The organism is Alsobacter sp. SYSU BS001988 (assembly GCF_054796215.1).
Window position 1 is genome coordinate 1 of record NZ_JBTAMK010000002.1, and the last position, 110,164, is coordinate 110,164.

General features: G+C 69.8%; 107 protein-coding genes (1 of these 107 cut by a window edge). 46 read left to right on the forward strand and 61 right to left on the reverse strand.

Going from position 1 to position 110,164, the window contains the following annotated elements; all coding sequences use genetic code 11:
• Positions 1–319 precede the first annotated feature (319 nt).
• From purB to ACYVO7_RS04005, 8 genes are all read left to right on the forward strand, one after another.
• Positions 320–1,627, forward strand: a complete 1,308-nt coding sequence (purB, locus tag ACYVO7_RS03970; protein WP_460448557.1) for an adenylosuccinate lyase — start codon at positions 320–322, stop codon at positions 1,625–1,627.
• 242 nt (positions 1,628–1,869) lie between these two features.
• Positions 1,870–2,928 carry a phosphate ABC transporter substrate-binding protein PstS gene (gene pstS / locus ACYVO7_RS03975; protein WP_460448558.1) on the forward strand — a complete coding sequence of 353 codons (1,059 nt, stop codon included), beginning with the start codon at positions 1,870–1,872 and terminating at the stop codon, positions 2,926–2,928.
• A 124-nt stretch (positions 2,929–3,052) separates the two neighbouring features.
• Positions 3,053–4,033 (forward strand): phosphate ABC transporter permease subunit PstC, encoded by a 981-nt coding sequence (pstC, locus tag ACYVO7_RS03980; protein WP_460448559.1) that lies wholly within the window; start codon positions 3,053–3,055, stop codon positions 4,031–4,033.
• Between the two features lie 88 nt (positions 4,034–4,121).
• Positions 4,122–4,913, forward strand: coding sequence for a phosphate ABC transporter permease PstA (pstA, locus tag ACYVO7_RS03985; RefSeq protein ID WP_460449116.1), 792 nt, complete (start codon positions 4,122–4,124; stop codon positions 4,911–4,913).
• Positions 4,914–4,923: 10 nt separating this feature from the next.
• A complete protein-coding gene (gene pstB / locus ACYVO7_RS03990) occupies positions 4,924–5,697 on the forward strand; it encodes a phosphate ABC transporter ATP-binding protein PstB (protein ID WP_460448560.1) in 774 nt (257 codons plus the stop codon).
• A gap of 22 nt (positions 5,698–5,719) precedes the next feature.
• Entirely contained in the window at positions 5,720–6,430 is a 711-nt protein-coding gene (gene phoU, locus ACYVO7_RS03995; RefSeq protein ID WP_460448561.1) for a phosphate signaling complex protein PhoU, read from the forward strand.
• Between the two features lie 80 nt (positions 6,431–6,510).
• A complete protein-coding gene (locus tag ACYVO7_RS04000) occupies positions 6,511–6,753 on the forward strand; it encodes a hypothetical protein (RefSeq protein ID WP_460448562.1) in 243 nt (80 codons plus the stop codon).
• Between the two features lie 73 nt (positions 6,754–6,826).
• A complete protein-coding gene (locus ACYVO7_RS04005; protein ID WP_460448563.1) occupies positions 6,827–7,303 on the forward strand; it encodes a hypothetical protein in 477 nt (158 codons plus the stop codon).
• A 7-nt stretch (positions 7,304–7,310) separates the two neighbouring features.
• Here ACYVO7_RS04005 and ACYVO7_RS04010 read toward each other — a convergent pair whose 3' ends face one another.
• Positions 7,311–8,708: a sensor histidine kinase gene (locus ACYVO7_RS04010; protein WP_460448564.1), complete on the reverse strand. Its 1,398-nt coding sequence runs from the start codon at positions 8,706–8,708 to the stop codon at positions 7,311–7,313.
• A gap of 7 nt (positions 8,709–8,715) precedes the next feature.
• Positions 8,716–9,432 carry a response regulator transcription factor gene (locus ACYVO7_RS04015; protein WP_460448565.1) on the reverse strand — a complete coding sequence of 239 codons (717 nt, stop codon included), beginning with the start codon at positions 9,430–9,432 and terminating at the stop codon, positions 8,716–8,718.
• Between the two features lie 222 nt (positions 9,433–9,654).
• Here ACYVO7_RS04015 and ACYVO7_RS04020 point away from each other — a divergent pair, with 222 nt between their 5' ends.
• Complete coding sequence (locus ACYVO7_RS04020; RefSeq protein WP_460448566.1) at positions 9,655–10,152, forward strand: hypothetical protein; 498 nt, start codon at positions 9,655–9,657, stop codon at positions 10,150–10,152.
• Between the two features lie 103 nt (positions 10,153–10,255).
• On the opposite strand, the gene ACYVO7_RS04025 is transcribed toward ACYVO7_RS04020, so the two are convergent.
• From ACYVO7_RS04025 to ACYVO7_RS04045, 5 genes are all read right to left on the reverse strand, one after another.
• Positions 10,256–10,660 (reverse strand): hypothetical protein, encoded by a 405-nt coding sequence (locus ACYVO7_RS04025; protein WP_460448567.1) that lies wholly within the window; start codon positions 10,658–10,660, stop codon positions 10,256–10,258.
• A 126-nt stretch (positions 10,661–10,786) separates the two neighbouring features.
• Entirely contained in the window at positions 10,787–11,215 is a 429-nt protein-coding gene (locus tag ACYVO7_RS04030) for a hypothetical protein (RefSeq protein ID WP_460448568.1), read from the reverse strand.
• Between the two features lie 149 nt (positions 11,216–11,364).
• Complete coding sequence (rpsD, locus tag ACYVO7_RS04035; protein ID WP_460448569.1) at positions 11,365–11,982, reverse strand: 30S ribosomal protein S4; 618 nt, start codon at positions 11,980–11,982, stop codon at positions 11,365–11,367.
• Between the two features lie 210 nt (positions 11,983–12,192).
• The gene (murI, locus tag ACYVO7_RS04040; RefSeq protein ID WP_460448570.1) at positions 12,193–13,062 is read right to left on the reverse strand and encodes a glutamate racemase; all 870 of its coding nucleotides are present in this window, start codon (positions 13,060–13,062) and stop codon (positions 12,193–12,195) included.
• A gap of 485 nt (positions 13,063–13,547) precedes the next feature.
• Positions 13,548–14,375, reverse strand: coding sequence for an RNA methyltransferase (locus ACYVO7_RS04045; RefSeq protein ID WP_460448571.1), 828 nt, complete (start codon positions 14,373–14,375; stop codon positions 13,548–13,550).
• 162 nt (positions 14,376–14,537) lie between these two features.
• On the opposite strand from ACYVO7_RS04045, the gene folP reads away from it, so the two are divergent.
• From folP to ACYVO7_RS04065, 4 genes are all read left to right on the forward strand, one after another.
• Complete coding sequence (folP, locus tag ACYVO7_RS04050; protein ID WP_460448572.1) at positions 14,538–15,395, forward strand: dihydropteroate synthase; 858 nt, start codon at positions 14,538–14,540, stop codon at positions 15,393–15,395.
• Positions 15,392–15,760: a dihydroneopterin aldolase gene (folB, locus tag ACYVO7_RS04055; RefSeq protein WP_460448573.1), complete on the forward strand. Its 369-nt coding sequence runs from the start codon at positions 15,392–15,394 to the stop codon at positions 15,758–15,760. The genes folP and folB overlap by 4 nt, the downstream gene beginning before the upstream one ends.
• Positions 15,753–16,238: a 2-amino-4-hydroxy-6-hydroxymethyldihydropteridine diphosphokinase gene (gene folK, locus ACYVO7_RS04060; protein WP_460448574.1), complete on the forward strand. Its 486-nt coding sequence runs from the start codon at positions 15,753–15,755 to the stop codon at positions 16,236–16,238. The genes folB and folK overlap by 8 nt, the downstream gene beginning before the upstream one ends.
• Before the next feature lie 153 nt (positions 16,239–16,391).
• The gene (locus ACYVO7_RS04065; protein ID WP_460449117.1) at positions 16,392–17,606 is read left to right on the forward strand and encodes an NADP-dependent isocitrate dehydrogenase; all 1,215 of its coding nucleotides are present in this window, start codon (positions 16,392–16,394) and stop codon (positions 17,604–17,606) included.
• A gap of 51 nt (positions 17,607–17,657) precedes the next feature.
• On the opposite strand, the gene ACYVO7_RS04070 is transcribed toward ACYVO7_RS04065, so the two are convergent.
• The 10 genes from ACYVO7_RS04070 to flgB form a co-directional block, all read right to left on the reverse strand.
• The gene (locus ACYVO7_RS04070) at positions 17,658–18,917 is read right to left on the reverse strand and encodes a cyclic nucleotide-gated ion channel (protein WP_460448575.1); all 1,260 of its coding nucleotides are present in this window, start codon (positions 18,915–18,917) and stop codon (positions 17,658–17,660) included.
• Positions 18,914–21,571, reverse strand: a complete 2,658-nt coding sequence (gene alaS / locus ACYVO7_RS04075; RefSeq protein WP_460448576.1) for an alanine--tRNA ligase — start codon at positions 21,569–21,571, stop codon at positions 18,914–18,916. Before alaS ends, ACYVO7_RS04070 begins: the two co-directional genes overlap by 4 nt.
• A gap of 358 nt (positions 21,572–21,929) precedes the next feature.
• Entirely contained in the window at positions 21,930–23,015 is a 1,086-nt protein-coding gene (gene recA, locus ACYVO7_RS04080) for a recombinase RecA (protein ID WP_406854072.1), read from the reverse strand.
• A gap of 338 nt (positions 23,016–23,353) precedes the next feature.
• Complete coding sequence (gene cckA / locus ACYVO7_RS04085) at positions 23,354–25,915, reverse strand: cell cycle histidine kinase CckA (RefSeq protein ID WP_460449118.1); 2,562 nt, start codon at positions 25,913–25,915, stop codon at positions 23,354–23,356.
• 53 nt (positions 25,916–25,968) lie between these two features.
• Positions 25,969–27,036: a flagellar biosynthesis protein FlhB gene (flhB, locus tag ACYVO7_RS04090; protein ID WP_460448577.1), complete on the reverse strand. Its 1,068-nt coding sequence runs from the start codon at positions 27,034–27,036 to the stop codon at positions 25,969–25,971.
• 6 nt (positions 27,037–27,042) lie between these two features.
• Entirely contained in the window at positions 27,043–27,804 is a 762-nt protein-coding gene (gene fliR / locus ACYVO7_RS04095) for a flagellar biosynthetic protein FliR (RefSeq protein ID WP_460448578.1), read from the reverse strand.
• Between the two features lie 67 nt (positions 27,805–27,871).
• Positions 27,872–28,138 (reverse strand): flagellar biosynthesis protein FliQ, encoded by a 267-nt coding sequence (fliQ, locus tag ACYVO7_RS04100; RefSeq protein ID WP_460448579.1) that lies wholly within the window; start codon positions 28,136–28,138, stop codon positions 27,872–27,874.
• 43 nt (positions 28,139–28,181) lie between these two features.
• On the reverse strand, positions 28,182–28,490 hold the full coding sequence (gene fliE / locus ACYVO7_RS04105; RefSeq protein WP_460448580.1) for a flagellar hook-basal body complex protein FliE: 309 nt from the start codon (positions 28,488–28,490) through the stop codon (positions 28,182–28,184).
• A 15-nt stretch (positions 28,491–28,505) separates the two neighbouring features.
• The gene (gene flgC / locus ACYVO7_RS04110) at positions 28,506–28,916 is read right to left on the reverse strand and encodes a flagellar basal body rod protein FlgC (protein ID WP_460448581.1); all 411 of its coding nucleotides are present in this window, start codon (positions 28,914–28,916) and stop codon (positions 28,506–28,508) included.
• Between the two features lie 6 nt (positions 28,917–28,922).
• The gene (flgB, locus tag ACYVO7_RS04115; RefSeq protein ID WP_460448582.1) at positions 28,923–29,312 is read right to left on the reverse strand and encodes a flagellar basal body rod protein FlgB; all 390 of its coding nucleotides are present in this window, start codon (positions 29,310–29,312) and stop codon (positions 28,923–28,925) included.
• Between the two features lie 190 nt (positions 29,313–29,502).
• Here flgB and ACYVO7_RS04120 point away from each other — a divergent pair, with 190 nt between their 5' ends.
• The gene (locus ACYVO7_RS04120) at positions 29,503–31,122 is read left to right on the forward strand and encodes a hypothetical protein (RefSeq protein ID WP_460448583.1); all 1,620 of its coding nucleotides are present in this window, start codon (positions 29,503–29,505) and stop codon (positions 31,120–31,122) included.
• Positions 31,123–31,219: 97 nt separating this feature from the next.
• On the forward strand, positions 31,220–31,993 hold the full coding sequence (gene fliP / locus ACYVO7_RS04125; protein WP_460448584.1) for a flagellar type III secretion system pore protein FliP: 774 nt from the start codon (positions 31,220–31,222) through the stop codon (positions 31,991–31,993).
• A 15-nt stretch (positions 31,994–32,008) separates the two neighbouring features.
• Here fliP and ACYVO7_RS04130 read toward each other — a convergent pair whose 3' ends face one another.
• The 5 genes from ACYVO7_RS04130 to fliL form a co-directional block, all read right to left on the reverse strand.
• Entirely contained in the window at positions 32,009–35,584 is a 3,576-nt protein-coding gene (locus ACYVO7_RS04130; protein ID WP_460448585.1) for a hypothetical protein, read from the reverse strand.
• Between the two features lie 125 nt (positions 35,585–35,709).
• Positions 35,710–36,558, reverse strand: a complete 849-nt coding sequence (locus ACYVO7_RS04135) for a MotE family protein (protein ID WP_460448586.1) — start codon at positions 36,556–36,558, stop codon at positions 35,710–35,712.
• Complete coding sequence (locus ACYVO7_RS04140) at positions 36,558–37,076, reverse strand: DUF6468 domain-containing protein (protein ID WP_460448587.1); 519 nt, start codon at positions 37,074–37,076, stop codon at positions 36,558–36,560. Before ACYVO7_RS04140 ends, ACYVO7_RS04135 begins: the two co-directional genes overlap by 1 nt.
• Entirely contained in the window at positions 37,073–38,185 is a 1,113-nt protein-coding gene (gene fliM, locus ACYVO7_RS04145; protein ID WP_406854084.1) for a flagellar motor switch protein FliM, read from the reverse strand. Before fliM ends, ACYVO7_RS04140 begins: the two co-directional genes overlap by 4 nt.
• A gap of 12 nt (positions 38,186–38,197) precedes the next feature.
• Positions 38,198–38,764: a flagellar basal body-associated protein FliL gene (fliL, locus tag ACYVO7_RS04150; protein WP_460448588.1), complete on the reverse strand. Its 567-nt coding sequence runs from the start codon at positions 38,762–38,764 to the stop codon at positions 38,198–38,200.
• A 316-nt stretch (positions 38,765–39,080) separates the two neighbouring features.
• Here fliL and flgF point away from each other — a divergent pair, with 316 nt between their 5' ends.
• Genes flgF through flgH form a run of 4 tightly spaced genes read left to right on the forward strand, consistent with a single transcriptional unit; the run spans position 39,081 to position 42,460 of the window.
• A complete protein-coding gene (gene flgF / locus ACYVO7_RS04155; protein WP_460448589.1) occupies positions 39,081–39,824 on the forward strand; it encodes a flagellar basal-body rod protein FlgF in 744 nt (247 codons plus the stop codon).
• Positions 39,825–39,836: 12 nt separating this feature from the next.
• Positions 39,837–40,628 (forward strand): flagellar basal-body rod protein FlgG, encoded by a 792-nt coding sequence (gene flgG / locus ACYVO7_RS04160; RefSeq protein WP_460448590.1) that lies wholly within the window; start codon positions 39,837–39,839, stop codon positions 40,626–40,628.
• A 3-nt stretch (positions 40,629–40,631) separates the two neighbouring features.
• Complete coding sequence (gene flgA, locus ACYVO7_RS04165) at positions 40,632–41,645, forward strand: flagellar basal body P-ring formation chaperone FlgA (RefSeq protein ID WP_460448591.1); 1,014 nt, start codon at positions 40,632–40,634, stop codon at positions 41,643–41,645.
• 56 nt (positions 41,646–41,701) lie between these two features.
• Entirely contained in the window at positions 41,702–42,460 is a 759-nt protein-coding gene (gene flgH / locus ACYVO7_RS04170; RefSeq protein ID WP_460448592.1) for a flagellar basal body L-ring protein FlgH, read from the forward strand.
• 141 nt (positions 42,461–42,601) lie between these two features.
• On the opposite strand, the gene dksA is transcribed toward flgH, so the two are convergent.
• The 3 genes from dksA to ACYVO7_RS04185 all read right to left on the reverse strand — a co-directional run bounded on the left by dksA (position 42,602) and on the right by ACYVO7_RS04185 (position 45,789).
• Entirely contained in the window at positions 42,602–43,021 is a 420-nt protein-coding gene (gene dksA / locus ACYVO7_RS04175; RefSeq protein ID WP_460448593.1) for an RNA polymerase-binding protein DksA, read from the reverse strand.
• Between the two features lie 273 nt (positions 43,022–43,294).
• Positions 43,295–44,683 carry an MBOAT family O-acyltransferase gene (locus tag ACYVO7_RS04180; RefSeq protein WP_460448594.1) on the reverse strand — a complete coding sequence of 463 codons (1,389 nt, stop codon included), beginning with the start codon at positions 44,681–44,683 and terminating at the stop codon, positions 43,295–43,297.
• 674 nt (positions 44,684–45,357) lie between these two features.
• Positions 45,358–45,789, reverse strand: coding sequence for a flagellar assembly protein FliX (locus ACYVO7_RS04185; RefSeq protein WP_460448595.1), 432 nt, complete (start codon positions 45,787–45,789; stop codon positions 45,358–45,360).
• A 217-nt stretch (positions 45,790–46,006) separates the two neighbouring features.
• Between ACYVO7_RS04185 and ACYVO7_RS04190 the strand changes: the two genes are divergently transcribed.
• The 8 genes from ACYVO7_RS04190 to ACYVO7_RS04225 all read left to right on the forward strand — a co-directional run bounded on the left by ACYVO7_RS04190 (position 46,007) and on the right by ACYVO7_RS04225 (position 53,429).
• A complete protein-coding gene (locus ACYVO7_RS04190; protein ID WP_460448596.1) occupies positions 46,007–47,131 on the forward strand; it encodes a flagellar basal body P-ring protein FlgI in 1,125 nt (374 codons plus the stop codon).
• Positions 47,131–47,550, forward strand: coding sequence for a rod-binding protein (locus ACYVO7_RS04195; RefSeq protein ID WP_460448597.1), 420 nt, complete (start codon positions 47,131–47,133; stop codon positions 47,548–47,550). Before ACYVO7_RS04190 ends, ACYVO7_RS04195 begins: the two co-directional genes overlap by 1 nt.
• Positions 47,540–48,013, forward strand: a complete 474-nt coding sequence (locus ACYVO7_RS04200) for a hypothetical protein (RefSeq protein WP_460448598.1) — start codon at positions 47,540–47,542, stop codon at positions 48,011–48,013. Before ACYVO7_RS04195 ends, ACYVO7_RS04200 begins: the two co-directional genes overlap by 11 nt.
• A 147-nt stretch (positions 48,014–48,160) precedes the next feature.
• A complete protein-coding gene (locus tag ACYVO7_RS04205) occupies positions 48,161–48,544 on the forward strand; it encodes a hypothetical protein (protein ID WP_460448599.1) in 384 nt (127 codons plus the stop codon).
• A 273-nt stretch (positions 48,545–48,817) separates the two neighbouring features.
• Positions 48,818–49,669, forward strand: coding sequence for a flagellin N-terminal helical domain-containing protein (locus ACYVO7_RS04210; protein ID WP_460448600.1), 852 nt, complete (start codon positions 48,818–48,820; stop codon positions 49,667–49,669).
• Positions 49,670–49,884: 215 nt separating this feature from the next.
• Positions 49,885–51,297: a flagellin gene (locus ACYVO7_RS04215; RefSeq protein ID WP_460448601.1), complete on the forward strand. Its 1,413-nt coding sequence runs from the start codon at positions 49,885–49,887 to the stop codon at positions 51,295–51,297.
• 172 nt (positions 51,298–51,469) lie between these two features.
• On the forward strand, positions 51,470–51,850 hold the full coding sequence (gene flaF, locus ACYVO7_RS04220) for a flagellar biosynthesis regulator FlaF (protein WP_460448602.1): 381 nt from the start codon (positions 51,470–51,472) through the stop codon (positions 51,848–51,850).
• Positions 51,851–52,100: 250 nt separating this feature from the next.
• The gene (locus ACYVO7_RS04225) at positions 52,101–53,429 is read left to right on the forward strand and encodes a flagellin N-terminal helical domain-containing protein (protein WP_460448603.1); all 1,329 of its coding nucleotides are present in this window, start codon (positions 52,101–52,103) and stop codon (positions 53,427–53,429) included.
• A 25-nt stretch (positions 53,430–53,454) separates the two neighbouring features.
• Here the strand turns inward: ACYVO7_RS04225 and ACYVO7_RS04230 are convergent, their stop codons facing one another.
• Positions 53,455–53,736: a hypothetical protein gene (locus ACYVO7_RS04230; RefSeq protein ID WP_460448604.1), complete on the reverse strand. Its 282-nt coding sequence runs from the start codon at positions 53,734–53,736 to the stop codon at positions 53,455–53,457.
• Here ACYVO7_RS04230 and ACYVO7_RS04235 point away from each other — a divergent pair.
• The 4 genes from ACYVO7_RS04235 (at position 53,735) to flaF (ACYVO7_RS04250) (ending at position 57,372) form a co-directional block, all read left to right on the forward strand.
• The gene (locus ACYVO7_RS04235; protein ID WP_460448605.1) at positions 53,735–55,045 is read left to right on the forward strand and encodes a flagellin N-terminal helical domain-containing protein; all 1,311 of its coding nucleotides are present in this window, start codon (positions 53,735–53,737) and stop codon (positions 55,043–55,045) included. The genes ACYVO7_RS04230 and ACYVO7_RS04235 overlap by 2 nt on opposite strands.
• A gap of 204 nt (positions 55,046–55,249) precedes the next feature.
• Positions 55,250–56,560 carry a flagellin N-terminal helical domain-containing protein gene (locus tag ACYVO7_RS04240; RefSeq protein WP_460448606.1) on the forward strand — a complete coding sequence of 437 codons (1,311 nt, stop codon included), beginning with the start codon at positions 55,250–55,252 and terminating at the stop codon, positions 56,558–56,560.
• Between the two features lie 61 nt (positions 56,561–56,621).
• Positions 56,622–57,014, forward strand: coding sequence for a flagellar biosynthesis repressor FlbT (gene flbT, locus ACYVO7_RS04245; protein WP_460448607.1), 393 nt, complete (start codon positions 56,622–56,624; stop codon positions 57,012–57,014).
• Positions 56,998–57,372 carry a flagellar biosynthesis regulator FlaF gene (flaF, locus tag ACYVO7_RS04250; protein ID WP_460448608.1) on the forward strand — a complete coding sequence of 125 codons (375 nt, stop codon included), beginning with the start codon at positions 56,998–57,000 and terminating at the stop codon, positions 57,370–57,372. The genes flbT and flaF (ACYVO7_RS04250) overlap by 17 nt, the downstream gene beginning before the upstream one ends.
• Positions 57,373–57,393: 21 nt before the next feature.
• Here the strand turns inward: flaF (ACYVO7_RS04250) and ACYVO7_RS04255 are convergent, their stop codons facing one another.
• From ACYVO7_RS04255 to ACYVO7_RS04295, 9 genes are all read right to left on the reverse strand, one after another.
• Positions 57,394–59,109, reverse strand: coding sequence for an IlvD/Edd family dehydratase (locus ACYVO7_RS04255; RefSeq protein ID WP_460448609.1), 1,716 nt, complete (start codon positions 59,107–59,109; stop codon positions 57,394–57,396).
• Between the two features lie 7 nt (positions 59,110–59,116).
• Positions 59,117–59,761, reverse strand: a complete 645-nt coding sequence (locus tag ACYVO7_RS04260) for an RraA family protein (protein ID WP_460448610.1) — start codon at positions 59,759–59,761, stop codon at positions 59,117–59,119.
• Between the two features lie 155 nt (positions 59,762–59,916).
• Positions 59,917–61,341 (reverse strand): flagellin, encoded by a 1,425-nt coding sequence (locus ACYVO7_RS04265; RefSeq protein WP_460448611.1) that lies wholly within the window; start codon positions 61,339–61,341, stop codon positions 59,917–59,919.
• A gap of 13 nt (positions 61,342–61,354) precedes the next feature.
• Entirely contained in the window at positions 61,355–63,196 is a 1,842-nt protein-coding gene (gene flgK / locus ACYVO7_RS04270) for a flagellar hook-associated protein FlgK (RefSeq protein WP_460448612.1), read from the reverse strand.
• Between the two features lie 24 nt (positions 63,197–63,220).
• Positions 63,221–64,597: a flagellar hook protein FlgE gene (locus tag ACYVO7_RS04275; RefSeq protein WP_460448613.1), complete on the reverse strand. Its 1,377-nt coding sequence runs from the start codon at positions 64,595–64,597 to the stop codon at positions 63,221–63,223.
• 264 nt (positions 64,598–64,861) lie between these two features.
• Positions 64,862–66,196, reverse strand: coding sequence for a flagellar hook protein FlgE (locus ACYVO7_RS04280; RefSeq protein WP_460448614.1), 1,335 nt, complete (start codon positions 66,194–66,196; stop codon positions 64,862–64,864).
• A 145-nt stretch (positions 66,197–66,341) separates the two neighbouring features.
• Positions 66,342–67,394: a YcjF family protein gene (locus ACYVO7_RS04285; protein WP_460448615.1), complete on the reverse strand. Its 1,053-nt coding sequence runs from the start codon at positions 67,392–67,394 to the stop codon at positions 66,342–66,344.
• Positions 67,391–68,848 (reverse strand): YcjX family GTP-binding protein, encoded by a 1,458-nt coding sequence (locus tag ACYVO7_RS04290; protein WP_460448616.1) that lies wholly within the window; start codon positions 68,846–68,848, stop codon positions 67,391–67,393. Before ACYVO7_RS04290 ends, ACYVO7_RS04285 begins: the two co-directional genes overlap by 4 nt.
• A gap of 87 nt (positions 68,849–68,935) precedes the next feature.
• Positions 68,936–69,448 (reverse strand): SixA phosphatase family protein, encoded by a 513-nt coding sequence (locus tag ACYVO7_RS04295; protein WP_460448617.1) that lies wholly within the window; start codon positions 69,446–69,448, stop codon positions 68,936–68,938.
• Between the two features lie 143 nt (positions 69,449–69,591).
• On the opposite strand from ACYVO7_RS04295, the gene ACYVO7_RS04300 reads away from it, so the two are divergent.
• Entirely contained in the window at positions 69,592–70,005 is a 414-nt protein-coding gene (locus ACYVO7_RS04300) for a hypothetical protein (RefSeq protein ID WP_460448618.1), read from the forward strand.
• A 19-nt stretch (positions 70,006–70,024) separates the two neighbouring features.
• Here the strand turns inward: ACYVO7_RS04300 and ACYVO7_RS04305 are convergent, their stop codons facing one another.
• Both ACYVO7_RS04305 and ACYVO7_RS04310 read right to left on the reverse strand, forming a co-directional pair.
• Positions 70,025–70,879 (reverse strand): AAA family ATPase, encoded by an 855-nt coding sequence (locus ACYVO7_RS04305; protein WP_460448619.1) that lies wholly within the window; start codon positions 70,877–70,879, stop codon positions 70,025–70,027.
• Between the two features lie 249 nt (positions 70,880–71,128).
• A complete protein-coding gene (locus tag ACYVO7_RS04310; protein ID WP_460448620.1) occupies positions 71,129–72,385 on the reverse strand; it encodes a BaiN/RdsA family NAD(P)/FAD-dependent oxidoreductase in 1,257 nt (418 codons plus the stop codon).
• 333 nt (positions 72,386–72,718) lie between these two features.
• Here ACYVO7_RS04310 and ACYVO7_RS04315 point away from each other — a divergent pair, with 333 nt between their 5' ends.
• Genes ACYVO7_RS04315 through ACYVO7_RS04330 form a run of 4 tightly spaced genes read left to right on the forward strand, consistent with a single transcriptional unit; the run spans position 72,719 to position 75,202 of the window.
• Positions 72,719–73,042, forward strand: coding sequence for a hypothetical protein (locus tag ACYVO7_RS04315; RefSeq protein ID WP_460448621.1), 324 nt, complete (start codon positions 72,719–72,721; stop codon positions 73,040–73,042).
• Between the two features lie 31 nt (positions 73,043–73,073).
• Entirely contained in the window at positions 73,074–74,249 is a 1,176-nt protein-coding gene (locus ACYVO7_RS04320) for a vWA domain-containing protein (RefSeq protein ID WP_460448622.1), read from the forward strand.
• 5 nt (positions 74,250–74,254) lie between these two features.
• A complete protein-coding gene (locus ACYVO7_RS04325) occupies positions 74,255–74,596 on the forward strand; it encodes a helix-turn-helix transcriptional regulator (protein WP_460448623.1) in 342 nt (113 codons plus the stop codon).
• Between the two features lie 24 nt (positions 74,597–74,620).
• Positions 74,621–75,202 carry a hypothetical protein gene (locus ACYVO7_RS04330; protein WP_460448624.1) on the forward strand — a complete coding sequence of 194 codons (582 nt, stop codon included), beginning with the start codon at positions 74,621–74,623 and terminating at the stop codon, positions 75,200–75,202.
• A gap of 16 nt (positions 75,203–75,218) precedes the next feature.
• Here ACYVO7_RS04330 and ACYVO7_RS04335 read toward each other — a convergent pair whose 3' ends face one another.
• Positions 75,219–75,650 carry a universal stress protein gene (locus ACYVO7_RS04335; RefSeq protein ID WP_460448625.1) on the reverse strand — a complete coding sequence of 144 codons (432 nt, stop codon included), beginning with the start codon at positions 75,648–75,650 and terminating at the stop codon, positions 75,219–75,221.
• A 150-nt stretch (positions 75,651–75,800) separates the two neighbouring features.
• Here ACYVO7_RS04335 and ACYVO7_RS04340 point away from each other — a divergent pair, with 150 nt between their 5' ends.
• On the forward strand, positions 75,801–76,793 hold the full coding sequence (locus ACYVO7_RS04340; protein WP_460448626.1) for a Bug family tripartite tricarboxylate transporter substrate binding protein: 993 nt from the start codon (positions 75,801–75,803) through the stop codon (positions 76,791–76,793).
• A 24-nt stretch (positions 76,794–76,817) separates the two neighbouring features.
• Here the strand turns inward: ACYVO7_RS04340 and ACYVO7_RS04345 are convergent, their stop codons facing one another.
• From ACYVO7_RS04345 to ACYVO7_RS04355, 3 genes are all read right to left on the reverse strand, one after another.
• Complete coding sequence (locus tag ACYVO7_RS04345) at positions 76,818–77,867, reverse strand: NAD(P)/FAD-dependent oxidoreductase (RefSeq protein ID WP_460448627.1); 1,050 nt, start codon at positions 77,865–77,867, stop codon at positions 76,818–76,820.
• 153 nt (positions 77,868–78,020) lie between these two features.
• A complete protein-coding gene (locus ACYVO7_RS04350; protein WP_460448628.1) occupies positions 78,021–78,341 on the reverse strand; it encodes a 2Fe-2S iron-sulfur cluster-binding protein in 321 nt (106 codons plus the stop codon).
• Between the two features lie 92 nt (positions 78,342–78,433).
• Positions 78,434–78,775, reverse strand: coding sequence for an Hpt domain-containing protein (locus ACYVO7_RS04355; RefSeq protein ID WP_406854130.1), 342 nt, complete (start codon positions 78,773–78,775; stop codon positions 78,434–78,436).
• 516 nt (positions 78,776–79,291) lie between these two features.
• On the opposite strand from ACYVO7_RS04355, the gene ACYVO7_RS04360 reads away from it, so the two are divergent.
• A complete protein-coding gene (locus ACYVO7_RS04360; RefSeq protein ID WP_460448629.1) occupies positions 79,292–85,192 on the forward strand; it encodes an apolipoprotein A-IV repeat region-like domain-containing protein in 5,901 nt (1,966 codons plus the stop codon).
• A gap of 75 nt (positions 85,193–85,267) precedes the next feature.
• Here the strand turns inward: ACYVO7_RS04360 and ACYVO7_RS04365 are convergent, their stop codons facing one another.
• The 4 genes from ACYVO7_RS04365 to ACYVO7_RS04380 all read right to left on the reverse strand — a co-directional run bounded on the left by ACYVO7_RS04365 (position 85,268) and on the right by ACYVO7_RS04380 (position 89,244).
• Positions 85,268–85,894, reverse strand: coding sequence for an ABC-type transport auxiliary lipoprotein family protein (locus ACYVO7_RS04365; protein WP_460448630.1), 627 nt, complete (start codon positions 85,892–85,894; stop codon positions 85,268–85,270).
• Between the two features lie 35 nt (positions 85,895–85,929).
• Entirely contained in the window at positions 85,930–87,246 is a 1,317-nt protein-coding gene (locus ACYVO7_RS04370; RefSeq protein WP_460448631.1) for an MlaD family protein, read from the reverse strand.
• A gap of 4 nt (positions 87,247–87,250) precedes the next feature.
• Positions 87,251–87,967, reverse strand: a complete 717-nt coding sequence (locus tag ACYVO7_RS04375; protein ID WP_460449119.1) for an ABC transporter ATP-binding protein — start codon at positions 87,965–87,967, stop codon at positions 87,251–87,253.
• 128 nt (positions 87,968–88,095) lie between these two features.
• Positions 88,096–89,244, reverse strand: coding sequence for an ABC transporter permease (locus tag ACYVO7_RS04380; RefSeq protein WP_460448632.1), 1,149 nt, complete (start codon positions 89,242–89,244; stop codon positions 88,096–88,098).
• Positions 89,245–89,410: 166 nt separating this feature from the next.
• Here ACYVO7_RS04380 and dgcA point away from each other — a divergent pair, with 166 nt between their 5' ends.
• The 4 genes from dgcA (at position 89,411) to ACYVO7_RS04400 (ending at position 93,680) form a co-directional block, all read left to right on the forward strand.
• Positions 89,411–90,397 carry an N-acetyl-D-Glu racemase DgcA gene (dgcA, locus tag ACYVO7_RS04385; RefSeq protein WP_460448633.1) on the forward strand — a complete coding sequence of 329 codons (987 nt, stop codon included), beginning with the start codon at positions 89,411–89,413 and terminating at the stop codon, positions 90,395–90,397.
• Between the two features lie 125 nt (positions 90,398–90,522).
• The gene (locus ACYVO7_RS04390) at positions 90,523–91,398 is read left to right on the forward strand and encodes a hypothetical protein (protein ID WP_460448634.1); all 876 of its coding nucleotides are present in this window, start codon (positions 90,523–90,525) and stop codon (positions 91,396–91,398) included.
• Between the two features lie 105 nt (positions 91,399–91,503).
• Complete coding sequence (locus ACYVO7_RS04395) at positions 91,504–92,430, forward strand: DMT family transporter (RefSeq protein ID WP_460448635.1); 927 nt, start codon at positions 91,504–91,506, stop codon at positions 92,428–92,430.
• A complete protein-coding gene (locus tag ACYVO7_RS04400) occupies positions 92,427–93,680 on the forward strand; it encodes an MFS transporter (RefSeq protein WP_460448636.1) in 1,254 nt (417 codons plus the stop codon). Before ACYVO7_RS04395 ends, ACYVO7_RS04400 begins: the two co-directional genes overlap by 4 nt.
• On the opposite strand, the gene ACYVO7_RS04405 is transcribed toward ACYVO7_RS04400, so the two are convergent.
• A complete protein-coding gene (locus ACYVO7_RS04405; RefSeq protein WP_460448637.1) occupies positions 93,670–93,987 on the reverse strand; it encodes a 2Fe-2S iron-sulfur cluster-binding protein in 318 nt (105 codons plus the stop codon). The two genes, ACYVO7_RS04400 and ACYVO7_RS04405, sit on opposite strands and share 11 nt — an antisense overlap.
• 170 nt (positions 93,988–94,157) lie before the next feature.
• On the opposite strand from ACYVO7_RS04405, the gene ACYVO7_RS04410 reads away from it, so the two are divergent.
• Positions 94,158–94,775: a helix-turn-helix domain-containing protein gene (locus ACYVO7_RS04410; protein WP_460448638.1), complete on the forward strand. Its 618-nt coding sequence runs from the start codon at positions 94,158–94,160 to the stop codon at positions 94,773–94,775.
• A 3-nt stretch (positions 94,776–94,778) separates the two neighbouring features.
• Here the strand turns inward: ACYVO7_RS04410 and ACYVO7_RS04415 are convergent, their stop codons facing one another.
• The 10 genes from ACYVO7_RS04415 to ACYVO7_RS04460 form a co-directional block, all read right to left on the reverse strand.
• On the reverse strand, positions 94,779–95,720 hold the full coding sequence (locus tag ACYVO7_RS04415; RefSeq protein ID WP_460448639.1) for a c-type cytochrome: 942 nt from the start codon (positions 95,718–95,720) through the stop codon (positions 94,779–94,781).
• 102 nt (positions 95,721–95,822) lie between these two features.
• On the reverse strand, positions 95,823–96,260 hold the full coding sequence (locus ACYVO7_RS04420; RefSeq protein WP_460448640.1) for a c-type cytochrome: 438 nt from the start codon (positions 96,258–96,260) through the stop codon (positions 95,823–95,825).
• A 141-nt stretch (positions 96,261–96,401) separates the two neighbouring features.
• Positions 96,402–98,717: a xanthine dehydrogenase family protein molybdopterin-binding subunit gene (locus tag ACYVO7_RS04425; RefSeq protein WP_460448641.1), complete on the reverse strand. Its 2,316-nt coding sequence runs from the start codon at positions 98,715–98,717 to the stop codon at positions 96,402–96,404.
• 66 nt (positions 98,718–98,783) lie between these two features.
• Positions 98,784–99,128, reverse strand: a complete 345-nt coding sequence (locus ACYVO7_RS04430) for a rhodanese-like domain-containing protein (protein WP_460448642.1) — start codon at positions 99,126–99,128, stop codon at positions 98,784–98,786.
• A 109-nt stretch (positions 99,129–99,237) separates the two neighbouring features.
• Positions 99,238–99,819 (reverse strand): sarcosine oxidase subunit gamma, encoded by a 582-nt coding sequence (locus tag ACYVO7_RS04435; protein ID WP_460448643.1) that lies wholly within the window; start codon positions 99,817–99,819, stop codon positions 99,238–99,240.
• Entirely contained in the window at positions 99,812–102,835 is a 3,024-nt protein-coding gene (locus ACYVO7_RS04440) for a sarcosine oxidase subunit alpha family protein (protein ID WP_460448644.1), read from the reverse strand. Before ACYVO7_RS04440 ends, ACYVO7_RS04435 begins: the two co-directional genes overlap by 8 nt.
• Complete coding sequence (locus ACYVO7_RS04445; protein WP_460448645.1) at positions 102,832–103,137, reverse strand: sarcosine oxidase subunit delta; 306 nt, start codon at positions 103,135–103,137, stop codon at positions 102,832–102,834. The genes ACYVO7_RS04440 and ACYVO7_RS04445 overlap by 4 nt, the downstream gene beginning before the upstream one ends.
• Before the next feature lie 12 nt (positions 103,138–103,149).
• The gene (locus ACYVO7_RS04450; protein WP_460448646.1) at positions 103,150–104,400 is read right to left on the reverse strand and encodes a sarcosine oxidase subunit beta family protein; all 1,251 of its coding nucleotides are present in this window, start codon (positions 104,398–104,400) and stop codon (positions 103,150–103,152) included.
• A gap of 232 nt (positions 104,401–104,632) precedes the next feature.
• Complete coding sequence (locus ACYVO7_RS04455; RefSeq protein WP_460448647.1) at positions 104,633–105,205, reverse strand: sigma-70 family RNA polymerase sigma factor; 573 nt, start codon at positions 105,203–105,205, stop codon at positions 104,633–104,635.
• The gene (locus ACYVO7_RS04460) at positions 105,202–105,417 is read right to left on the reverse strand and encodes a NepR family anti-sigma factor (protein WP_406854150.1); all 216 of its coding nucleotides are present in this window, start codon (positions 105,415–105,417) and stop codon (positions 105,202–105,204) included. Before ACYVO7_RS04460 ends, ACYVO7_RS04455 begins: the two co-directional genes overlap by 4 nt.
• 164 nt (positions 105,418–105,581) lie before the next feature.
• Here ACYVO7_RS04460 and ACYVO7_RS04465 point away from each other — a divergent pair, with 164 nt between their 5' ends.
• Positions 105,582–106,394, forward strand: a complete 813-nt coding sequence (locus tag ACYVO7_RS04465) for a response regulator (protein ID WP_460448648.1) — start codon at positions 105,582–105,584, stop codon at positions 106,392–106,394.
• 128 nt (positions 106,395–106,522) lie between these two features.
• Here the strand turns inward: ACYVO7_RS04465 and ACYVO7_RS04470 are convergent, their stop codons facing one another.
• The 3 genes from ACYVO7_RS04470 to ACYVO7_RS04480 all read right to left on the reverse strand — a co-directional run bounded on the left by ACYVO7_RS04470 (position 106,523) and on the right by ACYVO7_RS04480 (position 107,718).
• Entirely contained in the window at positions 106,523–106,888 is a 366-nt protein-coding gene (locus ACYVO7_RS04470) for a hypothetical protein (protein WP_460448649.1), read from the reverse strand.
• Positions 106,889–106,925: 37 nt separating this feature from the next.
• Entirely contained in the window at positions 106,926–107,084 is a 159-nt protein-coding gene (locus tag ACYVO7_RS04475; RefSeq protein WP_406854153.1) for a DUF3309 family protein, read from the reverse strand.
• 310 nt (positions 107,085–107,394) lie between these two features.
• Positions 107,395–107,718, reverse strand: a complete 324-nt coding sequence (locus tag ACYVO7_RS04480) for a hypothetical protein (protein ID WP_460448650.1) — start codon at positions 107,716–107,718, stop codon at positions 107,395–107,397.
• Between the two features lie 246 nt (positions 107,719–107,964).
• On the opposite strand from ACYVO7_RS04480, the gene ACYVO7_RS04485 reads away from it, so the two are divergent.
• Positions 107,965–108,453 carry a YciE/YciF ferroxidase family protein gene (locus ACYVO7_RS04485; protein WP_460448651.1) on the forward strand — a complete coding sequence of 163 codons (489 nt, stop codon included), beginning with the start codon at positions 107,965–107,967 and terminating at the stop codon, positions 108,451–108,453.
• A gap of 137 nt (positions 108,454–108,590) precedes the next feature.
• Here ACYVO7_RS04485 and ACYVO7_RS04490 read toward each other — a convergent pair whose 3' ends face one another.
• Positions 108,591–108,860: a glycine zipper domain-containing protein gene (locus tag ACYVO7_RS04490; protein ID WP_406854156.1), complete on the reverse strand. Its 270-nt coding sequence runs from the start codon at positions 108,858–108,860 to the stop codon at positions 108,591–108,593.
• Between the two features lie 249 nt (positions 108,861–109,109).
• Between ACYVO7_RS04490 and ACYVO7_RS04495 the strand changes: the two genes are divergently transcribed.
• Complete coding sequence (locus ACYVO7_RS04495) at positions 109,110–109,394, forward strand: con-10 family general stress protein (protein WP_460448652.1); 285 nt, start codon at positions 109,110–109,112, stop codon at positions 109,392–109,394.
• A 99-nt stretch (positions 109,395–109,493) separates the two neighbouring features.
• Here the strand turns inward: ACYVO7_RS04495 and ACYVO7_RS04500 are convergent, their stop codons facing one another.
• Positions 109,494–110,164, reverse strand: the 3' portion of a protein-coding gene (locus ACYVO7_RS04500) for a glycosyltransferase family protein (protein ID WP_460448653.1). It continues 16 nt past the right edge of the window; 671 of the gene's 687 nt are visible here — the last part of the coding sequence; its start codon lies off the right edge, out of view; its stop codon occupies positions 109,494–109,496.

The window sequence follows — 110,164 nt, forward strand, 5'->3', positions numbered from 1 at the left end:
AAACGGGCGGGGCCATAGCGTCGCGATCCCTCATTCGAGCCCTGTTCGACAACCATCAAGCCGCCAGAGGGGTGTTCTCCAGAGTTCCGCATCGTCGCCCCAACGATTCCAGACACTTGGGGTGCCTATCGAGGATAGGGCGTTACCGAGTCGAGGATGCACACCGCTTGCATTGGGCTCAGCCATCAAATAGCCATCACGAGACACGCTTTCCGGGCCGTTTCGCCGACGTTGGCCTGACGCTCCAAGACTGGCATAATCCGCAACGTTCTCAACGGTCTGAGAACGTCTTGGCCTCTCGCGCTGACGGAGTATTTTTTTGATCCCGCGCTATAGCCGCCCCGAGATGGTGGCCATCTGGTCGCCCGAGACCCGTTTCCGCATCTGGTTCGAAATCGAGGCGCATGCCTGCGACGCGCTGGCGGAGCTGGGCGTGATCCCGAAGGAGGCCGCGAAGACCATCTGGGAGAAGGGCGGCGCGGCGAAGTTCGACGTCGAGAAGATCGACGCCATCGAGCGCGAGGTGAAGCACGACGTCATCGCGTTCCTGACGCATCTGGCCGAGTTCGTCGGCCCGGACGCGCGATTCATCCACCAGGGCATGACGTCCTCCGACGTGCTCGACACCTGCCTGGCCGTGCAGATGGCCCGCGCCGCGGACCTGCTGATCGCCGACATCGACGCGCTGCTGGCGGCTCTCAAGCGCCGCGCCTTCGAGCACAAGATGACGCCGACCATCGGCCGCTCGCACGGCATCCACGCCGAGCCGGTGACCTTCGGCCTCAAGCTGGCCGAGGCCTACGCCGAGTTCAGCCGCGCCCGCGAGCGCCTCGTCTTCGCCCGCAAGGAGATCGCCACCTGCGCGATCTCGGGCGCGGTCGGCACCTTCGCGAACATCGATCCGCGCGTGGAGGAGCACGTCGCCAAGGCCATGGGCCTCGCGGTGGAGCCCGTCTCCACCCAGGTCATCCCGCGCGACCGGCACGCCATGTTCTTCGCCACGCTGGGCGTGGTGGCGTCCTCCATCGAGCGCCTGGCCATCGAGGTGCGCCACCTGCAGCGCTCCGAGGTGCTGGAAGCCGAGGAATATTTCTCCGAGGGCCAGAAGGGCTCCTCGGCCATGCCGCACAAGCGCAACCCGGTGCTCACCGAAAACCTCACCGGCCTCGCCCGCATGGTGCGCGCCTATGCGCTGCCCGCCATGGAGAACGTGGCGCTCTGGCACGAGCGCGACATCTCGCACTCCTCGGTCGAGCGCATGATCGGCCCGGACGCCACCGTGACGCTCGACTTCGCGCTGGCCCGCCTCACCGGCGTCGTCGACAAGCTGCTGGTCTATCCCGCGAACATGCAGAAGAACCTCGACCGCCTCGGCGGCCTGGTCCACTCCCAGCGCGTCCTGCTGGCGCTCACCCAGAAGGGCGTGTCGCGCGAGGACGCCTACCGCCTCGTGCAGCGCAACGCCATGCCGGTCTGGCGCGGCGAGGGCGACTTCCTCACGCTGCTGAAGGCCGACCCGGACGTCTCGAAGGCCCTCACCGCCCAGGAGCTCGAGGAAAAGTTCGACCTCGGCTACCACCTGAAGCACGTCGACACGATCTTCCGCCGCGTCTTCGGCGAGGCGTAAGGCCCTTCTCCCCGGCACGGGGAGAAGGTGGCGCGAAGCGCCGGATGAGGGGAGCGGCGGGACCACCCTCACCCCGGCCCTCTCCCCATCCCGGGGAGAGGGAGAGGATTGAGCCCCCGCTGTCATCCACCCGTCATGTCCATGTCATAGCGAAGGGGCGTCGCAGGCCCCCGGGGCCCGCGATGGAGGCGCGGCGGCGCAGGACGCGCGGCCCCTCCCCACGTCCGACATGGAGAGTCGTCATGACCCTCGCGACCAAGACGAAGACCCTTTTCGCCGCCGCCGGCCTCGCCCTGGCGGCGGCCTCCGCCCCCGCTCTCGCGGCCGACATCTCCGGCGCCGGCGCGACCTTCCCGTACCCGATCTATGCGAAGTGGGCCGACGCCTACAAAAAGGAGACCAATATCGGTCTCAACTACCAGTCGATCGGCTCCGGCGGCGGCATCAAGCAGATCCAGGCGAAGACCGTCACCTTCGGCGCGTCCGACGCGCCGCTCAAGGGCGAGGACCTCGAGAAGCACGGCCTGATCCAGTTCCCGATGGTGATGGGCGCGCTGGTCGCGGTCGTGAACCTTGAAGGCGTCGCGCCCAACGAGATGGTGCTCGACGGCGCTTCGCTGGCCAAGATCTATCTCGGCGAGATCAAGACCTGGGACGACCCGGCCCTGAAGGCGCTCAATCCGGGCCTCAAGCTCCCCAGCCAGGCCATCCTGCCGGTGCGCCGCTCGGACGGCTCGGGCACGACCTTCGTGTTCACCGATTATCTCGCCAAGGTCAGCCCGGACTGGAAGTCGAAGGTCGGCTCCGCCACCGCGGTGGAGTGGCCCGTCGGCATCGGCGCAAAGGGCAACGAGGGCGTCGCCAACAACGTCCTGCAGTCCAAGGGCTCGATCGGCTATGTCGAATACGCCTACGCCAAGCAGAACAAGATGACCTACGCCAAGCTCATCAACGCCGCCGGCAAGACCGTGCAGCCGCAGATGAGCGCCTTCCAGGCGGCCGCCGCCAAGGCGGACTGGTCCAGCGCCCCGGGCTTCGGCGTGAACCTGAACAACCAGGCCGACGCCGCCGCCTGGCCGATCACCTCCGCGACCTTCATTCTCATCCACAAGAAGCCGCAGGACGCCGCCTCCGCCGGCGAGGCCCTGAAGTTCTTCGACTGGGCCTACACGAAGGGCGACAAGATGGCCGAGGACCTCGACTACATCCCGATGCCCGCCAATGTCGTCACCATGGTCGAGAAGACCTGGACCGAAGTGCAGGACGGCAGCGGCAAGCCGGTCTTCACGCCCAAGAAGTAAGGGCGCGTTGCGTCGCCTGACGGTTCAGGGTTGGCGGGGCGCAAGGTCTCGCCAACCCCTTCTTCGTCCCGGTCGCCAGAAGGCGGCCCGATGAGCGGGAGCGGCTCCAGTGGTGGATGTGACGATGCGTGAGATCGGGACGGCGACCCAGCCGAGGTCGGAGCGGGAGAAGGCTCTCGGCCGTTTCCGCATTCCGGACCTCATCTTCGAGCGGCTGACGATGATCGCCGCGCTCCTCGTTCTGGCGCTTCTGGGCGGGGTGATCGCCTCCCTGGTCCACGGCTCCCTGCCGGTGTTCCGGGAGTTCGGCTTCGGGTTCTTCACCTCGCAATCCTGGAACCCGGTCACCGAGAAATACGGGGCGCTCGCGCCGATCTACGGCACGATCGTGACGTCCATCATCGCCATGGTGATCGCCGTCCCGCTCGGCCTGGGCATCGCGGTGTTCCTGACCGAGATCTGCCCCATTCCGCTGCGCCGGCCGATCGGCATTGCGATCGAGCTCCTGGCCGGCATCCCGTCGATCATCTACGGCATTTGCGGGCTGTTCTTCCTGGCGCCTTTCCTCCAGCAGCACGTCCAGCCCGCCATCATCGCGTTCTTCAGCCCCATCCCCGGCCTGTCGTCGCTCTTCGCCGGCCCGCCCTACGGCATCGGCGTCTTCACGGCCGGCCTCGTGCTGGCCGTCATGGTGCTCCCCTTCATCACGTCGATCTCGCGCGACGTGTTCGACACGGTGCCGCCCATGCTCAAGGAATCGGCCTATGGGCTGGGCTGCACGACCTGGGAGGTGGTGAAGAACGTCGTCATCCCGTTCACCCGCGTGGGCGTCATCGGCGGCGTGATGCTGGGTCTCGGCCGGGCGCTCGGCGAAACGATGGCGGTCACCTTCGTGATCGGCAACGCCCACAAGATTTCGGCCTCGCTGATGGCGCCGGGCACCACCATCTCGGCCACCATCGCCAATGAATTCACCGAGGCGGTGGGCGACCTCTACACGTCGTCGCTGATTGCGCTCGGCCTCATCCTGTTCCTCATCACCTTCGTGGTGCTGTCGATCGCGCGCCTGATGCTGATGCGCCTCGAAACCAAGGCGGGGATCTGACATGTCCGCCATCCCCGAAACCTCCCGCATCTCGCAAGCCGCCGCCAAGGCCCGCTACGGCGCCCGCGCGCGATCCAACCGGATCTGGATGGCGCTCAGCGCCGTCGCGACCACGATCGGCCTCGGCGCGCTGGCGCTGATCCTCGGCGCGCTCTTCTGGAAGGGCTTCTCCAGCCTTGGCCTCGCGGTCTTCACCGAGATGACGCCGCCTCCCGGCGCGGCCGGCGGCCTGCTGAACCCGATCGTCGGCAGCCTGATCATGACCGTCATCGGCGTCTTCATCGGCGCCCCGCTCGGCGTGATGGCGGGCACCTATCTGGCGGAGTACGGCAGCGCGTCGCGCCTCGCCACGCTGGTGCGTTTCATCAACGACATCCTGCTGAGCGCGCCGTCCATCGTGATCGGCTTGTTCATCTACGAAGTCGTGGTCGCGCCGATGGGGCACTTTTCCGGCATCGCCGGCGCGGTCGCCCTATCGGTGATCGTGATCCCGGTCGTTCTGCGCACCACCGAGGACATGCTGCGCCTCGTGCCCACGGCGCTGCGCGAGGCCGCCTTCGCGCTCGGAATGCCGCGCTCGCTCGTGATCCGCCGCGTGGTCTACCAGGCGGCGAAGACCGGCATGATCACCGGCATCCTGCTGGCGGTCGCCCGCATCAGCGGCGAGACCGCGCCGCTGCTCTTCACGGCGCTGAACAACCAGTTCTTTTCCACCAACCTGAACCAGCCCATGGCGAGCCTTCCGGCCGTCATCTTCCAGTTCGCGTTGAGCCCCTACAAGGAATGGCAGGATCTCGCCTGGGCTGGCGCCCTGCTCGTCACGCTGGCGGTGCTGCTGCTCAGCATCGTGGCCCGCGCCCTTTCGGCGAAGAAGACCTGAGGACCCGAGAATGAACGCGCAAACCCGACTTCCCGAGAAGATCAGCGTCAAGGACCTGAAGTTCTTCTACGGCGCGAACCTCGCCCTCAAGGGCATCAACCTGCCCCTCTACGACCGCAAGGTCACGGCCTTCATCGGTCCGTCCGGTTGCGGCAAGTCCACGCTGCTGCGCGTGCTGAACCGCATGTACGACCTCTACCCCAAGCAGCGGGCCGAGGGCGAGGTGCTGCTGGACGGCGAGAACATCCTCGACCCCAGGCAGGACCTCAACCTCCTGCGCGCCCGCATCGGCATGGTGTTCCAGAAGCCGACGCCCTTCCCGATGACCATCTACGAGAACATCGCCTTCGGCATCCGCCTCTACGAGACCCTCTCGAAGAGCGAGATGGACGGGCGTGTCGAGCAGGCGCTGCGCGGCGCGGCCCTGTGGGACGAGGTCAAGGACAAGCTCGGCGCCTCGGGCCTCAGCCTCTCGGGCGGCCAGCAGCAGCGCCTCTGCATCGCCCGTTCGGTCGCCGTGAAGCCGGACGTGATCCTGTTGGACGAGCCCTGCTCGGCGCTCGACCCGATCTCCACCGCCAAGGTGGAGGAGTTGATCGACGAGCTGAAGGCGCACTACACCATCGCGATCGTGACGCACAACATGCAGCAGGCGGCGCGGGTGTCCGACTTCACGGCCTTCATGTATCTGGGCGAGCTGATCGAGTTCGACGAGACGGACCGGATCTTCACCGCCCCAAGGCGGAAGGCCACGCAGGACTACATCACCGGCCGGTTCGGCTGAGCGCGCAGACGAGGACATCACCATGGCCAATCACACCGTCGCGGCCTTCGACCAGGAACTGAAGGAGCTGCAACGCACCATCGCCGAGATGGGCGGCATCGCCGAGAAGATGCAGTCCGACGCCATCGACGCGCTGGCCAAGCAGGACATCCGGCTGGCCCAGACGATCATCGCGGCCGACCCCACGCTGGACCGGCTCCAGCGCGAGGTCGAGGAGAAAGCCATCCTCACCATCGCGCGCCGGCAGCCCATGGCGGTGGACCTGCGCGACGTCATCGCCACGATCCGCATCGCCAACGACCTCGAGCGCGTCGGCGACCTCGTGAAGAACATCGCCAAGCGCATCCTCGCGATGGAGGGCCAGTTCCCGCCGCAGAAGCTGCTCGCCGGCATCGGCAATATGAGCCTGATGGCCCTGAACCAGTTCAAGAGCGTGATCGACGCCTACACGCAGCGCGACGCCCAGGCGGCCCTGGCGGTGTGGCAGCGCGACGGCGAGATCGACAACCTCTACAACTCGCTCTTTCGCGAGTTGCTCACCTACATGATGGAAGATCCGCGCAATATCGGGTTCTGCACGCATCTCCTGTTCGGCGCGAAGAACGTGGAGCGCATCGGCGACCACGCCACCAACATCGCCGAGACCGTCTATTACCTCGTCACCGGCGAAAGCCTCGCGGTCGACCGCCCGCGCGGCGAGGAGAACGAGCTGTCCATGCAGGCGGGCGAGTGAAGGCCCGCGCCCGGCCTCGACGCTTGGCAACTCTCCGCCTCCGCCCGCGTTCTCCCGCAACCTCTTTGCAGGAGATCCCCATGCGCCTCGTCCCCCTCGCCATCGCCGCCCTCGTCGCCGCCCCGCTCGCCCTTGCGACGGCCGGATCCGCCCAGGCGGCCGGGTGCGTCTCCGGCGCCATCGTGGGCGGCATCGCGGGCCATATGGCTGGCCACGGCAAGGTCGGCGCGGTCGCGGGCTGCGCCATCGGCCACAGCAAGGCCAAGAAGGAGAAGCGCGCCAAAGAGGAGCGGCAGGCCCAGCCCCAGCAGAACCGGCTCTGACCAGGCAGGCCCGCTTAAGGTCGACGCAACGATTGCTTGCTAAAATTCAATTTTACACTTGAGCGAGCAAGTCGTGACCAGAAGGACCCGGGACCACGTCACCTACCAGGCCGTTCGCCTTCGGGCGCTCGGCAAGGGGGTCGACGACGCCGTCGAGCGCGCCGAGGCTCGCCTGAGGAACCTGGAATCCAGTTACCACGCCTGGATCCTGGCGGAGACCGAAAACCTTCAGGCGGACGTGAGGGAGTTCCTCGACGCGCGCCATTTCGAAAACTCCCGCGAGGTCCTGCGGGCCCAGGCGCTGGAATACAGCGCCAACGCCGTCCAGTTCGGATTTCCCATCGCGGGCAGGATCGCCCAGAATCTGTGCCGGCTCCTCGACCACCCCGCCCTTCACTCCCTTCCTCCCGTCGTGCTGCACCGGCATGGCGAAGCCATGTCGTCGGTGGTCCGCGCCGGCCCGGACGAGGGCAAGAACGTCACCGCCAAGTCGATCGCGGAGGCTCTGGAGAAGATCGTGGCCCAGCTGTTCGAACCCGCTTCGGCCTGAGCGCGGGTCAGAACCGGATCCGCACCCGCAGGCCCGGTGCGTTGTCCTCCAGCTTGACGGCCAGCCCGTGCAGCTCGGCGACCGCGGCCACCAGGCTCAGGCCGAGCCCGTTGCCGGCGGTCGTGCGGTTGCGCTCCAGCCGGTAGAAGCGCCGGAACACCTTGTCCCGCTCGTCGGGCGGAATGCCGGGACCGTTGTCGCTGACCATCCCGACCGGACGGCCCGCCTCGCTCCGGGCGAGCTCCACCCGCACGGCCGCGCCCGGCGGCGAATGCCGCAGCGCGTTCTCGACCAGGTTGGCCAGCATCTGCGTCATCAGCTCGCGATCGCCCACATGCATGACGCCGGGCTCGATCCGGCTCTCGAAACGCTGGGCGTGGTCCTCCGCCACCGCCCCATAGGCGTCGCAGACCGTCTCGAACACGTCCGAGAGATCGTAGGACCGGAAGCCGGCGCGGCGTGAGCCGGTCTCGATCTGGGCGATGCGCAGCAGCGCCGAGAAGGTGCCCAGGATGTTGTCGATCTCGCCGAGCGCGGCCTCCATGTCGTCCTGCTGCGCCGGCTCCTTGGCCTTCTGGCGCATGCGCTCCAGTCGCTGGCGCAGCCGCGCCAGGGGCGTCCGCAGGTCGTGCGCCACGTCGCTGGAGACCTGCCGCATGCTCTCCATCAGCGTCTGGATGCGATCCAGCATCGTGTTCAGGTTGTCGGAGAGCTGGTCGAGCTCGTCCCCCGAGCCCTGCAGCGGGATGCGCTCCGACAGGCGGCCGCTCACGATCGTGCGCGCCGTGCGGTTGATGGCCTCCAGCCGGCGCACGAAGCCGGCGCCCAGCAGCAGGCCTCCCGCCAGGGCCAGGATCGCCGTCACCGCCAGCGAGCCCAGGAAGGCCCGCAGCACGAGCGTGTTCAGGTCGTCGAGGTCGCCGAGATTGCGGCCGAGCGCCAGATAGCCGCCCGACGGCAGCACCGCCCCGCGAAACATGGCCAGGCTCGTGTCCTGCTTTGCGTCCGCTCCCATGTGGGTGGGCGCGACCCGCATCTCGAAAAGACCCTCGACCGGCGGCACCGGCGGGATGTTGCCGGCGAGCCGCACTCCCCGCGCGTCCTGCAGCAGGTAGAAGCTGGAGCGGGACTCGGCCGAACTGCCGCGCGCGGCGACCTCCTCGCGCAGCCGCGCCTCGCCGGCCCTGCGCTCCTCCTCCAGGAGCGCGCTCAGCTCCGTCCCGATGGAGGCCCGCATCTGGTCCAGCCCATAGGCCTGCACCCTGAAATAGGTGAATGCGAACAGGACGAAGGTGGAGAGCCCGAAGATCGCGGCGTAGAGCAGCGCCAGCCGGAAGGCGGCCGTGTGCGTGAATTTCGACGACGTCGCGGCGGGCTTCAGGCCAGCTTTCGTCCGGCTCAGCATGACGGCGCTACGGCTCGCGCATGAGGTACCCCGCCCCACGCACGGTCTGGATCAGCATGCCCGGGAAATCCCGGTCGACCTTGCTGCGAAGGCGGCTGATATGCGTTTCGACGATGTTGGTCTGGGGGTCGAAATGAAAGTCCCAGACATTCTCCAGCAGCATCGTGCGGGTGACCACCTCGCCGGCGTGCCGCATCAGGAACTCCAGGAGCTGGAACTCGCGGGGCTGCAGGTCGATCTTCTGGCCGCCGCGCACCACCGTGCGCTTGACCAGGTCGATCTCCAGGTCGGCCACCCGGAGCACCGTCTCCGCCGCGCCGAGCTTGGCCCGCCGGCCGAGCGCGTTGACGCGGGCGATCAGTTCGGCCGGCGCGAAGGGCTTGACCAGGTAGTCGTCTCCGCCCGCCTCCAGGCCCTCGACCCGGTCGTCGATGCCCGACAGCGTGGTGAGGAACAGCACGGGCGTGCTGACGTCGTCCTTGCGCAGGCGGCTCACCAGCGAGAGGCCGTCGAGCTCCGGCAGCATGCGGTCGACGATCAGCACGTCATAGGCGTCGGCGAAGGCCGCGGCGAGGCCCTCGCGACCGTCGCCGACCACCTCCACCTGATGGCCTAGCTCCCTCAGGCGGGATGCGACGTCTTCCGCCATCTCCACATCATCTTCGATCACGAGCAGTTTCACGGCTTGCCACTCCAGAACGGGCTCGGACGTTGTGTAAAACATTCACTGGCGTTGGCCACATTGGTTTCCGCCAAGGTGAAGCGCAAGGCGTCAGGGGCCGCGGGCGCGCTCGGGAGGGCGGAAGCGTCGAACGGGCCTGTGCGCCGCCGCACGGAGGCGGCGTGGCGGCCGTGCTTTCGATGCCGCGGTGGGGCGGTCGGGGCGCGACGCCAGGAATGGGACATGGGCGGCGGGCGAGCGCGAATGGCGCGGGAAGGACAGACGATGATGCGGACCCTCCTCTCCACTGCGGCGATCCTGGCGATGGGATCGGCCGGACTGGCCGCCTGGCAGCCCGCCCAGGGCTCGGACGACATCAAGCTCGACCTCATGGCCTCGCTGCGCGGCCGCTGCACCGCGATCGTGGTTGCCGGGAAGGAGGCCGCCTGCTCGCCCAAGGCCGGCGTGCTGGTCACCAGGCTGAAGAACAACCGCACGCTGGTGATGATCGGCATGGCGGACGGCAAGTCGGCCCTCACCTTCGTGGGCGAAGGCCCGAAGACGTCCGCGGCCGACCTGCCGGATCTGAGGCTCTCGCGCGTCTATGTGGGCAGCAGCCCCAACGCGCCGCATATCGACGTCGACGGGGCCTGCAGCCTCTCCCGCGCGCCGGACGGCAAGGCCGTGGCGAGCCTCAGCTGCGAAGCCAAGGACGGATCGGGCGCGCGCTACAGCCTGCAGTTCGAGACCGCCGGCGCCCCGCCCGACATCCAGCGGTTCTGAGCGAGAGCATGCTGCGAAAAGGTGGAATCCGGCTTTTCGCACGAAGCATGCGTGAACCAAAAAACCTGGACCATGCTGTGTCTCCAACAAAACTCAGCACGGTCTAGCCGCCGAGATAGAGTCGCGCGGTGTTGCGGCCCATCCGGAAGTCCAGATAGGCGCGCTCCTCCGCGGCCAGGGCCCGGAAGCGGTCCTGGGTCTGCGCCAGGCTGGTGGCGTCGAAATGCTCGCACTCCATCTCCACCATGGCGACGTAGAGCTGGAGGATGGCGGCGCGCCTGCGCTGGACGTCGTGGTGGAGGGCGCGATAGCGCGCCGCCTCCATCCCGGCCTCCTCGACGTCGGGCGCGACGCCGTGGCCCATGTCCAGCCTGCGCTGGGTCAGCTGCGCCAAAGCGGCCTGATAGCGCAGCGTCATCCCATAGATCCGCGCGCGCTCGGGCCCGCACGCGCGGGCCGCGCCGCTCAGGGCGACGAAGATCAGGAGGGACAAGGCAAGGCGCGTCATGGGCCGTTCCAGGATGAACGATCCCACTCTACAGGCGACGGCTTGAAGATCCGTCTCCCGCTCGTTTCAGATTTGATGATCGCGAAGCCTGCGCGATCTCAGTTTTACACGTATGACGTGCGTTGCTTACTTCACCACGGCGGCCAGCCCGGAGATCACCCGGCGCGTCCCGGCCAGCGTCTCCTCCTCCCCGGCCGTGGCGCGGGCGAAGACGTCGGAGGTGTGGTCCAGGTTGCTCTGCTCGAACTGCCAGCACTCCTGCGCCACTGCGTCCCGGTAGAGCTGCAGGATCCGCTCGCGCTCGCCGCGGGCCGACGAGCTCAGGCTGGCGAAGCGCCCGACGGCCCGCAGCACCGCCTCCTGGCCCTTGGGCAGATAGGCGAGCTGGCGCCGCGCGTCGCCGATCTCGGCCATGATGCGCTGGTACTTCAAGGTCAGGCCGCGAAGGTCGGCGGTGATGTCGCCGCAATCATCCCCGGCGCGCGCGCCGGGCGCGAAGCAGACCAGGGCCGCAAGAGTGGTCAGAGCGTAGATTCGGGGGAGACGAGAGGGCATCGAGCTGTTCCGATTGCAACCACCCCGTGTGTAGCTCACGGATCTGAAGGCGCCCTCGCCGGAACCATTCAAATGCGTCGCGACCGGCCAAGAAGAAAGGGCCGCCGGTTGCCCGGCGACCCCGAAACGAAGACGGCCGAGGCCGCGGATCAGCGCGAGTAGAACTCGATGACCAGGTTCGGCTCCATCTGGACCGCGTAGGGCACCTCGGACAGGCCGGGGATGCGCGACATCTTGGCGGTCATCTTGGAGTGGTCGACCTCGATGTAGTCCGGCACGTCACGCTCGGCGAGCTGGGAGGCCTCGAGCACGACGGCGAGCTGCTTGGAGGATTCCTTCACCTCGATCACGTCGCCGACCTTGACCTGGTAGCTGGCGATGTTCACGCGGCGGCCATTGATGCGGATGTGGCCGTGGTTCACGAACTGCCGGGCCGCGAACGGGGTCGCGACGAACTTGCAGCGGTACACGACGGCGTCGAGGCGGCGCTCGAGCAGGCCGATCAGGTTCTCGCCCGAGTCGCCCTTCAGGCGGAGCGCCTCCTCGTAGTACTTGCGGAACTGCTTCTCGGAGATGTTGCCGTAATAGCCCTTCAGCTTCTGCTTGGCGCGCAGCTGCGTGCCGAAGTCCGAGAGCTTGCCCTTGCGGCGCTGGCCGTGCTGGCCGGGGCCGTATTCGCGGCGGTTCACGGGGCTCTTCGGGCGGCCCCAGATGTTCTGGCCGAGGCGGCGGTCGATCTTGTATTTGGCCTGAACGCGCTTCGTCATCGCGGTTCCTCTTGGTGTTAAGGGTTATCGAGGAACGCGCCCTCCTCTGCTCCGCCCTGCGGCGGGGCCGACAGGTCCGTTGCGAGCGTTCGCGCGGGACCACGGGTGCGTCAAAAGCATCGCGGGCCGAAATCCGGCCCGCGCTACGGGGATGCTGATACAGAAGCGGGGTCGTCCTGTCAAACCGGAGGCGGCGCGGCCGCAGCGCGGTCAGGCGCCCAGCGGCATGGCCTCGATCTGCAGGCGCGCCAGCCCGAACGCCCCGAGGGCGCGCCGCAGCTCCGGCGTCATCGCCCGGCCGGAGGTGAACACTGCCGCGGCCTCCTCCTCCTCGCCGTCATGCGCCGCCAGCGGCGCGCCGAGGAGCTGCGTCACCCGCCGGGCGATGGCGGGGGCGGGATCGATCCACGCCACCGGCCAGGGCGCGAGCCGCTCCATCCGCGTCCGCAGCAGCGGGTAATGGGTGCAGCCCAGCACCACCACGTCGGTGGGCGGGCCTTCGTCCGGGAAGCATGGCGCGATCTCGGCCGCGATGGCGGCGTCCTCCACGGCCTCGCCCCGCAGATGCGCCTCGGCCAGCGCGGCGAGCGCGGTCGAGCCCACCAGCGTCACCTTGCAGTCCCCGGCGAACTCGTCGATCAGCGCCTGCGTGTAGTCCCGCTTCACGGTGCCGGGCGTCGCCAGCACCGCGACCCGCCGCGTCAGCGACCGCTCGACCGCCGGCTTGATGGCCGGGACCGTCCCGACGAACGGGATGGCGAAGCGCGCCCGCAGCGCCGGCAGCACCAGCGTGGAGGCCGTGTTGCACGCCACCACCACAAGGTCCGGCGCATGCAGCGCGACGAGGCGGTCCATCACGGCCGTGACGCGCGCCACCAGGGCGCCCTCGTCCAGCCCGCCATACGGGAAGGCGGCGTCGTCCGCCGCATAGACGAAGCGCGCGTCCGGCCTGGCCTTCACGACCTCGCGGAACACCGTCAGCCCGCCCAGGCCGGAGTCGAACACGAGGATGACAGGAGCGCGCGGCAGGGTCATGGCCGCGCCCTGATACTGAATCCCGGCCCAAAGATCGACCCGCATCGCGCCCGCGCCTCATCCGTTCATCCAGTACAACCCGCCCAAGTTAACGCGCAGTAACGACCCCTTCCCTTTTCCCGGCACGGGGAGAACGCAGCCGGGCGCAGCGAGGTCGGATGAGGGGACGTCCCCGCCGCTGCGACGCTCCGAAGATCCCCTCACCCCAGCCCTCTCCCCGTGCCGGGGAGAGGGGGAGCGCGCCCTTCTCCCCGGAACGGGGAGAAGGTGGCCGAGCGAAGCGAGGTCGGATGAGGGGACGCCCCCGCCGCTGCGACGCTCCGAAGATCCCCTCACCCCAGCCCTCTCCCCGTCCTGGGGAGAGGGTCGGGGTGAGGGGGAGCACGCGCCTTCCCTTTTTCCGGCACGGGTAGAACGCAGCCGGGCGCAGCGAGGTCGGATGAGGGGACGTCCCCGCCGCTGCGACGCTCAGAAGATCCCCTCACCCCAGCCCTCTCCCCGTGCCGGGGAGAGGGGGATGCCGCGGCGGTTCACTGGTCCGGCGGCTTGAAGCCCTTGGGGGTCTGCTTGGGGCCGCGGCGCTTCTTGGTCTGGGGCTCGCGGGGGCCTTCGACCAGCCGCACCACCATGCCCCGCAGGGTGCGGACGTCCTGTTCGGACAGGCCCACCCGGTGGAAGATGTTGCGCAGGTTGCGGCTCATCACCGGGCGCTTGTGCGGCGGGCGGAAGAAGCCGCGTGCCTCCAGCTGGTCCTCCAGGTAGTCGAAGAAGGACAGCACCATCTCGCGCGTCGCCGGCCCCCATTTCTGCTTGCGCTCGAAGGGCAGAGGAGCCTCCAGGGCCGCCATCCAGGCGTAGCCGGCCAGCAGCACCGCCTGCGACAGATTCAGCGAGGCGTAGGCCGGGTTCACCGGGTAGGTGAGGATCGCGTCGGCCAGCGAGATGTCGTCGTTCTCCAGCCCCGTCCGCTCGCGCCCGAAGATCACGCCGATGCGCTGGCCCTCGGCGGCGCGGGCCCGCATGGCCGCGCCCGCCTCGGCGGGGCCGACCACGTCCTTGCCCTGGCCGCGCTCCCGCGCCGTGGTCGCATAGGTGAACTGGAGGTCCGCGATCGCCTCGCGCAGCGAGCCGTAGAGCCGGGCGCCGTCGAGGATGAACTCCGCTCCCGCCGCCGCGGCCCGCGTCTTCTGGTTCAGCCAGCGGTCGCGCGGCCGCACCAGGCGCATCTCGGCGAGGCCGAAATTGGCCATCGCCCGCGCCGCCATGCCGATGTTCTCGCCGAGCTGCGGCTCGACGAGCACCACGACGGGGCCGCCCTCCAGGGTGGGGCGCGTATGGTCGGTTCCGGCTCCGGGCATGCGGGGTCTCGCGGGATGGTGCTGGCGGGCTCTGGCGCGCAGCCATACAGAAACCCGGCCCCGAGGGGGAGCCCTAAGAACCTGCGCGCGGCCGCCGGATCGCACGCCTCGACATCGCCGCCCAATCGGCCGATAAGCGCGCATCCGCCCCAGGCTGCCCCGATGAGCGACCCGTCCCCCGTCCCCTCCCCGCATCCCGGCGCACGGCCGGCCGCCCGGACCCTGATCATGGGCGTGGTGAACGTCACCCCCGATTCCTTCTCCGACGGCGGCGACTTCCTCGACCCCGCCGTGGCGCTGCGCCACGGCCTCGCCCTCGCGGCCGAGGGCGCCGACATCGTCGATGTCGGCGGCGAGTCCACCCGCCCCGGACACCAGCCGATCGGCGCCGAGGAGGAGCAGCGGCGGGTGCTGCCCGTGGTCGCCGCGCTGGCGCCGGCGCTCGCGATCCCGGTCTCGATCGACACCTTCCGGGCCGACACCGCCCGAAAGGCGCTGGCGCTCGGGGCCCGCATCCTCAACGACGTCTGGGGCCTGCAGCGCGACCCCGCCATGGCGGCCGTGGCGGCGGAGCACGCCTGCGACGTCGTCGTCATGCACAACCGCGAGACCATCGACGCCTCGCTCGACATCCTGGACGACATGAAGCGCTTCTTCGAGCGCACGCTGGCGCTGGCGCGCGCCGCCGGCGTCTCCGACGGCCGCATCGTGCTCGATCCCGGCATCGGCTTCGGCAAGACCTACGAGCAGAACCTCGACGCGCTGCGGCGGGTGCCGGAGCTGAAGGCGCTCGGATTCCGGGTGCTGGTGGGCGCCTCGCGCAAGTCGTTCATGCGCCGCATCCTGGGCGAGGACGTCGCCCCCAAGGACCGGCTCTTCGGCACGCTGGGCGCCCATGCGGCCGCCGTCGCGGGCGGCGCCGACATCATCCGCGTCCACGACGTGAAGCCGCATGTCGACTTAGCGCGCGTGATGGACGCGATCCGGCGCGCCGGGGCCCCAGGAGAGAACCGCCCATGACCGACCGCATCACCCTGTCCCGGATCGCCGTCTATGCGAGGCATGGCGTGCTGCCCGAGGAGGAGCGGCTCGGCCAGCGCTTCTTCATCACGGTCACCTGCGAGGCTGATCTGGCCGCCGCCGGGCGCGGCGACGACTACAGCCAGGCGGTGTGCTACGGCGCGGTGGCCGACCTCGTCGTCGCCATCGCGACCAAGCGGCGCTTCCGCATCATCGAGGGCCTGGCGGAGGCCATTGCGGCCGAGATCCTCGCCGCGCAGCCTCGCGTGGCCGCCGTCGTCGTCAAGGTGGAGAAGCCCGAGGCGCCCGTGGAGCATATCCTCGACACCGTCTCGGTCGAGATCGAGCGCCGCCGGAATGCCTGACGCCTGGCTCAGCCTCGGCAGCAACATGGGCGACAAGCGGGCCAATCTGGCCGCCGCCCTCGCGGCCCTCGAGCGCGCCGGCGTGGCGGTGGTCGCCCGCTCCGGCGACTATCGCACGCCGCCCTGGGGGCCGATCGCGCAGGACTGGTTCGTCAACGCCTGCGCGGCCGTGCGCACCGCCCTGCCGCCGCGCGAGCTGCTGCGGCTCTGCCTCTCGGTGGAGCGCGACATGGGTCGGATCCGGGCGGAGCGCTGGGGCCCCCGGCTGATCGACATCGACATCCTGGCCTATGAGGGCGTGGCGCAGGAGGCGCCGGACCTGACGCTGCCGCATCCCCGCCTGCTGGAGCGCGCCTTCGTGCTCGTCCCGCTGGCGGAGATCGCGCCGGACCTCGTCGTCGGCGGCCAGCGCATAGGCGCCGCCGCGGCCCTGATCGATCGGGCCGGCGTCGAGCGCCTCGCATCCGGGGCCGAATAGGCCCCGTTTCGCCGCCGGCGCCTCCGAAAGGCGCGCTTTGCCGCCCTCGCGACGGGTGCTATGAGGTGCGCCGACCGGTCCGGTCCGGCTCCAGTCGCTGGGGCGCATGGACGGACCACGACAGCAGACCTCATGCGCGAGAGGCTTTCCAAGATGGCGAAGATCAAGGTGGCGAACCCGGTCGTCGAGCTCGACGGCGACGAGATGACCCGGATCATCTGGCAGTCCATCAAGGACAAGCTGATCCACCCCTATCTCGACATCGACCTGCAATATTTCGACCTCTCGGTCGAGAACCGCGACGCCACCAACGACCAGGTGACCATCGACGCCGCCTACGCCATCAAGAAGGCCGGCGTCGGCGTGAAATGCGCCACCATCACGCCGGACGAGGCCCGCGTGAAGGAGTTCGGCCTCAAGGAGATGTGGAAGTCGCCCAACGGCACGATCCGCAACATCCTGGGCGGCGTCATCTTCCGCGAGCCGATCATCTGCAAGAACGTGCCCCGCCTCGTGCCGGGCTGGACTCAGCCGATCGTCGTCGGCCGCCACGCCTTCGGCGACCAGTACCGCGCGACCGACTTCAAGGTGCCCGGCAAGGGCCGCCTGACCATCAAGTTCGAGGGCGACGACGGCACGGTCATCGAGAAGGAGGTGTTCAAGTTCCCGGACGCCGGCGTCGCGATGGCGATGTACAACCTCGACGAATCGATCCGCGATTTCGCCCGGGCCTCGCTGAACTACGGCCTGATCCGCAAATACCCGGTCTACCTCTCCACCAAGAACACGATCCTCAAGGTCTATGACGGCCGCTTCAAGGACATCTTCGAGGAGATCTACCAGAGCGAGTTCAAGGCCCGCTTCGACGCGCTCGGCATCACCTATGAGCACCGCCTGATCGACGACATGGTCGCCTCGGCGCTGAAGTGGTCCGGCGGCTATGTCTGGGCCTGCAAGAACTATGACGGCGACGTGCAGTCCGACATCGTGGCGCAGGGCTTCGGTTCGCTCGGCCTCATGACCTCCGTGCTGATGACCCCGGACGGCCAGACCGTGGAGGCCGAGGCCGCCCACGGGACGGTGACGCGCCACTATCGCGAGCACCAGAAGGGCAAGGAGACCTCGACCAACTCGATCGCGTCCATCTTCGCCTGGACCCGCGGCCTCGCGCACCGCGCCAAGCTGGACGGCAACGCCGAGCTCGCCAGGTTCTCCGACACGCTCGAGAAGGTGTGCGTCGACACGGTGGAGTCGGGCTTCATGACGAAGGACCTGGCCCTGCTCGTCGGCGCCGACCAGAAGTGGCTCTCCACCACGGGCTTCCTCGACAAGATCGACGAGAACCTGAAGAAGGCGATGGCCGCCTGACCGTCCCGGCGGGACGCTCCCGAAAAACCCGGCCCTCGCGGCCGGGTTTTTTCATGGGGGGCCCGGATCGATGTCCGAGAACGGCAGGTCGTCCGAGATGTCGGAGCTCACGGTCCGGGCGGCGTGGCTGGACCGGGTCTGCGCGACCTTTCGGATGCGCGCCCCGATGTCCGGCCGCCTCTCCGCCAGGGCGCGCAGGTCCGCCGCGTCCAGAACCAGCAATTGCGTGCGCACCAGGGCCCGGATGGTGGCCGTGCGGCGGGCGTTCTTCAGGACCGCGATCTCGCCGAAGAACTGGCCTTCGCCCAATTGGTGCCGCTTGCCGTGCTGGGTCTCGATCTCCACCTGGCCCGAGGCGATGAAATACATGCTGTGGCCGACCTCGCCGCGCCGGACGATGACCTCGCCCGCCTGCGCCCCTTTGGAGCGCAACAGCCGCATGATGGCCGCGACCTCCTCCGCCGAGAGGTCCGAGAACAGCGGCACCCGGGCGATCATTCCCCAGGTGACCACGAAGTCGCGGCGATGGATGACCTCCGCGAAGGCCGTCGCGATGATGCCGACCGGCAGCGCGATCATGGCCAGGCCCATCAGGGCGGTCGCGCCGGCGACCACCTTGCCCATGGGGGTGACCGGCACGACGTCGCCATAGCCCACCGTCGCCAGCGTGATCACCGCCCACCACATCGCATCCGGGATGGTGCCGAACTTGTCCGGCTGCGCGTCCGCCTCCAGGACGTGCATGACGCCCGCCATCGCGATCACCAGCGACGCGATGATGACCAGGCAGGCGACCAGCGCCCGCCGCTCGGCGTGGATCGCCTCGTAGAGCGAACGCATGCCGGGCGAGTAGCGCGCCAGCTTCATGAAGCGCAGGAGCCGGAACACGATGAAGACGCGCAGGTCCGCCGCGACCACGAAGGCCAGGTAGAAGGGCAGCACCGTGCAGAGGTCGATGAGCGAGGCCGGCGACAGCGCGTGCTTCAGGCGGGCGCGCCACCGGGGCAGGGAGCGAAGCGTGGGATACTCCACGCAGGCCCAGGAGCGCAGCACATATTCCAGGGTGAAGATCGCCATCGAGAGCGTCTCCACCGCCTGGAAGGCGGGATCATAGGCCGCCCGCAGCGCCGGCACGGACTCCAGCACGACGGCGGAGACGCTGGCCACCACCCAGACGATCAGGAAGCCGTGCACCAGATGGGCGAGCCGGTCTCCCGGGACCGCCTGCTCGAAGAGCTCGTAGGCGCGCCGCCGCGCCCCCGCCAGGCGGTGAGCCTGGCGCGCCGCGGGGGAATTCCCCCGGGCCGTCACGCCCCGCCGATCGCCGCCTCGATGGCGGCGAGGGCCTCGCTGGCCTTGGCGCCGTCCGGGCCGCCGGCCTGGGCCATGTCCGGCCTGCCGCCGCCGCCCTTGCCGCCGAGGCGCTCGGATCCGAGCTTCACCAGATCGACAGCGTTGAAGCGGCCCGTGAGGTCCGGCGTGACGCCGACGACGATGCCGGCCTTGCCGTCCTCCCCGACCGCGATCAGCGCCACGACGCCCGAGCCGACCTGCTTCTTGCCCTCGTCCGCCAGGCCCTTGAGGTCGCGCATTTCGACGCCCGTCACGGCGCGCGCCAGGAGCTTGACCCCGCCGACCTCGCGCACGCCGGCGTCGCCGCCCTGAGCCGAGCCGCCGCCCATCGCGATCGCCTTGCGGGCCTCGGCCAGTTCGCGCTCCAGCTTGCGCCGCTCGTCCATCAGCGCCGCCAGGCGGTCGCCCGCCTCGGCGGCCGGCGCCTTCAGCAAGCCGGTCAGGCCCTTCAGGCGCTTGCTGTCTTCGACGAGATGGCGCCGCGCGCCCTCCGCCGACATGGCCTCCAGGCGCCGCACGCCCGCCGCCACCGCGCCCTCGCCCACGATGCTGACCAGCCCGATGTCGCCGGTGCGCCGCACATGCGTGCCGCCGCACAGCTCCACCGAGAAGGCCGGGCCGTTGTGGCCGGGCGTGCGCGGCGGGCCCATTGACACCACCCGGACCTCGTCGCCGTATTTCTCGCCGAACAGCGCCCGCGCGCCGGTCTCGATCGCCTCGTCGACGCCCATCAGGCGGGTCACGACGGGCTCGTTCTCGCGCACCACGCCGTTCACGATGGCCTCGACCCGGTCGAGCTCCTCCTCGCTGATCGGCTTGGGATGCGAGAAGTCGAAGCGCAGCCGGTCCGGCGTCACCAGCGATCCCTTCTGGGCCACGTGGTCGCCCAGCACCTGCCGCAGCGCCTCGTGCAAGAGGTGGGTGGCCGAGTGGTTCGCCCGGATCGCGCCGCGGCGATCGTGGTCGACCTCGAGCTCCAGCGCGTCGCCGACGCGCAGCGCCCCGCTCGCCACCGTGACCACATGGGCGAACACGTCGCCGAGCTTCTTTTGCGTGTCCCGCACGGTCACGGACGCGTCCGCGCCCTGCATGCGGCCGGTGTCGCCCACCTGGCCGCCGCTCTCGGCGTAGAACGGCGTCTGGTTCAACAGCACGACGCCGTCCTGGCCGGCGTCCAGCCGGTCCACCGGCTGGCCGTCGCGCAGCAGCGCCGTGACGACGCCCTCGGCGCGCTCGGTGTCGTAGCCCAGGAACTCGGTCGCTCCGACCTTCTCCTTGACGCCGTACCAGACCGTCTCGGTGGCGGCCTCGCCCGAGCCCGCCCAGGCGGCGCGCGCCATCTCGCGCTGGCGCTGCATGGCGGCGTTGAAGCCCTCGAGATCGACGCCGATGTCGCGCGAGCGCAGCGCGTCCTGCGTCAGGTCGAGCGGGAACCCGTAGGTGTCGTAGAGCGTGAAGGCGACGTCGCCCTTGAGGCTCTGGCCGGCCCCCAGCGTGCGGGTCTCCTCGTCCAGGATGGCGAGGCCGCGCTCCAGCGTCTTGCGGAAGCGCGTCTCCTCCAGCCGCAGCGTCTCGGTGATCAGCGGCTCGGCCCGCGCCAGCTCCGGATAGGCGTGGCCCATCTCGCGCACCAGCGCCGGGACGAGGCGCCACATCAGCGGCTCGCGCGCGCCCAGAAGCTCCGCGTGACGCATGGCGCGGCGCATGATCCGGCGCAGCACGTAGCCGCGGCCTTCGTTGGAAGGCAGCACGCCGTCCGCCACCAGGAAGGACGAGGCGCGCAGATGGTCGGCGATGACCTTGTGGCTGGCCCGGCCCGGCTCCACGCCGGTGGCCTCGGCCACCGCGCGGATCAGCGCGCGCATCAGGTCGGTCTCGTAATTGTCGTGCGTGCCCTGCAGCACCGCCGAGATGCGCTCCAGGCCCATGCCGGTGTCGATCGAGGGCTTGGGCAGCAGCAGGCGCTCGCCGGGGGCGACCTGCTCGTACTGCATGAAGACGAGGTTCCAGATCTCGATGAAGCGGTCGCCGTCCTCGTCAGGCGAGCCGGGCGGGCCGCCCGGGATGTGGTCGCCGTGGTCGTAGAAGATCTCCGAGCACGGGCCGCAGGGGCCGGTGTCGCCCATCGCCCAGAAATTGTCCGAGGTCGGGATGCGGATGATCTTGGAGTCCGGCAGGCCGGCGATGCGCTTCCACAGCGCGTGCGCCTCGTCGTCCTCGTGATAGACGGTGACCAGCAGCTTCTCGACCGGCAGGCCGTACTCCTTGGTGATCAGGTTCCAGGCGAGCTCGATCGCCCGGTCCTTGAAGTAGTCCCCGAAGGAGAAGTTGCCCAGCATCTCGAAGAAGGTGTGGTGCCGCGCCGTATAGCCGACATTGTCGAGATCGTTGTGCTTGCCGCCGGCGCGGACGCATTTCTGCGACGTGACGGCGCGCGAATAGGGCCGCTTCTCCACCCCGGTGAAGACGTTCTTGAACTGCACCATCCCGGCGTTGGTGAACATCAGCGTCGGGTCGTTGCGCGGCACGAGCGGGCTGGAGGGAACGACCTCGTGGCCGTTCTTGGCGAAGTAATCCAGGAAGGTGGACCGAATCTCGTTGACGCCGCTCATATGTCGCTCGATGTGCGCGGCCGCGCGCGGCCGCTGAAGCTGATCTCGCCGCGTTTGTAGAGCATGCGCCCGCACATTGGAAACCGGTTTCGCAGGCGGCCCCACGACGGGGCTCACGCCAGGCCTGGCGCGTCCTCCTCCCCCCGGGAGAAGGCGGCCCGCCAGGGCCGGATGAGGGACGGGCGGCCGGGCGTCGGGCGCGGCGCAGCCGCCAGGACGGAGAGCCTTAGGCCCTCATCCGGCTGCTCCGCAGCCACCTTCTCCCCCCGGAGAAGGGGCGCGCCGACGCGGAACGTAGAAACGGCGGCGCTGGTGGGCGCCGCCGCTCTGGATCGAAACCGGTCGGGCTCCCGGGCCGTCAGCCTTCGCCTTCGTCCAGGTCCTCCGCCGTCGGCTCGATGTTGTCGAGGATGCGGTCGGCCAGCAGGCCGGCGTTCTGGCGGATCTGGCCCTCGATCTTGGCCGCGATGTCCGGATGCTGGCGCAGGAACGTCTTGGCGTTCTCGCGTCCCTGGCCGAGGCGCTGGCTGTCATAGGAGAACCAGGCGCCGGACTTCTCCACGATGCCGGCCTTGACGCCGAGATCGACGAGCTCGCCCATCTTGGACACGCCCTCGCCATACATGATGTCGAACTCGACCTGCTTGAAGGGCGGCGCGACCTTGTTCTTCACCACCTTCACGCGGGTCGTGTTGCCGGTGACCTCCTCGCGGTCCTTGATCGAGCCGATGCGGCGGATGTCGAGCCGCACCGAGGCGTAGAACTTCAGCGCGTTGCCGCCCGTGGTGGTCTCCGGCGAGCCGTACATCACGCCGATCTTCATGCGGATCTGGTTGATGAAGATGACCATGCAATTGGAGCGCGAGATCGACGCCGTCAGCTTGCGCAGCGCCTGGCTCATCAGCCTGGCCTGGAGCCCCGGCTGCACGTCGCCCATCTCGCCCTCGATCTCGGCCCGCGGCACCAGCGCGGCGACCGAATCGATGACCAGCACGTCGATCGCGCCCGAGCGCACCAGCGTGTCGGTGATCTCCAGCGCCTGCTCGCCCGTGTCGGGCTGCGAGATCAGCAGGTCCTCCAGGTTCACGCCGAGCTTGCGGGCGTAGACCGGGTCGAGCGCGTGCTCGGCGTCGATGAAGCCGCAAACGCCGCCCTTCTTCTGCGCTTCCGCGACGGTGTGCAGCGCGAGCGTGGTCTTGCCGGAGGATTCCGGGCCGTAGATCTCCACCACGCGCCCGCGCGGCAGGCCGCCGACGCCGAGCGCGATGTCGAGGCCGATCGAGCCGGTCGACACGGTCTCGATCTCGACCGCCTTCTCGTTCTTGCCGAGCCGCATGATCGAGCCCTTGCCGAAGGACCGTTCGATCTGGGAGAGCGCGGCGTCCAGCGCCTTGGCCTTGTCCATGGATTGCCCTTCAACGAGCCGGAGCGAGGGTTGCGACATTGCTGGGGATCCTTATGGCACGAGCGCGAAACGAGTCTCAACTTGCGTCTGAGACAAACATGATCACGTTCTGTTCTCACCCGCAAGTTCTTTTTTTGTTCCACCCATTGCAACCGCGCAGCGACGCGGGTCGGAGAACGCCGGGGGCGGCGGTTGCGCTGCGAATGGGCCGCATCATGAGGCCTGGGCCGCGGCAGACCCCCTCTCCCCGGGACGGGGAGAGGGCTGGGGTGAGGGGGTGTCTCAAGGGCCCCGCATAGCGGCCGACTCCCGCCGCCCCCTCATCCGGCGCAGCGCGCCGCCTTCTCCCGTTCCGGGGAGAAGGTTCGCCGCCGCCCTCACCCCAGCGCGGTCTTCACCGCCTCGATCAGCTGCTTCAGCGTGAAGGGCTTGGGCAGGAAGGAGAATTCCTCGCCGTCCGGCAGGTTCTTGCTGAAGGCCTCCTCGGCGTAGCCGGAGACGAAGATCACCTTGGCCTTGGTGTCGCGCTTGCGCAGTTCGCGCAGCAGCGAGGGGCCGTCCATCTCCGGCATCACGACGTCGGAGACGACGAGGTCGATCTTGCCCTGCTGCTCGTCGAACACCTCCAGCGCCTCGACGCCCGAGGACGCCTCCAGCACCGTGTAGCCGCGCTGGGCCAGGGCCCGCGCCCCGAAGGCGCGCACGGCCTCCTCGTCCTCCACCAGCAGCACCACGCCGTGGCCGGTGAGGTCCGCGCTGGGCTTGGGCTTGCCGCCGGCCGCGCGCGCGGCTTCGGCCTTGGCGGCCTCCGCCTTGGCGGGCGGCAGGTCGTCGGCGTTCTCCTCGCCGCTGTGGCGCGGCAGATAGATGCGGAAGGTGGTGCCGCGGTCGACCACGCTGTCGCAGAAGATGAACCCGCCCGACTGCTTGACGAAGCCATACACCATGGAGAGGCCGAGGCCCGTGCCCTTGCCCACCTCCTTGGTGGTGAAGAAGGGCTGGAAGATCTTGTCGATGATCTCCTGCGGAATGCCGGTGCCCGAATCCTGGATCTCGATCAGCACGTAGTCGGCGGCCGGCATCACCTGCTCGCCGGCCGCGACCGGCTCGGTGGCGTGTACGTTGCTGGTGCGGATGGAGAGCCGCCCGCCCTCCGGCATGGCGTCGCGGGCGTTGACGGCGAGGTTGACGACCACCTGCTCGAACTGCGTCAGGTCGGCGCGCACCGGCCACAGGTCGCGGCCGTGGCGCACGTCGAGCTCCACCCGCTCGCCCAGCAGGCGCTTCAGCAGCATGCCCAGGTCCGACAGCACGTCGCCGAAATGCATCACCTGCGGGCGCAGCGTCTGCCGGCGCGAGAACGCCAGCAGCTGGCGCACGAGGCCGGCCGCCCGGTTGGCGTTCTGCTTGATCTGCATGATGTCCTGGAAGGACGGGTCGGTCGGCCGGTGGTTGACGAGCAGCAGGTCGGCGTAGCCCATGATGCCCTGCAGCACGTTGTTGAAGTCGTGCGCGACGCCTCCGGCGAGCTCGCCCACCGCCTGCATCTTCTGCGCCTGGGCGAACTGCGCCTCCAGGGCCCGCTGCTCGGTGGTGTCGAGCGCGTACACGATGGCGGCCTCGCCGTCCTCGGCCTCGTTCTCCACCGTGGTGACGAAGAAGCGGGCCGAGCGGGCGCCCTCCCCGGTCAGCGACAGGTCGATGGGGGCGATGTCGCCGCGCCCGGCCGCGGCGGAGTTGATGACGCCGGTGAGCTGCTCGCGGTCGCGCTCGGCCACCACGGCCAGGATGGAGCGGGCCTCGGAGGCGTCGTGGCCCTTGAAGGCGGAGCCGAACAGCCGCGCGAAGGGGCCGTTGGTGCGGGCGATCCGGCCATGCCGGTCGATGGTGGCGATGGCCAGCGGCGTGTTGTTGAAGAAGCGCGCGAAGCGCACCTCGGCGGCGCGCTGGCCCTCGGCCACGTCCTCGCCCGCCGAGCGGTTGAGCACGAGCGTGCGCGAGGGCCCCGGCGCGCCGTCATACGCGAAGGCGACGCGGTGGAAGAGCCGCACCGGCAGCGACTGGCCGCCGCGCCGGCGCAGGTCGAGGTCGTGGATCTCCGTCCTGACCTCGCCGGCGCCGCCGATGACGCCCGACAGCAGCGCCGCGCCGTCGCCCGGCACCAGGTCGACGAGCTTCAGCCCGCCGGAGCCGAACTGCGCCAGATCATAGTCGAGCCAGCCGGCCAGGGTGGCGTTCATGTAGATGACGTCCCCGGCCGCGTCGACGGAGAGGAACCCCGCGGGAGCGTGGTCGAGATAGTCGATGGCGTGCTGGAGCTCCTGGAAGACGTTCTCCTGCCGCTCCCGCTCGCGGGTGACGTCGGCGATGGTCCACAGCGTCGCGCGCCGCCCGGTCGAGCGCTCCACCGGGCGCACCCGCACCCGGTACCAGGCCACGCCCTCGAGCGCGCCGAGCGGCGGGGAGAGGCGGATCTCCTCGGAGGCGATCTTGCCGTCGCGCGCCGCCTGGGCCAGCCGGTAGATGGCTTCCGACACGTCGGAGGAGCCCGTGAAGAGCCGCTCCGCGGTCTGGGCCCCGTCGAGCGTCCGCGCCCCGGCGAAGCGCAGATAGGCGTCGTTGGCGTAGGCGATGCGCCCGTCCGCGTCCACCACCAGCATGCCGTCCGCGCCGGTGTCGACCACCGCCTTGGTGAGGTCGTTGCGGCTGGCCTTGCCGGCGAACTCGATGATCCCGACCGCGCCGGCGAAGAGCGCGAACACGCCGATCACGGCCAGGAGGGCGAGGAGCCCCATGATGAGCGGCTGGGCCTTCTCGCTGGCCAGCAGCGACAGCGCGATCGCGGCGCCCACCAGGACGCCCGCCAAAGCGAGGAGCAGAACGGCGCTGCCGGAGCGCTGCGTCCGGTCGAGGGCGGCGCCGGGCGCGTTCGTGGTCATCGCGTCCTGTCCTGACCTGTCGGCCTTGGCCATGTTCCATCCATCCGTCGCCGTCATGACGGCCTCCGGCGCAACCGCATCACGTAGCCGATGACCTCGGCGACGGCCTTGTAGTGTTCGACCGGAATGTCCTGATCGAGTTCAACCGCCTTGTAAAGCGCGCGGGCGAGCGGCGGATTCTCCACCACCAGAACGCCGTTCTCCTCGGCCAGCGCGCGGATGCGCAGCGCGACGGCGTCGAGGCCCTTGGCGACGCAGAGCGGGGCCGGCATGCCGGGCTCGTATTGGAGCGCGACCGCGAAGTGGGTCGGGTTCATCACCACCACCGTGGCGCTCGGCACCTTGGACATCATCCGGTTGCGGGCGGCCTTGGCGCGCAGCTGGCGCAGCTTGGCCTTCACCTCCGGATTGCCCTCCTGCTCCTTGAACTCTTCCTTGAGCTCCTGCTTGGTCATCTTCTGGCGCGAGTACCAGGAGAAGCGCTGATAGACATAGTCGCCCGCCGCAATGACCGCATAGATGATCAGCACCGCGGTCATCAGCTTGAGGGCTTCCGCCTTGGTGACGGGAAGCAGCAAGGCGGGGTCGAGCGTGGCGAAGCTCTCCAGCCTGGCCATCTCCGGCCACACCGCCATGAAGATCGCCGCGCCGACGACGCCGAGCTTCAGCAGGCCCTTGATGAACTGGGCCAGCGCCTCCTTGCCGAAGACGCGCTTGAAGCCGGCCATCGGCGAGATGCGCGAGAACTGGGGCGCCAGCGGCTGGGTGGTGATCATCGGCCGATGCTGGATCAGCGCGCCGGCCAGCCCGCACAGCATGACGACGCCGAGCGGCAGGGCGAGGGCCATGAGGCCCGCCTTCAGCCCGTGCTCGCCATAGAGGCGCAGCGAGCCGGGATCGGCCGGGACCTTGCCCGCATGGGCGAGAAGGCCCTGCAGCATGGTCTTCAGCGTTCCGGCGGCGCCGTCGGCCACGGCGGCCAGCGCCAGCGTGCCGCCGGCGAGCACGAACCAGGTGTTGATCTCCTGGCTCTTGGCCAGGTCGCCGCGCTCGATCGCCTGTTCGAGGCGTCGTAGGGAAGGGTCTTCTGTGCGGTCTTCCTGGTCGTCCGTGTCCGCCATCGGGCCCTACCGCGACGCCAGGGGGACGAGGAAGTCGGAGACCTCCTTCAGGAACTGGCCCATCATCATGCCGATCACGGCGGCCAGGATGACGAAGCCGATCATGATGGTGGCCGGCATGCCGAGGAAGAACACCTGCAGCGCCGGCATCAGGCGCGACAGCACGCCCAGGCCCAGATTGATGATCACGCCGAAGACGATGAAGGGCGCGGCGATCTGCACCGCGACGCCGAACCCCTTGCCCATGGTGGAGAGCGCCAGCATGGCGGCGTCGCCCGCGGGCGGCGCGCCGGCCGGCGGCAGCGCCACATAGCTTCCGCCGATCGCGCCGATCACCAGATGGTGGCCGTCGGTGGCGAAGAGCAGCGTCACGCCCAGCATGGTCAGGAGGTTGCCGATGGCGGCGGACTGGCCGCCCTGGGTGGGGTCGACCGTCTCGGCGAAGGACAGGCCCAGCGCCTGCGAGACGAAGTTGCCCGCCGTCTGCAGGCTGGCCACGACGAGCCGGCCGGTGAGGCCGATCATCAGGCCGATCGCGATCTCCAGGAACAGGGTGGTGAACACCGCCGTCCCGGTCGTCGCGCCGGCCGGCAGCAGCGGCTGCACCAGCGGCATCATGCCCAGCGTGAGGAAGATGGCCAGCGCCAGCCGGACCCTGGCCGGCACGAAGCGCTCGCCCAGCGCCGGCAGGAGCATGACCAGCGTGCCGACGCGCGCGAACACGACCATGAAGAGCGCCGCGACCGCTGGCCCGAAGGTGAACGACATCCCTGCCCTGCCCCGAACGCCGGCTGAAGCTCCCGGCGCGACGGCGAATCCCGCCTGCGCCCGCATCCTACCCGCCCGAGGCGATTCGCGCGGCGACTCTCGTCATGTAGCCCGCCATCGCGTCGCCCATGAAGGGCAGCAGCAGCAGCATGGCGAGCCCGACCAGGATGATCTTGGGCACCGCCACCAGGGTCTGTTCCTGGATCTGGGTGAGCGCCTGGAACAGCGAGATGACGACGCCGATGACGAGCGCCACCAGCATCAGCGGGCTCGCCACCTTGAGGAAGGTGAAGATGCCGTCGCGGGCGACGTCGAGGACTTCCGGACCCGTCATCGCGGCGAGCGCTCCCGGCGCGGTCGGTGGGGGGCCGGGCGCATCAGATCGGCATCCGCATGATTTCCTCATAGGCGGCGATGACCTTGTCGCGCACCGCCACCAGCGTCTCCAGCGCCGTCTCGGACTCGGCGACCGCGGTGACCACGTCCACCATGTCGGCCTTGCCGGCGGCGGCCCTGCCGGCCTGCTGGTCGGCCCGCTGGCCGGTCTCGGCCACCGACTGGAGCACGTTGCCGAGCGCCTCGGCGAAATTGGGCGCGCCGGCCCCGGCGACGGCCTTGCCGGCCGTCGGGGCGGCGAGGCGCTGGGTCGCCGCATAGGCGCCGGCTGCGAGCGTGGGACTGGCCATCAGGGCTCTCCGGAATCAGGCGCGCAGGATGTCGAGGGTCTTCGCCAGCATGCGGCGCGTGCTGCTGATGACGTTGAGGTTGGCCTCGTAGCTGCGCTGGGCCTCGCGCATGTCCATCTGCTCCACGAGCGGATTGACGTTGGGATATTTCACGTCGCCATTGCCGTCCGCCGCCGGATGGCCGGGTTCGTGGCGGACCTCGAAGGCCTTCCTGTCGCGGTTGACGCGGCCGAGAGACACCGTCTGGGCCTCCAGTTCGCGCTCGAACTTGTGGTCGAAGGTCGGCACCTTGCGCCGGTAGGGGTCGCCGCCGGGCTTCAGGGCGGTCGAATCGGCGTTGGCGATGTTCTCGGAGATGACCCGGATGCGGCCGGCCTGGGCCTTGAGGCCCGACGCCGCGATCGCCAGGGAGCGCAGGAAGTCCATGATGCGTCAGCCCCGCTTGCCGATGGCGATCTTCAGGAGCGAGAGGCTCTTGGAATAGAGGCTCGCGACGGTCTGGTAGTCCATCTGGGTGTCGGCCAGCTTGGTCATCTCGTCCTCCAGGGTGACCGAGTTGCCCGACGGACGGGTCTCGAACTTCACGCCGCCGCGCTGGCCGGGCGAGCCGGGGCCGCCCGACGCCGTGATGTGGCCGGGCGCCGTCGCCTCGATCCGCACCCCGCCGGGGACGCCGGGCGTCGGCATCGCCTGGAGGTCCTTGGGACGAAATCCGGGCGTGTCCGCATTGGCGACGTTTTCCGCGAGCAGCTTCTGGCGCGTCTGCAGCCACTGCATGCGGGTCTTGAGCTGGTCGACGAGGGGCAGTCCCATTCCGCTCATGGCGGCCTCCGCGGGCGGTGGGCAAAAAATGCCGCCCGCATGGTTAATGTCGAGTAAACGAACTTGCGTGGGGGCGGCGGTTGGGGGACTTGACGCAACCATCCGAAGGACGGCGTGCTATGAAGAGCCCGTGGACGGTGTCCCTGCGGGCCCTCTTGGGAGTGTGTGAGCGTTGCAATCGATATTCGGAATGACCTTGCCGACGCCGGCCGTCTGGGCCGTGGCGTTCGTCGTCATTTTCATCCTGCTCGCGCTGTTCGCGCTGCTGCTGCGCCGCATTGCGGGCGCGAGGCTGAACATGCCGGGGGCGGCCAATCGCAACCGCCAGCCCCGGCTGGGCGTCGTCGACGCTTATGACCTCGACCGGCAGCGTCAGCTGGTGATCGTCAGGCGCGACAATGTCGAGCACCTGCTGATGATCGGCGGCCCCAACGATCTCGTCGTCGAGCACACCATCGTGCGCGCCGGCCCGGCGGTCCAGCGCGAGCACCCCTATGACCAGGCGAGGACCGACGCGCCGCGGCCCGAGCTGCAGCGGCCCGAGCCGCAGCGCGCCGAACCGCCCCGGCAGGAGGCCCCCCGCCCGGACGGCCCGAGGCAGGACCTCCCCAGGCCGGACCTTCCCCGGCCGGAGGCGCCGCGCCAGGAGCCGGGGCGCCCCGATCCCGTGCGCCAGGACCCTCCCATGGGCCGGCCCGAGCCGAACCGCCCGGAGCCGACCCGCTACGAGCCTCCGGCCCCGCCGATGCGCCAGCCGACCGCGGCGTCGGCCGCGCCGGTCCCGCCCGTGGCCGTGCTGCCGCAGCGCCAAGGCGCCGACCTGGGCCGCGCCGACCTGGGCCGCGCCGACCCGGGCCGCAACGCCCCGCCCCCGCCGCCGACGCGGCGCCCGGAGGTGATCCGTCCGGAGCCCGAGCTGCGTCTGGAGCCGGCGCCCCGGCCCGACGCCGCGGCCCGGCCCGAGCCGGTTCACCGGCCCGAGCCCGCGTCTCCCATGCTGCGCGCCGAGTCGCGTCCCGATCCGTCGCGCTTCCAGCCGCCCCCGCCCCCGCATCGCCCCGCGCCGCCGCCGCAGCAGGTCCGCGCCGAGCCGCCGCCGCCGCCCCCTCCTCCGCCGCGGAACCCCGAGCCCCAGCGCGCGCCCGAGCCGACGCCGGCGCCCGAGGGCAGGCCCTTCCCCGAAGGCCGGCCTGTCCAGGACGGCAGGCCGCTGCCGGAGGGCCGCCCCTTCCCGGAGGGCCGCCCCGTACCCGAGCTTCGCCCTGCGGCCGACGCGCGTCCCGCCCCGGAGGGCAGGCCCGAACCGCAGCGTCCCGCGGCCGGCCCGGCCCCGGCCGCGCCCGTGCGGCCCGAACCGCGCCCGGAGAGCAACGCCTCCTCCGCCGCCGCCGCCCAGGCGGAGCTGTCCGACATGGCCAAGAAGCTGGAGGCGGCGCTGAAGCGCCCCTTCGCGGCCGCGCCGCCGCCCGACGGCCCCTCGCCGGCCAGGCCCGCGCCCGTCGCGTCCGGGCCGTCCGTGGCCGCGCCGCCGCCGCCGCCGCCGCGTCCGCCCGAGCCGCCGCGCCAGCCCGAGCCGCAGCGCGGGCCGGAACCGCCTCGCCCGCCCGAGCCGCAGGGCCGGGAACCCGACGCTCCGGCGCAGCAGCCCGCGCCGCCGGCTCCCCCGAAGGCGGCCGAGCCGCCGCCCGCGTCTCCCGAACCGCCCGCGCCCCCGGCCCGGCCGGCGAGGCCGACCGACCTCGTCGATTTCGATTCGCTCGAGGCGGAGATGTCCCGGCTCCTCGGCCGCGACGTCAGCACCAAGACCTGAGGCGGCGTCCCGTCCGGCGCGGCGTCGCGCCGGTTCTCCACAGCGTCGCCGCCCCGCGCAGGTGACCGCGGCCGTCCGACTCTCCTAGGGTTGGCGGATGGATCGAGGGATTCGCTCACGGGCGCTGCGCGTCTCGCTCGCCGCGGCGTGCGTGGGCTTCGGCGCGCTTGCGGCCGGCCTCCTCGCATCCGGGGCGGCGAGCGGCCAGACCTTGTCGCTCGACCTGGGCGGCGGCCAGAGCGTCAACGAGCGCGCGCTGCAGCTGGTCTTCCTCGTCACCATGCTGTCGCTGGCGCCGGCCGCGATCGTGATGGTGACGTCCTTCACCCGCATCGTGGTGGTGCTGTCGCTGCTGCGCTCGGCCATCGGCGCGCCCACGGCCCCGCCCAATGCGGTGATCGTCAGCCTGGCGCTGTTCCTGACCGCCTTCGTCATGGCCCCGACGCTGCGCACCGTCTACGACACCGCGGTCACGCCGCTTCTGGCCAACCAGATCCAGGCCCAGCAGGCCTTCGAGCGCGGCTCCCAGCCGATCCGCACCTTCATGCTGCAGCATGTCCGGGACAAGGACCTCGAGCTGTTCATGAACATGTCGCGCGAACCCCGCCCGGCGACGCCCGAAGCCACGCCGCTGACCACCCTCATCCCCGCCTTCATGATCTCCGAGCTCCGCCGCGCCTTCGAGATCGGGTTCCTGCTCTACATCCCCTTCCTGATCATCGACCTCGTGGTCGCCTCCATCCTGATGTCGATGGGCATGATGATGCTGCCTCCCGTGACGGTGGCGCTGCCCTTCAAGCTGATCTTTTTCGTGCTGGTGGACGGCTGGAGCCTGGTCGCCGGCAGCCTGGTGCAAAGCTACGGCGGCTAGGGCGCGGGCGGCCAGTCAGGCCTTGCCGCCGGCGTTCGCGGCGTCGTCCTTCTTGGGATCGGCGTCGGCCTTCTTGGGTTCGGCCGTATTGGGCGCGGCGTTTTCGGCCTGCGGCGGCGCGCCCGCCGCCGGGCCGCCGGGCGCCGGCTCCGGCTTGCGCTTGGCGCGCGGCGGCAGGGCCGGAGTGTCCGGGTAGCGCTTGCGGTACTCGGTCAGGAACTCGCCGAGGGTGTCGGCCGTGGCGATGCTGCGGGCGAGGTCGCGATATTCGGCCGGCCGCGCCGTCTGCGGCGAGGTCACCACCATGAAGGCCTTGGCGTCGACGCTGTCGGCCATCTTGGTGGAGTATTTGGCCCTCAGCCTTTCGAGCGAGAGGTTCTCGTCCCCAAGCCCATACGCGATCGCGGCCCGCATCACGTCGGCGCGGCCACGGTCGTCCAGCGGCCCCGGCTCCTGCCAGGCGTCGCCCACGATCCGCTCGAAGATCTCCCCCGCCTCGCGCCAGCGGCGGCCCTGCCAGAGGATGTCGGCGCGCAGGCGGTTGACGTCCGGCCCGGCCTCCGACTCCAGCATCTCCATGGCCAGGTCCGTGCGCGACAGGTCGGAGAGCGCGCGCGCCTCCAGCAGCATGCGGCTCCGCTTGAGATCCTGCGGCAGCTCCGCCAGGCGGCTCTCGCTGAGCGCCTTGACGGCCTTGGCGGGCTGCCGGTTCATCAGATAGAGCACCGCAAGCCTGGCCGAGACGCTGGCCTTCGCGGCGCCGTTCAGGCGGCTGTCGACCTGGTATTGCAACAGGTCGGTCGCCTCGTTGAGGAGGTCCAGCGCGACGAGGCGCTCGGCCAGACGCCGGATGATCTCGTCGCCGCGGCGCCCGGGAGGCGTGAACTCCCGGAAGTCGAAATAGAGCGCCAGGGCGTCCAGCCGCGGGATGGTCTCGGCCTTGCCGTCCAGGAACAGCGACTCGAACCGGCTCGCGGCCTCGTCATAGAGGCTGCGCGTCACCTCGGCCTCCGGATAGAGCGCGCTGGCCTGGCGGGCCACCGTGAAAGCCTCGCGCCAGCGCTCGTCCTCGGCGTAGAGGCGCCCCAGCAGGCCGAGCGTGCGGGTCTCGACGTCGTCGCCGCGCCAGGCCATCGCCAGCACCTCCAGCGCCGCGATGGCGGCCCCGCGCTCGATGCTGCGGTCCTTCAGGGAGAGCGCGATGGCGTAGTAGCGCGCCGCGGCCTCGATCGGCCGGACCGCCTCCTTCGACAGCTTGTCGTAGATCCGCAGCGCCTCCTCCACGCGGCCGACGCCTTCCGCGGTGCGGCCGGCCACCAGGGCGGCGTAGTCCTTGTCGGGCTGCGCGGCGCTGCGCCCGTCGACCATGTCGAGGAGGCGCTGCGCCAGGCCGAAATCCCGGGCCTCGACGGCCGCTTCCGCGAAGGCGGGCGCGAGCCTCGCCTGAAGGTCGTCCGGATAGGAGGCCAGAGCCTGGGCGGCGCGGCGGTAGCCGGCCAGAGCCTGCGGCCAGCGCCGCAGCTTCGCGTCGGCGTAGGCCTTCCACAGCAGCGCCTCCGGCTCCGAGGAGAGCGCCTCGGCGCCGAGCGTCTTGGCGGCGTCCGGGATCCGGTTGGCGACGATGTTGGCGATCCCGTTGAGGATCAGCAGCCCGCGGTCGTTGGCGACGTCGGGATTGTCGGCCATCGTCACCGCGATGGTGCCCAGCGCCTCCTGGCCGAGGCCAGCCGCCAGCTCCAGCTTGGCCAGCGCCATGCGGGCTTCGGGGCGCGCGTTGCGCGGCGCCTCGGCGGCGGCGCGCTCCAGCGCGCGGCGCTGCTCGCGGACCGCTCCCGACAGGTTGCGGGTCCAGACGTCCTTGTCGATCACCAGCTGCGGACCTTCGCCGCCCGCCCTGGCGGCGAGCGTCATCTCCGGCAGGGCGGAGATCGACAGCCCGCCGTCGCGGGCGACCGTGACGTCGTCGACGCCCGCCTTGACGGCGAGATCGTCCGACAGCGGCGCGATCACCACGCCCATGGCGGTGGGAAGCGCGCGGAAATCGACGAAGGACTGGCCCTTCACGACGCCGCGGACCGACTTGCGGCCGGTCACGATGGCGAGGCGATCGCCGGCGTCCGGGTCGTCCACCCAGTGCACGCCGCCCACGTCCGGGAAGGGCGCCCGCACGATGCTGCGTCCGTCGCGGTCCGACCCGCGCGCGAAGGCCACGATGCCGCTCTGGGCGACGACCTCGTCGCCGAGCGTCACGACCCAGCGCCCGTCGGACGCCGCCGCGCGGACCAGCGCGGCCCGGGTCAGCGCCAGGCGCAGGATCGAGAGCCGCCCGACGCGCCTGACGTCGACGGCCGACACCAGCCCGGGCGCCACCATGCCGACCTGCGAGGGCTCGAACGGCGCCGTCGTCTCGGCCGCGATCCAGACCGAGCCAGCCCGCTCGAACACCGCCATGGGCGTCGCGGCCGACAGCGGGATGGTCAGCCTGACCGAGCCCCTCTCGGCCGCGACGCCGACCTTGATCTCCGCGGGCTCGATCTGCGCGCCGGCGTTCGGCTCCGGCGTCGGCGACCTGTAGCCGGGCGTCGGGACGGCGACCGGGGTCCCGGGGGTCGGCGCCGGCGGCGCCGGCTTCGCGGCGCTGCGGGGCGCGCCGGCCGGATCCGGGCTGGGGCTCAGCTCGGGGCTGGCGCCGGCGGCTTTCGGCGCGTCCTTGCCGCCGTCCCGCGCCACGCCCGGCTCCTTGCCGCCCTTGCCGCCCTTGGGCGGGGCGAGGTCGAGGACGTAGTTGTCGTCCTCGCGGAAGCCGCGCACGTCGACCCCCGGCTGGACCGTGAGGGCGAGGCGCAGGAGGCCGGGACCGGCCTCGGTCTCCACGGCGCTGATCAGCGCCGGCAGCGCGGTGCGCAGCCGGTTGGCGTCGATCCGCAGCGCCGCCTGGAAGGTCAGCTCGATGCGGTTGTCCTGCTTCGTCATGTCGATCGGCGCGAAGACCGGCACCTCGAAGAACAGGCGCGAGAAGGTCGGCGTGGTGCCCACCCTGAAGGCCACGTCGCGGACCTCTTCGCTCGCCTTCTTGCGGATGAGCCGCCGGGCCGTCTCCTCGGCGTCCCTGGCGCGGCGCGACAGGTCCTCGATGACGTCCTGCGGCAGGCTCGGCGGCTGGCCCCGCCAGGTCTCGGGCAGCAGATCGATGAAGAGCTTGTCGCCCGCCTCCATCATGTTGGGCCGCACCGGCTTCTGCAGCGCCATGCGCAGCGTCCGCCCGTCCGGGTCCAGCCGCACGGTCGAGATGTAGCTCGGCAGCTCCAGCGCGAGCTTGTCGACGGAGAAGTCGACCGGGCGGTCGAAGCTGACGAGCAGGATGCCGACGCCCACCCGGACGGTGGCCTTGGGCAGCTCCTCGAAATTGAACACGGCCCGGCCATAGCCGTTCATCTCGGAGCCGTGCAGCGTCGATTTGGCCGCCATGGCGGGGATCGGCAGGAGCAGGATCGCGCCGAGCGCGCATGTGGCCAGCAGGCGCGACCGGTCCTTCGCGCTGGCGGATCGCCGCGCGGCCGATGCGAGCACGCTGAACCGACGCAAAACCATCCTGTCCCGTATCGCCGCGACCGCCGCCCGAGGTTGGGCACGGTTATCGGACCCTAAGGAGAAAGGGTGAACGGGGCCTTACCGAGGGCGGCCTTGGGGCGCGCCGGGGCCTTTGCCGGCCCGGATCAGGGCTTGCGCGGCTCGATCGCCTGCAGCTCGCCGGCCGGAAGCGCCTCGCGAAGGCCGGCCTGGGGCGGCCCGAATCTCAGGCTCGGCTTGGCGAGCTCCACGGTGAGCCGCTCGGCCGCCTCGGGCGACATGGCGGCCAGCACCTCCGACATCTTGCGCGGGTTCATGGCGTTGACGACCGGCACCAGCACCTTCAGGTCCAGCCTGTCGAACACCTTGGCGGCGTCCTTGGGCTTCATCGCCTCATACATGGTGACGATGTTCTTGAGGCCGCCCTGCTCGGCGGGGCCGGGTGCCCCGGCGGCCAGAGCGCCGGCGGGAGCCGCGCCGGACCCGGCGTCCGGCTGTCCGGCCGGCCGATGCTCCAGGCTCTTCAGCTCGTTGATCTTGGCCTCGAGCTTCTTGTCGGCGGCCTTCAGCAGCTGCTCGCGGGTGTCCAGCTCGCGCTGGCGGTCGTCGAGCTGCTCGCGCCGGTCGCCGAGCCGCTGGAGCAGCGACTTCTCGGCGGCCGAGAGCGGCGACTGCCCTTCGAGCGGCACCGCCTTGGCGCCGGGGGCCGTGGACGGATCGATCTTGGGATCCGCCTTGGCGTCCGCCTTCTCTTCCTTCTTCTTGGCGGGAGCGGTCGAGCCCGTGGTCTCCGGGTCGAACTTCGACGCCGCGCGCCTCTCCGCCATTTCGGCGAGGGTCGAGCGGCTGCCCGGATTCTGCATCACGTCGATGCTCTTGAGCACCAGCAGGGCTCCCGCCGCGCAAGCCACCGCCGGGAAGAGCCGCAGTCCCCAGGACCGCTTGGGCGCGCCGGGCGGAGACGATCCCCTCACGAAGCGGTTCGGGTTGCGCATCAGGCGGCCTGGCCGTTGACGCGCCGGTGGGCGCGCTGGGCGAACGCCTCGGCGGCGGCCAGCGTCGCGGCGAGCCGCGGGTTCGCGCCGTTCGCCGGGATCTCGGGCGCCTCGCGCGGGCCGGCGGCCGGCGGCGGCGGAGCGACGGAGGGCGCGGTCAGGGGCGCGGCCACGGGGCCGGCCGGGTCGAGCCCGCCGCGCGCGGTCTCGACGATGCGGGAGATGCGCGAGATCACGTCGTCGCCGGACTGGATGCGCCCGGCGAGCTCGGCGGAGTGCTGCTCGGCGACCCGTAGCTGCGCCCCGATCGTCTTGTCGCAATCCTCGACCACGGCGCGCAGCCCCGCCACGGCCCGGTCGGCGTTCTCGGTCGCCGTCATCAGGTCGATGATGGTGCGGCGCATGGTGGCTTCGTCCGCCTTGAGGCGGCGCAGCCTCCGGTCCAGCACGATGCAGTAGCCGATCGTGGTCGCCAGCAGCACGCACACCAGGAGCTCGATGAGGAGGCCGATCATCATTTGTCCTTCGGTGCGGCGGCGCTCGCCTCATAGGCGGCGAAGGTCGTCTTCGACTTCTTGAGCTGTCGCAGCACCCGGATGGCGATCTTTTCGCCGACCCGGCCCATCCGGCCTTCCGTGATGAACACGTCGCCGCATTTCAGCCGAACCGGCGCGTCGGGGCCGAGGTCGAACATCAGCGTGTCTCCGACCTTCAGCTCCATCATCCGCCGCAGCGGCAGCTGGGTCTCGTACAGGATCGCGTCGATGTCGCTCTTGGCCTGCCAGATCTCGGTCGCGAGGTGGTCCTCCCAGATCGGATCGCGCCCGAACTTCTCGCCCATGAAGCTCTGCAGCAGGAGCTCGCGGATGGGCTCGATGGTGGCGTAGGGCAGCAGGATCTCGACCGCGCCGCCGCGGCCTTCCATGTCGATCCGCAGCTCGATCAGGATGGCCGCGTTGGCCGGGCGCGAGATGGAGGCGAAGCGCGGGTTGGTCTCGATGCGGTCGACGTTGAAATGCACCGGCGACAGGGGCCGGAAGGCGTGCTCGGTGTCGCTCAGCACGATGTCCAGCATGCGCCGGACCAGGCTGGTCTCGATGGTCGAATAGGGCCGGCCGTCGAGCCGCGCCGTCGTGGTGGCGCGCCGGCCGCCGAGCAGCACGTCGATGACCGAGTAGGCCAGCGTCGAATCGACCGTGATCAGGCCGAAATTGTCCCACTCCTCGGCCTTGAACACGGCCAGGATCGTGGGCAGCGGGATCGAATTGATGTAGTCGCCGAAGCGCACCGAGGTGATGTCCGACAGGGACACCTCGACATTGTCGGAGAAGAAGTTGCGCAAGCTCGTCGTCAGCAGCCGGACCAGCCGGTCGAAGACGATCTCGAGCATCGGCAGACGCTCGTAGGAGACCATCGCCGAATCGACGATGGCCCGGATGCCCGAGCGCGCGCCGGCGGTCTCCGCCTCGTTGGTGAAGCCGAGGAGGTTGTCGATCTCGTCCTGGTTGAGGAGCCGGTCGACGCCGGTGTCGGGGACGTTGGCGGTGGCGGCCGCCTCGATCATGGCGGTCCATTCGGCCGCGATCGCGTCCGCGTCGCCCCCGTTCATCAGATTGTCGTCAGCCATGGGCGCGCCGGCTCACTGGATGAGGATTTCTTTGAACAGGACCGCCTCGACCTTGGAAGGATAGATCGCGACGTTGATGCGCCGCAGGAGCTCCTCCTTGAGGCGGTAGACCCCGGCCGAGCCTTCCAGGTCGCTGGGGCGAAGCTCGCGCGTATAGACCTGGAACGTGTCCTCGATGCGCGGCAGCAGGGGCTGCACCTCGGTGACGATCTTGGGGTCGGAGACCTCCAGGGCGATCTTCATCTTCAGGAAGCGCGGACGCTCGCCGGTCTGCTGGGTGTTCTGGCCGCCCAGATTGATCAGCATCTCCTTCATGTCGATGAAGGCGGTCTTCTTGGCGGCCTGCGCCGGCGCGCCGTGGCCGTCCCCGCCGCCGGCCTGCGCCGCGGCTTCGGCCTGCTTCTTCTTGGCGAACCACCAATAGCCTCCGCCGCCGCCCCCGCCCAGGAGCAGCACGGCCGCCGCCACGATGATGATGAGCTTCTTCTTGCCGCCGGCGGGCGCGGCCTCGCCCGCTTCGGCCGGAGGGGAAGCCTCCGCCGTCGCGTCCGCGGCGCCTTTCTTCGGCTTCTTGGCCATCTCGATGCTCTCTGGCGGTCGAACCCGCAAACTCGTTAACAGACCATCGCCCCGCAGAGTTAATGAAGGCTTAAATGCGGCGGGCGCCCGGCAGCTTTTGCCGGGACGAAACGACTCGGCGGCGTTTTCGGCCCGCGCCCCGCTCCCTCCGCGCCCCGACTCAACCCGTTGAACGGATTGAGCATTCGATCACCGGCCGCGAGTGGCACGCCCGTTGCGGATGGAAGGGCGTGGCCGTCGTCGCTGGGGAGCGTCGCGGCGGCCGCGGGAACGAGGCAGCGGCGGGCCAGGCCTGCCGCCAGCGGGAGATCATCCGGTGGAGAACGCGCTTCTCATCGGCTTGTCGCGCCAGGTCGCGCTGTCGCGTGAGCTGGACGTCATCGCCAACAACGTGGCGAATATCGGCACGACGGGCTTCAAGTCCCGCTCGCTTCGGTTCGAGGAGTACCTCATGCCGAAGGCCAGCGGCGACGCCTTCCCGCGTCCCGACAAGCCCATGTCCTATGTGCAGGACAAGAACACCGTGCTGGACATGTCCGGCGGCGCCATCGAGCGCACCGGCAACCCGCTGGACGTGGCCATCAACGGCGACGCCCTGTTCACGGTCTCGACCCCCAAGGGCGAGCGCTACACCCGCAACGGCGCCCTGCAAATCAACGCCCGGGGCGTGCTGGTCACCAGCGACGGCTTCCCGGTCGTGGGCGACGGCGGCCCGGTGACGTTCTCCGGGACCGAGAAGTTCATCGCCATCGGGCCGGACGGCACGATCTCCACCGAGGACGGCGCCAAGGGCAAGCTGAAGCTCGTCTCGCCCGGCGACCCGAAGGCGCTGCGCAACGAGGGCGCGAACCTCTACGCCAGCGACGCCCCGCTGCGCCCCGCCCCCAAGGAGACGCGGGTCGAGGCCGGCGCCCTGGAGCGCTCCAACGTCAAGCCGGTGCTGGAGATGAGCCGCCTCATCGAGGTCAACCGCTCCTACGCGACCGTGTCGGCGATGCTCCAGCGCAATGACGACCTGCGCCGCTCCGCCATCGAGAAACTCGCCTCCATTCCCTCCTGAGGAGCCTGACTGATGCGCGCCCTCTACACCGCCGCGACCGGCATGGCCGCCCAGGAGATGAACGTCCAGGTCATCTCCAACAACATCGCCAACCTTCGCACCACCGGCTTCAAGCGCCAGCGGATCCAGTTCCAGGACCTGCTCTACGAGAATCTGCGCCGCGCCGGCTCGGCCACCTCCGACCAGAACACGCAGGTCCCGTCCGGCGTGCAGATCGGCTCGGGCGTCAAGACCGTGTCGACGGCCCGCGTCATTGGCCAGGGCACGCTGACCACGACCGAGAACGAGAACGACGTCGCCATCCGGGGCGAGGGCTTCTTCCAGGTCACGATGCCGGACGGCCGCACGGCCTACACCCGCGACGGCTCGCTGGAGCGCGATTCCACCGGCCAGCTCGTCACCCATGACGGCTACCCGCTGGCGCCGCAGATCACCGTGCCGGCGAACGCGACCGCGATCACCATCAGCGCCGACGGCCGGGTGCAGGCGACGCTGCCCGGCGCGTCCGCGCCCTCCCTGCTCGGCCAGCTGCAGCTCGCCCGCTTCGTCAACAAGGCGGGCCTGGAATCGCTGGGCGACAACCTCTTCGTCGAGACCGCCGCGTCCGGCCAGGCCGTCACCGGCAACCCGGCCAGCGAGGGCTTCGGCAACCTCCAGCAGAACTACCTGGAGGAAGCCAACGTCAACGCCGTCACGGAGATCTCCTCGCTCATCGCGGCGCAGCGCGCCTACGAGATGAACTCCAAGGTGATCACCGCGACGGACCAGATGCTGCAGTCCACCACCCAGATGTTCAGGGGCTGAGCCATGGCGATCGTCACCCTGATGCGCGCCGCCGGCCTCGCCGGGCTCGCCCTCCTCGCCACCCTGGAGGCGGCCGTTCCGGCCGGCGCCGAGGCGAGCCCGAAGCCCGCGCTGCGCCGCGACGTCGTGGTCATGCGCGACGTGGTCACCCTCGGCGACCTCGTCGAGCAGGCCGGCGCCGCGGCCGACTCCCCGGTGTTCCGCGCCCCCGCGCTTGGCAAGGCCGGCACCATCCAGGCCATCCGGGTGATCGAGGCCGCGCGCAGCGCCGGCCTCTCGGTCGACCCCGGGACCGTGTCGCAGATCGTCGTCAGCCGCGCCTCGCGCCGGGCCTCGAAGGCCGAGATCGAGGCCGTGGTCAGCCAGGCGCTCACCGACCGCTACGGCCTCGACCGTCCCGACGTCGCCCTCGCCCTGGAGGCCGGCGAGCAGGCGGTCCACCTGGAGCCGGACGCGCTGGGCCCGCTGAAGGTTTCCGAGCTCGTCTACGACCCGCGCAGCCGCCGCGTCGAGGCGGTCCTCACCGTCGCCGGCAGCTCGTCCCTGACCCTGAAGCCGCTTCGCGTGCTGGGCCAGACCGTCGACATGGTCTCCGTGCCGGTGCTGCAGAAGACCGTGCAGCGCGGCGACAGCGTCACCGCCGCCGACGTGGCGGTCGAGCGCCGTCCGCGCGCCGACTACCCGACCGCCGGCTTCGTCGATCCCTCCATGCTGGTCGGCCGCATCGCCCGCAACGCCATGCAGGCGGGCTCGGCGGTGCGCGAGACCGACGTGGTCAAGCAGGAGATCGTCGAGAAGAACGCCACCGTGACGGTGCTCTACGAATCCCCCGGCATCGCGCTGGCCATGCGCGGCAAGGCGCTGGAGGCCGGCGGCGTCGGCGACACCGTGCTGGTCATGAACCCGCAGTCGAAGCGCACCCTCTCGGCCACGGCGATCTCTCCAGGCGTAGTCAAGGTCATCATGGCCGTTCCGGGCCGCCTGGCCGAAAACGGCGCCGCGCAGGTGGTGCGATGAGCCCGCGTCGCGCCCCGCCGCCCCCCGCCTCTCCTCGAATGAACGGCGTCTCCGTCATGTCCGCACCGCGTCGCGTCTCCGCCCGGCTTCTCGCCGCCACCCTGCTCGCCGGGGGGCTCACCGCCTGCGGCTCGCTGGACCGCATGTCGAGCATCGGCAAGGCCCCCGCCTTGTCGGCGATCGAGGATCCGACCGCCCAAGCCGGCTACAAGCCCGTGCAGATGCCGATGCCGCAGCCCGAACCCGTCGCCTACGCTCCCAATTCGCTCTGGCGCCAGGGCGCGAGAGGCTTCTTCAAGGACCAGCGCGCCCGCAACATCGGCGACCTCGTGACCGTGAAGGTGAAGGTCACCGACAAGGCGAACATCGACAACGCCACGAAGCGGTCCCGCGCGGCCGGCGACAAGCTCGGCCTGACCAACATCTTCGGCTTCGAGAACGAGGTCGGGAAAGTGCTCAACGACAAGACGGACCCCGGCTCGCTACTGGACGCGAACTCCTCGTCGTCCAGCGCCGGCGCCGGATCGGTGCGCCGGTCGGAGGAGCTGATCACCAGCGTCGCGGCCGTCGTCACCCAGCTGCTGCCGAACGGCAACCTGGTGATCGAGGGCAAGCAGGAGATCCGCGTCAATTTCGAGATCCGCGAGCTGATCGTCGGCGGCGTCATCAGGCCCGAGGACATCGACAGCGACAACACCATCGATTCCGCCAAGATCGCGCAGGCCCGCATCGCCTATGGCGGCCGCGGCCAGATCACCGACGTCCAGCAGCCGCGCTACGGCCAGCAGATGATGGACATCGTCCTGCCGTTCTGACCCCTCTTCCCGGGACGCCGGCACGCTCCCCAAGTCACGCCGGCGGCCCTCGGCGCCCCCACTCCCGGGGCGCTGAACGGCGAGCGGCGCTCCGGATGGTCCGGAGCGCCGCCGCAGTCCCAGCCCCTACGCCAAGGAGGCTCAATCGTCCCGATAGACCCGCTCGTTGCGCTCGTGGCGCTCCTGCGCCTCGATCGAGAGCGTCGCGATGGGCCGCGCCTCGAGCCGCTTCAGGGAGATCGGCTCGCCGGTCTCCTCGCAATATCCGTAGGTGCCGTCGTCGATCCGCGCCATGGCGGCGTCGATCTTGGCGATCAGCTTGCGCTGCCGGTCGCGGGCGCGCAGCTCGATCGCGCGGTCGGTCTCCGACGACGCCCGGTCGGCCAGATCGGGGTGGTTTTCGCTCTCGTTCTGCAGGGCCGCCAGGGTCTCCCGGCTCTCGCGCAGAATCTCGTCCTTCCAGGCGGTCAGCTTGCGGCGGAAATACTCCTTCTGCCGGTCGTTCATGAAGGGTTCGTCATCGGTCGGCCGATAAGCGGCCTCCAGAGTCGTGGTAGCCATCGTACCCTTTCAGCTTCCGCAGCCTGCCGACTTTCGTCGCGGCCTCCCCCGCGGGTGCGCCGCCTATATATCTTCGCCGCAACCGGCGGGCAATCGTGAAGAATGGTGCGAAATCGTTACGTAAAGCCTCCATTCCCGGCGTTTTGACCAAGGACAAGGCGCCTCGCGGCCCTGTGAAGACGCCCGGCGCGTTCGCCGCCGTCCACACGCCGGAGTAGCGGCGGCCGGGACGCGGGTAGCGGGCCGGGAGGCCGGCCGCGATTCGCCGCGGCGTTAGAACTGGAAGTAGATGAAGTCGTAATTGGCGTCGTCGCCGATCTTCAGCAGCACGACGATGAACAGCAGCGCCAGCGCGACCGCCACCCAGGGCCGCGGCTTCATGCGCTGGCTCAGCATCCAGGCCGTCGGGCCCAGCATCGAGAACGCCGCCGCCGCCGCCAGGGCCCGCCATTTGAACCCGCTGCCGCTCGGCGCGAAGCCGAACATCGCCGCATAGATCCGCTGCGCCGCCCCGAACGTCTCGGCCCGAAACAGCACCCAGGTCATCATGACGAACAGGAAGGTGAGCGCCCAGCCCGCAGCCGCCGGCATCCTGATCCCGGTGCGCCGCCAGAGCAGGCCCGCCGCCAGCCCAAGGCCATGCGCCAGGCCCCAGGCCACGAAGGTGAAGCCCGCGCCGTGCCACAGGCCGCCCAGCCCCATGGTGGCCACCAGGGCCAGCATCTGCCGACCCAGGCCATGGCGGTTGCCGCCCAGCGGAATATAGAGGTAGTCGCGCAGGAAGCGCGACAGCGTCATGTGCCAGCGCCGCCAGAAGTCCTGCAGCGAGGTCGCCCGGTACGGCGTCTCGAAGTTCTGGGGCAGCTGCACGCCGAACATCAGCGCCAGGCCCAGGGCCATGTCGGTGTAGCCCGAGAAGTCGAAATAGATCTGGAATGTGAAGGCCAGCACGCCCTGCCAGGCGTCCTTCATGGTGACCAGGTCGCCCGAGGCGGCCGCCTTGAACACGGGCTCGGCGTAGGCCGCCAGCGGGTCGCCGATCAGCGTCTTCTTGGCGAGGCCCAGGATCAGGATGGCGAGGCCGCGCGCCACCCGCTCCTCCCAGCCCGGCGAATAGGGCTTGAGGTCGAACTGGTGCATGACCTCGCTCCACCGGACCAGCGGCCCGGCGAGCACCTGCGGGAAGAAGGCGATGTAGAGCCCGTAGCGGACCAGGTCGAAGCGCGGTGCCCGCCCGGCCCGCAGGTCCACCAGATACATGATGTGGTGGAAGCTGAAGAAGCTGATGCCGAGCGGCAGGGCGATCTCGAGCTTTGGGATCGCCACCCCCGGCGCCAGGTTGGCCAGGGAGGCGAAGAAGCCGGCGTATTTGAACACGCCGAGCACGGCGAGGTTCAGCGCAATCGCCAGGACGATCAGCGCATTCTCGTTCCCGGCTCCGGCCTCCCGCTTGCGCACGAAGACCTGGGCGACCAGCCAGTTGATCAGGACCGAGAGGACGAGCAGCGGGATGAAGCGCCAGTCCCAGTAGCCGTAGAACACCACCGACAGCGCCAGCAGCGCCGGCAGGCGCGCCTGCGGCGCGTAGCGGGCCGCGGCCGCATGGACCGCCAGCGCCAGCGGCAGGAACCCGAGAAGAAAGACGAAGGAGTTGAACAGCATGCCTGGTCCACGCCCGCGCTCATCATGGCGCCGGCCCTTGACGCCGCCCCGACCGCTCCCGGCGGGCCGGGCGCAGATGGGCCGAAACGGCGGCCTGCGTCAACCTTGACGCGCAACAAGGCGAGCCCCGCGCCGCATTCGGCCGCGCCCCGCATCATCGCCGCAACGCTCGACCGGCGCCGGATATGACGGGGTGCGGGGCCGGGATGGCGGTGGAAGGCCGCAGCCGGCCCCCTCGCCCCGGAACGGGGAGAGGGCTGGGGTGAGGGGCGGCGCCTATCCCCTCATCCGACCTCGCTGCGCTCGGCCACCTTCTCCCCGTGCCGGGGAGAAGGAAGCGCGTTCAGCTCCGCGGCCTTTCGGCCCGGAGTGTCGGAGGGCGGCGCGGAGCGGCGTCGCTGGGGGCCCCAGGGCGAGTGGGGTAGAGAAAGTGAAGCCGGGAGGCCGCCAGGCCCCGCCGCTCCGCGCGCAGCGTTGGAGGATGAAAGGAAGATCCCGGGGCGCTTTCAGCCCCTTCGCGCTTCGCTGGTCGGACCTTGTCTTCCGTCCGCCGCCTCGAACCGGGTGGTGAGCCCGGCCTTCGGCGGCCGCCGCCCCTGGTCCACGTCCTCACGCCTGCAGACGCCCCTCCGTGGACCAGAGCGTCACCAACATAGGAATATTTTCTGGATCTGTCAAGAGGCGTTGCGCGGGCCGCCGGCGCGGGCGAGCTTGGCGAGCTCCACTTCGGCGCGCAGCTCGATCTGGGCGAGCACGTCGTCAAGGCCGGGGTCGTCGGTGCCGTCGCGGCGCTCGGCCAGCTGCTGCTTGAGCCCGACGAGGTCGGACGTCCCGATCCGGCCCGCCAGCAGGCCGGCCTTGAGCCGGTCGAGCGAGGCCAGGAGGTCGCGGCCGCGCTTGGCGACCTTGCGCTTGCGGACCAGCGGGTCGCCGTCCGACTGCAACACGAGCAGCGCCTCGATGCCGCCGAGCGACGCCGCCGGCGCGGCGCCCTGGGCCGGGCGCGCGGCGGGCGCTCCGCCGTCCAACGCGAAAGCGGCCCCGCCGCCCCTCCTGCCGAGGGTCGCGGCGGGCGTTCCGATCGGCGGCTTGCCATCGATGCGCATGCGGGCGGTCTCCTTGACGCCACCCTTTGGCCGCCATGGTTAAGGCCGCGTTAAAGGCAGGGCAAAAGCTGCCGCCCAGGGGCGCCGATTCCTCCGCGACCGCCCGGCCTGGCTGAGGCTGGGTTACGGCGATCGCCAGCATTTTCAACGAACTTGGCCCCAGGAGGCGGTGGCACGGGTCTCGCAACCCCGTCAGGGTCTCGAACACGTGGCCCCCATGATCCGCACCCTCGCCCGCTTCGCCTGCCTCGCCGCCGCCCTCGCTGCGCCCCTTTGCGCCTCCGCGCCGGCCCAGGCCGCGTCGTCGCGCATCAAGGACATCGCCTCCATCGAGGGCGTGCGGCAGAACCAGCTCGTCGGCTACGGCATCGTGGTGGGGCTGAACGGCACGGGCGACACCCTCAACAACTCGCCCTTCACCAAGCAGTCCGGCACCGCGATGCTGGAGCGGCTCGGCGTGAACATCAAGGGCGCGAACATGCGGACCGCCAACATGGCGGCCGTGATCGTGACCGCGAACCTGCCGCCCTTCAGCGCCCAGGGCACCCGCATCGACATCACGGTCTCGTCGCTGGGCGACGCCAAGAGCCTGCAGGGCGGAACCCTCATGGCGACCCCGCTGCTGGGCGCCGACGGCGAGGTCTATGCGGTGGCGCAGGGCTCGGTGGCGATCTCCGGCTTCTCGGCCGAGGGCGACGCCGCCAAGGTGACGCGCGGCGTACCGACGGTGGGGCGCATCGCCGGCGGCGCGCTGATCGAGCGCGAGATCGAATATGCGCTGCGGGCGCAAAAGACGCTGCGCCTGGCGCTGCGCAACCCGGATTTCACCACCGCGCGCCGCATGGCCGCCGCCATCAACGACTTCATGGGCGCCGACGCCGCCGAGCCCACCGACCCCTCCACGGTGGCGATCCAGATCCCGCCGAACTTCCGCGGCAACATGGTGCAGCTGCTCACCGAGATCGAGCAGCTGCGCGTCGACCCGGACCAGGGCGCCAAGGTCGTCATCGACGAGCGCTCCGGCATCATCGTGATGGGCAAGGACGTGCGCGTGTCCACCGTCGCGGTGGCGCAGGGCAACCTCACGGTGACCATCACCGAGCAGCCGGTGGTGAGCCAGCCGGCCCCGCTCAGCAGCGGCCAGACCGTGGTGGTCCCCCGCACGGGCGTGACGGTGAACACCGGCGAGGGCAACAAGCTGGCGCTGGTCAAGGAGGGCGTGACCCTGCGCGAGCTCGTCGACGGGCTGAACGCGCTCGGCATCGGGCCGCGCGACCTCATCGCGATCCTGCAGGCCATCAAGGCCGCCGGCGCGCTCCAGGCCGACATCGAGGTGATGTGATGGCGTCGTCGTCCTTCGTTCTTCCGGCCGCCGGCGCGGGCGCGCACGCCCTGGCGTCGGGCAAGATCCTCTCCTCCGAGCGGGACCCGAAGCTGCAGAAGACCGCGCAGGACTTTGAGACCATGTTCCTGGAGAACAGCTTCAGCCAGATGTTCGCGGGCCTGCAGGGCGAAGGCCCGCTCGGCGCCTCGGGCGCGGGCGCCGACATCTATCGCGGCATGCTCACGCAGGAATACGCCAAGACGGTCGCCAAGTCCGGTGGAGTCGGCGTGTCCGACAGCATCTATCGCGAGCTCCTGAAGATGCAGGAGGGCCGCCGCGGCGGCGCCTCCGCCGGCCTCGCCGCCGCGCGGTCGCTGGCGCAGCCGCAGCCGCTCCCGTCCGCCCCGACCCTGGGAGGCTCCGGCCATGGCGCCTGATCGCGCTCGCGTCCCCAACATCGCGTCCGCCGCCGAGGCCGACCGCTTCGCCGCCGGCCTGATCGACGTCATGGCGTCGCTTCAGCGCGTCATCGGCGAGGAGACCGGCCTGCTGAAGGCCTCCCGCCTGCGCGAGGCCGCCAGCCTGACAGAGGCCAAGACGGACGCCTCCAGGCACTATGTGCACGCCCTGGAGGCCCTGCGCCAGAACGCCGTCGCGCTCGCCCGCTGGGCCCCGGCGGCGGTGCCGCGGATCAAGGCCGCCCAGGCGAGCCTGTCCGACGCGCTGCAGCTCAACATGGCGGTGATCGCGACCGCGCGCTCGGTGTCGGAGACGATCGTGCGCAGCCTCGCCCAGGAGGTCGCGGCCCCGCGCACGCTCACCACCTACGGCGCGGCGGGCGCGGCCAACCGGCCGGCGCGGCCCGCAGCGACGCCGCTGCTGGTGTCGCGCTCGCTCTGACCTTCGCGATTCTTCGGTCCGGACGAGCGATTTACGCGCGTCCCGCGTGTATTTTACCATCTTTGCTTACATAAGATTCAGTTTTACACGCTAGGGTCGCGCTTATGCCGCCCAGAATCGGGTCGCGCTTGTCGAGAGGATTTCGACATGGATATCGGCCTCACCCCCCGGCCGGTCGCCAGCGTCGGAACGCCCGTTCGCACGGAGCCGTTGCCGCCGTCTGACGCCGTCGCCACAGACCTGCCGCCCGCCGCCGCCGTGACGGCGCCCCCCGACGCCGCCCAGGTGCGCGTCGACCTGTCGCGCGGCTCGCAGAACATCCAGGATCTCGAAGTCGCGGTGCGCGAGACCATCAAGCGCAACCTCCTGCTCGATCCCGAGACCCGCCAGGTCGTCTACAAGGCCGTCGACACGCGGTCGGGCGAGACGGTGGAGCAGATCCCCGACGAGGCGCTCCTGAAGCTGCGCGCCTATGTGCGGGCGAATGCGCAATCGGGCGAGGGCAAACCTTCGACCGGAATGACGGCGTAGCAGCTCTCCCCCGCCCGCTCCGCGAAAGGCCGCCGCTTCGGCGGCCTTTGTCGTTCAGGAGTCGTCAATCTTACCCAGTACTGAATCGAACGCCTCAATAAAGTAAGTATATACCTTGATAGTTTCTGAATCAAAGTTGCAGTATCCAATTGTAACTTCGTTATCGGTAACACACGTCAACTGTATTTCTTTGATCGTTGTTACGAAGAGGCATGACACAACTGGCGTCAACAACCAGGACGGTTGGCAAGACATCCAGAAGGAACATCAGTCATGGCTATCTCTCTTTCCGACAGCATGCGCTCCTCGCTCGTCGCCCTCACGAGCATCAACGACGACATGAGCGTCTCGCAGACCCGCCTCGCCACCGGCAAGAAGATCAACACCGCGGCCGACAACGCCGCCGTGTACTTCCAGGCGAAGTCTCTGACGGACCGCGCCGCCAGTCTCGAGGTCAACAACTCCGCCATGAGCCTCGGGCTCAAGACCATTGCGGCCGGCGTGGAAGGCCTGACCAACATCAAGAAGATCATGAGCGCCCAGCTCAGCTCGATGCAGAACGCCAAGACTGGCAGCAATGACGAGCGCAAGGCGGTGGCGGATGCGTTCCGCACCATGCTGGGCCAGATCAACGGCTACGTGAACGACGCCGACGTGCTCGGCCAGGGCAACCTGCTGAAGGGCAACAAGCTCACGCTGAAGATGAACGACGACGGCTCGAGCACGCAGGACGTCAAGTTGAGCGCCGCCGTGGACGCCACGACGCTGGGCTTCGACTACACGGCCGCGACGGGCGTCTCCACCGACGCGACCAACAACTTCCAGGACACGGCCGCCGGCAACACCGAGCTGGACGACGCCATCACGTTGATGAGCGCGGCGCTGTCGAAGGTGAACACCTCGGCCCTGTCTCTCGGCTACCAGAACTCGGTGATCAACTCGCGCATGGACTTCAACAAGACGCTGCTGAGCGCCCTGAAGGACGGCGCGGACAGCCTGACCGCCGCCGACATCAGCGAGGAAGCCGCGAAGGTGGGCGCCGCGCAGACCCGCCAGAGCTTCGTCATGAACGGGCTCAGCATCACCAAGCAGTCCGAGCAGAACCTGCTGCAGCTGATGCGGTGATCGCTTCACCAGAATGACGGCCGGAGGGCGGGAGCGATCCCGCCCTTTTTGGCGTTGGGGCCGGCGGCGGGAAAAGTAATAACTCCGGATTGTACCGAGTGTATTTCGACAACTTTAACGAGTTTACCCATTTTTTTAGGTTACTCGCGCATTATCCTTAGCAAGTTTCCGACCGACCGTCGCAAAGACGCCGGACTTGTTCAAGGAGTACACCGATGCCGACCCCGATCTCGGGCCAGATGCGCGCAAGCATGCTCGCCGTGACTGCGCTGAACGATGACATCACCGCGACCCAGACCCGTCTCAACACGGGCCGCAAAGTGAACACGGCGCTCGATGACCCGGCGACCTTCTTCAAGGCCCAGAACTACCAGTCGAAATCGTCCCAGATCGACGACGTCAACAAGAACATCGCGCTGGTCATGAGCAACGTGAAGGTCGCGGACGGCGCGATGAGCACGATGATCAAGAACATGAACGCGCAGATCTCCGCCATGAAGGACGCGCTTTCGGTTCCGGCCGGCGCGGTCGGCGCGGCGGCCGTCGCAACGAGCAGGCTCAAATATACGGCGACGTCGGATTCGCTCGTGGCAGTCGGCACCACCGCGACGGACCTGGCGAACGCCGCCATGTTCCAGGACCAGGACAAACTGAGCTTCACGGTGACTCCCCTGGTCGGCGCCGCCAAAACGATGAATTTCAAAGCCGTGTCGGGCACTCTCGCGACGACCGGAGATGGCACGGCCGCCAAGCCTTACGAGTTCAAGACGATCCTCGACCTGCAGGGCGCGCTGCAGAAAGCGTTCGGCGACTCCACGTTGAAACTGACCTACTCTTCCACGACGAGTCAGATCTCGATCGCGCTCCAGAATCCCACGGACTCCCTCACCATCGCGCAGACGAGCAATGGAGCGTCCGCGGCCGCGTCCACAGCGGCTGGAAACGCTTACGCCGATCTCGCTGCGATCTTCGGATCGCCGTCGAGCACGGCGATCCAAACCGAGTCATTCGTCGTCAAAGGCGTCACCACGACGGTGCAGTCGGGCTTCTCGAACACTTACACGCCCACCGCCGCGACCTCGAACAAGGCCAGCCTCGACACTCGCAAAGCCGTGGCCGAAGGCTACGTCGCCATGATCAACCAGCTGGCGGCGCTGGTTTCCGACGCTTACGTGCCCGGCCAGAACAATCTCCTGAACAACCTCGCCGGCAACACGGTGGCGTTGAACGGCGACGGCTCCACAACGCAGACCCTCAAGTTGAACCAGACCCTCGATCCGACGAGCTTGAAACTGAGTGCGTCCGATACGGGCGGAACTGGCGCAGCCGGCAATTTCTCCCAGGACGGCAACCTGAGCACAGCGATTTCGAACGTCGCCAACGCGCTCGCGATCGTTCAATATTCGCAGAAGGCGCTCGCGAACCAGAGTTCGATGCTGAACAACCGGTCCGATTTCAACAAGACGCTGATGGCGACCATGAACGGCAACTCCGACCTGCTGCTCTCGGCAGACACCACGACGGAAGCCGCGAACCTCGCGTCCATGCAGACGCGCCAGGCCTTCGCGACCAACAACATGGCGTCGACCAAGCAGACCGAATCCGGTCTCATCCAGCTTCTGCGCTAACAGACATTGTCTTTCAAAGAACAACGGCAGGCCTCGGGCCTGCCGTTTTCGTTTGCGGCGCCGCGAACGCGGCATCGATACTTTGCGTTGACGCTTCATTAACCCTGTTCAGCTTTGATGCGCGATGGGATCCTGAAGGATCCAACCGATCCAGAAGGAGAAAACGACGCCGATGAGCTACGCCAAGCACGCAAACGCCTATGGCCAGGCGAGCAAGGCCGGCCTCTCCGGCCGGGAGTTGGAGGCCGCCGTCCTGATCGAATGCGCCGCCGACCTGCAGCGGGCCGTGGCCGCCCTGGAGAGCCAGCCCAAGCTGCTGGACGAGGCCCTCGCCAAGAACAGGAAGCTGTGGAGCATCTTGGCGGCGGGCGCCACCGAGGGGGACAATCCGCTGCCGCGCGACCTCAAGGCCAATATGGGGCGCCTCGCGATCTTCGTGTTCAACCGGACGCTGGACCTCATCATGATGCCGACGCCCGAGGGCGTGCAGCCGCTGATCGACATCAACCGCAACATCGCGGCCGGACTGCGCGGCGCGCCGGCCGCCGCCTGAGCGCCCGCTGGCCGCCGCGCCGATCGCCTCCCCAAAGCCGCCGGGCCCACGATCCGGCGGCTTCTTGCGCTTTCACCTTTCATTCACCGTGCCGGCCGATGCGGCGCCGCAACGCGTTCCACGCCCCGAACAACCGCAAACACAACCAATACGAGTAAGTACTCCTTCAGAACTACACGCCTAGGTTGTCCCCTGTCGCGAGTATCGCGGCCCGGCAGAACGCCGGTTCTGACCAGAAAGGTGACACATCATGGCCGTAGCCATCTCGACCGGCGTTCGCAACGCCCTCGCCTCCCTGCAGTCCGTGCAGTCCCAGTCCCAGGTCGCCCAGCAGCACCTGGCCACGGGCAAGCGGGTCAACTCGGCGGTCGACAACGCCGTCAACTTCTTCACCGCCGCCGGCCTGAACGACCGCTCCAGCCAGCTCTCGGGCCTGCTGGACGGCATGTCCAACGCGGTGCAGACCATCAACGCCGCCTCCAAGGGCATCGACGGGATCACCAAGCTGGTCCAGTCGGCGCAGTCGACCATCAAGCAGGCCCAGGCCGACGCGGTGGCCAACCGGCCGACCGCGACCGGCACCGCCCTGGCGACGGCCGGCGAGGTCACTGCCACCGGCAAGAGCCTCAAGGACATCGCTCTAAACAAGGTTGTCGTCGACAACAACGCTTCGGGCGCCGACAACGCCGCCACGGCCAGCTCGGCCGGCAATCTCGGCGTTGCCACCGCCACGACCAAGCTGTCCATCTCGGTCAAGGCCGGCTCCACCACCTTCAGCACCCAGCTCGACGCCACCGCCACGGTGCGCGACGTCGTGAACGCGATCAACAGCTCGGGCGTCGCCACCGCGTCGGTGGACGATTCCGGCAAGCTGAACGTCACGGGCACTGGGTCCAGCACCCTCTATGTCGGCATCGGCGCCGGCACTGGCGCAACCGCCGCCGCCGATGCAGACACCGACGCGGCGTCCGGCGGCCAGAACACCCTGTTCGGCCTTACAGCCGCCCAGGCCTCGTCGGGCGCCGGCATCGCCTCCGCGGGCGGCTCCTCGTCGGTTCGCGCCAACCTCGTCCAGCAGTTCAACGATCTGTCGAAGCAGATCGACCAGATGGCCAAGGACGCGGGCTATAACGGCACGAACCTACTCGACGGCAACAAGATGTCCGTCGTCTTCAACGAGAAGACCGGCACCAGCCAGAACAAGCTCGACATCCAGGGGCAGACGGTCACCGCCGCCAATCTCGGCATCGGCACCGCCGCGACCTCGTCGGGCGCCGGCAAGGTCAACTTCCAGGACGACTCGGAACTCGCCAACGCCGGGCAGGCGCTGACCAACGCCCTGTCCTCGCTGAAGTCGATTGCGTCGGGATTCGGCTCTAACCTCGCCGTCGTGCAGGCCCGTCAGGACTTCACCAAGTCCATGATCGACACGCTCAGCACCGGCGCCGACAACCTCGTCAACGCCGACCAGAACCAGGAAGCCGCCACCCTCCTCGCGTTACAGACGCGCCAGCAGCTCTCGCAGACCTCGCTGTCGCTCTCCAACCAGGCGGACCAGGGCATCCTGCGCCTGTTCTGATCCAGAACGGATCTTCTCGAAGACGTCAGGCGGGGCCAAAAGCCCCGCCTTTTTCGTGCTCTGCGCAAAGCCGCTCGAGCGCCGCCGCAACCGCCTCCGGCGCGACGCCAGGCCGTTCACGCGACGCGTGAGCGGCTTTAAGCGTTCGTTGACCATAAGGGCGAATGACGCCACCGATCGTTGTTTCAGAAATGATTTTAATCAAGCATTTAAGCAGCGCTTCATAAATACAGCCATACCGTGTCACTGCCCGGCGAAACAACCGGGTCGGCAGAACGCCGGTTCGAACCAGAAAGGTGACTCCCATGGTTGCAATCTCCTCCACCATGCGCTCGGCCGTGTCCGTGCTTCAGGCCACGAGCCTGGAATCCGACATGGCGCAGAAGCGCCTCTCGACGGGCCGCCGGGTCAATTCCGCGGTCGACAACGCCGTCAACTACTTCAACTCCGCGAGCCTCAACGCCCGCGCCGGCCAGATGTCCGGCCTGCTCGACACCATGTCGAACTCGGTGCAGACCATCCAGGCGGCCTCCAAGGGCATCGACGGCATCATGAAGCTGGTCCAGCAGGCCCAGTCGACCGTGAAGCAGGCCCAGTCCGACGCCACCACCAATCGTCCCACGGTGACGGGCACGGCCCTGGCGACCGCCGCCGAAACCGCGCTGACGGGCACCAGCCTGAAGGACGTGGCGCTCGGCAAGGCGCTGGGCGACGGCAACGGTGCGACCGCCAACACGGCGACCGCCACCTACGCCGGTAACCTGGGCGTCGCGGCGGCGAGCGTGAGCTTCCAGCTCAGCATCGTGTCGGGCAACACGACCTACACCTCGACCGCGCTGACGGCCACCTCGACCGTCCGCGACCTCGTCGCCGAGATCAACAAGTCGGGCGTGGCCAGCGCCTATGTGGACGACAACGGCAAGCTGAAGGTGGACGGCCTCAGCACCAACACGCTGAAGATCGGCCTCGGCGCCGGCGCCACCGGGGCGGCCGCCAACACCGACGCCATCGCGGGCGGCCAGAACACCCTCATCGGCCTGGCCGCGACGGACTACACCACCGGCGTCTCCGCCTCCGGCGGCAACTCGTCGGTGCGCTCCAACCTCGTGTCGCAGTTCAACGACCTGCGCACGCAGATCGACCAGCTGGCGAAGGACGCCGGCTTCAACGGCACCAATCTTCTGCAGGGCAACAAGATGACGGTCGTCTTCAACGAGAAGACCGGCTCCAACCAGAACAAGCTCGACGTGCAGGGCCAGACGATCTCGGCCGCGAATCTCGGCATCCAGGCGGCCGTCAACAGCACGACGGCCGGCTCGACCAACTTCCAGGACGACACGGAGCTGTCCAACGCCGCCGACTCGCTCACCAACGCCCTGACCTCGCTGCGCTCGCTGTCGTCGAATCTCGGCTCCAGCCTCACCGTGGTGCAGACCCGGCAGGAATTCACCAAGGACCTGATCAGCACCCTGAAGTCAGGCGCCGACAACCTGGTGAACGCCGACCAGAACGAGGAGGCCGCCAACCTCCTGGCGCTGCAGACGCGCCAGCAGCTGGCGCAGACCGCGATGTCGATGTCGAACCAGGCCGAGCAGGGCATCCTGCGCCTGTTCTGACCGGCGCAAGCCGCGCCGGCGCCAACCAGAAGGCGGGGGCCCTCCCCCGCCTTTGCGCGTCAAGGGAATGTCCTGAAGGAATTACGCTTCTCGGTTGCGTTTTTTCCGCACCGGTTAACCTTTGGTTAGGGTTAACAACCAATGATTGCGTCGATCGGCGGGCCACAACCACCCGCTCCGTCAGAATGAAACGGATCGACGCCCATGGCCAATACCGTCCTGTCTCAGGGAGTTCGCAACAACCTTCTGGCGCTGCAAGACGTGGCGGCCCAATCCACCGTGGTCCAGCAAAGGCTGGCGACGGGCAAGAAGGTGAACTCGGCCGTCGACAACGCGGTCAACTACTTCACCAATCTCGGCCTGAACGACCGGGCGACCCAGCTCTCCGGCCTGCTCGACGGCATGTCGAACTCGGTGCAGACCATCCAGGCGGCCTCCAAGGGCATCGACTCGATCACCAAGCTGATCCAGACGGCCCAGTCCACCATCAAGCAGGCCCAGGCCGACGCGCTGGCGAACCGGCCGACCAAGTCGGGAACCGCGCTGGCGACCGCCGGCGAAGTCACCGCGACGGGATCGAGCCTCAAGGACGTGACGCTCAACAAGGTGCTGGGCGGCGCCGCGGCCGCGGCCGCGACCTCCAGTTCGGCCGGCGCGGTCGGCATCGGCACGGGCGCGTCGGTGGCGCTGACGCTGACCTCGGGCACGACGACCTACACGTCCTACGCGCTGAACAGCACCACCTCGACGGTGCGCGACCTCGTCGCCGAGATCAACAAATCCGGCATCGCCAGCGCCAGCGTCGACGACAACGGCAAGCTGGTCATCACCGGCTCCGGCTCCAACACGCTGCAGATCGGCGTCGGCCAGGGCGCCAGCAACGCGGCCGCCCTCACGGCCGCGCAGGCCGGCGGCGCCAACGTGGCGCTGGGCTTCCTGGCGGCCGACGCCACCACCGGCGTCGCCTCCTCGGGCGGCACCTCGGCGGTGCGCGCCAACCTGATCCAGCAGTTCAACGACCTGCGCACCCAGATCGACCAGCTCGCCAAGGACGCCGGCTACAACGGCACCAACCTGCTCGACGGCGACAAGCTCTCGATCATCTTCAACGAGAAGACGGGAACGAACCAGAACAAGCTCGACGTCCAGGGCACGACCATGACGGCGGCCAATCTGGGCATCCTGCAGGCCGGCACGACGACGACCGCCACGACCTTCAACATCCAGAACGACGTGGACCTGACGACCGCCTCGGACGCGCTGACGACGGCGCTGGCCTCGCTGCGCTCCACCGCGTCCAACCTCGGCTCCAACCTGGCGGTCGCCCAGACCCGGCAGGAATTCACCCGCAACATGATGACCACGCTGCAGACCGGCGCGGACTATCTGGTCAACGCCGACCAGAACGCTGAGGCCGCCAACCTGCTGGCGCTGCAGACGCGCCAGCAGCTGTCGCAGACGGCGCTCTCGCTCTCCAACCAGGCCGACCAGGGCGTCCTGCGCCTGTTCGGCTGATCGACAGACGACGCGGGGGCCGCCGCCGGGGCGGCCCGATCAAGGGTCCAGGAGGGACAGCATGGCTCTGAAAGTCGAACTCAAGCCGAACGAGCGGATCATCATCGGCAACGTGGTGTTGCGCAACGCCGACTCCCGCATTCGGTTCTTCATCGAGGGCCACGCCCCCATCCTGCGCGAAAAGGACATCCTCACGGCCGAAACCGCCGACACGCCCGCCAAGAAGATCTACCTGGCCGTGCAGCTCATGTACCTCGACCAGGACACCAGCCGCTATCACGACGCCTATTTCCAGCTCGTGAGGGATTTCCTCGGCGCGGCGCCCAGCGCTCTACCTCTGGTAGCGGAAATCAATAACCTAATCTTAAGTGGAGATATCTACAAAGCCTTGAAGGCTTCCAAGAAGCTCGTCGATTACGAGGCGGAGTTGCTCGAACATGCATTACGCGGCTAATGCGTACGCCAAGACCCAAACGGCCTCGCTCTCGCCGCGTGATCTCGAAGCCGGCCTCCTCCTGAAGGCCGCGTCCCGCCTCCAGGCCGTCACGGAGGACTGGGAGGCCCGCAAGGGCGACGTCGACGCCGCCCTCACCTTCAACCGCAAGCTCTGGACCATCCTGGCCACCTCGGCCACCGAGGAGCAGAACCCGCTTCCCACGGCGGTGAAGCAGAACATCGCCAGCCTGGCGTTCTTCGTGTTCAAGCGCAGCATCGACGTGATGATCGCCCCGGCGCCCGAGAAGCTCGCGCCGCTGATCAGCATCAACCGCGAGATCGCCGCCGGCCTGCGCGCCCAGCCCCAGGCCGCCTGACGGCGCCCTCTCCTCCTGGCGTCAGTGGCTCTCTCGCGGGACGTCGTGCCCGCGGCGGCCGACGAGGAAGTCCAGGTCCGCGCCCCGGTCCGCCTGCATCACCCGCTCGACATAGAGGCTCTGGTAGCCGCCCGTCATGGCCGGCTCAGGCGCGCGCCAGGCGCCGAGCCGCGCCGCGAGCTCCTCGTCCGGGACGTCGAGATGCAGCCGCCGCGCCTCCACGTCGAGCTCGATCATGTCGCCGTCGCGCACCAGGGCGATCGGGCCGCCCACGGCCGCCTCGGGCGCCGCGTGGAGCACCACCGTGCCGAAGGCCGTGCCGCTCATCCGCGCGTCCGAGAGGCGCACCATGTCGCGCACGCCGCGCTCCAGCAGCTTGCGCGGGAGCGCCATGTTGCCGACCTCGGCCATGCCCGGATAGCCCTTCGGGCCGCAATTCCGCAGCACCATCACGCAGGTCTCGTCGATGTCGAGCGCCGGGTCGTCGACCCGCGCCTTGTAGTCCTCGATCGAGGCGAACACGACCGCCCTGCCCCGGTGCCGCATCAGCTCGGGCGACGCGGCGGACGGCTTCAGTATGGCGCCGTTGGGCGCGAGGTTGCCGCGCAGCACCGCGATCCCGCCATGCGCGACGAGCGACTGGCCGCGCGGCCGGATCACGTCCGGCGCGTGGTTCACCGCGCCGCGGATGTTCTCCCTCACGCTCCGGCCCGTGACCGTGAGGGCGTCGAGATCGAGCAGGTCGGCGATCTCCGCCATCGTGGCCGGGAGCCCGCCCGCGTAGCAGAAGTCCTCCATCAGGTAGCGCCCCGACGGCATGAGGTCGACGATGGTGGGCGCGTCGTGGCCGTACCGGTCCCAGTCCTCAAGCGTCAGCTCCACCCCGATGCGGCCCGCGATCGCCAGAAGGTGGATCACCGCGTTGGTCGAGCCCCCGATGGCGGCGTTCACCCTTATCGCGTTGGCGAAGGCCTCCCGGGTGAGGATCTGCGACATGCGCAGGTCCTCCTGGACCATGGCGACGATGCGCCTGCCGGTCAGCCGGGCGAGCCGCGCGCGGTGCGCGTCGACGGCCGGATAGGCGGCGTTGCCCGGCAACGCCATGCCCAGCGCCTCGGCCATGCAGGCCATGGTGGAGGCCGTGCCCATCGTCATGCAGTGCCCGGGCGAGCGGGACATGGCGTTCTCGGCGGCCATGAAGTCGTCCCGGCTCATCACGCCGGCGCGCACGTCCTCGGAGAACCGCCACACGTCGGTGCCGGAGCCGATGTCGGCGCCCCGGAACTTGCCGTTCAGCATCGGCCCGCCCGAGACCAGGATGGTCGGCAGGTCGCAGCTGGCCGCGCCCATCAGCAATGACGGGGTGGTCTTGTCGCAGCCCGCCATCAGGACGACGCCGTCCATCGGGTTGCCCCGGATCGATTCCTCCACGTCCATGGACGCCAGGTTGCGGAACAGCATCGCGGTGGGCCGCAGGTTCGATTCCCCGCAGGAGAAGACCGGGAACTCCAGCGGCAGCCCGCCCGCCTCCAGCACGCCGGCCTTGATGTGCTCCGCGAGGCCCCGGAAATGGGCGTTGCAGGGCGTCAGCTCGGAGAAGGTGTTGCAGATCCCGATGACCGGGCGGCCGTCGAACACGTCGTTCGGCAGCCCGTTGTTCTTCATCCAGCTGCGATGGATGAAGCTGTCCTTGGAATCGCCCCCGAACCAGGCCTGGGATCTGAGCTTGCGGGCCATGGCCGGCTCAGAAGACGCGGTATTTCAGATAGGCCTCCTGCGGATCGACGCCCGCCCGGATGGCCTTCACCATCTCGCCTTCCGTCGCCATCTTGGTCTCGGCGGCGGCCACCACCGCCTCGGCGGCGGCCCCCTCGATGAGGATCACGCCGTCGCGGTCGGCCAGCACCATGTCGTCGGGCTGGACCAGATGGCCGCCGATCGCCACCGGCTCGCCGAACGCCTCCGCCCGCCAGGCGCAGACGATGTCGATGGGGGTGGCGTAGCGCGCGAAGACCGGGAAGCGCTGGTCGACGATCGCCTGGATGTCGCGGCAGCCGCCGTCGACGATGTAGCCGCGCACGCCCTTGATCTTGAGCGCCTCGGCCGAGAGCCCGCCGAACAGCGCCCGGACGTCGTCCTGAGGCTGGCACACGACGACATGCCCCGCCGGCGACTTCGACAGCAGGCCGGACCACTCGAACAGGGAGGTATGCTTGTCGAGCGACGGATCGGGCCGTCCGCGGACCGTGAACACCGGTCCGGCGACCTTCATCCACGACTCCAGCCCCAGAATGGTGCGCGGCAGGACGCGGATGGGCAGGCCCATGTCCTTCATCACGTCATGAACGACCGAGCTGTGACAGGCTTCCAGGCGATCAGCCAGCGACACGTCCGCATCCTCCCTTGAGCGTTCTTCTCCGTCGCCGACCGGCGGCGCGGGCTGCAGGAAGCTCTAGCAAAGGATGGCGGCCATGCCCATGCCGCGCGGGCGCGCCGGGCACGGAGGGGACCCGCGTGGCCCGCATGCCGCCCCGGGCGGCGGCGTCAGCCCAGATAGTTGACCAGCGACATCTTCGCCATCATGGCGGTGGTCTGATAGCTCGCCTGCATCTGCGTCTGCAGCGTCAGGAGCTGCGCGGCCACCGCCTCGGGGGATGCGTCCTCCACGCCCGAGAGGACGTTCTCCAGCTGCGCCTTGGTGTCCGTCTGGCGCTGCTGGGCGCTCTTCAGCGTGACGGCCGCGAGGCCGATGTCCACATGCGCGGACTGGATCGTGTAGGCCTTGCCGGGGGTCGGGCTCGCCGGCGTCACCGGCCGCTTGATCTGGTCGGAGACGCGCGAGGTCAGCGCGGCGTAGCGGTCCTTGTCGGTGGCCGTCGCGGTCGAGAAGCTCTCGGTCGCCAGCATGCCCAGCTGCGCCAGCAGGTTCTGGAAGGCCGGCTCGGAGGCCTCCATCCCGATCCCGACCGTCTGGTCGTCGTCGACGCGCGACGAGGCCGACGCCCGGGGCGTCGCGCTCGTGTCGCCGCCGTACCAGTTCGCCGTGTTGGCCACATAGTCCTTGGCGCCCGCGACCGAGGACGCGGCCGAGAACTCGCTCGAGGACGTGAGCGCCGTCAGCGCGCTGGTCGCCGCCCCGACGAAGCTCGTCGCCGTGGCGGCGGGGGTCCCGCCGATGGCGAAGGACAGCTCGCCGGCCGGAGCGCCCGGCGACGGCACGGTGGTCCGCGCCACCAGGGTGAGCGTCTTGGAGGCGCCGTCGGGCATCGTCAGGTTGACCTGGAAGGCCTGGCCGTCGCTCGGCGCGGCGGTGAAATCGAAGGTCTGGGCGGCCGGCATGCCGAGCCCATAGGTCACCGCGGGCGGGACCGCCGCGGCCGGCGGCGCGATCGTCGCCGTCGAGCCGGCGGCCGTGACCGTAAGCCTGCCCAGATTGGCCGGCGCGCCGGCGTCATTGGCCTTGCGCAGCGCGATGGCCGAGCGGATGCCGGCGATCATCGCGTCGGCGTCCACCGTGACGGCGGCCTTGTCGGCGCTGCGCCCCGCGAACAGGGCCCGGCCTGCGCTGTCCTGGTTGAGGAGGTCGATCACCTCCTGGAGGTTGCCCTTCGCGGTCTTCTGCTGGAGCGTCTGGCCATTCGAGTCGAGCTCATAGGCCGACTGGTTCAGCGACGCCGCCATGTCGTTCCCGAGCTTCTCCATGCGGGTCAGGGTCAGCTCGAGGAGCTTGGTTCGGTTGGTGGTGTCCGTGATGGTCGCCGAATAGGCGTCGATGCTGGACAGCTTTTGGCGCACGTCCAGGCTCTTGGCGCGCCCGGAGCCGAGATCGGCGTAGTTGTCGGCGATCTTGCCGCTGGTGAGCTGCGCCTGCAGCTGGGCGAGCTGCTGCTTCATGCTCACCAGCCGCGACGCGCCGTGGCGGGACAGGGTGGCGTCGATCGAGGATCCGCCGGGGATCGAGATGCTCATGGTGGCGTCCTGGTCACATCCGCATCAGGAGATCCATCATCTCCTTCACGGCGCTCATGATGCGGGCGTTGGCCGAATAGGCGTTCTGGATCTGCACCAGATTGGCGAGTTCCTGGTCGACGCTGACCCCGGTGGTCTGGGCGTAGCGGCTCTCGATCGAGGCCTGGACGACCTGCTGGCCCTCGTCGAGCCTCTGGGCCGAGGACGCGTTCGCGCCCTGCGCGTCCACGACCCGCTTGACGTAGTCCGTGACCGTGCCGGCGAAGGGCGCGGAGGCGGTCCCGACTCCCCCGGCGGCCGCGAAGGTCGTCGTGGCCTTGGTCAGGGCGTCCATGAGGAATGTCGGGCGGGCATCGTCGCCGGCCGGCGTGGTCGACGAGAACGCCACCAGGTCCTTGGGCGCGAGGGCGGCGTTGACGCCGATGCGGCTGGCGAAGCCGATCTTCTGCGACGTTCCGTCGAAGGAGCCCGTGTAGAGCGCGCCGCCGCGCGCCGCGTCGACGAAGAGCGGCAGCTCGCTCACGCCCGGCGAGCCGGTGGGCGACGCGACGGTGATCTTGGCCGACATCCCGGTCACGGCCGTCGTGGCGGCGGCGGCGTCGATGCGCAGCACCGCGCCGGCGTTCGAGGCCGTGAACTTGCCCGGCCCGAAAGCGGCGTCGAGCCCGGCCTGGACGGAGGCCAGCGCGCCCGCCGGTCCGGTGGCGAAGGAGGCCCCGATCTCGATGTCGTTGGGGTCCGGCGTCGCGCCGGCCGGCAAGGTCCCGCTGGTCAGCGATACGATCGAGACTCGCTTGGCGACGCCCCCCACGGTGACGTCCAGCGTGATCACGTTGCCGGGCCTGATCCCGGTCGTGTCCAGGTCGAACCCGGTCGCCCCTGCGGCCACGCCCGCCTGGGTGCGGTCGGACAGCGCGCTCGCGAGCGAGGCCGCCAGGGTGTCGAGCTGCTTTTGCGCGTCCACGAGCGTGCTGTCGCGCATCTCGACGAGCCCGGCGAGCTCGCCCGAGCGGATCAGCTTCTGGCCGATCACGTCGACGCTCCGCCCGGAGGCGTCCGTCATGGTGATCGTGCCGACCATGCGCTTGGTCGGATCGAGGTCGTAGAGGCTGGTCGGGCCGATGGTGCGCTGGTCGAAGCTGAAGGTCGCCGGCGCGCCGGCGTCGTAGAGCCTCAGCCCGCCGGTGGTGGCGAGCGAGACCGAGCCGTTCTGGCCTTCGGTGACCTTCACGTCGATGAGGCGGGAGAGCTCCGTGATCTTGGCGTCGCGCAGGTCCAGCAGCGCCGGATCCGTCCCCCGGGTCGACAGCACGCGCATGTCGGCGTCGCTGATCTCCTTCAGGAGGCCGTTGATCCGGCCCACGTCGGACGCGATCGCCGACTCGGCGTCCTGGCGCAGCGACTGGACGCCGTCCGAGGCCTTGTTGATGCTGCGGGCGAGCTCCCCGGCCGCGTTGAGCACCGTGGAGCGCGCGACGGCGTTCGACGGATCGGTCTGGAGGGCCCGAAGGGAGCTCGTGAACGCGCTCATCATGGTGTCGAGCGCGGTCGAGGAGCCCGGCGCGCCGAAGAGGCGCGAGAGCTCCGTCGTCATGCTGGCCTTGACGCCCGTGTAGCCGGACCCGCTCGTCTCCGTGCGCAGCTCCTTCTGGAGGATGCTGTCGAACATGCGGATGATGCCCTCGATCCGCACGCCGCCGGAGCCCGAGCCGTTGTCGGTCTCGACCGCCACGGCGCTGCGGCGCGAATAGCCGGCCGTGCCCGCGTTGGAGACGTTGCTGGAGATCACCTCCATGGCGGACTGCGTGGCGCGCAGTCCGCTGAGGGAATTTCCAAGGGCGCCGGAGAGGCTCATGAGATCACCCGATCCTCACGGGGGTCACCGGATGATGTTGATGGCGTCCTGCAGCATCTGCTGGGACGTCGTCACCACCCGGGTGTTCGCCGAATAGGCCTGCTGCGTGATGATCATCTTGGAGAATTCCTCCGCGATGTCGGTGTTGGACGATTCCAGCTGGGCGCCGAGAATGGACCCGCCGTTCAGCCCGTAGAGCGGCTGGCCGGACTCCAGCGTCTCCTCGAAGGTCGAGCCGTCCCTGCGCTTCAGCGCGTTCGGCGCGTTGAACCGCGCGACCTCGAGCTGCGCCAGGGCCTGGGTCTGGCCGTTCGAGTAACTGGCCACGATGCGCCCGTCGCTCTCGATGGTGACCCCGTCGAACTTGCCGGCCGGATAGCCGTCCTGGCGGACCGAGGAGCTCTTCACCTGCCCGCTGACGTCCGAGAACTGGGTGAGGCCTGACGACACGTCGAACTTGATCGGGGTCGTGCCGTCGATCTTCAGGTTGGTCATGTCCAGCGACCCGCTGGTCGGCTTGGTCAGCTTGCCGGCGGAGTCGAACTCGAACGCGTTGGCGGCCGTGTTGCTGTCGCTGGACCACATCGTGTCCGTCGCGGCCGTCGCCGCGTTCGGGTCATAGGCCGGGTTGGAGTAGTACATCGCCCACTGGTCGGGAGCCGCCGGGCTCGTCGAACCGTTGGCGAGCTTGCCCCAGCGGATCTGGACGGTGACGGGCGCGCCCTGGCCGTCATAGAGGGTGACGTTCCCGCCCGAGATGGTGTTGCGCTCGAAGGCGGCGTCGTTGGCCCCCGTCACGGTGGCGGTGGCCGACGCGGTGGGCAGCAGCTCGCTGCCCGCGACGGTCGGGTCGTAGGCCGCCGTCACCGGCAAGGCCGGCAGGTTGACCTTGTAGTCGATCTTCTTGGAGACCACGGCCGGGACGTAGCCGCCGTTGAACTGCAGCACGCCCGGGCTGCCCGTGAGCGCGCCGGTGGTCGCGTCCAGATTGGTGCCGACCATGTAGCGGCCCGCGCCGTTGATCAGATAGCCGTTCTTGTCGAGCGAGAAGTCGCCGCGGCGGGTGTAGAGATCGCGCTGTGAGAAGACCGGCAGGCCGGCCTGGGTGTCGGCGCGGTCGCGCACCACGAAGAAGCCGGCGCCGTTGAGGGCCACGTTGGTGGACACGGCCGAGGACGTGTAGTTGCCCGCCACGGTGTTGGACCCGCGCGACGAGGCGATCACCGATCCGCCCACCTGCTGGCTCAGCGGGTAGTCCGGCACGAGGTCCTGGAAGGTGGTGTCGACGCGCTTGTAGCCGGTCGTCTGGGAGTTCGCGATGTTGTCGGAGATGTTCTCGAGCGCAAAGGATTGCGCCCTCAACCCCGTGACCGCGTTGGTCATCGCGCCGAAGATACTCATGGAAACCCGCCTCTCGATGGCCCGCCGGACCCTTGGTCGCGGCGCATGGACATCGAGACGGCACGCAACGCGTGTGCCACGCACTGTTACACGTAAAAACAGCGGCTTAGACGGTTTACAACTGATGATTTCAATTACGGATGAGCGACAACCGTAGGGAGAGGCGGCAATTCCTGCCGGGCCCACGCCCGCCCCGGCCCCGCCGGCGAGCGCCGCGGGGAGGTTCCTTGAAGGCCTGGGGCGGGAGCGGGTCATGGCGGCCGGTCAGCGGATGATGTTGACGGTGTCTTGCATCATCTGCTGGACGGTCGTGATGATCTTGGTGTTGGCGGAGTAGGCCTGCTGGGTGATGATCATCTTGGAGAACTCCTCCGAGATGTCGGTGTTGGACCCCTCCAGCTGACCACCCATCACGGACCCGCCATTCAGGCCGCCCAGGGGGGTGCCCGCCTCCAGCGTCGTCGAGAAGGTCGATCCATCCTCCCGCTTCAGGGAGTTCGGCGCGTTGAAATGGGCGAAGGCCACCTGCGCCAGCGGCGACGTGACCCCGTTGGAGTAGCTCGCCACGATGCGCCCGTCGGTCATGACCGAGACGTTGTTGACGGTGCCGGCGGCGTATCCGTCCTGCTTCAGCACGCGGACATTGACGCCCCCGCCGCTGCTGGTGTCGTTGAACTGGGTCAGGCCCTTGCTGAAGTCGAGGTTCAGGGTCGTGGTCCCGACCGTCAGGCCGGTCAGCGGGGTCGATCCGCCCGTCGGCGCCGTCAGCTGTCCCACGCTGTTGAACACGAAGGGCGTCGGCGTCGCGCCGCCCGCGGCGATCCACTTGTTCGGGCTCGTCGTCGCGTCATAGGCGGGGTTCTGGTAGTAGAGGTTCCAGGTGTTGGTCGCCGTCTTGGCCCAGCGCATCTCCACGGTGGTCGGCGTGCCGACGCCGTCGTAATAGGTCAGCGAGCCGCCCGTGGACGTGCTCTTGATGAAGGCGGACTCCAGCGCCGGCGTGACCGCGGTCGGCCCGGTGTAGAGGTCGCTGCCCGGGACGCTGGCGTCGTAGCTCGCCGTCTTGGGCACGGACGGCAGGTTGGCCATGTACTCCACGACGCTGCTCGCCCGCGCCGGCACCACGCCCGCGGTCAGCTGGATCGCCTTGGGGGCGCCCATCGCGGCGCCCGTGACGGGGTCGAGCGCATTGCCGATCAGGTATCGTCCTGCGCCGTTGACCAGATAGCCGTCCTTGTCGAGGTTGAAGTCTCCCCGCCGGGTGTAGAGGTCGTTCACCGCGAAGACGGGCTCGCCGTCGACGGTGCCGATGGCCTTGCGCACGACGAAGAACGAGTCCCCGGTGATGCCCATATTGGTGGAGATGCCGGACCCGACGAAGTTCCCGGTGATCGTGTTCGTGCCGCGCGCGAAGGCCATGACGGTTCCGCCCACCTGCTGCGTCAGCGGGTAGTCCGGCACCATGTCCATGAAGCTTGTGTCGACGCGCTTGTAGCCGACCGTCTGGGAGTTCGCGACGTTGTCGGAAATGTTCTCGAGCGCGTAGGACTGCGCGCGGAGACCCGAGACCGAGGTGGTCATGGCGCCGAAGAGACTCATGGCAGCGAACCTTCTGGTTTGACGCGACATTCTGTCGTGCAACCCGCGTCGCAACCGGCGTGCCAGTTCATTGCCTTTTGATAATCAACAACTTGCTCGAATCAGACGGGTTCAACCTCGCCGCGGGTGAGCGGCGCCGGCTGCCTCATCCGGCAGTTTTTGCCGGGGTCGCCCGGTCGAACAGGAAGCCGGCCACCTCCCGGATGGTGGGCGCGGGCCTGTCGGAGAAGGGCAGCGGCCGGCACACCGCGATGGCCGACAGCCCGACCCGGGCGGTCAGGAGCCCGTTCAGCACCCCCTCGCCGAGCTTGGCGGAGAGGCGCGCCGCGACGCCGTGGCCGAGCACCTGCTGGACGAGGCTGTCTCCCATCGCCATCCCGCCCGTGACGGCGAGGTGGCCCGCCACCGCCCTGACCAGCCGGACGGAGCCGAGGAAGCCCGGCCGTCCGCCATAGATCTCCGACACGCGCCGGATCAGCCGCAGCGCCTGCGCGGCCACGAACAGCACGTCCAGCAGCGCCTTGGGCGAGATCGTGGTGACGATCGAGACCCGCCGCGCCGCCGCGGCGACGGCGGCGCGCGCCTCGACGTCCAGCGGCCCCAGGAGCTCGCGCTCGGCGAGCCGGACGAGGTCCGCCCCGTCGATGATGTCCTGCGCGGTCTCCTCCAGGCGCGCCCGGCCGCGCGCGGTCTCGGGCCGCGAGGCGTAGAGCGACGCGAGCGACGCCATGACGGCGCGCCCTTCCCTGGCGTCGTCGGAGGCGAGCGCCGCCTCGGCCCGGGCCTTCAGCTTGCCGATCGCCCGCCCGCGCCAGATGGAGCCCAGCTCCCGCGCCGCCAGGGCCAGGAGCGCGACGCCGGCCAGGACCGCCAGGCCCAGCGCCACGGCGCCCAGCGTCGGGCTGCTCGCCAGGAGGTCGGCGACGAAGCGCTCGACGGCCACGCCGAGCCAGAGCAGCAGGAGCGCGCCCGCCGCCGAGGCGAACACGCCGCCCCAGCCGAAGAGCCGCTTGCCCAGGCCCAGCTCCGCCTCGTGCTCCTCGATCGCCTCCTCGACCACGGCCTCCTCGAACACCGCCTGGTCGTCGGTGTCCTGGATGGCGACGGCCCGCTCGGCCATGGCCTCGTCCGCCCGGGGCAGCGGGCCGAGCCGGACATTCGGGTCGTCGAGGCGGAAGGCGCGCGGGGTCTTGCTCATGTCAGGCGGTCGCCGAGGAGGAATTCGAGAGCCCGGTCCAGGCGGATATGGGGCAGCGCCGCCGCCCGGCCGTCCGGACCGATGGTCGCCGCAGGCGGCCGGAAGCGCACGAAGCGCAGCCCGTAATCGGCCTGGCCGGCGCTCGCCAGCGCGGCCGCGGGATCCTGCGGCAGCTCGCCGGGAAACACCGCCGCCTCCGTCTCGCCGTCGAAGCGCTCGCCGCCGATCACCTCGCCGGCGAGCGGCGTGCCGACGATGGCGGAAAGCTCCTCCCGGCCCTGGCGGACCTGCGCCTCCCGGGTGGCCCGGATGGAGGCGAGCGCGGCGACGTCGACCCGCGCCCCCAGCCCCTCGGCCCGGCGCCGCGCCCGGTCCACCAGGAGCGCCAGCACGGCCTCCAGCCGATCGTGGCTGGAATGGTGCAGGTGGTCGGCCTTGGTGGCGGCGAAGAGCACGCGGTCGATCCGCGGGCTCAGCAGCGCGGAGAGCAGCGTGTTGCGCCCGGTCCGGAACGACAGCAGCACGTCGTCGAGGGCGCGCTCCAGGTCGGACACCGCCGAGGGGCCGGCGTTGAGCGCCGCCATGGCGTCGACCAGCACGATCTGCCGGTCCAGCCGGGCGAAGTGATCCCGGAAGAAGGGGCGCACCACATGCGACCGGTAGGCCTCGTAGCGGCGCTCCATCGTGGCGGCGAGCGAGCCCGAGGGCGGCTTGCCGTCGGCCGGCAGGTCGAGCGGCGCGAAGGTCAGGGCGGGAGAGCCCGCGAGGTCGCCCGGCATCAGGAACCGCCCCGGCGGCAGCGCGGAGAAGGACAGCGGCTCCACGCGGGCGGCGGCGAGCGCCTCCTTGAACAGGTCGGAGATGCGCCGCGCCGCGCCCTCGTCGGCGGGACGGAACGGGTCGAGCCCGCCCGCCGCCTCCAGAAAGGCGGCCGACACGGGAGCGCGGGCCCCTTCCCGGCAGGCCGCGATGGTCTCGCGGGACCACTCGGCGTAGCTCCTGGAGAGCAGCGAAAGGTCGAGCAGCCACTCGCCCGGATAGTCGACGATGTCGACCGTCAGCGTGCGCGGGCCGGAGAGCCAGCTGGTCGCGCTCTCATATTCGATGACGAGGCGAAGCTCGGCGATGCGGCTGGTCGATTCGGGCCAGCGCCGGTCCGGTCCCGACAGCGCCGCCAGGTGATCCTCATAGGCGAAGCGCGGCACGGCGTCGTCGGGCTGGTGCTCGAGCGTGACCTTGCGGATGCGCCCCTGCGCATGGGCCCTGAACACCGGCAGACGCGCCCCGCGCAGGAGCGCATGCACCAGCGCGGTGATGAATACGGTCTTGCCGGACCGCGACAGACCCGTCACGCCGAGCCGGATGGTCGGGCGCGCCAGTCCGCCGAGGCTGTCGACGAGCGACTGCGCCGCGATGCGGGCCTCGAAGGCGAAATCGGACAGGGATGGCGGCACGGGGCGGGCGGAGTCCAGGGAGAGCCGACCGCTTATGTGGGGCCGCCGCAGCCCGATGTCGAGCCGGCGCTTCCTGGACAGCCGCCCTCAATCCCCCGCCGAGCCGGGCGTGACGAAGCGGTCGAGGCGCCCCTTGCCGAAGTCCACCTCGCCCCAGTCGTCGACCGGGAAGTCCAGCACGGCCAGCGACGAGGTGGGAAATCCGCCGCGCATGCGCGAGAAGGCGTAGCGGTCGCCGTGGCCGACCAGCCGCCGCGCGAACTCGGCCATGCCGGGATTGTGGCCCACGATGACGGCCGTGCGCGCCTTGGGATCGGCGGCCCGCGCCACCGCGAGCAGATCCTCCGGGGAAGCCTCGTAGATGCGGTCGTCATGGACGACCGGCGTCTCGCCCACGGCTTCGGCCGCCTTCTGCCAGGTCTGGCGCGTGCGCAGCGAGGGCGACACCAGCGCCAGGTCCGGCAGCAGGTGCTCTTCGGCCATATAGCGTCCGGCCTTCTGCGCGTCGCCGAAGCCGCGCTCGGACAGGGCCCGCTCGAAATCCGGCGCCGCGTGATGCGGCACGGCCTTGGCGTGGCGGAAGATGATCAGGCGTCGCATGGGGCGTCCAACGTTTCGGAGGCGGGAGTTTAACACGGCCCTTCGCGCATTCGGCCAGGGCTTTGTGGGAACGGCTTGCCCCGGCCGCCGGCGGGCGCTAGCGTGTTCCCGTTTTGATCTTGGCTTTGCTTCATGGATTTCAGATGGCGCTTGCTCCCATCCTGTCCGCGCGGCTGCAGCGCTCGACGTTCTGCGTCGGCGTCTTCGCCGTGCTGGGCGCCGGAACGCTCACGCTCGCCCTGTTCCTCATCGCGACAGGGGATTTGGGCGGCTGCACGGAGCCGGCGCGCTCCACCACATGGGCGACCAGCCTCGTCCTGCTTCTTGGCGCGACGGCCGTGTCGATCCTGGCCGCAGGCCGCCTGCGGGACATCGGGGTCCGAGGCCGGGCCGCCCTCCCGCCCGCGGCGATCCTTGCGGCGGCAAGCCTGCTGGACAGCGGCGTCATCGCAGGTCTGGCGCTCGGCCTGACCGGGGCCGGTCTGGCGTTGCTGGGACTGACGCCAAGCGCGCCGGGCGTGAACGCGCATGGGCCGCCGCCGCCCAAGATCTGGTGATCCGGGCAGCTTCCGTCCCTCAGGCGCCCGAGCGCCCCTCGCGTCGCGCCATGAAGGCGATGCGCTCGAAGAGGTGCACGTCCTGCTCGTTCTTCAACAGCGCGCCATGCAGCGGCGGGATGAGCTTCTTCGGGTCGCGCTCAAGCAGCGTCTCGGGGCCGATGTCCTCCGAGAGCAGCAGCCTCAGCCAGTCCAACAGCTCGGAGGTGGAAGGCTTCTTCTTGATGCCCGGGACCTCGCGCACCTCGAAGAACACCTTGAGGGCTTCGGCCACGAGCCGCTTCTTGATGTCGGGGAAATGCACGTCGACGATGCGCTCCATCGTCTCGGCGTCCGGGAACTTGATGTAGTGGAAGAAGCAGCGGCGCAGGAAGGCGTCCGGCAGCTCCTTCTCGTTGTTGGAGGTGATCACCACGATGGGGCGCTTCTCGGCCCGGATGGTCTCGCCCGTTTCGTAGACGTGGAACTCCATGCGGTCGAGCTCGAGCAGGAGGTCGTTGGGAAACTCGATGTCGGCCTTGTCGATCTCGTCGATCAGCAGCACCGGGCGCTGGTCGCTCTCGAAGGCCTCCCAGAGCTTGCCCTTGCGGATGTAGTTGCGGATGTCCGACACGCGCGGGTCGCCGAGCTGGCTGTCGCGCAGGCGCGACACGGCGTCGTACTCGTAGAGCCCCTGGTGCGCCTTGGTGGTGGATTTCACGTGCCAGGTGATCATGGGCGCGCCCACCGCCTTTGCGATCTCCTCGGCCAGCACGGTCTTGCCGGTGCCGGGCTCGCCCTTCACCAGCAGCGGCCGCTGCAGCGTGATGGCGGCGTTGACCGCGACCTTGAGGTCCTCGGTGGCGACGTAGTTCTCGGTTCCGGAAAAGCGCATGCGGGTCCGTTCGGGCTCGATCTGTCCGTCAGGGCGGACGCGTGAGGCGAACTTAGCGCATTTCGAAGCGGCGTCATCCCCGGGGTGGCGGGCGCTGAAGACCCCTCATCCGGCCCTTCGGGCCACCTTCTCCCCGTGCCGGGGCGAAGGGAGCGACGGCGCCGGCGTTGGCTCGGCGCCCGTGACACGCGAGCGCGGCCCCCTATCCCCGGCACGGGGAGAGGGCTGGGGTGAGGGCCGACGCAAGCTTCAGCCGCCCAGCCCCAACCGCTCCGCCACGCCCCTCCCGGCCGCAACCCCGGACGAAAAACACGCCTGCAGCAGGTAGCCGCCGGTGGGCGCCTCCCAGTCCAGCATCTCGCCGGCGACGAAGACGCCCGGCAGGCGGTTCAGCATGAGCGTTTCGTCCACCTCGTCGAAGGCGACTCCGCCCGCCGTCGAGATGGCGCGATCGAGCGGGCGCACGCCGGTGATGCGGATGCGGCAGCCCTTGACGGCCTGGGCGAGCTTCAGCGGCTCGCGCGGCAGGTCGGGCCCGAAGGCCTCGCGCAGCAGGCCGGCCGCGACCGGCGAGAGGCCCATGGCCTTGCGCAGCACGTTGGCGAGCGACTGCCCGGCCTTCATGGCGGCGGCGCGCTCGGCCAGCTGCCCGGCGCGCAGGTCCGGCCGCAGGTCGATCCACAAGGCCGCCTCGCCTCGCGCCTCGACCTCGGCGCGCAGGTCGGCGGAGAGCGCGTAAATGGCGCCGCCCTCGATCCCGCGCCGGCTGATCACGGCCTCGCCCTTCAGGCGCCGGCGGCCGACCGTGAAGGCTGCCCCCTTGAGGGGCTCGCCCTCGAATCTGTCGCGAAACAGGTCGGTCCACGCGACCTCGAAGCCGCTGTTGGCGGCCCGCAGCGGCGCGATCGCGACGTCCCTGGCCGCCAGAAGCGCGGTCCAGCCGCCGTCCGACCCCAGCCGCGGCCAGCTCGCGCCGCCCAGCGCCAGCACGGTGGCGGCCGCGTCCACCGCGACGGGTCCGTCGGGGCCGTCGAAGCGCAGGCGCCCCGCCTCGTCCCACCCCGTCCAGCGATGCCGGAGCGCCACGCGCACGCCGAGCCCGTCGAGGCGCCGCAGCCAGGCGCGCAGCAGCGGCGAGGCCTTCATGGCCTTGGGAAACACGCGGCCGCTCGTGCCGACGAAGGTGTCCTGGCCCAGCGCATCCGCCCATGCCCGCAAGGCTTCGGGCGGAAAGGCGTCGAGGAGCGGCCGCAAGCGCGGCGCGGCTTCGCGATAGCGTTCAGCAAAAGCGTCGAGCGGCTCGCCATGGGTGAGGTTCAGCCCGCCCCGCCCGGCCAGCAGGAACTTGCGGCCCAGGGACGGCATGCGGTCATACACGGTGACGCTCACCCGCCCGCCTGCCGCCGTGGCGATCGTCTCGGCCGCCATGAGCCCGGCGGGGCCGCCGCCCACGATGGCGACATGCGGAAGGACGGGCTGCGCGGCGGCGGTCTGGGTCTCGGTCATCCCGCTGCGTACGCGGGCGGCGTGCATGCCGCAAGGGCGGCGTGTCGGCTGCCCGTCCCGTCGCTGCGGGAAGCAAAGCGCCGACGCATTGAATGCGGTAGGGCGACGGCGCAGAAGCCGATCCGATGAAATGGCGCCATCACTCCCCCGTCATCCCCGGCCCGCCGAAGGCGCGGGAAGGGGATCCAGGGGCCATTGGTCTGAGTATCCGCCCAGTCTGCTGGATTCCCTTCCCGGCGCTGCGCGCCGCCGGGGATGACGGAGAGAGAGCGCGACCAGCGCCGCCTTGAAAACACCGCCTCCCCGGGCCACCTTGCGGGCGAGGAGAATGCCTTGATCCGCCTGTTGATCAACGACCGCACCGGAACCCGCGTCGCCAGTTTGCCCCGCTGGGCCGTCTGGCTGGGCGTGGCCGCGGCGGCCGGCGTCGGCCTGCTGATCGCCCTGATCGGCGTCAGCCTGATCCTCGTGCTGGCCCCCTTCGTGATCGCGGCCGGCGCGCTCGCCCGCTGGCGCCTCAAGAAGGCGTTGCGCGAAATGCAGGCGCGGCAGGGCGCCCAACCGGGCTCCGGGCGCGGCGGCCGCCCCGCTCCGGCCGGCGTGATCGACGCGGATTACCGGGTGATCGAGGAAGCGCGCCGCCCCGAACCCCGGTGACGCCGGGCGGGGGCCGCCCTATGCTTCCCCCATGCTCCTGACCTTCTTCACCAATCTCCGCGCCGCCAAGGTCCCCTGCACGTTGCGGGAGTACCTGCTCCTCATGGAGGCGCTGGAGGCGGATCTCGCCGACAAGTCGGTGGAGGATTTCTACTATCTTTCCCGCGCCTGCCTGGTGAAGGACGAGCGCAACCTCGACAAGTTCGACCGGGTGTTCGGCCAGACCTTCAAGGGCGTGGTCGGCCTCGCCGAGGCCGTGGAGGCGACCGGCATCCCGGAGGAGTGGCTGCGCAAGCTCGCCGAGAAATACCTCACCGACGAGGAAAAGGCGCAGATCCAGGCGCTGGGCTGGGAGAAGCTCTGGGAGACGCTGCAGGAGCGCCTGAAGGAGCAGAAGGGCCGGCACCAGGGCGGGAGCAAGTGGATCGGCACGGCAGGGACGTCGCCCTTCGGCGCCTATGGCTACAATCCCGAAGGCGTGCGCATCGGCCAGGACAAGAACCGCAATTTCCGCGCCGTGAAGGTGTGGGACAAGCGCGAGTTCAAGGACCTGGACGACACGGTCGAGCTCGGCACGCGCAACATCAAGATCGCGCTGCGGCGCCTGCGCAAGTTCGCCCGCACGGGGGCGGCCGAGGAGCTCGACCTCGACGCCACCATCAAGGAGACGGCCTCGCACGGCTATCTCGACGTGCAGATGCGCCCCGAGCGCCGCAACGCCGTGAAGGTGCTGCTGTTCTTCGACGTCGGCGGCTCGATGGACTGGCACATCGCCCAGGTGGAGGAGCTGTTCTCGGCCGCCAAGACCGAGTTCAAGCACATGGACTATTTCTACTTCCACAACTGCCTCTACGAGGGCGTGTGGAAGACCAATCGCCGCCGGCGCGAGGAGCAGACGCCCACCTGGGACGTGATCCGCACCTACCCGTCGGACTACCGCGTGGTTTTCGTGGCCGACGCCTCCATGAGCCCCTACGAGGTCGCCATGCCGGGCGGGGCCGTGGAGCATTTCAACGACGAGGCCGGCCAGGTCTGGCTGCAGCGCGTGCTGGATCATTTCCCCCGCACGGTCTGGCTCAACCCGGTGCCGAAGAACCACTGGGGCTACACGCACTCCATCCAGATGATCAAGGACCTGATGGGCCAGCGCATGTTTCCGCTGACGCTGGAGGGGCTGGACGGCGCGATGCGGGAGCTGGTGCGGTGATCCCGATGACCATTCCGTCCGACGAGCTTCGCCGCAAGTGGCGGACCGACCCGGATTTCGTCGCCCGGCATGAAGAGATCGCACCCGAGATGGCCCTCGCCTTCGAACTGGCGGACGCCCGGCGGGCGGCCGGACTCACCCAGGCGCAGCTCGCCGAGCGAATGGACACGACGCAGTCCACCGTGGCGCGCTGGGAAAAAGGCGCGCAGGAGCCCAGCATCCCGCAGCCTGCGCAAGTTCGCCCACGCGGTCGGCCGCCGCGTCAAGGTGGAGCTCGTGCCCGAATAGGCCTGCGCCCGAGCCGCCAGCCGCGCGCGGCTTGCATTCGCGCCGCCCCGGCCCGATAGCTGCGCCGCAGCCGGAACGACGCCATGCACGACCCCGCCCCCATCGCCTACGCGCACCGCCCGAAGCCCTTCGGCTTCGAGGTGAGCTATCGGCTCGACCCGGACGGGCTCTTCGTCGACACCGGCCGCAAGCAGGAGACGGTGCCCTACCGGGCGATCGCTTCGGCCCGGCTGGCCTATGCGCCGACCAACTTCACCACGAAGGGCTACCGCCTCGCCCTGCGTCTGGCGGACGGCCGCACGCTGAAGCTCGGCAATCTGTCCTGGAAGACGTTCTTCGAGTTCGACCGCCAGGACCGGACCTACGCGCCCTTCGTCAGGGCGCTCCTGGCGCGAGCCGCGGCCGCCAATCCCCGGCTGGTCTGCCGAACCGGGACGCCGCCCGTGCTCTGGGCGCTCAGCGCGGCGGCGGGAGCCCTGGCGGTCGCGGGCCTGCTGGCGATGGGGTTCGCCGCGTCCCAGCGGGGGGGCGCGTCGGCGGCCCTGCTGGTGGCGCTGTTCGTGGCCCCGCTCGGCTGGCAGGTCCACGCCATGACGATGCGCAACTGGCCCGGATCCTTCGATCCCGGCGCGCCGCCCGAGCGGGTGATGCCCGCGGCCGGCTGACCCGGTCGCAGGAAGCCTATTTGGACTGGCGCACCACCAGCACCGAGCATTCCGCGTGGCGCACGATGGTGGAGGCGTTGGAGCCCAGCAGGTAGGTGGCCATCCCGGGCCGGTGCGAGCCGATCACGATCAGGTCCGCGCCGACCTTCTTGGCCTCGGCCAGCACCTCGTTGTAGACCGCGCCCATGCGCACGACCGTGGCGATGCGCCCGCCCGGCGCCCGCAGCGACGCGGCGAAGTCGGCCAGCCTCTTCTCGCAGTCGGACTGCTGCTCCTCGTCGAAGGACGGCGGGACATATTCCATGAAGGTGACGGGCAGGATCGAGCGCACATAGATGAGCTCGATGGCCGCGTCGCTGACGCCCGCCAGCGCGATCGCCTTGTCGATCGCCGGGCGCGCCATGTCGATTTCGGACAGGTCGACGGGAACGAGGATGGACTTGAACATGGGGGAGCTCCTCACCTCAACGGTCCGAAACTAGCGCGCCTTGGTTGTCCCGGCGTTGCGGAAGGTCAAAGCGACGGCGTGGACATCCAAGCGCGTGGTCGCCTACGATCGCCGCGCGGCCCTTCAAGAGGCCAAGCAGGGAGAAGCGCGGTGTCTCACGCCGACCTCGATCGTCGAACCGTCCTGATGGGATCGCTGGGGCTGGGCGCCGCTTTCGCGCTGCCGGACGCCGCCTTCGCCGAGGAGCCCTGGCCGAAAGGCCGCCAGATCAAGCTGGTCGTCCCCTTCCCTCCCGGCGGCGCGACGGACGTGGTGGGCCGGATCGTGGCCGACAGGCTGGGCCAGATGTGGGGCCAGACCGTCGTGGTGGAGAACCGCCCCGGCGCGGGCGGGAACATCGGGGCGGAAGCGGTCGCCAAGGCGGAGCCCAACGGCGACACCCTGCTGATCGGCTCGGTCGGGATGGCGACCAATCCCTTTCTCTACCCCAAGCTCAACTACGACCCGGTCGGCGACTTCGCGCCCGTGAGCCTGCTGGCCATGGTGCCGAACCTGCTGGTCGTCTCCAACCAGGTTCCGGTCAAGTCCGTGAAGGAGCTGATCGACTACGCCCGCCAGAACCCGGGCAAGCTGAACTACGGCTCCTCCGGCGTGGGCACGTCGATCCATCTGTCCGGCGAGCTGTTCCAGCGCATGACCGGGACCAAGATGGTCCATGTCCCCTACCGGGGCAGCGCCCAGGCCACCCAGGACCTGATCGGCGGGCGCATCGACCTGATGTTCGACAACATCTCCCAGGCGCTGCCCCTCGCCCAGGCGGGCTCGACGCGGGCGCTCGCCATCACCACCGCGAAGCGCTCGCCGGTGACCCCGGACTACGCGACCGTCGCCGAGACCGTGCCGGGCTTCGACGTCTCATCATGGTTCGCGTTCTTCGTGCACAGGAAGACGCCCCCGCAGATCGTGGCCAAGCTGGCGGCCGACGTCCAGGCGGCGGTGGCCGACCAGGGCGCGAAGGACCGCCTGATCGCCACGGGCGCGATCCCGGTGGGGTCCACCCCGGACGAGCTCGCCGCCTTCATGGCGTCGGAGACCAGGACCTGGGGAGCCCTGATCCGAGAGGGCGGGATCAAGGCGGAGTGACGGCCAGGGGCGCGCGGCGGCGCCTCAGGCCACGCCGAGCTTGCGCTGCAGGTTGGTCGACGACGTCGTGTACTGGAAGAGCAGCTTCTTCTCCGGATAGACGTAGCGGTGGACCTTCTGGGCGGCGAGCGCGCCCTCGTGGAAGCCCGACAGGATCAGCTTCAGCTTGCCCGGATAGGTGTTGATGTCGCCGATGGCGAAGATGCCCGGCGTCGAGGTCTCGAATTTCTCGGTGTCGGCCGGGATCAGGTTCTCGGCCAGGTTCAGGCCCCATTCGGCGATCGGCCCGAGCTTCATGGTCAGCCCGAAGAACGGCAGCATGGTGTCGCAGGGGATCTCGAAGACGGCGTTGTCCGCCCCCCGGCAGATCGCGGCCGAGAGCCAGCCCTCCGCGCCCTTGAGGCCGGTCACTTGCCCGATGCGCAGGTCCATGTCGCCCCTGGCCACCAGCGCGCGCATCTGCTCGACGCTGTGCGGAGCGGCGCGGAAGTCGTCGCGGCGGTGCATCAGGGTGACGCGCTTTGCGATCGGCTGGAGGTTGAGGGTCCAGTCGAGGGCGGAATCGCCGCCGCCGACGATCAGCACCGTCCGGCCGCGCAGCGCCTCCATCTTGCGCACCGCGTAATAGACGCTGTGCTCCTCATAGGCCTCGATGCCGGCGATGGGCGGCTTCTTGGGCTGGAACGAGCCGCCGCCGGCGGCGATCACGACGGACTTGCAGAGGAACTCGACGCCGGCGTCGGTGGTCACCCGGAACCTGGGCGCCTCGGGCGTTCCGAGCGTCTCCAGCGACGCCACCATCTGGTTGAGGTGGAAGGTCGGCGAGAACGGCTCGATCTGCTTCATCAGGTTGTCGATGAGCCCGGCCCCGGTGACGATCGGGAAGCCCGGGATGTCGTAGATCGGCTTCTCGGGATAGAGCTCCGAGCATTGGCCCCCGACCTTCGGCAGGATGTCGATGACATGCGCCTTGATGTCGAGCAGGCCGAGTTCGAACACGGCGAACAGCCCGACCGGGCCGGCCCCGACGATGACGACGTCGGTCTCGATGGTTTCGATCGGGGTCACGGCCATTCTCGCTCATCCCTCGCGGTGAAGCGCCCAGGGCGCGGTCCCCGGGCCCGGCCTACACCGCGGCTCTGCCTTCGTGAAGCGACGTCTCGTGACGCAAATCCACGGCGCGCGCAAGGGGCGAAGCCGCACACCCGTCCCGCGATGTGTTTTAGGTCAGGCCTGGCGCTCGGGAGTCTGGACGACGAGGCCGTCCAGTTCCGGCCTGACCTTGATCTGGCACGACAGCCGCGACGTGGGACGCACGTCGAAGGCGAAATCGAGCATGTCCTCCTCCATCGAGGCGGGCTCCCCGACCTTCTCCTTCCAGGCGTCGTCCACATAGACGTGGCAGGTGGCGCAGGCGCAGGCGCCGCCGCACTCCGCCTCGATGCCCGGCACGCCGTTGCGGACGGCGGTCTCCATCACGGTCGACCCATCCTGGGCGTCCACCGTGCGGCTCGCGCCCTGGTAGTCGATGAAGGTGATCTTGGTCATGGGTGATCCGGTGGCCTGGGCGCCTGAGGACGCATGAAGGATGCGCCGCTACTTAGGACAAGACAGATCGAAAGGGTAGAGCCCGGCCCGGGTCAGAGGCCGCCGACCTGGCGGTCCTGCAGGCGCGCCGCGATGACGGTCCGGGCCTCCGCCACGGCGGCGTGGAGACCCGCCACCACGGCCAGGACCGCTCCCTCGTCGGCCTCGTCCGCAAGGCCCTCCACCCGCTCGGCGTGAGCCGCGACCGCGAAGGCGCCCACGGCGCGGGCCGCGCCCTTGAGCCGATGCGCCGCATCGCTCCGCCCGCGGGGATCGCGCGCATCGCGCAGGCTCCGCAGCACGTCGTTGGACTGCTCGAAAAACATCCCCAGGACGTCGCGCGCCAGGTCGGCGTCGCCCATGGTCTGGGCCGTGAGATGACGCAGGTCGAGCACGACAGGCTCCTCGCTCGCGTCCCCCGCCTGCCGCAACGCCGAACTTACGCCGACCATACTCATTCCCTTTCCGGAAGCCGCGAGGGCCCAGACACGAAGGCTCGTATAGAGGACGTCCCCGAAGATATCGTTTCCACAGGGAACATCGTCATGGAAATTGGGGCGTGAAAGTGTCGAAAGACAAGGGCGCCGGGAGAGTCTTTCGGCCAAGGCGGCGCGATTTTCTCACATCCCGACACGAGATGGCGCATGGTGTCCGCCGCGGCCGCAAGGACGTTAATTCATGGTGACGCTTATGGTAACCGATCCGTTAACGACGTTTCGCGACGACGCGCCTCGGCGGGTTCCCATCCGGGCGCCCGGACACTAGACTGCAGATTGGTTAACCGTTTCCAATTTCAGGGGTGGTTGGCCGCCGCGAGAGGCGCCGCGAGTCGCTCGCCGAGGCGAAACACCGCCCCGGCGCAGGGATCGCGCGGAAGCGGCTGAGTGACGCGTACCGATGCGAGGCGACTGATGGCGACCCAGACCAAAGCCACCGATCCGACAGAGGCGGCGCTTTCGGCGATCGAGGAGGCGTTGAACCTCACGGGATCACCGCCGGCGGGAGCCGCGGCTGGGCCCGCGACGGACGACGCGGCCGCGATCTCGGCGCAGACGACGGCGCCGGACGGAGCGGACCGCGCCGAAGCGCCGAAGCTGCCCGAGGTCGACGACAGCGGCATCTTCCCCGAAGTCCGGATCGAAAAGCCGCGCGACCGGGCCCGCCCCCATCGCGAGCTCACCCCCTCCGCGCCCGAGCGCCGGCCCGAGCCCGGCCGCCCCGCCAATGACGACCGGCGCGCCGTGGGCGAGATCCTGCAGGCGCTGCAGGTGCGCCCGTCGAAGGGCGCCTACTGGCTCGCGGGGCTCGCCTCCCTCGCCTGGCTGGCGGTGTTCGGCGCCTTCGCGGCGACGCGCTGGAGCGAGGTTCTCGGCGGCGACGTCCCCCTGGCGCAGCGGCTCCTGACTCCCGAGGCCGGGCTAGCCGCCTTCGCGGCCCTGGCCCCCGTCGTCGTCTTCTTCGTGCTGGCCTCGCTGGCGGCGCGCGCGCAGGAGATGCGCCTGGTCGCCCGCTCCATGACGCAGGTCGCGATACGGCTGGCCGAGCCCGAGACCGTCACCTCCGAAGCCGTGGTCAGCCTGTCGCAGGCGATCCGCCGCGAGGTGGCCGCCATGGGCGACGGGATCGAGCGCGCGGTGGCGCGCGCCGGCGAGCTGGAGACCCTGGTCCATTCGGAGATCGCCACTCTCGAGCGGGCCTATGGCGAGAACGAGATCCGCATCCGCGCCCTCATCGACGAGCTCGTGGTCCAGCGCGAGGCGATCCTGTCCAACGCGGAGCGCGTCCGCACCTCGATCACCGGCTCGCACGAGAGCCTGCGCGACGAGCTCGCCGCCACGGCGGCCCGCATCTCGGACGCCGTCGGCGAGGCCGGGGCGCGCGTCACCGAGTCCTTCGGCTCCAAGGCCGAGGAGATCAGCGGCACGCTGACCCGCACCGGCGACCGGATGATCGGCGAGATCGCCCAGAAGGGGTCCGATCTCATCGTCCGCCTGACGGAGACCACCGACCATGTGAGCGGCCGGCTGGCCGACGCCAGCACGTCCGTGACCGAGACGCTGGGCTCCAGGGCCCGCGAGATCACCGAGACGCTGACCCTGACGGGCGGCCAGCTCGCCGACCAGATCGCCGAGCGCGGCGCGCTCGTCTCCCAGACGCTGGAGCGCACCAGCGAGATCCTCACCGCCAGCCTGAACGAGGGCTCCGAGCGCGTCACCCGCGTCATCTCCGAGACCGGCGCCGGCGTGGCCGAGGCCATCGCCAGCCGGGCCATGGAGGTCAACGACACGCTGCGCTCCACCGGCGAGACGCTGACGGCCGAGCTGGGCGGACGTGGCGACGAGGTCGCCCGCCGCCTCGACGAGACCGGCGCGCGCATCGCTGCGACGATCTCGGCCAACGGCACGACCCTGGAGCAGTCCCTCGCCGAAACTGCGGCGCAGATCGCCAGCATCATCGGCGAGCGCGTGGACCAGACGCGCACCGCCTTCGAGACGAGCGCCGTCACCGTGCGCGACGCGCTGCTGGAGCGCACCGCCGCGACCGAGCTCGCCTTGGCGCAGGGCGCCGAGGCGGCCACGCGCGCTTTGGCGGCCCGCAGCGAGGAGACGGAGGCGGCCTTCGCCCGCCGCGCCGAAGAGATCGCCGACGCCCTGGCCAACCGCGCCGCCGAGGCGCAGGCCGGCATGGCGGCGAGCTCGGAGGCGGTCGCCCGCACGCTGTCCAGCCGCACCGCGGAGGCCGAGCGCATGCTCGCCGAGGCGGCCGAGACCGTCGCGAACGCCCTCGCGGGCCGCACCGAGGAGGCCCAGCGCAGCTTCGAGCGCACGGCCGAAGCCCTCACCAAGGCGCTCGCGGACCGCACCGGCGAGGCCGAGGCCACCATCGCCCGCTCCACCGACGAACTGAGCCGCACGCTCATGGGCCGCACGGCCGAGGCCGAGAGGCTCGTGACGGGCAGCATCGAGGCCCTGATCGAGCGCACCGCGGACGCGCAGCGCAACCTGACGGGAAGCTCGGAGTCCATGGCGGCCGCCCTGGCGGCGCGCACCGCCGAGGCCGAGCGCGTCCTGGCCGAGGGCGCCGGCGCGATCGCCGAATTGCTGGCCAACCGCACCGGCGAGACCCGCGCCGCCTTCGAGGACGCCGCGGAGGCCGTCCTCGGCGCCCTCGTGGCGCGCGCCGCGGAGACGCAGAACGCCTTCGCGCAGCATAGCGAGACCGTCCAGACCCGCCTCGCCGCGATCGCCCGCGACGCCGTGATGGCCATCGCCACGCAGAGCACCCGCATCAACGAAGCCCTGGTGCGCAACGCCGATTCGATCACCGAGACCATCGGCTCGCGCGGCGGCGAACTGGCCAGCGCCATGGCGGCGACCCTCGGGGCCTTCGAGGAAACCGTCATCATTCGGGGCGGCAATCTCAACGAGCGCCTGGGCGCCCGCCTCAACGCCTTCGAGGAGACGGTCCTGCAGCGCGGCCAGATGCTGGAGCAGAAGCTCGGCGACCGCATCAACGCCTTCGAGACGGTCATCGGCCAGGTCGGCGCGAGGCTGGACGAGACTTTCACGGCGCGCATCGGCGCCTTCGAGACCGTCGTCGACGGGCGCACCGCCTCCCTGCACGAGGCGCTGGACTCCGCCATCTCCGGCTTCGAGGGCAAGGTGCTGGACCGGGGCTCCACCCTGGCCACCACGCTCGCCGGCCGCCTCGACGCGTTCGAGGAAGCCGTGCTGGGCCGCGGCGGAGAGCTCGTGGAGCGCATCGGCGCCGACACGCGGGCCTTCACGCAGACGGTCGAGACCCGCCTGGGCGAGATCGAGACGCTGTTCGGCAAGTCGGGCGAGGTCCTGGCGGACCGCATCGTCGTCCGCGCCGAGGAGGCCGCACGGCGGGTCGAGGAGCAGATCGCCGAGTTCGAGTCCCGGACGATCACGTCCGGCGACAAGGTGGCCGGCACGCTGGACAACATCTTCGTGCGGATCGACCAGGGGCTGGACGGCCGCGCCAAGGCCCTCACCGAGACGCTGGCCAGCCGCACCCTGGAGATCGCCCAGGCCCTCGGCGTCGGCGGCAAGGAGATCTCGTCGGCTATCGAGGCCAAGATCGAGCAGGTGGAGACCGCCATCGCGGCCCGTTCGGACGGGCTCGCCCAGGCCTTGAGCGCCAAGGCCGAGCTGATCAACGTGACGCTCGGAAGCCAGGCCACCGCGATCGCCGAGACGCTCGACGGGCGGGTCGCCCGCTTCGAGGAGCGCGTGGTCAACCGTCTCGACAGCGTCAGCGCGCTGCTGGACGAGCGCGCCCGCCTGTTCAGCGAAATGCTCCTGGGCGGCACGACCTCCGTCACGGCGGCGCTCGGCGAGCGCACCGGCGAACTCGCCTCGCTGTTCGACAACTCCAGCCGGCAGTTCGACCGCATCCTCTCGATGGGCGCGGAGGCGGTCACGGCCGCCCTCGGCAGCCGGACCAACGAGATCACCGGCCTCGTCATGGACGCCGCCCGCAAGCTCGACTCCACGCTGTCGCAGGCGGCGCAGTCGATCACGACGGTGGTGGACGGCCGCGCCGGCGAGATGGTGGAGGCCTTCGGCGTGCGCGCCAGCATGCTGGAGGAGACGCTCTCCACCGGGACCCGCGCCGTCACGAGTTCGCTCGGCGAGCGCACCGACGAGCTGCGGGCGCTGTTCGAGACCAACGGCCAGTCCCTCGCCCACACCCTCGAGGCCGGGACCCAGGCGGTCTCGACCGCCTTCGGCCAGCAGTCGTCCGACCTCGCTCGCCTGTTCGAGGAACGCGGCGCCAAGCTCGTCCAGGGCATCGCCAGCCAGGGCGACGAGGCGTCGACGCGCCTGGCCAAGGTCGGCGAGGAGACCACCCGCGAATTCGCCCATGTGGGCGACGCGATCCTGAGGACCCTGGAGGGCCGCAGCGAAACCATCCTGGAGAGCCTGCGCGAGCGCAGCGACGCCCTGGCGCGCTCCGTGGAGGCCTCGTCGGAGGCCCTGCGGCGGGCCGTGGAGGAGGGAGCCTCCCGCTCCGTCGCCAGCCTGGTGGCCGCCAACGACCAGCTCAAGGCCGAGATCAATCTCGGACTGGAGCGGCTGGGCGAGACCAACCGCCTGCTGCATGCGACGATCTCGGGCGCCGGCGAGAACCTCGGCGCGCTGGAGAGCGACCTGGGCGAGCGCATGGTCGCGCTGCGCGACACGCTGAACGCGATCACGCACGAGACGAGCGCGGTCACGGACCGCGCCGCCGACCAGGTCGAGGCGCTGCGCAGCCTCTCCTCCGGGACGCTGCGGGACGCCGCCGGGCTGTTCCATCGCCTCGACGAGCAGGGCCGCTCGGTCGCGTCCTCCACGCAGGAGCACGCGCGCGCCCTGGCCGAAGTGGCCGAGGCGCTCGAACATGTCGAACGGCGCGTGGCCGCGGCCATCGAGGGCCGCAGCGACGGGCTGAACGCCATGCTGGAGACCATCGCGGGCCGCACCGAGGACGTCGAGGCGATCACGCGGTCCTTCACCGGCCTGGTCGAAGACAGCCTCAAGGCCGTTGAGGCCCGGGCCCGCCAGATCGGCGGCGTCCTGGCCGATTCGAGCCAGTCGGCGGCCAACGCCATCGGCGAGCAGTTCGACCTCATCAGGACCACCACCGGCAAGGAGCGCGAGCGCACCGCGGCCGCGCTGCGCGCCGCCTATGAGCAGGTCATGTCCGACATGGGCGGGGCGCTGTCCTCGGCCACCGAGCGCTTCCGCGAGGCGGCCGACGAGATGCGGCAGCTGAGCTACTCGGTCGCCCAGGAGCTCGACGCCACCCGCAACGAAGTCCGCCGCGGCGTGCTGGAGCTGCCGCGCGAAACCCAGGAGTCGGCCGCCGCGATGCGGCGCGTCGTCGCCGACCAGATCCGGGCCCTGAACGAGCTCTCCGCCCTCGTGGCGCGCTCGGACCGCGGCCTCGACGTCGCCCGCCCCGAGGAGAACGCGGAGCCGGACGACGTGCCGGCCCGCCGCGCCAACGGCGCCGCGCCGGTCGACCGCGGCCCGCCGCTCGTGGTGCGCGCGCCCGAGCCGCCGCGCCGGGCGCCCGAGCCGCCGCCGGCCGCCGCCCGTCCGAGCGTGCTCGTCACCCCGCCGCCGCGTCGGGAAGAGCCCGCGGAGCGTCCCGCGGCCCCGGCGCGCCATGCCGAGGCGCGCGGCCAGGACGCGCGCGAACGACGCGGCGCGCAGGACGACCGTCCCGAGCCCGAGGCTCGCCCCGAGCCGAAGGCTCCGCCCAAGGCGTCCTCGTCCCGCCAGCCCGAGTTGCCGCGCGAGGCGCTCGCCAACCGCGCCAGTTCCGGATGGCTCTCCGAGCTGCTGGCCCGCGCGTCCGTCGAGGAGGAGCCGCCGGCCCGCAAGCCCGAGCTGCGCTCCACCATCCAGGACAAGCCGGCCAAGACGCCCGTGCGCCAGCCCACCACGCATGAGAACGCGATCGAGTCGCTCGGCTCGCTCTCGGCGGACATCGCCCGGATGATCGACCACGAGGCGGCTGTCGAGCTGTGGGAGCGCTACACCAGCGGCGAACGCAACGTGTTCACGCGGCGCCTCTACACGCTGCAGGGCCAGGAGCGCTTCGACGAGTTCCGCCGGCGCTACCGCCGCGACGCGGAGTTCCGCGACACCGTCGACGCCTATGTGGAGAAGTTCGACGAGTTGCTGCGCGAGGTGGCCCCTGGCGACCGCAACTCGACGCTGTCGAAGTCGATCCTCACCTCCGACGAGGGCAAGGTCTACACGATCCTGGCCCATGCGGCCGGCAAGTTCGACTGACGATCCCGACACGGTTCAACGAAAAGGCCCGGGAGCGATCCCGGGCCTTTTTCGTGGGGCGGCGCGAGGAAGCGGTCAGCGCGCCCAGCGCACCACGTCGGCGAACACGCGCTGCGCGGCCTTGTCCAGGGCCACGGCGGCTTCACGGCCCCCGACCGCGGCGAGCGGGACGGAGCCCTTGAACACGCGCGAGGCCGTGATCTTGCCCGTGGCGCTGGCGACGATCTTGACGGACAGCTCCGCCACCGCCTCGGCGCCGTTCACCGTGCTGACCCCGAAGAACCGGATCTCGGTCTGCAGCACCTGGTCGGCGTTGATGCCGGTCCCCGCCCGGCCGACCGCGCGGCCGGCGTTCTCGAAGGCCTGGACGAGCCGCGTCTGGAGCAGGCGCGGAAGCCTGTCGGACCACTGCACGCCGCCCACGGAGGAGACCGAGCCGTCCGCCGAGCGCACCACGATGCGGTCCGATTCCAGCGCCTGCAGCGCGACGGGCTCGGCGACGACGATCTGGCTGCGGCCCGGATTCTGCCGCGCCGCGCCCGACGGGATCGTGAGGTCGAAGGTCTCGGAGGGCGACGACCCGCATCCGGTCAGGCCCAGGGCGGCCGTGAAAAGGCCGGCGAGGATCCAGGGGCGAGCCGGGCGGAGAGGCGCGAGGCTCGGGTTCGGCTCCGGGGCGGGAGCGGCGATGGGGGCGGACATGCGGGGAGGCAGCCTTTGTAGGGTCGGAGGCCGCACTATCGGCCCCGGTACTCGGGGAGGGATGGCTTGTTGCCGAACAGCAGCTGCTGGGGGTTCTGCTGCAGGCTGCGCAGGGTGCGGTTGAGCTCGCCGAGGGCCTGCCGGCCGTCGGACGCCAGCGCCTGGTAGTCGCGCAGCGCCGGCCCGGTGACGCGGTTCACGCCGGCGGTGATGTCGGCGGTCCGCTTGTCGAGGTTGTCGGCAAGGACGCGCACGGACTTGGCCATGTCGCCGATGCTTCCCAGCGCCGCCTTGGTGTCGCCCGACCCGAGGAAGGTCTGCACGCTGGCGAGCACGCCCTCGACCTGGTCGGCCGCCTTGTTCAGCTTGGCGGTGAGCTCGTTGGCGTTGCGGATCACGTCGTCCACCTTGCCGCTGTTGGAGCCCAGCGCCGTGGTGAACTTCTCCACATTGTCCACCGAGCGCTGGATCTTCTCCGAGTCGACGGCGCGCAGGGCGCGACCCGCGTCGGTGAGCACGCCGTCGAGCTTGACCGAGCTGTCGTTGAGGCGGCTGGCCAGCGTGGCCGCGTCGCGCACCAGGGCGGCGACGCGGTCCTTCTCGCCGGCGACCGAGGAGGTGATCTGCTGCAGGTTGGCGACCACGTTCTTGACGTCGTCGGGATTCACCGAGGAGACGACCCGGTCCACCGTCTCGGTGAGCTTCTGCAGGTCGACCGAAAGCGAGGCGATCTTGTCCGCCGCGTTGCCGGTCGAGGACAGGAAGCGGCTGACGCCCTCCGAATTGGAGGCCAGGGCGCCCGAGAAGGTCTCGACGTTCTTCACCGTCCGGCTGATCGAGTCCTGGTTGTCGGCGAAGAGCTTGTCGGCGCGGCCCAGCACGTCGTCGGCCTTCTTGGCGAGGCGCTGCGCGCTCTCCAGGAGATCCTGGAAGTCGGAGCGGTCGGCGTAGATCACCGGCGGCTGGCCGGGCTCCTGGCTTTCGAGCTTGGCGCTGTTGGGTCCCCCGCCCGAGAGCTGGATGGAGGCGACGCCGGTCAGGCCCTGGAACTCCAGCCGCGCCTTGGTGTCGACGTTCATGGGCGTGGTCGCGTCCACTTCGACGCGCGCCACCACCTTTCCGGGGTCGTTGGGCTGCAGCTGGATGGACGTCACCTCGCCCACGCGCAGGCCGTTGTAGAGCACCTGCGAGCCGCGCGAGAGGCCCGACACCGAGCCGGTGAAGACGATGCGGTAGGTCGCCAGCTTCGCTCCCGCGTCCTTGCCCGAGAACCAGAAGACGAAGCCGAACGCCGCGGTCAGCACCGCCAGCGTGAAGAGCCCGATCAGCGCGTAGTTCGCGCGGGTTTCCATGACGCTACCTTCCCGCCTCGGCGACCGGCGCAAGGTGCTGCGCCCGCTTGCCGTGGAAATACGATTTCAGCCAGGGATGCTCGGAACGCAGCATCGTCTCGATGGGCCCTTGCGCGATGACCCGCCCCTCGCCCAGCGCGGCGATCCTGTCGCACACCGAATAAAGGCTGCCGAGATCGTGCGTTACCATGAAGACGGTGAGTCCTAAAGTCTTCTGCAGGGTCGCGATCAGCTCGTCGAAATCTTGCGCCCCGATGGGGTCGAGCCCCGAGGTCGGCTCGTCCAGGAAGACGATCTCCGGGTCGAGCGACAGGGCCCGGGCGAGCGCCACGCGCTTGATCATGCCGCCGGACAGTTCGGAGGGAAAACGCTCGGCCACCTCGGGCTTGAGACCGACCAGTTCGAGCTTCAGGAGAGCGAGCTCGTCCATCAGCTCCTCGGAGAGCTTGAGGTGCTCGCGCATCGGCACCTGCACGTTCTGGCGCACGGTCAGCGACGAGAACAGCGCGCCCTGCTGGAAGAGGACGCCCCAGCGCCGCTCCATGGCCTTGCGGGCCTGTTCGTTGAGCTCGTCCACATCCTGCCCGAACACCTCGATCACCCCGCGCCGCTTCGGCGTGAGGCCCAGGATGGTGCGCGTCAGCACCGACTTGCCCGTGCCCGACGCGCCGACGAAGCCCAGGATCTCGCCCCGGTAAACGTCCAGGTTGAGCCCGTTCATGATCAGCTTGTCTCCGAAGCCGACCACGAGGTCGCGCACGGAGATGATCGCCTCCCTGGGCTGCGAGGCGCCGTTCAGGCCTTCATCGTGGCCGGGCTGCGGAAAGTCGGGGGCGGTGAGCGTCATCGTCAATACTTGATGGACGCGAAGAACATGGCGAAAAGGCCGTCGACGACGATCACCATGAAGATGGACTTGACCACCGAAGATGTGACTTGTCGTCCCAGGGACTCGGCCGAACCTTGCACGGCGAGCCCCTCGATGCTGGCGATCAGGCCGATGACCAACGCCATGAAGGGCGCCTTGATCAGGCCCACCATGAAGGTGTTGAACCCGATCGCCGACCGCATGCGGCCGATGAAGACCTCCTGGCTGATGCCGCCATAGATCCAGGCGACGACGCCGCCGCCGAACAGTCCCGCGATGTCGGCCAGGAAGGTGAGGAGCGGCATCGCGATCATCAGGGCCAGGATGCGCGGCACCACCAGCACCTCGACGGGGTCGAGCCCCATCACGCGCAGCGCGTCGATCTCCTCGCGCATCTTCATCGAGCCGATCTCGGCCGTGAAGGCCGAACCCGAGCGGCCCGCCACCATGATGGAGGTGAGCAGCACGCCCAGTTCGCGCAGCGTCAGGATGGCGGTGAGGTCGACCACGAACGGCGTGGCGCCGAAGCGGCGCAGCTGGAAGATGCCCTGCTGGGCCACGATGCAGCCGACAAGAAAGGAGATCAGGGTGATGATCGGGACGCTGCGAAAGCCCACGGCCTCGAGGTGGAACACCAGCGAGGTGAAGCGGAACCGGAAGGGGTTCAGGATCACCCGGCCCAGCGCCGTCACCAGCGAGCCCAGGAAGCTGACGCCGCCGACGAGGTCCTGCCCGGCGCCCACGACGCCCTGCCCGACATCCGAGAGGATCTCGACCACCGCGGATGCGCCGACGGCGCGCTTCACGCCGAACTCGTGATAGGCGACCTCGTGCAGCAGGATGCGCTTGCGCTCGTCGACGCCGACGAACCCCGCCTCCTGCCCGCGCCGGACGAAGTCGGTGCGGGCGCGGTCCAGGACCCAGGCCCCGAGCGTGTCGAGGCGGTCCACCCCGGAAAGATCCATCAGGACGCGGCCCGCGCCCTCGGCTTCCTGCGGCAAGCGGGCGGCCTCCCGCTCCACCGCCTCGGCCTGCTCGGAGGTCCAGCGGCCGAGGAAGCGCAGGCGCACGTCCGCGCCGCTGCGCTCCACCACGACATTCGCCACAGGATCCATGTGATTCCGGTTCATCCGCGCACCCGCGATGCGCGTGCACGTTGTTTTAGACCATTCGCGGCGTGATCGGGAATGGTCCCGCGGCGATTCAGCCAAGGTGTGACGTCCGTACCTCGTCCGCCGGAATGGCCAGCGCGGCGCCGCTCGGCTAAGTGTGCCGGACCGTCCCAGGAGAGGTCCCATGGCCCGCGCCCTCAGCATCGCCGTCGAACGCTGGCCCATCGCCGGCGCTTTCACCATCGCGCGCGGATCGCGCACCGAGGCCGTCGTGGTGACGGTCGCCATCGATGAGCGCGGCGTCCGCGGCCGCGGCGAGTGCGTGCCCTATGCGCGCTACGGCGAGAGCGTCGACAGCGTCTCGGCCCAGATCGAGGCCATGCGGGGCTTCGTCGAGGGCGGCGGCGACCGGCAGGAGCTGATGGCCCGGATGGCGGCGGGCGCGGCGCGCAACGCCCTCGACTGCGCCCTGTGGGACCTGGAGGCCAAGACGGCCGGCGTCCCGGCCCATGTGCTGGCCGGGATCGACCGCATCGCGCCGGCGACCACCTGCTTCACCATCAGCCTCGGCGCGCCGGCCGTGATGGCCGAGGCCGCCCGCAAGGCGGCCGACCGCCCGATCCTGAAGATCAAGCTCGGGGCCGGGGATGGCGACGGCGACCGGATCGCCGCCGTCCGGGACGCGGCGCCGGACGCCATCCTGGTGGTCGACGCCAATGAGGGCTGGAGGGAGCACGACATCGCGGCCCAGTTCGCCGCCTGCGCGGCGGCCGGCGTCGCGCTGGTCGAGCAGCCTCTACCGGCCGGCGAGGACGCCGCGCTGGCGGCATTCGCGAGCCCCATCCCGATCTGCGCCGACGAGAGCGCCCATGGGATCGCCGAACTCGGGGCGGTGGCCGAGCGCTACGACGCCATCAACGTCAAGCTGGACAAGACGGGCGGCCTGACGGCGGCGCTGGACCTCGTGCGCGAGGCCCGCCGGGCGGACCTCGACATCATGGTGGGATGCATGGTCGGCACCTCGCTCGCGATGGCGCCGGCGATGCTGCTGAGCCCCCTCGCCCGCTATGTCGACCTGGACGGCCCGCTGCTGCTGGCGCGCGACCGCGAGCCCGGCCTGCGCTACGAAGGCGGCCTCGTCTACCCACCCGCGCCGGGGCTCTGGGGCTGACGATGGGCGCGCATAACCACTGGCCCGCGCGGCCGCAGGGGCTTTCTCTCCTTGAGCGGCGCTGCAAGCGGTGGTGGTGTGAACGCTTCGGAGGCCGGTGATTCGCCTCCTCTGGTTCCAGTGCGATGGGCGACGACACGGCGAAGACGCCGATCAGCCGGGAAGACTATGACGCGATCGAAGCGGCCGTGATGGAGACGGCGCGCGGACGCTGGTTCATGGCCGAGTTCGCCCGGCGCAACCGCCACGCCGACACCGAGCGCCTCCTCGCGTCGCTGGACCGGATCGAACGCGCGGTCGCCATTCGCGACACCGGAATCCGGCCCGAAGACCCCTCCGGGATCGGCCTGCAGCGCGATCTCGCCGACATGGCCGACCGGATCGCCAGCACCAAGCGCGACATCGCCAAGAGCGTGGCGGACGCCGCCGGATCGCTGGGCTCCGCCACCCCCGAGAGCGCGCTGGAAGACCTCGTCGCGCTGTCCGAGCAGGCGGACACGGAGGCGTTCGACGCGGCCGAGCAGATCCAGGAGATCGCGTGGTCGCTGCGCGAGACCGCGGAGAACCCCGAGGTGATCGGGGCGCTCGAGGACCTGGACCGGCACGCTCTCGACGTCTACCGCGCCACCAACCGCCACGCGCTCACCACCGCCCGGGTGCGGTCGCTCATCGGCGTCCTGCGCTCCATCGAGAGCCGCATCCAGTCCATGCTCGGCGGCTCCCTGGCCGAGACGCCGCCGCGCCCGGCGCGCGCCGCGCCTGTCCAGCACGCGCTTCCTCCCGCGTCCGGGCCCTCGCGGCTGTCGCCTGCCCCGCCGATCCGGGACGACGTCGCCTTCATCGAGACCTACACGCCGACGGATCATCGCGGCCCGTCGCTGGAGGGGGCGGTGGCCCGCCCCGCCCCGGAGCCGGCGCCCGTCGTCCAGGACGCCCGCGTCGCCGCCTTCGCGGCCGTCGACGCGCTCGCGCCGGAGCAGAAGCTCGCCCTGTTCGCATAAGCGTCCAGCCATGCGCATGTCGGGACGCCGGCGCGCACAATGAAGTTTTGTCGCGGCCAGCCAAATGTGATCCTTAGACGGCGTCCGTCGTCCCACCGGCTGCTCGTGAACGCTCTCCTCGGCATCTCCCTCAAAATCGTGTCGACGATCGCGTTCACCGTGATGGCGACGATGATCAAGCTGGCCGGGAGCGGGTACCCGACGGGCCAGATCGTCTTTTTCCGCTCCTTCTTCGCCCTGATGCCGCTCTTGGTCTGGCTGGCGTCGCGCGGCGAGCTCATCGACGCGGTCCGCACCAAGCGCCCGCTCGGCCATCTGCGCCGCAGCGTCGCGGGCTCGATGGCGATGTTCTGCGGCTTCACGGCGCTCGCCCTCTTGCCGCTGCCCGACGCGACGGCCATCGGTTACGCCACGCCCCTGATCACGACCGCGCTCGCCGCGATCGTCCTCAAGGAGACCGTCAGGGTGTATCGCTGGAGCGCGCTCGGAGTCGGGTTCCTGGGCATGATCGTCATGATGCTCCCCTATTTCCAGGCGGGCGGCGTCGGCCTGACCGGGGGGAAGGCGGCGGGAGCGATGTTCGGGCTCTTGGGCGCGTTCTGCAGCGCCATCGCCTCCATCGAGACGCGCCGGCTCGCCCAGCTGGAGAAGACCGGCGCCATCGTGTTCTATTTCTCCACGACCGCGGCCGTGATCGGCGCGTCCACCCTCGTCCTGGGCTGGCGCATGCCGGACGGCCACGACGCGGCGATCCTGATGCTCGCCGGCGTGATGGGCGGGATCGGCCAGATCCTGCTGACGTCGAGCTACCGTTTCGCGCCCGCGTCCGTGATCGCCCCGTTCGACTACACCACCCTGGTCTGGGCCCTGATCGTGGGCGTTCTCGTCTTCTCCGACATCCCCGAGCCCCTGGTGGTGTTCGGGGCCGGGCTTGTGGTCGCGGCGGGCCTGTTCGTGATCTGGCGCGAGCGGCGGCTCGGGCTGGAGAACCGCAAGCGCGAGCGCGAGACGGGAGCCCAGCGCGCGACATGAGGGACGCGCCCACCCCCGACAGGACGGTTGCGCGGGCGCTGGCGGTGCTCGGCGTCACCCAGATCGCCGCCTGGGGCTCCCTGTTCTACGCCATGGCGCTGGTCGGCCCGCGCATCAGGCTCGAGACGGGCTGGTCCGACACGCTGGTCTTCGGCGGCTTCAGCGTCGCCCTGGTGACGTCCGGCCTCGCCGCCCCGCTGGCCGGCCGTCTGATCGACCGCCATGGCGGCCGGCCCGTGCTGACCGCGGGCTCGCTGCTGGGCGCCGCCGGACTGGCGTTGCTGGCGACCTCCCACGGCGCCGCCTGGTATCTGGCCGCCTGGGCGGTGATCGGCGTCGCCATGGCCGGAGCGCTCTATGATCCGGCCTTCGCCACGCTGGCCCAGCTGGCGGGGCCGCGCACCCGCACGGCGATCTCCCTGCTGACGCTGGCGGGCGGCTTCGCCTCCACCGTATCCTGGCCGCTCACGCTCTGGATGCTGGGGCGCCTGGACTGGCGCGACGTGCTGCTGGTCCACGCGGCCGGACAGGCGCTGCTCTGCGCGCCGCTTCACGCCTTCGCGCTTCCGACACGGCCGCGAGCGGGCGACGCCCCCGCCGCCGCGTCCCCCCGGCCGCTGTCCGGCGCCGCGCGGCCCTCGACACGCCGCGCGGGCCTGGACTGGACGGCGCTCGGGCTCTTCGCCCTCGTGGTGGCGGCGCACGGCTTCGTCACCAGCGCGCTGTCGGTCCACCTGGTCCGGCTCCTCGACATGCTGGGCCTGAGCGAGGGGCAGGCCGTGATCGCCGGGGTCTTCATCGGCCCGGCCCAGGTGGGCGCGCGCCTCCTCGAGCTGCTGTTCGGATCGCGGCTCAGCGCCCTGGGCCTCGGCGTCGTCGCCACGGCCATGCTGCCTTTCGCCTTCGCGCTCCTCTACGGGGCGGAGCCCTCCACCGCCGTCGCGATCCTGTTCGCGCTGATCTACGGCGCCTCGAACGGGCTCATCACCATCGCCCGCGGCGTGGTCCCGCTGGCGCTGTTCAGCCGAGACCGCTACGGCGAAGTCCTGGGCCTGATCGCCGCGCCGGCCCTGGCCACGAAATCGGCGGCGCCGATCGTGTTCGCCGCGTTCATGATCGGCTGGGGCGCCAACGGCACCGTGGCGCTGTGCGGCGCGCTCGGGATCCTGGCCGCCGGCGCGATGCTGGTCCTGGGCGCGATCCGCAGGCGCGCCGGAGACGCCGTCGAGCCGCCTTCCCTCAGCCGCTGACCGGCGCGAGGGTGACCTCAAGCCCGTCCAGGCTCTCGTCCCAGAGGATCTGGCAGGACAGGCGCGAGGCCGCGGAGGCCGCCGGCAGCATGTCCAGCTGCGCCTCCTCGTCGTCCCGGGCGGGGTGCAGGCGGGCCATCCAGTCCGGTGAAACGAACACGTGACAGGTGCCGCACTCGGCTGCGCCGCCGCACAGCCCCTCCATGGGCAGGCCCCAGTCGCGGATGATCTCCATGACGCGCCAGCCCTCGGCGGCTTCGAGCGTATGTCTTTGGCCCGCTTGGTCGATGACGTGGATGACGCCCATCAGAACGGGCCGCCGCCGGCCGGCCGCGGAGCGGTCGCCCGCCTTGTGCGACGGCGGGGAGAATCATCCGGCTTTACAAACGGTCGTTCGTTTTTCAAAACAGACTCCGAACGGGTTTCGAGCAGCGCCCGCCCGGCCGGGCCGGCGCTCCGCTCCTGGAGGATCGCGGTATGGGCGTCGAAGGCCGTGACAGAGTCAAGGTGATGGACATCGGCGCGCACGCTCTCTCCGGCCAACTCGGAAAGACGATCCAGCGCCTCAGGAAGGCCTACAACCTGTCCTTGTCGGAACTCGCCGAACAGTCCGGCGTGGCCAAGTCGATCATCAGCCAGATCGAGCGCAACGAGACCAATCCGACGCTGGCCACCATCTGGCGGCTCTCGCAGGCCCTGGACGTCTCCATTGAGCGGGTCCTGTCGAGCGGCGATGACGAGCCCTTCATCGACAAGACCACCAAGGGCGACACGCCCATCCTGATGTCCGACGACGGCAAGGTCCGCCTCGGCATCATCGGCTGGATCAAGACGGTGGAATGGCTCCAGTGGTACGACGTCCAGGCCGAGCCGGGCGGCGTGCTGGACTCCGACGCCCACCAGCGCGGCTCCATCGAGTGCCTGTCGGTGATCGAGGGCGAGTTCGAGGTGGAGGTCGGCGACCAGATCCAGCGCGCCAAGGCGGGCGAGACCCTGCGCTACCGGTGCGACCGCCCGCACAGCGTGCGCTGCGTGGCCACCACGCCGAGCCACGCCACGATGGTGTGCATCCTTAAGGCGGCCGTGATGGACTGAGCGTCAGCCGCCCGCCTTGGGCGGCCGGGGCGGGCTTGGGACCGGCGGAAGGCTCTTCAGATACTCCGCCATGGCGGCGCGGTCGGCGTCGGTCAGTTGTGAGGTGTTGCGGATCACCGGGGCCATGGAGCCGCCGACCGCGTCGTATTCGGGCGTGAAGCCCGTCTTGAGCAGCTCGACGATGTCGGACTTCGACCAGGAGGCGAGGCCCGCCTTGTCCTGCGTGAGGTTGGGCGTGAAGCCCTTCCCCTCCGGGTCCGGTCCGCCGGAGAAGCGCTTGTCCGCGACGATCGCGCCCGCCACGTTGCGGGGCGAGTGGCACTCGGCGCAGTGACCGGGGCCCTCGACGAGGTAGCGGCCGCGGTTCCATTCAGGGCTCTTGGCGGGATCGGGCTGGATCGCCTGTCCGTCCAGGAAAGCGAGCTTCCACAGCCCGAGGCCGCGCCGGATGGTGAACGGGAACGGCAGGTCGTGGTCGCGCACGCGGCCTCCGGCCGGCGGCAGCGTCTTGATGAAGGCGAAAACGTCGGCGAGGTCGGCCGAGGCCATCCGCTGGTAGGAGGTGTAGGGGAAGGCCGGGTAGTAGTGCCGCCCATCGGGCGAGACGCCTTCCCGCATGGCCCGGATGAAGGCCTGCATGGTCCAGCCGCCGATTCCGTCGACCGGGTCCGGCGAGATGTTGGGGACGTAGAAGGTCCCGAAGGGCGAATGCAGGGCCAGCCCGCCGCCCAGCTTCGTGCGGTCGTCCTGGCCGGGGACGGCGTGGCAGGAGGGGCATCCGCCCGCGTAGAAAAGCTCGCGGCCATTGTCCAGATTCGCCGCGGCCGGAACGGAGACGTCCGGCTTGCCGCGCAGCAGCTCATGGAACGCCGGCGCCGTGAGGACCCAGAAGCCCGCGCCCGTTAAGGCGGCCAGGGCCAGGACGGCGGGGACGAGTCTCTTCATCGGGGCCTCTGCGTCAGGCGTCGCACATGAGTGGGCCGCGGTCCCTGCTCAGGTCCGCGGCCCGGTCGAAAGGGGGCGCGCCGTGTGGAGCCGCCCGTCAGGTCAGCTCTTCTTGACGCGATAGCTCTCGTGGCAGCCGCCGCAGTTTTTCAGCACGGCCGGGAAATTCGCCTTGAAGCTGGCTTCGTCCTTGATCTCGGCGGAGGCCTTCACGGCGTCGGCCTCGAACTTCTGGAAGGCGGCCTTGAAGCCGGCCATGTCGTCCCAGATCTTCGGCGCGGCGGTCGTCTCGCCGCCGGTCTTGGAGTTCTCCGGGAACAGGCCGGGCATCTTCTTGGCGGCGTCCTGGTAGGTGGCGAGAGCCTTCTGCACCTTGGCCAGGTCGAAAGCCGTCTCGCCCTTCAGCATGCCGCCGGGGTCCTTGGTCGCTCCGCCGACGCTCTTCATGACGTCGCGGCGCTGCGCGATCACGTCGCCCTGCGCGAACACGACGGTGGCGCCCAGGCTGACGACAGCGGCGGCGATGATGGCTCGGATCATAAACTTCCTCCTGGCCCGTTCGTGACGGGTCTGCTTCGCTCCGATCGCGAAAGTGCAGCTTTATCGTCGGCCACGCGACAACAGGACACGCAAAGCTGAAGTTGCACAATCGCAAGTTCAACTTTGCGTTATCCGCGTGGATCAGGCGGCGGCCTTGCTAGCGCCGTTGATCGCGGCGAAAACCCGGTCCGGGGTCGCCGGCATGTCGATGTCGCGGATCCCGTAGGCCCGGTCGAGGGCGTCCACGACGGCGTTCATCACGGCCGGGCAGGACCCGATCGACCCCGCCTCGCCCGCGCCCTTCATGCCGAGCGGGTTGGTCGTGGACGGCACGTTGCGGGTCTCGAAATGGAGGAAGGGCACGTCTCCCGCGCGCGGCAGGCAGTAGTCCATGAAGCTGGCCGTCACGAGCTGGCCCTCCTCGTCGAAGACGGTCTTCTCCAGGAGCGCCTGGCCGATGCCCTGGACGACGCCGCCATGCACCTGCCCGGCGAGGAGCAGCGGGTTCACCGCGATGCCGAAATCGTCGCAGATCGTGTAGCGCACGACCTTGGCGACCCCGGTCTCCACGTCGATCTCGACCTCGGCGATGTGCGTGCCGTTCGGATAGGTCGCGTTGGGCGGGGTGAAATCGCCCTCCCCGGTGCGGGCCTCGCGGGTCGCTTCGGGCAGGTTCGCCAGCTCGGCGAAGTCGATGCGCCGGTCGGTGCCGACCACCCTCACGCCGCCGTCGGCGACTTCGAGGTCGACCACGCTGGCCTCCAGCTTCTGCGACGCCAGCTCCTTCAGCTTCTCGGCCAGCTTCTCGGACGCGACATAGACCGAAACGCCGCCCACCGGAATGGAGCGGGAGCCTCCGGTGCCGTGCCCCGTCTTGATCTGCTGGGTGTCGCCCTGCACCACCTTGATCCGGTCGAGCGGGAGATCGAGATGCTGCGCCGCGAACTGGGCGTAGGCCGTGGCGTGCCCCTGGCCGTTCGACTGCGTGCCCGAATAGACCGTCACGGTGCCGTCGGTCTCCAGGCGGATCTCGACGTCCTCGCCCTCGCCCCAGGCGGTGCATTCGATATAGGTCGCCATGCCGATGCCCAGGATCTTGCCGTCCTTGCGGGCGGCGCGCAGGCGGTCCTTGAAGCCGGCCCAGTCGGCCGCTTCGATGGCGCGGGTCATGTGCTGGTCGAAGTCGCCGCTGTCATAGGTCCGGTCGCCGATCGGGGTCGTGTAGGGCATCGCCTTGGCGGGGATGAAATTGCGGCGGCGGATCTGCTCGGGCCTGAGTCCCATCTCGCGCGCCGCGCGGTCGACAAGGCGCTCCAGCAGATAGGCCGCCTCGGGACGCCCCGCCCCGCGATAGGCGTCCACCGGGACCGTGTTGGTGTAGACGCCCCGGACCCGGACATGCAGGGCCGGCGTGCGATACACGCCGGTCATCATGGTGCCGCCCAGGAAGGGAATGTAGGGGCCGAACTGCGACGCATAGGCGCCGATATTGCCCAGGATGTCGAAGCGCATCGCCAGGAAGCGGCCGGACTCGTCCATCGCCACTTCGCCCACGGCGAAGTTGTCGCGTCCCTGGGCGTCGCCCATGAAATGGTCCGAGCGGTCGGCGATCCAGCGCACCGGGCGCTTGAGGCGCTTGGCGGCTTCCGCGGCGAGCGGGTATTCCCGATAGCAGAAGGTCTTGGTGCCGAATCCGCCGCCCACGTCGCCGGTGACGACCCGGATCTTCTCCGGCTTGATCTTGAGGACGCCCTCGGCCAGCGTGTCGCGGATGCCATGCACGCCCTGGCTGGACAGCGTCAGCGTGTAGCTCGCCGTCTTCGCGTCGTACTCGGCGATGACGCCGCGGGTCTCCATGTAGTTGGTGACCAGCCGGTTGTTCTCGATCTCCAGACGCACGACCTTGTCGGCCGCCGCGAAGGCGGCGTCGACCTTGGCCTTGTCGCCCATCTCCGAATCATAAGCGAGGTTGCCGGGCTGCTGCTCCCACACGGCGGGCGCGCCGGGCTTGATCGCGGCGCGCATGTCGATCGCGGCGGGGAGCGTCTGCCAGTCGATCGCGATCGCCTCGGCCGCGTCCTTGGCCTGGTTCACGGTCTCGGCCACGACGAAGGCGACGGCGTCGCCGACATGCTTGGCCACGCCCTTGGCCAGCACCGGGATATGGGCCACCAGGTTCTGCGTGCCGTCCGTGTTGGGCAGCGGCGCCTGGCAGGGCACATCGCCGAGGTGAGCCACGTCCGCCGCCGTCAGGATGAGCTTCACGCCCTTCATGGCGCGCGCCGCCTCCAGGTCGGTGAAGGCGAACCGGGCATGGGCGTAGGGGCTGCGCAGCACCACCGCTTCGAGCTGCCTCTCGGGCGCGTAATCGGCGGTGTAGCGGCCGCCGCCGACCAACAGGCGGTGGTCCTCGACGCGACGGAGCGGCTGGCCGATTCCGAACTTCTTGACGGTCATGATGGTCCTCAGCGAAGGCGTGAGACAGGCGTGCGGATGAGCGGGAGGGCGGCGGAACGGACCGGGTCAGGCGCCGGTTTCGACGGGCTCGCCATGGGCCACCCAGTCCAGGAAGCCGCCTGCGTAATGCGCGTCGGCCTTGACCCCGCCCGCCGCGGCGGCCGCGGCCGCGGTCAGCGACCGCTTGCCGGACCGGCAGGACAGCACGAGGCGGCGCGAACCCGGATCGGGAAGGGCTGCGGGATCGAAGGTGGATAGGGGGAACAGCACCGAACCCGGGATATGTCCCGCCTCCCACTCATGCGGCTCGCGCACGTCCACCAGGAGGATGGACCCGTTGGCGAGACCCGCCTTGATGTCCTCGACGCCAAGATCCTCGACCTGAGGCGCCGCGCGGCCGAACCCAAACATGCAGGAAGCTCCGAAGTGGTCTCGGACCGGACTTTAGACGATCCCTCACGCTTGGCCAGAGCGGCCAGGCGCGGGGCCGCGCGTCGCTCCACGCAGGCCGCGGCCTGCGTCAGCTGACGGCGTTCTCGCGGCGCACGGCGTCCAGCAGGCCGTACACATAGGGCGCGAAGGACCGCCAGACCTCGACATGGAATCGCTCCGGATCCGTCCGCCACAGGACGATCTCGGCCTTCTCGAAGATCGTGCGGGCGCACATGCCGACCGGGAAGGCGCCGGGCGACAGGTCGAGCGGGACCGCCGCGTTCAGCGCGAGGGCGGCGCCCGGGCCTTCGACGATCAGGCCGGTCTGCCTGTGCGAGACCTCGACCAGGCTGTGCGGGACGCCGGCGAGGCGCTCGGACAGCGCAAGGCCCATCGCGGCCGCGCCCTCCGCCGGACCGATCAGCAGCCACTCGTCGGGCCCGAGCCACAGGGCGGCCCAGCCGGCGCCCGTGGCTGAGCGCAGCGGCGCGACCGGCGCATCCAGGCCCAGGACCGAACTCGCCGCAGCCGCGGCGTCTTCGCCCCGCAGGATGAAGCGGGCGGCGGGGCCCCCGTCGGACAGCAGCACGCCGCCGAAGGCGCCCATGTCGGCCGGAAAGCCGCCGAGCGGCGAGACGCGGCGCGCCGGCGTTGCAGAGGCGTCAGCCATCGAGGCGGCTCCCGTCCTTGTCGTAGAAGATCGGCGCGGCGACCACCGCCGGCACGGCGCCGCCCGGCATGGGGATGAAGACCGTCTCGCCCATGCGGGCGCGCCCGCCGGCCAGCAGCCCCATGGCGATGGAGCGGCCGAGGGCCGCGCTCCGGTAGGACGAGGTGACATGCCCGAGCGCCGGAGCGCCCCGCACCGGCGTCGCCTCCGCGGCGATCTGCGCGCCCTCTTCGAGGACGGCCGACGGGTCCTCGGTGAGCAGGCCGACCAGCTGCTTGCGATTCGGGGCGGTCATGTCGGGCCGGACGAGCGAGCGCTTGCCCACGAAGTCGGGCTTCGCCTTGCCGATGGCCCAGTCGAGACCGAGATCGTTCGGCGTGACGGTGCCGTCCGTCTCCTGCCCCACGATGATGTAGCCCTTCTCGGCGCGCAGCACATGCATCGCCTCGGTGCCGTAGGCGACCATGCCGTGCTGGCGGCCCGCGGCCCAGATCGCCTCCCAGACGGCCTCGCCATGATCGGCCGGCACGTTGACCTCGAAGCCGAGCTCGCCCGTGAAGCTGACCCGGAACAGCCGCATCGGAACGCCCAGGATCGTCCCCTCGCGCACGCTCATATGAGGCATGGCGCCGGCCGACATGTCGACGCCCTCGACCAGGGTCTCCAGCGCCTTGCGGGCGTTCGGCCCCTGAACGGCGATGACGGCCCACTGCTCGGTCGTGGAGGTGAGCCAGACGTTGAGGTCGGTGAACTCGGTCTGGAGATAGTCCTCCATATGGGCGAGCACGCGCGGCGCGCCGCCGGTGGTGGTCGTGACATGGAACCGGTCAGGCGCCAGCCGGCCGATCACGCCGTCGTCCATCACGAACCCGGCCTCGCTGAGCATCAGCCCGTAGCGGCAACGCCCGGTCTCGAGCTTGGTCCACGGATTGGTGTAGAGCCGGTTCATGAACTCGGCCGCGTCCGGCCCGACGACCTCGATCTTGCCCAGCGTGGACGCGTCGAAGATCCCGCACGCCTCCCGCACCGCCAGGCATTCCCGGGCCACGGCCGCGTGCATGTCCTCGCCGGGGCGGGGGAAATACCAGGCCCGCTTCCACAGGCTCACATCCTCGAACACGGCGCCGTTGGCGGCGGCCCAGCGATGCGTCGGCGTCTTGCGGGCGGGGTCGAAGAACTCGCCCCGGGAGTGGCCGGCGAAACTGCCGAAGGTCACCGGCGTGTAGGGCGCCCGGAAGGTGGTGAGCCCGACTTCGGGGACCGACCTATCGAGCGCGCCGGCGGCGATCGCCAGGCCGTTCATGTTGGAGGTCTTGCCCTGGTCCGTCGCCATGCCGGTCGTGGTGTAGCGCTTGACGTGCTCGATGGACCGGAAGCCCTCGCGCACCGCCAGCCGGATATCCTTGGCGGTGACGTCGTTCTGGAAGTCGACGAAGGCTTTGACCTTTTGGGGATCGCGGTGATGCGGGACGGCGCCGCGGAACCCTCCGCCGACCGGCGCGATCTCGCCGGAGACGGCCCGATCCGGGACATCGGCCGTCGCCGCGGCCCGGCACAGCGCGGCGGCGGACGCGGCCAGGCCGGCGCGATGGCCTTCGGCGAGGCCGGCCGCGATTCCGAACGTCCCGTTGCAGGCCCCCACCGACGCCTGGTCCTGCGCGGCGGCGCCGGGCAGGAAGACGCCCCGCGCCTCGTCGAAGCGCAGCTTCCCGCGCGACTGGGAGAACAGGTGGACGGCCGGCGTGAAGCCGCCCCCCATCAGGACCACGTCGCAGGCGAGGCGCTCGGTGGGCTTGACGGTCCCGTCCGCCGCGAGCTTGCCGATCTCCACGCCGGAGACGCGCAGGCGGCCCGAGACGCCGGTGACCACCGTCGAGACCAGCACCCGCAGGGCGTTGGAGTTCGCCGCGAAGGCGGCGGCCTCGCCCGGCTCCGGCCGGATGTCCACGATGGCGCTGATGGCGACGCCCGCCGAGGCGAGGTCGACCGCCGCCGCATAGGCGCTGTCGTCGGCGGCGAAGACCACGGCGCGGGCGCCGGGCCTCACGCCGTAGCGGTTCGCCAGCGTCCGGGCCGCGCTGGCCAGCATGACGCCGGGCCGGTCGTTGTCGGGGAAGACGAGAGGCTGTTCGATGGCGCCGGCGGCCAGCACGACCTGGCGGGCGCGCACCTTCCACAGCCGCTCGCGGGGCGCGTCGGCCGGGGCCGTGGCGAGATGGTCGGTGAGGCGCTGCGCCAGCCCGAGGAAGTTCTGCGCGTAATAGCCGAAGGCCTGCGTGCGCGGCAGGAGCGTCACGTTCCGGCGCCCGGCCAGTTCGGCGACCGCATTGGCCGCCCAGTCCGGGGCCGGCGATCCGTCGATCGCGACATGCGCCTCCCCGAGCAGGCCGCCGCCCATCTCGGCCTGCTCGTCGCACAGGATCACCCGGGCCGCGCCGTCCTGCGAGGCGGCGAGGGCCGCCGCGAGGCCGGCCGCGCCGGCGCCCACGACCAGCACGTCGCAATGGGCGTAGCGATGGGTGTAGTGGTCGGGGTCCTCCTGGGAGGGCGCGACGCCGAGGCCCGCGGCCCGGCGGATGAACGGCTCGTAGAGGCCCGCCCAGGCGCCCGCCGGGGCCATGAAGGTCTTGTAGTAGAAGCCGGCGCTGAAGACGCCGGGCGGGACGAGATCGTTCACCTCGCCGACATCGAAGCCCAGGGTCGGCCAGCGGTTCTGGCTGAAGGCGACGAGCCCGTCATAGAGCTCGACCTGCGTGGCCCGGAGATTGGGCGTGGACCGCCCTCCCCCCTTCGACACCGTCACGAGCGCGTTCGGCTCCTCCGCGCCGGCGCCCACGATCCCGCGCGGCCGGTGATACTTGAAGGAGCGCCCCATCAGGTGAACGCCGTTGGCGATCAGCGCCGAGGCCAGCGTATCGCCCGGATGCCCGGCGTAGCGCCGTCCGTCGAAGGAGAACGAGATCTCGCGCGAGCGGTCGACCCGTCCGCCTGCGGGCATGCGGAAGCTGGAGCTCATCGCCCGGTCTCCCGCGCCAGCCGCTCGAGATCCGGCCGCGGATCCGAAGGCTTGTAGGTGGTCAGGATCTTGTCCGACACCGTGTGGCGGACCGCGTTGAAGAAGCGCCCGCAGCCGGACGCGTGCCGCCACCGCTCCGCGTGGACGCCCTTGGGATTGGTGCGGAAATACAGGAACTCCGCCCAGTCCTGGTCCGAGACGGCGGACGGGTCCGCCGGGCGGGCGATGTGCGCCTCGCCGCCATAGCGGAATTCGAGTTCGGGCCGGTCCATGTCGCAGAACGGGCAGCGGATGAGGAGCATGATGCGTCTGACCTAATGGGCGACGGCGGCGGCGGCCGCTTCGTCGATCAGCCGGCCGGTGCGGAAGCGGTCCAGCGTGAAGGCGGCGTTGATGGGGTGCGGCTCCCCTCGCGCCACCGTGTAGGCGAAGACGTCGCCGGAGCCGGGAGTCGCCTTGAAGCCGCCCGTCCCCCAGCCGCAATTCACGAACAGGCCGGGCACGGGCGTCTTGCCGATGATGGGGGACCGGTCCGGCGTGACGTCGACGATGCCGCCCCAGTTCCGGAGCATGCGCAGGCGGCGCACCATGGGAAACAGCTCGCAGATGGCGTCGAGCGTGTGCGAGGAGATGTGCAGCCCCCCGGTCTGGGAATAGGACGTGTAGGCGTCCGTCCCGGCCCCGATGACGAGCTCTCCCTTGTCGGACTGCGACATGTAGGCGTGGATGGTGTTGGACATCACCACGCAGGGCATCAGCGGCTTGACCGGCTCGGAGACGAGCGCCTGGAGCGGATAGCTCTCCAGCGGCATGCGCACGTCCGCCATGCTCATCACCACGCTGGTGTGGCCCGCCGCGACCACGCCGAGCCGCGAGGTGGCGATCGGCCCCCTGCTGGTCTCGATCCCGGAGACGGCGCCGCGGGCGTCGCGCCGGATCGCCGTGACCTCGCAGTTCTGGATGATGTCCACGCCCATCGCGCTGGCCGCGCGGGCGTAGCCCCAGGCCACCGCGTCGTGCCGGGCCACGCCGCCGCGCCGCTGCAGGGCTGCGCCCATGATGGGGTAGCGGATGTCGGGCGAGATGTTGAGGATGGGGCAGAACGCCTTCGCCTCCGCCGGCGAGAGCCATTCGTTGTCGATGCCCTGCAGCCGGTTGGCGTGCACGTGGCGCTTGCCGACCTGAACGTCATGCGTGTTGTGGGCCAGCATCATGACCCCGCGCGGGGAGTACATGACGTTGTAGTTCAGGTCCTGCGACAGGCCCTCCCACAGCTTGAGGGAGTGCTCGTACAGGCCCTGGCTTTCCTCCCAGAGATAGTTGGAGCGGATGATAGTGGTGTTCCGGCCCGTATTGCCGCCGCCCAGCCAGCCGCGCTCGACGACCGCGATGTTGCGCATGCCATGGTCGCGGGCCATGTAGTAGGCCGTCGCCAGCCCGTGGCCGCCGCCGCCGACGATGACGGCGTCGTAGGACGCCTTCGGCTCGGGCGAACGCCACTGCTCCGGCCAGCCGGTGTTGCCGGTCAGGGCCTGCCTGAGCAGGCTGAAGGCTGAAAATCGCACGGTCGCCGTCTCCGCTCGCCTGTCGCCGCCGCAGCTCCGGCGCCGTCGAGGCCATGGCCAAGCCGGCGCCAGAGTGGGCGACCTTCTCTAGGAGCGTTTCGTTTTCGGCGCAGCAAAATTGTCCAAACCCGGCGCCGCGACATTCGTCCCGGGCGAAAGTCCACGCCCGGGCCGCGGACCGCGCGGTCCGCTCCCGGGTTTCAGTCTGTGGACGAGAGAGGCCGCGGCCGGGTCACTCCCCGGCCCGGAGCAGTTTGTCTCCCACCGATTCGGCGGACTGCCACTGGCTTTCGCCGCCGAAGCCCTCTTCCGACGCCATGGCGAGGAGCTGGCCCAGCCGGTTGCGGGCGCGGTTGACGCGGCTCTTCATGGTTCCGACGGCGCAGCCGCAAATGTCGGCGGCCTCCTCGTAGGACATCCCCGACGCGCCCACCAGGATCAGCGCCTCGCGCTGGTCGGGCGACAGCTGCTGCAGCGCCTCCTGGAAATCGAGGAAGTCCATGTGGGCGTTCTGGGACGGCGCGGACGCGAGACGGGCCGCGATCTGCCCTTCCGGATCGGCCACCTCGCGGCGGCGCTTGCGGTATTCGGAGTAGAAGATGTTGCGAAGGATGGTGAACAGCCACGCGGACATGTTCGTGCCTTCGGTGAAGGAGCCCAGATTTGTCCAGGCCTTCACGAGGGTTTCCTGCACCAGGTCGTCGGCGCGGTCGATGTTGCCTGAAAGCGACATGGCGAACGCACGCAGGCTGGGGATCGCCCCGAGCAGTTCGGCCTTCAGGCTACTGCTGCCCTGCGGGTTCATTCAGCGTCTCCGAGTTTCTCGTCGAGCTTGTCCATGAGTTCGCGGAACCGATCCGGAACTGGCTGGTTAAGAACGTCGTCATAGACGGCGCGCAACTGCCGCCCGATATGGTCCTGGATCTGGGGAACCATCCCGGGCGCTTGATCATGCGCTGATTGTCCCGGGCCCGAGATTTCGGGATCCGAGTGCCGAGCACTCTTCTTCTGCGTCATCGCCACCCTCCGGGATGCCCGGGCCACGTGAACCCGAGCGACGCTATGATACCGGCACCCAACGCCCAGCCGCGCTCCCGGTTCCCGGATGGCGGGAACCTTTTTTTCAGTCGTACGTTGGAGCGCAATGCCGAGCTCATGCCGCGGTCATCTTTGGGGGCTTTATGCCGATCTCTCAGGCCATCTCACCACATCTTCCCTATATGCGGCGCTTCGCCCGCGCTCTGACGGGCAACCAACGCATTGGGGACGTTTACGTTCAGGCGACCCTTGAATCGATCGTGTCGGATCCGACCCGCATCGACACCAGCGGCGACGTGCGCATCTCGCTTTACCGGCTGCTGCTGGAGGTCTGGCGCTCGGTGCCGATCAACGCGCAGCTCGACCCGGCGCTGCCCGCCGTGGAGCTCGGCGCGCAGCGCAGCCTCGACGCGATGACGCCGCGCTCGCGCATCGCCTTCCTGCTGCGCTCGCTGGAAGGCTTCAGCACCTCCGAAGTCGCCCAGACGCTCGACTGCTCGCTGGGCGAGGCGCAGGCGCTCCTCGACGCCGCCGGCCGGGAGCTCGCCGACCAGATCAAGACCGATGTCCTGATCATCGAGGACGAGCCGCTGATCGCGCTCGACCTGCAGAGCCTGGTGGAGGACCTGGGTCACCGCGTGGTCGACATCGCCCGCACCCACCGCGAGGCGGTCGCTTCGATCCAGAAGCTCCGGCCCGGCCTGATCCTCGCCGACATCCAGCTCGCCGACGGCTCCTCGGGCCTGGAGGCCGTGAACGAGATCCTGGGCACCCTCGAAGTGCCGGTCATCTTCATCACCGCCTATCCGGAGCGGTTCCTGACGGGCAGCCGGCCCGAGCCGGCCTTCCTGATCACCAAGCCCTTCCTCACCGACACTGTGAAGGCGGTGATCAGCCAGGCCCTGTTCTTCCAGCGCCGCGCGCAGCGGACCGACAAGGTTCCGCTCACCGCCTGAAAGGCTGAATCCCCGCGTGAAGGACCTCGCACGGGGATTTCGCGACTTCTCGTAAAAGGCGAAGAAGATCAGGAAGCACGCAAAAAGCGCGCGTCACGACGCGCGCTTTTCCATGGTCAGGCAGGTGTTTAGCGCCGCGTGATGATTCCGAAGATCACGCCGGCGATCAGTGCGGTCAGGACGGACGTCACCGGCGTCCGCTTGACCGACTCTTCGAGCTCCGAGCTCAGGGTCTCGAGCCGGGCCTGGGCGTCCTCGGCGATGCCGACCCCGGCCCGCCGGAAGCTTTCGGCCGCGCCCGTGAGCGTCTCCCGCGCCGTTCCGACGGCCTCGCGCACCTTCTCGGCCTGGGCGGAGGTCTGCTCGCGCACGAGCAGCGCCACGGCCTCGCTCAGCTTGGCGATGTCGGACCGCAGCGCGTTCAGGTCCTCCCGGACGGCCTCCGGACTTCCATCGTCGACGCGCGTGGATCCAAAGACGTCGTTCTCAGCCATGAAACTCTCCCATCGGCACGGTTTCCGTTTCGGAACGTCAAAGCCTGCCGGTCAGCAGCAATACGATCACGATCAGAAGAACAACGCCCAGGATGCCGGAAGGTCCATAGCCCCATCCACGGCTATACGGCCAGCTGGGGACAGCGCCGACAAGCAACAGGATGAGGATGATAAGCAGGATCGTGCCGATGGCCATGTTCTGATCTCCCGTTTCGCCGCCGGCTTGAGGTTTCGCCGCGGATTTGAACGGATCGAATTCCCATTCGATCTATCTTGCCGCAACGCTGCAGCCAGCCGGATAGTTCCTCGCGCAGCCGAGCTTCGCGCGCGGGCTCGACCGAAACGGAAACGGGATCCGCAGCGTCGCAGCTGCGGATCCCGTGGCGCGGTCCGATCGGGCGGGAGGGGGCGAAGACGCCCGGACCGTGCCTTGCTACCGTAATGAAGTGGGCTGGCGTGAAGTTCCGGACCCGGGCGGCGGGCGCGCGCTCCGTGCGCCGGCGTCGTCAGCGGTCGTCCAGCGACGCGACCACCCAGCGGTTCCACGGCGAACGCTTGGGACCCGACGCCGCTTCGCCCGACGAGGCGCCGGACGGCCCGGACGACGCTTCCGTCGGGGTGCACATGTCCTTGCTGGCGGCGGGCTTGGCCCGTTGCATCGCGGCGGGCTGGCTCACCGAAACGCGCGTGCTCGCCACGATGAGGCTGGACGACGGCGCGGAGGCGGGAGCGGCCGGCGCATTCTTCACGATGGCGATCACGGGCGGCACGAAGAAGAACGACACGGCCACCGAAAAAGCGAGAGTGGGAAGTATCCGCGATGCGTTCATCTTGCCGCCTCCAGTGAATCTGCCGGGGAACAACGCCGACTGGCAAGCTCGGTTCCCATATGCCTCGGGTTCTTCGGCGCACAAGCCGTAGCTTCCAGTCCCGCCGGCGCGGAGCCATGCCCGGGGGGCGCGGCGCGGGAACGAAGGCCACTAAGCTGGCGTTGCACAGCCTCTGCACGATTCATCGCGCCGGCCGCCGGCCGGACCGCCAGCCGACCTCGCGGTCGAGCCACACAGGAGGCCATCATGGCTGTGAAGACGCTTCAAGACCTGTTCATCCACACGCTGGGCGACATCTACTACGCCGAAAACCAGATCCTGAAGGCCCTGCCCAAGATGGCCGCCGAGGCCACCTCGCAGGAGCTGAAGCAGGCCTTCAACACGCATCTCGAAGAGACCCGCGGCCAGGTCCAGCGGCTGGAGCAGGTGTTCAAGCTCTGCAACGCGCCCGTGAAGGGCGAGCGCTGCGACGCCATCGAGGGCATCATCAAGGAGGCCGACGGCCTGTTGCAGGAGATCGAGGACCCGGAGGTCAAGGACGCCGGCATGCTCGCCGCCGCCCAGGCCGTCGAGCATTACGAGATCTCCCGCTACGGCGCCCTGATCGCCTGGGCCGAGCAGCTCGAGATGGACGAGGTGATCGACCTCCTCGAAGAGACGCTCGACGAGGAGAAGAACGCCGACCGCCTCCTGACCGAGATCGCCGAGGGCGAGGTCAACGAAGAGGCGGCCTGACCGCCTGACGTCGCCGACGCCTGACGAGGCCGGTCCCCCCGGGGGCCGGCCTTTTTCGTGCGGCTCGCCCCTAGGCGCGAAAAAAAGGCCGGCTTCGCGCCGGCCTTTCCAACCCTGATGGGAAGCTCCTGGACCGCTTAGTAGTAGTCGCACACCCGGCGGCCATACGCGTCGTAATAGCAGTCGCGGCCGCGCTGCGGAGTGGTGGCGGCGCCGACGACCGCTCCGCCGGCTGCGCCGATCGCCGCGCCAGCCAGCGCTCCGCTCCCGCGGCCGGTGGCGGCTCCGCCGATGACAGCACCAGCCGCGCCGCCGAGGACGGCGCCCGTCGCGGCGCGGTTACCCTGTTCGGTGGCGCACGCACCGAGCGAAAGCGCAACGGTGGAAATCATCAGGATCTTCTTCATCGCCATCTCCTTGTGGCCGACCTTACGTTTCCGCTCCGGTCCACAAAGACCCTGCGTTCGTCGGCGTTGCGCGGGTCAAACGCATGTCAAGCCACAAAGGTTGCGAGACCGGCTCCACAACCCGCAGCGGAGCAGCGAATTATCCGCTTCCGACAAGCGCTTCGTCCAGCCCCTCCGCGCCTGCCGATCGCGGAACCAACCCTGACCGCCGGCGTTGGAGGACACAAAGCAAATCAGAGGAGCGCAGGAATGCCAGACAAGCAGCAGCGGTCGAACCGGGGCTTCGCTTCGATGGACGAAAGCAAGCAGAGGGACATCGCCCGCAAGGGAGGTGAAAGCGTTCCGAATGAGAAGCGTAGTTTCTCGCGCAACCCGCAGCTGGCGGCTGAGGCCGGGCGTAAAGGCGGTCGCAGCGTGGCGCCTGAGGCTAGAAGCTTCTCACGCGATCCCAAGCTCGCCGCCGAGGCGGGCCGCAAAGGCGGCGAGGCGTCTCACAGCCGTCGCATGAAGGACGCCGAGAGCACCACCCGTTAGGGCCGGCGCCGTCCATCGAATCAGCGCCAGAGGCGTCGGTTCCGCCAGTCGGGATCGACGCCTTTTTCATGGGCTGCTGGCGAGGTGGCTGGCGGGCCGTCAGCCGCCGGCCGCGCTGGAGCGGGAGACGTCGGCCGGTCCGGCCGCCTGCGGGACCCGGCTCCGGATCTCCGAGCGCATCGCGGACCAGAGCCCGTCCCAGCCCTCCGGCGTCGCGCTCGAGAGCGCGATGAGCTTCACGGCCTTGTGCCTGAAGCGCTGCAGTTCGAAAAGCGGCTTGGTCGCCGTGATCACCACGTCCACCCTGCCCAGCACCCGCCGCTCCAGCAGCGGCAGCGTGGCGGGCGCATTCGGGCGCGAGGCGAGATCCTCGACGCAGTCATAGATCCGAAGCTTCGGCGTCACATGCGAGCTGAACGCCATCGCGGCGGGAGAGATCAGCCACAGGATCTCGGCCGGCGACGTCCCGGCCTGGTAGTCGTCGAGCAGCTTGCGCAGCGCGGCGTTGGCCGTGCGGTCGGCGAGGCGCGGCGGCAGATGAGGCTGCAGGATCTCGACGTCGCCGTCGCGCCTGTGCGTGAGCTCGCCCGCGCCCTGCCCGTCGAGAACGGGCTCCTCGAAGACCACCACCCTGTAGTCCGCGGCGGCGCGCGACATCAGCTCGCGCAGGCGCGGATCTTCGTCGGTCCAGCGTCGGTAGGGAAAACACAGCAGCACAGGCTTGTCCTCCTGACGGGACACGCGCGGGGACGACGGGGCGAGCGAGAGAG

Excerpts from the sequence above, each read along its gene's own strand:
- pstS (WP_460448558.1), top strand. The coding sequence starts at position 1,870 with ATGACCCTCGCGACCAAGACGAAGACCCTTTTCGCCGCCGCCGGCCTC.
- pstC (WP_460448559.1), top strand. The coding sequence starts at position 3,053 with ATGCGTGAGATCGGGACGGCGACCCAGCCGAGGTCGGAGCGGGAGAAG.
- pstA (WP_460449116.1), top strand. The coding sequence starts at position 4,122 with ATGGCGCTCAGCGCCGTCGCGACCACGATCGGCCTCGGCGCGCTGGCG.
- pstB (WP_460448560.1), top strand. The coding sequence starts at position 4,924 with ATGAACGCGCAAACCCGACTTCCCGAGAAGATCAGCGTCAAGGACCTG.
- phoU (WP_460448561.1), top strand. The coding sequence starts at position 5,720 with ATGGCCAATCACACCGTCGCGGCCTTCGACCAGGAACTGAAGGAGCTG.
- ACYVO7_RS04000 (WP_460448562.1), top strand. The coding sequence starts at position 6,511 with ATGCGCCTCGTCCCCCTCGCCATCGCCGCCCTCGTCGCCGCCCCGCTC.
- ACYVO7_RS04010 (WP_460448564.1), bottom strand. The coding sequence starts at position 8,708 with ATGCTGAGCCGGACGAAAGCTGGCCTGAAGCCCGCCGCGACGTCGTCG.
- ACYVO7_RS04015 (WP_460448565.1), bottom strand. The coding sequence starts at position 9,432 with ATGTTTTACACAACGTCCGAGCCCGTTCTGGAGTGGCAAGCCGTGAAA.
- ACYVO7_RS04020 (WP_460448566.1), top strand. The coding sequence starts at position 9,655 with ATGATGCGGACCCTCCTCTCCACTGCGGCGATCCTGGCGATGGGATCG.
- ACYVO7_RS04025 (WP_460448567.1), bottom strand. The coding sequence starts at position 10,660 with ATGACGCGCCTTGCCTTGTCCCTCCTGATCTTCGTCGCCCTGAGCGGC.
- ACYVO7_RS04030 (WP_460448568.1), bottom strand. The coding sequence starts at position 11,215 with ATGCCCTCTCGTCTCCCCCGAATCTACGCTCTGACCACTCTTGCGGCC.
- rpsD (WP_460448569.1), bottom strand. The coding sequence starts at position 11,982 with ATGACGAAGCGCGTTCAGGCCAAATACAAGATCGACCGCCGCCTCGGC.
- murI (WP_460448570.1), bottom strand. The coding sequence starts at position 13,062 with ATGCGGGTCGATCTTTGGGCCGGGATTCAGTATCAGGGCGCGGCCATG.
- ACYVO7_RS04045 (WP_460448571.1), bottom strand. The coding sequence starts at position 14,375 with ATGCCCGGAGCCGGAACCGACCATACGCGCCCCACCCTGGAGGGCGGC.
- folP (WP_460448572.1), top strand. The coding sequence starts at position 14,538 with ATGAGCGACCCGTCCCCCGTCCCCTCCCCGCATCCCGGCGCACGGCCG.
- folB (WP_460448573.1), top strand. The coding sequence starts at position 15,392 with ATGACCGACCGCATCACCCTGTCCCGGATCGCCGTCTATGCGAGGCAT.
- folK (WP_460448574.1), top strand. The coding sequence starts at position 15,753 with ATGCCTGACGCCTGGCTCAGCCTCGGCAGCAACATGGGCGACAAGCGG.
- ACYVO7_RS04065 (WP_460449117.1), top strand. The coding sequence starts at position 16,392 with ATGGCGAAGATCAAGGTGGCGAACCCGGTCGTCGAGCTCGACGGCGAC.
- alaS (WP_460448576.1), bottom strand. The coding sequence starts at position 21,571 with ATGAGCGGCGTCAACGAGATTCGGTCCACCTTCCTGGATTACTTCGCC.
- recA (WP_406854072.1), bottom strand. The coding sequence starts at position 23,015 with ATGTCGCAACCCTCGCTCCGGCTCGTTGAAGGGCAATCCATGGACAAG.
- cckA (WP_460449118.1), bottom strand. The coding sequence starts at position 25,915 with ATGACCACGAACGCGCCCGGCGCCGCCCTCGACCGGACGCAGCGCTCC.
- flhB (WP_460448577.1), bottom strand. The coding sequence starts at position 27,036 with ATGGCGGACACGGACGACCAGGAAGACCGCACAGAAGACCCTTCCCTA.
- fliR (WP_460448578.1), bottom strand. The coding sequence starts at position 27,804 with ATGTCGTTCACCTTCGGGCCAGCGGTCGCGGCGCTCTTCATGGTCGTG.
- fliQ (WP_460448579.1), bottom strand. The coding sequence starts at position 28,138 with ATGACGGGTCCGGAAGTCCTCGACGTCGCCCGCGACGGCATCTTCACC.
- fliE (WP_460448580.1), bottom strand. The coding sequence starts at position 28,490 with ATGGCCAGTCCCACGCTCGCAGCCGGCGCCTATGCGGCGACCCAGCGC.
- flgC (WP_460448581.1), bottom strand. The coding sequence starts at position 28,916 with ATGGACTTCCTGCGCTCCCTGGCGATCGCGGCGTCGGGCCTCAAGGCC.
- flgB (WP_460448582.1), bottom strand. The coding sequence starts at position 29,312 with ATGAGCGGAATGGGACTGCCCCTCGTCGACCAGCTCAAGACCCGCATG.
- ACYVO7_RS04120 (WP_460448583.1), top strand. The coding sequence starts at position 29,503 with ATGACCTTGCCGACGCCGGCCGTCTGGGCCGTGGCGTTCGTCGTCATT.
- fliP (WP_460448584.1), top strand. The coding sequence starts at position 31,220 with ATGGATCGAGGGATTCGCTCACGGGCGCTGCGCGTCTCGCTCGCCGCG.
- ACYVO7_RS04130 (WP_460448585.1), bottom strand. The coding sequence starts at position 35,584 with ATGGTTTTGCGTCGGTTCAGCGTGCTCGCATCGGCCGCGCGGCGATCC.
- ACYVO7_RS04135 (WP_460448586.1), bottom strand. The coding sequence starts at position 36,558 with ATGCGCAACCCGAACCGCTTCGTGAGGGGATCGTCTCCGCCCGGCGCG.
- ACYVO7_RS04140 (WP_460448587.1), bottom strand. The coding sequence starts at position 37,076 with ATGATGATCGGCCTCCTCATCGAGCTCCTGGTGTGCGTGCTGCTGGCG.
- fliM (WP_406854084.1), bottom strand. The coding sequence starts at position 38,185 with ATGGCTGACGACAATCTGATGAACGGGGGCGACGCGGACGCGATCGCG.
- fliL (WP_460448588.1), bottom strand. The coding sequence starts at position 38,764 with ATGGCCAAGAAGCCGAAGAAAGGCGCCGCGGACGCGACGGCGGAGGCT.
- flgG (WP_460448590.1), top strand. The coding sequence starts at position 39,837 with ATGCGCGCCCTCTACACCGCCGCGACCGGCATGGCCGCCCAGGAGATG.
- flgA (WP_460448591.1), top strand. The coding sequence starts at position 40,632 with ATGGCGATCGTCACCCTGATGCGCGCCGCCGGCCTCGCCGGGCTCGCC.
- flgH (WP_460448592.1), top strand. The coding sequence starts at position 41,702 with ATGTCCGCACCGCGTCGCGTCTCCGCCCGGCTTCTCGCCGCCACCCTG.
- dksA (WP_460448593.1), bottom strand. The coding sequence starts at position 43,021 with ATGGCTACCACGACTCTGGAGGCCGCTTATCGGCCGACCGATGACGAA.
- ACYVO7_RS04180 (WP_460448594.1), bottom strand. The coding sequence starts at position 44,683 with ATGCTGTTCAACTCCTTCGTCTTTCTTCTCGGGTTCCTGCCGCTGGCG.
- ACYVO7_RS04185 (WP_460448595.1), bottom strand. The coding sequence starts at position 45,789 with ATGCGCATCGATGGCAAGCCGCCGATCGGAACGCCCGCCGCGACCCTC.
- ACYVO7_RS04190 (WP_460448596.1), top strand. The coding sequence starts at position 46,007 with ATGATCCGCACCCTCGCCCGCTTCGCCTGCCTCGCCGCCGCCCTCGCT.
- ACYVO7_RS04195 (WP_460448597.1), top strand. The coding sequence starts at position 47,131 with ATGGCGTCGTCGTCCTTCGTTCTTCCGGCCGCCGGCGCGGGCGCGCAC.
- ACYVO7_RS04200 (WP_460448598.1), top strand. The coding sequence starts at position 47,540 with ATGGCGCCTGATCGCGCTCGCGTCCCCAACATCGCGTCCGCCGCCGAG.
- ACYVO7_RS04205 (WP_460448599.1), top strand. The coding sequence starts at position 48,161 with ATGGATATCGGCCTCACCCCCCGGCCGGTCGCCAGCGTCGGAACGCCC.
- ACYVO7_RS04210 (WP_460448600.1), top strand. The coding sequence starts at position 48,818 with ATGGCTATCTCTCTTTCCGACAGCATGCGCTCCTCGCTCGTCGCCCTC.
- ACYVO7_RS04215 (WP_460448601.1), top strand. The coding sequence starts at position 49,885 with ATGCCGACCCCGATCTCGGGCCAGATGCGCGCAAGCATGCTCGCCGTG.
- flaF (WP_460448602.1), top strand. The coding sequence starts at position 51,470 with ATGAGCTACGCCAAGCACGCAAACGCCTATGGCCAGGCGAGCAAGGCC.
- ACYVO7_RS04225 (WP_460448603.1), top strand. The coding sequence starts at position 52,101 with ATGGCCGTAGCCATCTCGACCGGCGTTCGCAACGCCCTCGCCTCCCTG.
- ACYVO7_RS04235 (WP_460448605.1), top strand. The coding sequence starts at position 53,735 with ATGGTTGCAATCTCCTCCACCATGCGCTCGGCCGTGTCCGTGCTTCAG.
- ACYVO7_RS04230 (WP_460448604.1), bottom strand. The coding sequence starts at position 53,736 with ATGGGAGTCACCTTTCTGGTTCGAACCGGCGTTCTGCCGACCCGGTTG.
- ACYVO7_RS04240 (WP_460448606.1), top strand. The coding sequence starts at position 55,250 with ATGGCCAATACCGTCCTGTCTCAGGGAGTTCGCAACAACCTTCTGGCG.
- flbT (WP_460448607.1), top strand. The coding sequence starts at position 56,622 with ATGGCTCTGAAAGTCGAACTCAAGCCGAACGAGCGGATCATCATCGGC.
- flaF (WP_460448608.1), top strand. The coding sequence starts at position 56,998 with ATGCATTACGCGGCTAATGCGTACGCCAAGACCCAAACGGCCTCGCTC.
- ACYVO7_RS04255 (WP_460448609.1), bottom strand. The coding sequence starts at position 59,109 with ATGGCCCGCAAGCTCAGATCCCAGGCCTGGTTCGGGGGCGATTCCAAG.
- ACYVO7_RS04265 (WP_460448611.1), bottom strand. The coding sequence starts at position 61,341 with ATGAGCATCTCGATCCCCGGCGGATCCTCGATCGACGCCACCCTGTCC.
- flgK (WP_460448612.1), bottom strand. The coding sequence starts at position 63,196 with ATGAGCCTCTCCGGCGCCCTTGGAAATTCCCTCAGCGGACTGCGCGCC.
- ACYVO7_RS04275 (WP_460448613.1), bottom strand. The coding sequence starts at position 64,597 with ATGAGTATCTTCGGCGCGATGACCAACGCGGTCACGGGGTTGAGGGCG.
- ACYVO7_RS04280 (WP_460448614.1), bottom strand. The coding sequence starts at position 66,196 with ATGAGTCTCTTCGGCGCCATGACCACCTCGGTCTCGGGTCTCCGCGCG.
- ACYVO7_RS04285 (WP_460448615.1), bottom strand. The coding sequence starts at position 67,394 with ATGAGCAAGACCCCGCGCGCCTTCCGCCTCGACGACCCGAATGTCCGG.
- ACYVO7_RS04295 (WP_460448617.1), bottom strand. The coding sequence starts at position 69,448 with ATGCGACGCCTGATCATCTTCCGCCACGCCAAGGCCGTGCCGCATCAC.
- ACYVO7_RS04300 (WP_460448618.1), top strand. The coding sequence starts at position 69,592 with ATGGCGCTTGCTCCCATCCTGTCCGCGCGGCTGCAGCGCTCGACGTTC.
- ACYVO7_RS04305 (WP_460448619.1), bottom strand. The coding sequence starts at position 70,879 with ATGCGCTTTTCCGGAACCGAGAACTACGTCGCCACCGAGGACCTCAAG.
- ACYVO7_RS04310 (WP_460448620.1), bottom strand. The coding sequence starts at position 72,385 with ATGACCGAGACCCAGACCGCCGCCGCGCAGCCCGTCCTTCCGCATGTC.
- ACYVO7_RS04320 (WP_460448622.1), top strand. The coding sequence starts at position 73,074 with ATGCTCCTGACCTTCTTCACCAATCTCCGCGCCGCCAAGGTCCCCTGC.
- ACYVO7_RS04325 (WP_460448623.1), top strand. The coding sequence starts at position 74,255 with ATGACCATTCCGTCCGACGAGCTTCGCCGCAAGTGGCGGACCGACCCG.
- ACYVO7_RS04330 (WP_460448624.1), top strand. The coding sequence starts at position 74,621 with ATGCACGACCCCGCCCCCATCGCCTACGCGCACCGCCCGAAGCCCTTC.
- ACYVO7_RS04335 (WP_460448625.1), bottom strand. The coding sequence starts at position 75,650 with ATGTTCAAGTCCATCCTCGTTCCCGTCGACCTGTCCGAAATCGACATG.
- ACYVO7_RS04345 (WP_460448627.1), bottom strand. The coding sequence starts at position 77,867 with ATGGCCGTGACCCCGATCGAAACCATCGAGACCGACGTCGTCATCGTC.
- ACYVO7_RS04350 (WP_460448628.1), bottom strand. The coding sequence starts at position 78,341 with ATGACCAAGATCACCTTCATCGACTACCAGGGCGCGAGCCGCACGGTG.
- ACYVO7_RS04360 (WP_460448629.1), top strand. The coding sequence starts at position 79,292 with ATGGCGACCCAGACCAAAGCCACCGATCCGACAGAGGCGGCGCTTTCG.
- ACYVO7_RS04365 (WP_460448630.1), bottom strand. The coding sequence starts at position 85,894 with ATGTCCGCCCCCATCGCCGCTCCCGCCCCGGAGCCGAACCCGAGCCTC.
- ACYVO7_RS04370 (WP_460448631.1), bottom strand. The coding sequence starts at position 87,246 with ATGGAAACCCGCGCGAACTACGCGCTGATCGGGCTCTTCACGCTGGCG.
- ACYVO7_RS04375 (WP_460449119.1), bottom strand. The coding sequence starts at position 87,967 with ATGAACGGGCTCAACCTGGACGTTTACCGGGGCGAGATCCTGGGCTTC.
- ACYVO7_RS04380 (WP_460448632.1), bottom strand. The coding sequence starts at position 89,244 with ATGAACCGGAATCACATGGATCCTGTGGCGAATGTCGTGGTGGAGCGC.
- dgcA (WP_460448633.1), top strand. The coding sequence starts at position 89,411 with ATGGCCCGCGCCCTCAGCATCGCCGTCGAACGCTGGCCCATCGCCGGC.
- ACYVO7_RS04390 (WP_460448634.1), top strand. The coding sequence starts at position 90,523 with ATGGGCGACGACACGGCGAAGACGCCGATCAGCCGGGAAGACTATGAC.
- ACYVO7_RS04400 (WP_460448636.1), top strand. The coding sequence starts at position 92,427 with ATGAGGGACGCGCCCACCCCCGACAGGACGGTTGCGCGGGCGCTGGCG.
- ACYVO7_RS04405 (WP_460448637.1), bottom strand. The coding sequence starts at position 93,987 with ATGGGCGTCATCCACGTCATCGACCAAGCGGGCCAAAGACATACGCTC.
- ACYVO7_RS04410 (WP_460448638.1), top strand. The coding sequence starts at position 94,158 with ATGGGCGTCGAAGGCCGTGACAGAGTCAAGGTGATGGACATCGGCGCG.
- ACYVO7_RS04415 (WP_460448639.1), bottom strand. The coding sequence starts at position 95,720 with ATGAAGAGACTCGTCCCCGCCGTCCTGGCCCTGGCCGCCTTAACGGGC.
- ACYVO7_RS04420 (WP_460448640.1), bottom strand. The coding sequence starts at position 96,260 with ATGATCCGAGCCATCATCGCCGCCGCTGTCGTCAGCCTGGGCGCCACC.
- ACYVO7_RS04425 (WP_460448641.1), bottom strand. The coding sequence starts at position 98,717 with ATGACCGTCAAGAAGTTCGGAATCGGCCAGCCGCTCCGTCGCGTCGAG.
- ACYVO7_RS04430 (WP_460448642.1), bottom strand. The coding sequence starts at position 99,128 with ATGTTTGGGTTCGGCCGCGCGGCGCCTCAGGTCGAGGATCTTGGCGTC.
- ACYVO7_RS04435 (WP_460448643.1), bottom strand. The coding sequence starts at position 99,819 with ATGGCTGACGCCTCTGCAACGCCGGCGCGCCGCGTCTCGCCGCTCGGC.
- ACYVO7_RS04440 (WP_460448644.1), bottom strand. The coding sequence starts at position 102,835 with ATGAGCTCCAGCTTCCGCATGCCCGCAGGCGGACGGGTCGACCGCTCG.
- ACYVO7_RS04445 (WP_460448645.1), bottom strand. The coding sequence starts at position 103,137 with ATGCTCCTCATCCGCTGCCCGTTCTGCGACATGGACCGGCCCGAACTC.
- ACYVO7_RS04455 (WP_460448647.1), bottom strand. The coding sequence starts at position 105,205 with ATGAACCCGCAGGGCAGCAGTAGCCTGAAGGCCGAACTGCTCGGGGCG.
- ACYVO7_RS04460 (WP_406854150.1), bottom strand. The coding sequence starts at position 105,417 with ATGACGCAGAAGAAGAGTGCTCGGCACTCGGATCCCGAAATCTCGGGC.
- ACYVO7_RS04465 (WP_460448648.1), top strand. The coding sequence starts at position 105,582 with ATGCCGATCTCTCAGGCCATCTCACCACATCTTCCCTATATGCGGCGC.
- ACYVO7_RS04470 (WP_460448649.1), bottom strand. The coding sequence starts at position 106,888 with ATGGCTGAGAACGACGTCTTTGGATCCACGCGCGTCGACGATGGAAGT.
- ACYVO7_RS04475 (WP_406854153.1), bottom strand. The coding sequence starts at position 107,084 with ATGGCCATCGGCACGATCCTGCTTATCATCCTCATCCTGTTGCTTGTC.
- ACYVO7_RS04480 (WP_460448650.1), bottom strand. The coding sequence starts at position 107,718 with ATGAACGCATCGCGGATACTTCCCACTCTCGCTTTTTCGGTGGCCGTG.
- ACYVO7_RS04485 (WP_460448651.1), top strand. The coding sequence starts at position 107,965 with ATGGCTGTGAAGACGCTTCAAGACCTGTTCATCCACACGCTGGGCGAC.
- ACYVO7_RS04490 (WP_406854156.1), bottom strand. The coding sequence starts at position 108,860 with ATGAAGAAGATCCTGATGATTTCCACCGTTGCGCTTTCGCTCGGTGCG.
- ACYVO7_RS04495 (WP_460448652.1), top strand. The coding sequence starts at position 109,110 with ATGCCAGACAAGCAGCAGCGGTCGAACCGGGGCTTCGCTTCGATGGAC.